At 52.7% G+C, this 94,490-nt stretch carries 82 protein-coding genes and 1 riboswitch; of the genes, 27 read left to right on the top strand and 55 right to left on the bottom strand.

The genetic code is table 11. The features are described from left to right. Nucleotides 1–456 precede the first annotated feature (456 nt). A complete protein-coding gene (locus Q4579_RS14790; RefSeq protein ID WP_303565286.1) occupies nucleotides 457–918 on the top strand; it encodes an RNA-binding protein in 462 nt (153 codons plus the stop codon). Here the strand turns inward: Q4579_RS14790 and murI are convergent. The 3 genes from murI to Q4579_RS14775 all read right to left on the bottom strand — a co-directional run bounded on the left by murI (nucleotide 881) and on the right by Q4579_RS14775 (nucleotide 4,426). Next, on the bottom strand, nucleotides 881–1,690 hold the full coding sequence (gene murI, locus Q4579_RS14785) for a glutamate racemase (RefSeq protein WP_303565285.1): 810 nt from the start codon (nucleotides 1,688–1,690) through the stop codon (nucleotides 881–883). The two genes, Q4579_RS14790 and murI, sit on opposite strands and share 38 nt — an antisense overlap. Before the next feature lie 84 nt (nucleotides 1,691–1,774). Next, a complete protein-coding gene (locus Q4579_RS14780; RefSeq protein WP_303565283.1) occupies nucleotides 1,775–2,446 on the bottom strand; it encodes an ATPase in 672 nt (223 codons plus the stop codon). Between the two features lie 39 nt (nucleotides 2,447–2,485). Continuing rightward, nucleotides 2,486–4,426 (bottom strand): TonB-dependent receptor, encoded by a 1,941-nt coding sequence (locus Q4579_RS14775; RefSeq protein ID WP_303565281.1) that lies wholly within the window; start codon nucleotides 4,424–4,426, stop codon nucleotides 2,486–2,488. A 41-nt stretch (nucleotides 4,427–4,467) separates the two neighbouring features. Next, a riboswitch (cobalamin riboswitch) is annotated at nucleotides 4,468–4,695 on the bottom strand. A gap of 147 nt (nucleotides 4,696–4,842) precedes the next feature. On the opposite strand from Q4579_RS14775, the gene trmA reads away from it, so the two are divergent. Then, complete coding sequence (gene trmA / locus Q4579_RS14770; protein ID WP_303565279.1) at nucleotides 4,843–5,949, top strand: tRNA (uridine(54)-C5)-methyltransferase TrmA; 1,107 nt, start codon at nucleotides 4,843–4,845, stop codon at nucleotides 5,947–5,949. 86 nt (nucleotides 5,950–6,035) lie between these two features. Here trmA and Q4579_RS14765 read toward each other — a convergent pair whose 3' ends face one another. Next, nucleotides 6,036–6,413: a YijD family membrane protein gene (locus tag Q4579_RS14765; RefSeq protein ID WP_303565278.1), complete on the bottom strand. Its 378-nt coding sequence runs from the start codon at nucleotides 6,411–6,413 to the stop codon at nucleotides 6,036–6,038. Nucleotides 6,414–6,428: 15 nt separating this feature from the next. After that, the gene (gene fabR / locus Q4579_RS14760) at nucleotides 6,429–7,064 is read right to left on the bottom strand and encodes an HTH-type transcriptional repressor FabR (protein WP_211650162.1); all 636 of its coding nucleotides are present in this window, start codon (nucleotides 7,062–7,064) and stop codon (nucleotides 6,429–6,431) included. A 295-nt stretch (nucleotides 7,065–7,359) separates the two neighbouring features. On the opposite strand from fabR, the gene sthA reads away from it, so the two are divergent. After that, complete coding sequence (gene sthA / locus Q4579_RS14755) at nucleotides 7,360–8,775, top strand: Si-specific NAD(P)(+) transhydrogenase (protein WP_303565277.1); 1,416 nt, start codon at nucleotides 7,360–7,362, stop codon at nucleotides 8,773–8,775. Between the two features lie 92 nt (nucleotides 8,776–8,867). On the opposite strand, the gene Q4579_RS14750 is transcribed toward sthA, so the two are convergent. Beyond that, entirely contained in the window at nucleotides 8,868–9,719 is an 852-nt protein-coding gene (locus Q4579_RS14750; RefSeq protein WP_211646820.1) for a bifunctional allantoicase/(S)-ureidoglycine aminohydrolase, read from the bottom strand. A gap of 168 nt (nucleotides 9,720–9,887) precedes the next feature. On the opposite strand from Q4579_RS14750, the gene Q4579_RS14745 reads away from it, so the two are divergent. Then, nucleotides 9,888–10,766 (top strand): LysR substrate-binding domain-containing protein, encoded by an 879-nt coding sequence (locus Q4579_RS14745; protein WP_303565276.1) that lies wholly within the window; start codon nucleotides 9,888–9,890, stop codon nucleotides 10,764–10,766. 49 nt (nucleotides 10,767–10,815) lie between these two features. Here the strand turns inward: Q4579_RS14745 and cysQ are convergent, their stop codons facing one another. From cysQ to gspC, 14 genes are all read right to left on the bottom strand, one after another. Then, nucleotides 10,816–11,649 (bottom strand): 3'(2'),5'-bisphosphate nucleotidase CysQ, encoded by an 834-nt coding sequence (gene cysQ / locus Q4579_RS14740; RefSeq protein WP_303565275.1) that lies wholly within the window; start codon nucleotides 11,647–11,649, stop codon nucleotides 10,816–10,818. 14 nt (nucleotides 11,650–11,663) lie between these two features. Next, nucleotides 11,664–12,212: an ADP compounds hydrolase NudE gene (gene nudE, locus Q4579_RS14735; protein ID WP_303565274.1), complete on the bottom strand. Its 549-nt coding sequence runs from the start codon at nucleotides 12,210–12,212 to the stop codon at nucleotides 11,664–11,666. A gap of 132 nt (nucleotides 12,213–12,344) precedes the next feature. Continuing rightward, nucleotides 12,345–13,043 (bottom strand): type II secretion system protein N, encoded by a 699-nt coding sequence (locus Q4579_RS14730; protein WP_303565296.1) that lies wholly within the window; start codon nucleotides 13,041–13,043, stop codon nucleotides 12,345–12,347. Between the two features lie 62 nt (nucleotides 13,044–13,105). After that, complete coding sequence (locus tag Q4579_RS14725; protein ID WP_303565294.1) at nucleotides 13,106–13,540, bottom strand: type II secretion system protein M; 435 nt, start codon at nucleotides 13,538–13,540, stop codon at nucleotides 13,106–13,108. Between the two features lie 44 nt (nucleotides 13,541–13,584). Beyond that, nucleotides 13,585–14,880, bottom strand: a complete 1,296-nt coding sequence (gspL, locus tag Q4579_RS14720) for a type II secretion system protein GspL (RefSeq protein WP_303565273.1) — start codon at nucleotides 14,878–14,880, stop codon at nucleotides 13,585–13,587. After that, nucleotides 14,849–15,868: a type II secretion system minor pseudopilin GspK gene (gene gspK / locus Q4579_RS14715; protein ID WP_303565272.1), complete on the bottom strand. Its 1,020-nt coding sequence runs from the start codon at nucleotides 15,866–15,868 to the stop codon at nucleotides 14,849–14,851. Before gspK ends, gspL begins: the two co-directional genes overlap by 32 nt. Continuing rightward, entirely contained in the window at nucleotides 15,865–16,527 is a 663-nt protein-coding gene (gene gspJ / locus Q4579_RS14710) for a type II secretion system minor pseudopilin GspJ (RefSeq protein ID WP_303565271.1), read from the bottom strand. The genes gspK and gspJ overlap by 4 nt, the downstream gene beginning before the upstream one ends. Next, nucleotides 16,517–16,894, bottom strand: a complete 378-nt coding sequence (gene gspI / locus Q4579_RS14705) for a type II secretion system minor pseudopilin GspI (RefSeq protein ID WP_303565270.1) — start codon at nucleotides 16,892–16,894, stop codon at nucleotides 16,517–16,519. Before gspI ends, gspJ begins: the two co-directional genes overlap by 11 nt. Beyond that, nucleotides 16,891–17,466 (bottom strand): type II secretion system minor pseudopilin GspH, encoded by a 576-nt coding sequence (gene gspH / locus Q4579_RS14700; protein ID WP_303565268.1) that lies wholly within the window; start codon nucleotides 17,464–17,466, stop codon nucleotides 16,891–16,893. Before gspH ends, gspI begins: the two co-directional genes overlap by 4 nt. Before the next feature lie 6 nt (nucleotides 17,467–17,472). Continuing rightward, nucleotides 17,473–17,904, bottom strand: a complete 432-nt coding sequence (gene gspG / locus Q4579_RS14695; RefSeq protein WP_303565267.1) for a type II secretion system major pseudopilin GspG — start codon at nucleotides 17,902–17,904, stop codon at nucleotides 17,473–17,475. A gap of 23 nt (nucleotides 17,905–17,927) precedes the next feature. Continuing rightward, on the bottom strand, nucleotides 17,928–19,148 hold the full coding sequence (gene gspF / locus Q4579_RS14690) for a type II secretion system inner membrane protein GspF (RefSeq protein WP_303565265.1): 1,221 nt from the start codon (nucleotides 19,146–19,148) through the stop codon (nucleotides 17,928–17,930). Then, nucleotides 19,148–20,644 carry a type II secretion system ATPase GspE gene (gene gspE / locus Q4579_RS14685; RefSeq protein WP_303565263.1) on the bottom strand — a complete coding sequence of 499 codons (1,497 nt, stop codon included), beginning with the start codon at nucleotides 20,642–20,644 and terminating at the stop codon, nucleotides 19,148–19,150. Before gspE ends, gspF begins: the two co-directional genes overlap by 1 nt. Continuing rightward, nucleotides 20,644–22,659 carry a type II secretion system secretin GspD gene (gspD, locus tag Q4579_RS14680; protein WP_303565262.1) on the bottom strand — a complete coding sequence of 672 codons (2,016 nt, stop codon included), beginning with the start codon at nucleotides 22,657–22,659 and terminating at the stop codon, nucleotides 20,644–20,646. Before gspD ends, gspE begins: the two co-directional genes overlap by 1 nt. A gap of 38 nt (nucleotides 22,660–22,697) precedes the next feature. Then, nucleotides 22,698–23,606 carry a type II secretion system protein GspC gene (gene gspC, locus Q4579_RS14675; RefSeq protein ID WP_303565261.1) on the bottom strand — a complete coding sequence of 303 codons (909 nt, stop codon included), beginning with the start codon at nucleotides 23,604–23,606 and terminating at the stop codon, nucleotides 22,698–22,700. Between the two features lie 327 nt (nucleotides 23,607–23,933). Here gspC and hslR point away from each other — a divergent pair, with 327 nt between their 5' ends. From hslR to Q4579_RS14655, 4 genes are all read left to right on the top strand, one after another. Then, nucleotides 23,934–24,338: a ribosome-associated heat shock protein Hsp15 gene (gene hslR, locus Q4579_RS14670; protein WP_303565259.1), complete on the top strand. Its 405-nt coding sequence runs from the start codon at nucleotides 23,934–23,936 to the stop codon at nucleotides 24,336–24,338. A 26-nt stretch (nucleotides 24,339–24,364) separates the two neighbouring features. Then, the gene (hslO, locus tag Q4579_RS14665; RefSeq protein WP_303565258.1) at nucleotides 24,365–25,243 is read left to right on the top strand and encodes an Hsp33 family molecular chaperone HslO; all 879 of its coding nucleotides are present in this window, start codon (nucleotides 24,365–24,367) and stop codon (nucleotides 25,241–25,243) included. Nucleotides 25,244–25,553: 310 nt separating this feature from the next. Then, on the top strand, nucleotides 25,554–27,188 hold the full coding sequence (gene pckA / locus Q4579_RS14660) for a phosphoenolpyruvate carboxykinase (ATP) (RefSeq protein ID WP_303565257.1): 1,635 nt from the start codon (nucleotides 25,554–25,556) through the stop codon (nucleotides 27,186–27,188). A gap of 250 nt (nucleotides 27,189–27,438) precedes the next feature. Beyond that, complete coding sequence (locus Q4579_RS14655) at nucleotides 27,439–29,457, top strand: AsmA family protein (protein ID WP_303565256.1); 2,019 nt, start codon at nucleotides 27,439–27,441, stop codon at nucleotides 29,455–29,457. Here the strand turns inward: Q4579_RS14655 and Q4579_RS14650 are convergent. The 3 genes from Q4579_RS14650 to Q4579_RS14640 form a co-directional block, all read right to left on the bottom strand. Continuing rightward, on the bottom strand, nucleotides 29,412–30,332 hold the full coding sequence (locus Q4579_RS14650) for a bifunctional GNAT family N-acetyltransferase/hotdog fold thioesterase (protein ID WP_303565255.1): 921 nt from the start codon (nucleotides 30,330–30,332) through the stop codon (nucleotides 29,412–29,414). The two genes, Q4579_RS14655 and Q4579_RS14650, sit on opposite strands and share 46 nt — an antisense overlap. A 78-nt stretch (nucleotides 30,333–30,410) precedes the next feature. Then, complete coding sequence (gene dtd, locus Q4579_RS14645) at nucleotides 30,411–30,848, bottom strand: D-aminoacyl-tRNA deacylase (protein WP_303565254.1); 438 nt, start codon at nucleotides 30,846–30,848, stop codon at nucleotides 30,411–30,413. Between the two features lie 9 nt (nucleotides 30,849–30,857). Beyond that, a complete protein-coding gene (locus tag Q4579_RS14640; RefSeq protein ID WP_303565293.1) occupies nucleotides 30,858–31,814 on the bottom strand; it encodes a virulence factor BrkB family protein in 957 nt (318 codons plus the stop codon). Between the two features lie 169 nt (nucleotides 31,815–31,983). Here Q4579_RS14640 and Q4579_RS14635 point away from each other — a divergent pair, with 169 nt between their 5' ends. Then, nucleotides 31,984–32,628: a DUF2959 domain-containing protein gene (locus Q4579_RS14635; RefSeq protein ID WP_303565253.1), complete on the top strand. Its 645-nt coding sequence runs from the start codon at nucleotides 31,984–31,986 to the stop codon at nucleotides 32,626–32,628. Nucleotides 32,629–32,744: 116 nt separating this feature from the next. Here Q4579_RS14635 and typA read toward each other — a convergent pair whose 3' ends face one another. Further along, nucleotides 32,745–34,574 (bottom strand): translational GTPase TypA, encoded by a 1,830-nt coding sequence (typA, locus tag Q4579_RS14630; protein WP_303565251.1) that lies wholly within the window; start codon nucleotides 34,572–34,574, stop codon nucleotides 32,745–32,747. Between typA and Q4579_RS14625 the strand changes: the two genes are divergently transcribed. The 5 genes from Q4579_RS14625 (at nucleotide 34,573) to add (ending at nucleotide 40,600) form a co-directional block, all read left to right on the top strand. Beyond that, complete coding sequence (locus tag Q4579_RS14625) at nucleotides 34,573–34,749, top strand: hypothetical protein (protein ID WP_303565250.1); 177 nt, start codon at nucleotides 34,573–34,575, stop codon at nucleotides 34,747–34,749. The two genes, typA and Q4579_RS14625, sit on opposite strands and share 2 nt — an antisense overlap. Nucleotides 34,750–35,121: 372 nt before the next feature. Further along, nucleotides 35,122–36,531: a glutamate--ammonia ligase gene (gene glnA / locus Q4579_RS14620; RefSeq protein ID WP_303565249.1), complete on the top strand. Its 1,410-nt coding sequence runs from the start codon at nucleotides 35,122–35,124 to the stop codon at nucleotides 36,529–36,531. A 359-nt stretch (nucleotides 36,532–36,890) separates the two neighbouring features. Next, complete coding sequence (gene glnL, locus Q4579_RS14615; RefSeq protein ID WP_211650131.1) at nucleotides 36,891–37,940, top strand: nitrogen regulation protein NR(II); 1,050 nt, start codon at nucleotides 36,891–36,893, stop codon at nucleotides 37,938–37,940. A gap of 74 nt (nucleotides 37,941–38,014) precedes the next feature. Beyond that, a complete protein-coding gene (gene glnG / locus Q4579_RS14610) occupies nucleotides 38,015–39,430 on the top strand; it encodes a nitrogen regulation protein NR(I) (protein WP_303565248.1) in 1,416 nt (471 codons plus the stop codon). A gap of 168 nt (nucleotides 39,431–39,598) precedes the next feature. Continuing rightward, a complete protein-coding gene (gene add / locus Q4579_RS14605) occupies nucleotides 39,599–40,600 on the top strand; it encodes an adenosine deaminase (RefSeq protein WP_303565246.1) in 1,002 nt (333 codons plus the stop codon). A gap of 99 nt (nucleotides 40,601–40,699) precedes the next feature. Here the strand turns inward: add and hemN are convergent, their stop codons facing one another. The 5 genes from hemN to Q4579_RS14580 form a co-directional block, all read right to left on the bottom strand. Further along, the gene (hemN, locus tag Q4579_RS14600) at nucleotides 40,700–42,073 is read right to left on the bottom strand and encodes an oxygen-independent coproporphyrinogen III oxidase (protein ID WP_303565245.1); all 1,374 of its coding nucleotides are present in this window, start codon (nucleotides 42,071–42,073) and stop codon (nucleotides 40,700–40,702) included. A 158-nt stretch (nucleotides 42,074–42,231) separates the two neighbouring features. Further along, nucleotides 42,232–42,708 carry a DUF2489 domain-containing protein gene (locus Q4579_RS14595; RefSeq protein ID WP_303565292.1) on the bottom strand — a complete coding sequence of 159 codons (477 nt, stop codon included), beginning with the start codon at nucleotides 42,706–42,708 and terminating at the stop codon, nucleotides 42,232–42,234. A 12-nt stretch (nucleotides 42,709–42,720) separates the two neighbouring features. Further along, a complete protein-coding gene (gene yihI / locus Q4579_RS14590; RefSeq protein ID WP_303565244.1) occupies nucleotides 42,721–43,254 on the bottom strand; it encodes a Der GTPase-activating protein YihI in 534 nt (177 codons plus the stop codon). Further along, complete coding sequence (locus Q4579_RS14585; RefSeq protein ID WP_303565243.1) at nucleotides 43,251–43,895, bottom strand: class I SAM-dependent methyltransferase; 645 nt, start codon at nucleotides 43,893–43,895, stop codon at nucleotides 43,251–43,253. Before Q4579_RS14585 ends, yihI begins: the two co-directional genes overlap by 4 nt. A gap of 153 nt (nucleotides 43,896–44,048) precedes the next feature. Further along, nucleotides 44,049–44,666, bottom strand: a complete 618-nt coding sequence (locus Q4579_RS14580) for a cytochrome c (protein WP_303565240.1) — start codon at nucleotides 44,664–44,666, stop codon at nucleotides 44,049–44,051. A gap of 158 nt (nucleotides 44,667–44,824) precedes the next feature. On the opposite strand from Q4579_RS14580, the gene yihA reads away from it, so the two are divergent. Beyond that, nucleotides 44,825–45,499, top strand: a complete 675-nt coding sequence (yihA, locus tag Q4579_RS14575) for a ribosome biogenesis GTP-binding protein YihA/YsxC (RefSeq protein WP_303565238.1) — start codon at nucleotides 44,825–44,827, stop codon at nucleotides 45,497–45,499. Nucleotides 45,500–46,500: 1,001 nt separating this feature from the next. Here yihA and polA read toward each other — a convergent pair. Then, nucleotides 46,501–49,284 (bottom strand): DNA polymerase I, encoded by a 2,784-nt coding sequence (polA, locus tag Q4579_RS14570; protein WP_303565237.1) that lies wholly within the window; start codon nucleotides 49,282–49,284, stop codon nucleotides 46,501–46,503. A gap of 326 nt (nucleotides 49,285–49,610) precedes the next feature. On the opposite strand from polA, the gene elbB reads away from it, so the two are divergent. Continuing rightward, nucleotides 49,611–50,261 carry an isoprenoid biosynthesis glyoxalase ElbB gene (elbB, locus tag Q4579_RS14565; protein ID WP_303565235.1) on the top strand — a complete coding sequence of 217 codons (651 nt, stop codon included), beginning with the start codon at nucleotides 49,611–49,613 and terminating at the stop codon, nucleotides 50,259–50,261. Nucleotides 50,262–50,764: 503 nt separating this feature from the next. Here elbB and Q4579_RS14560 read toward each other — a convergent pair. From Q4579_RS14560 to ftnA, 5 genes are all read right to left on the bottom strand, one after another. Then, complete coding sequence (locus Q4579_RS14560) at nucleotides 50,765–51,208, bottom strand: GNAT family N-acetyltransferase (RefSeq protein ID WP_303565233.1); 444 nt, start codon at nucleotides 51,206–51,208, stop codon at nucleotides 50,765–50,767. A 289-nt stretch (nucleotides 51,209–51,497) separates the two neighbouring features. After that, nucleotides 51,498–52,310 (bottom strand): DUF3800 domain-containing protein, encoded by an 813-nt coding sequence (locus Q4579_RS14555; RefSeq protein ID WP_303565231.1) that lies wholly within the window; start codon nucleotides 52,308–52,310, stop codon nucleotides 51,498–51,500. Between the two features lie 160 nt (nucleotides 52,311–52,470). Further along, the gene (locus Q4579_RS14550) at nucleotides 52,471–53,658 is read right to left on the bottom strand and encodes an NAD(P)/FAD-dependent oxidoreductase (RefSeq protein WP_303565229.1); all 1,188 of its coding nucleotides are present in this window, start codon (nucleotides 53,656–53,658) and stop codon (nucleotides 52,471–52,473) included. A gap of 133 nt (nucleotides 53,659–53,791) precedes the next feature. After that, nucleotides 53,792–54,130: a universal stress protein UspB gene (gene uspB, locus Q4579_RS14545; RefSeq protein WP_211646784.1), complete on the bottom strand. Its 339-nt coding sequence runs from the start codon at nucleotides 54,128–54,130 to the stop codon at nucleotides 53,792–53,794. Between the two features lie 113 nt (nucleotides 54,131–54,243). Further along, entirely contained in the window at nucleotides 54,244–54,771 is a 528-nt protein-coding gene (gene ftnA / locus Q4579_RS14540; RefSeq protein ID WP_303565227.1) for a non-heme ferritin, read from the bottom strand. 242 nt (nucleotides 54,772–55,013) lie between these two features. On the opposite strand from ftnA, the gene Q4579_RS14535 reads away from it, so the two are divergent. Together Q4579_RS14535 and Q4579_RS14530 are read left to right on the top strand one after the other, a co-directional pair. Next, entirely contained in the window at nucleotides 55,014–55,436 is a 423-nt protein-coding gene (locus Q4579_RS14535) for a universal stress protein (RefSeq protein WP_303565225.1), read from the top strand. Between the two features lie 151 nt (nucleotides 55,437–55,587). Continuing rightward, on the top strand, nucleotides 55,588–56,460 hold the full coding sequence (locus Q4579_RS14530; protein WP_211646781.1) for a carboxylate/amino acid/amine transporter: 873 nt from the start codon (nucleotides 55,588–55,590) through the stop codon (nucleotides 56,458–56,460). Nucleotides 56,461–56,567: 107 nt separating this feature from the next. On the opposite strand, the gene fre is transcribed toward Q4579_RS14530, so the two are convergent. From fre to trxA, 6 genes are all read right to left on the bottom strand, one after another. Further along, complete coding sequence (gene fre / locus Q4579_RS14525; RefSeq protein ID WP_303565224.1) at nucleotides 56,568–57,278, bottom strand: NAD(P)H-flavin reductase; 711 nt, start codon at nucleotides 57,276–57,278, stop codon at nucleotides 56,568–56,570. A 9-nt stretch (nucleotides 57,279–57,287) separates the two neighbouring features. Next, nucleotides 57,288–57,551 (bottom strand): 2Fe-2S iron-sulfur cluster-binding protein, encoded by a 264-nt coding sequence (locus Q4579_RS14520; RefSeq protein WP_303565223.1) that lies wholly within the window; start codon nucleotides 57,549–57,551, stop codon nucleotides 57,288–57,290. A gap of 15 nt (nucleotides 57,552–57,566) precedes the next feature. Continuing rightward, nucleotides 57,567–59,039, bottom strand: coding sequence for a 4-hydroxy-3-polyprenylbenzoate decarboxylase (ubiD, locus tag Q4579_RS14515; RefSeq protein ID WP_211646778.1), 1,473 nt, complete (start codon nucleotides 59,037–59,039; stop codon nucleotides 57,567–57,569). Nucleotides 59,040–59,174: 135 nt separating this feature from the next. Next, on the bottom strand, nucleotides 59,175–60,167 hold the full coding sequence (locus tag Q4579_RS14510; RefSeq protein ID WP_303565221.1) for a hypothetical protein: 993 nt from the start codon (nucleotides 60,165–60,167) through the stop codon (nucleotides 59,175–59,177). A 206-nt stretch (nucleotides 60,168–60,373) separates the two neighbouring features. After that, nucleotides 60,374–61,639: a transcription termination factor Rho gene (rho, locus tag Q4579_RS14505; RefSeq protein ID WP_211646776.1), complete on the bottom strand. Its 1,266-nt coding sequence runs from the start codon at nucleotides 61,637–61,639 to the stop codon at nucleotides 60,374–60,376. Nucleotides 61,640–61,847: 208 nt separating this feature from the next. Beyond that, nucleotides 61,848–62,174, bottom strand: coding sequence for a thioredoxin TrxA (gene trxA, locus Q4579_RS14500; RefSeq protein WP_211646775.1), 327 nt, complete (start codon nucleotides 62,172–62,174; stop codon nucleotides 61,848–61,850). A 113-nt stretch (nucleotides 62,175–62,287) separates the two neighbouring features. Between trxA and rhlB the strand changes: the two genes are divergently transcribed. Both rhlB and gppA read left to right on the top strand, forming a co-directional pair. Beyond that, nucleotides 62,288–63,601, top strand: a complete 1,314-nt coding sequence (gene rhlB, locus Q4579_RS14495) for an ATP-dependent RNA helicase RhlB (RefSeq protein ID WP_303565218.1) — start codon at nucleotides 62,288–62,290, stop codon at nucleotides 63,599–63,601. A gap of 14 nt (nucleotides 63,602–63,615) precedes the next feature. Continuing rightward, the gene (gene gppA, locus Q4579_RS14490; protein WP_303565217.1) at nucleotides 63,616–65,112 is read left to right on the top strand and encodes a guanosine-5'-triphosphate,3'-diphosphate diphosphatase; all 1,497 of its coding nucleotides are present in this window, start codon (nucleotides 63,616–63,618) and stop codon (nucleotides 65,110–65,112) included. Nucleotides 65,113–65,187: 75 nt separating this feature from the next. Here the strand turns inward: gppA and prlC are convergent, their stop codons facing one another. Further along, nucleotides 65,188–67,230, bottom strand: coding sequence for an oligopeptidase A (gene prlC, locus Q4579_RS14485; protein ID WP_303565216.1), 2,043 nt, complete (start codon nucleotides 67,228–67,230; stop codon nucleotides 65,188–65,190). Between the two features lie 170 nt (nucleotides 67,231–67,400). Between prlC and Q4579_RS14480 the strand changes: the two genes are divergently transcribed. From Q4579_RS14480 to hemB, 3 genes are all read left to right on the top strand, one after another. Then, complete coding sequence (locus tag Q4579_RS14480; RefSeq protein WP_303565290.1) at nucleotides 67,401–68,240, top strand: 23S rRNA (adenine(2030)-N(6))-methyltransferase RlmJ; 840 nt, start codon at nucleotides 67,401–67,403, stop codon at nucleotides 68,238–68,240. Between the two features lie 194 nt (nucleotides 68,241–68,434). After that, nucleotides 68,435–69,790, top strand: a complete 1,356-nt coding sequence (gorA, locus tag Q4579_RS14475) for a glutathione-disulfide reductase (RefSeq protein WP_303565214.1) — start codon at nucleotides 68,435–68,437, stop codon at nucleotides 69,788–69,790. Nucleotides 69,791–70,032: 242 nt separating this feature from the next. Next, entirely contained in the window at nucleotides 70,033–71,007 is a 975-nt protein-coding gene (gene hemB / locus Q4579_RS14470) for a porphobilinogen synthase (protein WP_368501993.1), read from the top strand. A gap of 32 nt (nucleotides 71,008–71,039) precedes the next feature. Here the strand turns inward: hemB and Q4579_RS14465 are convergent, their stop codons facing one another. Next, entirely contained in the window at nucleotides 71,040–71,780 is a 741-nt protein-coding gene (locus Q4579_RS14465) for an AraC family transcriptional regulator (protein ID WP_303565210.1), read from the bottom strand. Nucleotides 71,781–72,007: 227 nt separating this feature from the next. Between Q4579_RS14465 and Q4579_RS14460 the strand changes: the two genes are divergently transcribed. From Q4579_RS14460 to Q4579_RS14450, 3 genes are all read left to right on the top strand, one after another. Then, entirely contained in the window at nucleotides 72,008–72,949 is a 942-nt protein-coding gene (locus Q4579_RS14460; protein WP_303565208.1) for a LysR family transcriptional regulator, read from the top strand. A gap of 176 nt (nucleotides 72,950–73,125) precedes the next feature. Continuing rightward, a complete protein-coding gene (locus tag Q4579_RS14455) occupies nucleotides 73,126–73,512 on the top strand; it encodes an SMR family transporter (protein WP_303565206.1) in 387 nt (128 codons plus the stop codon). After that, nucleotides 73,509–73,838: an SMR family transporter gene (locus tag Q4579_RS14450; protein ID WP_303565205.1), complete on the top strand. Its 330-nt coding sequence runs from the start codon at nucleotides 73,509–73,511 to the stop codon at nucleotides 73,836–73,838. Before Q4579_RS14455 ends, Q4579_RS14450 begins: the two co-directional genes overlap by 4 nt. Before the next feature lie 97 nt (nucleotides 73,839–73,935). Here Q4579_RS14450 and traF read toward each other — a convergent pair whose 3' ends face one another. Continuing rightward, entirely contained in the window at nucleotides 73,936–75,180 is a 1,245-nt protein-coding gene (traF, locus tag Q4579_RS14445) for a conjugal transfer protein TraF (protein WP_303565203.1), read from the bottom strand. A gap of 361 nt (nucleotides 75,181–75,541) precedes the next feature. Here traF and Q4579_RS14440 point away from each other — a divergent pair, with 361 nt between their 5' ends. Continuing rightward, nucleotides 75,542–76,909 carry a YjiH family protein gene (locus Q4579_RS14440; RefSeq protein ID WP_303565202.1) on the top strand — a complete coding sequence of 456 codons (1,368 nt, stop codon included), beginning with the start codon at nucleotides 75,542–75,544 and terminating at the stop codon, nucleotides 76,907–76,909. A 68-nt stretch (nucleotides 76,910–76,977) separates the two neighbouring features. Here the strand turns inward: Q4579_RS14440 and Q4579_RS14435 are convergent, their stop codons facing one another. From Q4579_RS14435 to Q4579_RS14385, 11 genes are all read right to left on the bottom strand, one after another. Then, nucleotides 76,978–78,603 (bottom strand): polysaccharide deacetylase family protein, encoded by a 1,626-nt coding sequence (locus tag Q4579_RS14435; protein ID WP_303565200.1) that lies wholly within the window; start codon nucleotides 78,601–78,603, stop codon nucleotides 76,978–76,980. A gap of 254 nt (nucleotides 78,604–78,857) precedes the next feature. After that, the gene (locus tag Q4579_RS14430; RefSeq protein WP_303565198.1) at nucleotides 78,858–79,970 is read right to left on the bottom strand and encodes an ABC transporter ATP-binding protein; all 1,113 of its coding nucleotides are present in this window, start codon (nucleotides 79,968–79,970) and stop codon (nucleotides 78,858–78,860) included. Nucleotides 79,971–79,975: 5 nt separating this feature from the next. Continuing rightward, complete coding sequence (locus Q4579_RS14425; RefSeq protein WP_303565288.1) at nucleotides 79,976–80,815, bottom strand: carbohydrate ABC transporter permease; 840 nt, start codon at nucleotides 80,813–80,815, stop codon at nucleotides 79,976–79,978. Between the two features lie 19 nt (nucleotides 80,816–80,834). Then, nucleotides 80,835–81,764, bottom strand: coding sequence for a carbohydrate ABC transporter permease (locus Q4579_RS14420; RefSeq protein ID WP_211646764.1), 930 nt, complete (start codon nucleotides 81,762–81,764; stop codon nucleotides 80,835–80,837). Between the two features lie 68 nt (nucleotides 81,765–81,832). Then, entirely contained in the window at nucleotides 81,833–83,038 is a 1,206-nt protein-coding gene (locus tag Q4579_RS14415; RefSeq protein ID WP_303565287.1) for an ABC transporter substrate-binding protein, read from the bottom strand. 345 nt (nucleotides 83,039–83,383) lie between these two features. Further along, entirely contained in the window at nucleotides 83,384–84,112 is a 729-nt protein-coding gene (locus Q4579_RS14410) for a winged helix-turn-helix domain-containing protein (protein WP_303565196.1), read from the bottom strand. A gap of 219 nt (nucleotides 84,113–84,331) precedes the next feature. Continuing rightward, the gene (locus Q4579_RS14405; protein ID WP_303565195.1) at nucleotides 84,332–87,949 is read right to left on the bottom strand and encodes a glycoside hydrolase family 9 protein; all 3,618 of its coding nucleotides are present in this window, start codon (nucleotides 87,947–87,949) and stop codon (nucleotides 84,332–84,334) included. 430 nt (nucleotides 87,950–88,379) lie between these two features. After that, entirely contained in the window at nucleotides 88,380–89,321 is a 942-nt protein-coding gene (locus Q4579_RS14400; protein ID WP_303565193.1) for an ABC transporter permease, read from the bottom strand. A 2-nt stretch (nucleotides 89,322–89,323) separates the two neighbouring features. Then, the gene (locus tag Q4579_RS14395; protein WP_303565192.1) at nucleotides 89,324–90,301 is read right to left on the bottom strand and encodes an ABC transporter permease; all 978 of its coding nucleotides are present in this window, start codon (nucleotides 90,299–90,301) and stop codon (nucleotides 89,324–89,326) included. A gap of 66 nt (nucleotides 90,302–90,367) precedes the next feature. Continuing rightward, a complete protein-coding gene (locus Q4579_RS14390) occupies nucleotides 90,368–91,921 on the bottom strand; it encodes an ABC transporter substrate-binding protein (protein WP_303565191.1) in 1,554 nt (517 codons plus the stop codon). Between the two features lie 142 nt (nucleotides 91,922–92,063). Then, on the bottom strand, nucleotides 92,064–93,782 hold the full coding sequence (locus Q4579_RS14385) for an ABC transporter ATP-binding protein (protein ID WP_303565190.1): 1,719 nt from the start codon (nucleotides 93,780–93,782) through the stop codon (nucleotides 92,064–92,066). Between the last annotated feature and the right edge of the window lie 708 nt (nucleotides 93,783–94,490).

The raw sequence follows: 94,490 nt of genomic DNA, 5'->3' as shown, positions 1-94,490 counted from the left end.
CTCAGTTCACTGATAAAATCTTTTGACTGTATCATTGTCGAGTGCCCACACAGATTGCATGGTCAAATTGTTAAAGAGCTTTCGTCGCTAACCCGAAGGGTTAATCTCGAACAGGGCGGCCATTCTAACGAATCAATTTAAAGAGTCAAACAATTTTTTATTTGGCTTCTTTGTGCCGCCTTCTTATCAAATCGAAGTCACGTTTTGTTCCGTACTCCGTCTTGGTGAGGCGGCATTATAGAGACTTCGAAAAGCCTGACAACCCTTTTCTGAAGAAAAGTTGTTTAAGCGGTTATAATTTCATCTAATGTGAAAATATGCGTCATAAGTCAACATTATACGATCGCCACCTTCACTTTCTGGCAATCATAAATTTATACACGTAATATTAATGTGATTAATTTGTTAAAAATACTCGCATTCTTATCATTCAATCAATGACACTGTAGCTTGCCTATGAAACTTTCCAACTCACATACGATTACCATCGCGCTCATTACTCTGATTGGCGCCGTGATTTTTAGCTTTATCTCTTCCACTGCAGCAATCGCCTTTTTCTTAGGTTCGATTCTCTCCGGGTTCGCCAGTCGGTTTATTGGCAATGCCCCCTCTGACGTCCCATTCAATGAAGACAACCAGAGCAGTAAAACTCTTTATGTCGGAAACTTGCCTTACCGTGCCAACGAAGGCGAAGTCAAAGACCTGTTCGCGGAGTATGGTGAAGTGTTTGCTGTAAGACTGATGAAAGACAAACGCACGGGTAAGCGCCGTGGGTTTGGTTTTGTCGTGATGAGCAGCAAAGACGCCGCATATGCGATCAGCCAGCTCAACGAAAAGGAATTTGGTCAGCGCACCCTGAAAGTACGCGAAGCCAATGAACCTAAGAACGGGGATAGTGAAGACAATTCACGTTACTGAGCTGCATAGCTCGTAAACTGTCATTCAATGCCTGATGATCTGACTTATCACTCGTGTGGTAAGTCAGATTCTTTATACCACCTTGCTCTAACTCAGTTGCCTCGATATCCAGTTCGGTACCCAGTAGTGCCTGAACCCGACTGGCAATCGCAGAGCCAGAATCAATCAAGAATTTTGCCTGAGGAAAAACCTGACTGATTTCTTGTTTCAGTAACGGGAAGTGAGTACATCCCAGTACCACAGTATCAATCTGTGTCGACAACCAGGGGTTCACGATCTCGGACATCTCGTTCAGGTCGACCCGGTGCCCTCGCAGTTTCATCTCTGCCATTTCCACCAGCCGGGTTGCGCCGAGTAAATGCACCTCGCAGTCGGCAGCAAACTCCGCAATCAGTGATTGTGTATATTGCCGCTTGACTGTTGCCGGTGTCGCCAGTACGCCCACAACCTTGGTCTGGCTCATTTGCGCAGCCGGCTTGATAGCCGGAACAACCCCGACAACCGGTTGAGTGAGACTGGCTCTTAAATGAGGCAAGACAATCGTACTGGCTGTATTACAGGCTATCACCACCAAATCGACCGCATGTTGATTCGATAAAGACGTAACAATGTGCAGAACGCGCTCAATCAAAACCGGCTCTTCCAGCTCACCATAAGGAAAAGCCGCATCATCAAATGCGTAGATATATTGATGCTGAGGCATTTGACGGTAGATTTCCTGATAGACCGACAGGCCACCGACACCAGAATCAAAAATTAAGATGGTTTTCACAACGTCTTTCTGAATGACAGGATTGAGGGACCTTCATCATACTGCGTGCATCTGAAAAGCCAACTCAGTCGTGTGATTTTCATGTCAGTCTGAGGTGAATATCTGGTAGCGCAAACAATGAAAACGCTCCTGCCGCTCTATTCCTGTGGGTCTAAGCTGTAAGCTGCCCTGAAAACAGGGGGCAGAAACCACCAGCGTATGGAATTCGCCGTTTTCACCACATGGATCCACTGTATGAGGTAATTGACGCAGTAACTCTGCATCAAACCATCTGCCGCAGTAATCACCGCTAAGCTGGCTGGTATCGATTGTGGTCAGAATGGTTTGAATGCCACGATCGAGAATTTCTTGAGCAAGCTGGCGACTGTCTTCTCCTAATAAAGGAAAGACACAGGACCAGCCTGCCGGTTCAATATAACGACGGCGATAGGCTTCAATCCCATTGCAGAACATATCTCCGAATGCGACCGCTTCAACGTCTGGCATCTGTTGTCGAATCCCGCCGACGACCCGTGCCTGATACACCGCGTTTGGTGGGAACACTTCAGGTAAGGCAATTTCAATCAACGGGAATCCGGTCAACCGGGCTTGAGCCCTGACAACAGCCATTGGCGTTGCCTGAAACGGCACTTCATCTCTGACATAGGTTGTATAGAGGCCGGCCACTTCATAATCAGGGTTTTCGAGTAAGCGCAACAGGGTTAATGTGGCGTCCTTCCCAGAGGACCAACTCACAATGACTTTCTTGGGTTTCATGGAAGACTCACAAAAAAGCCGCCCGTAGGCGGCTGAGGGTTAGAATTGGTAATCGACTGATAGCGTCGCTTTTCGTCCATCACCGGAGTAATAAGCACCCCAATCATAGACAGAACTGGCATAGCTTTTATCTGCCAGGTTATCCACTCGTAAAGTCGCCTGCCAGCGATTCGCGGTGTAACTCAAAGCAGTATTGAACAACCAGTAGTCATCTACTTTATCCTGGGCATTTGCGTTATCACCATCACGATATTTTGAGCCCGTATAAACCGACTCAGCAAACAACTGCCAGTCATGCATGAACACTAAAGTCCCGAATGCACGGCCAGTATGTGGCGCGACCCAAGACAAGTTCTTATTTTTGTTTGGCCCTTGAGTAAACTCAGCATCGACGTAGTGATACTCAGCGCCTACAGAGACTGCGTCGGTTAAATACCGCACAACGCTAACATCAACCCCATAACGACGTGTCGCATCAGCGTTTACATTCGCACCGGGAAATAAACCACCGTTTGGTGCAGGAGCACTTGAATCAAAGACAATCTCATCCTGTAGATCCAAGCGGTAAACATTCAAGCTTGTCATGAGGACACTATCAGAAAATGACCATCCAGCTTCAATCGAATCACCTGTTTGTGGCTTTAAACCAACAACGCCAGCCGACGTATAAGCTTGTTCATCTACTTTGGCAAACCGGAAGTTTTGATCATACCTCACATACAACCGTTGCTTATCATCCACCAAATAGTTAAATGCGAGCTCCAACGCATGAGCATCGTTATCAATAGACTGTCCAGTTGGATAAGCTGTCTTATCACGTAATTTATCCTCCACTGAGCTGTAACGACCACCAATTAAAGCCGTTAAGTCGTCCAGCAGAGGAACATTCAACTGACCATATGCACTCAGCGTTTGCTGATCATTATCACGGTCAAAAGAGCTGCCAAGATAGTCAAATCCGGTATCGCTATAATCGACACCCAGTAAAATATTCACTTCGCCATTGCGCAAAGGCAGGCCTGACTCTAACTGCAACGTTCCATACAGGTTGTCTAGTTTCTTCGTGTTATTCGCACTGTAAGAAATCCCCCGGGTATCTGCCTCCTCATAACTGATTTCAGTACTCATATCCCAATTTTGAGCAATACTCTGCCGATAACCTGTTCGATAAACTGTAGAAATCTCATGTGAGTAGTCATCAGGGAACGTGGGGTTCGCTTGTTTCGGATTCTCATTAAACTGTTCTTCAGTCAATGAACCTGCATAGTCTCTGTGTGAATCGAGGTAGCTGACTTCAAGAAAGAATCGCTTATCCCCCTTCAGAAATTGTACTTTTCCGAGAATGGAGCCATCCTCACTGGCATTATGCTTACGATAATTATCACTATTTGTCTGGTTACCTGCTAAGTAATAATGCCAATCTTCATTGATACGTCCAGATACATCCCCCCGGTAACCATAGGTGTCATAACTTCCAGCAGTGGCACCCACACTGCCGCCAGTTGACTCAGGAGATTTGGTAATGATGTTGATCACACCACCAACAGCCTGATCGCCATATAAGACACCTGCACTACCAGATAAAATCTCAACCTTATCCACCTGGTTCAAAGCAATTGCATTTAAATTGGGGGAAGAAAGGTCATTTCGATTCAGTTTGCGACCATCAACTAAAATAAGGGTATTGCTTGCTGCCTGACCACCACTGAAGCCACGAAGAGAAAAAACAGGACCGCTGTTCGTATCAGAGACCTGAATGCCCGCTCGACCACGTAATAAAGAAGTCAGATCTTGTGCACCAGAGCTTTTGATTTCATTTTGACTGATAACAGCCACATTCGCAGGAATACTCTCTATAGAGTTCTCATGAACACTTCGACCAATCACCACCATGGTCTCTTCAGTCGTGTTTTGGGCGGAAACAAGGGAGGATTGCAGGCACAGCGGTGCCAACGCCACTGCTAAAAGCGTTTTTTTCATTTGATCGGATACCTTAAATCGCGTTGAAAACTGGCAGTCTCCATACTGCCTTTGTCGCTGGCCAGTCTTCGGACTTGAGAGCATGGTTGAACAACCACCTAGGACAACGACTTCCCATTTCTGCCAGGTTGCCTTGCGCACCCCGCTTGAAACAGTGTCTGGCTCAGTGCCTTGTGTCTTCGTTCTCTCTCACCGCTGCGCGTCAGTTACGGATTCTCACCGTATTCCCCCACCTGCCATTCAGGTCTGCCAGCGCAACAAAATGCTAGTTTTCACCGGGCAGAATGTCTAGTTTAGTTTGCTATTACTCATGACAAATCAGCGCCCGCAGCATTTTTCTCCCCCCTTTCACTGGACATCAGTCAACAATGCAATAAAATCTCCGCTCTTATTTTGAGCAGTTTTGAGGCAACACCATGGCAGCAACCCCAATCAACCCCGAGACCTACCAGGCACAGCTGGACGAAAAAGCCGAGCGCATGCAAGCGCTGTTTGCTGACCTAGATACACCGGAGTTGGAAGTGTTTGCCTCGCCTGCACAGCACTACCGGATGCGCGCGGAATTTCGGGTCTGGCATGAAGGGGAAGATCTGTACTACATCATGTTCAATCAGGAAACCCGCCAGAAATACCGCGTTGATCAGTTCCCGGCCGCCAGCCGTCTGATCAATGATCTGATGCCTTTGTTGGTTGAGGCGATGAAGCCAAACCGGGCCCTGCGGCATAAACTGTTTCAGGTTGATTTTCTCTCGACACTGAGTGGTGAGGTTCTGGTGTCGCTGTTGTATCACCGTCAGTTAGATGAGCAATGGGTAGAAGAAGCAAAACAGCTGAAGCAACGCCTGAATGACGAAGGCTTTAACCTGAATCTGATTGGCCGTGCCCGTAAGCAGAAAATTGTACTGGATCAGGACTATGTCGTTGAAAAGCTCAAGGTTCACGATCGCACCCTGACTTATCAGCAAGTTGAAAACAGCTTCACTCAGCCGAATGGCGAAGTGGCGCAGAAGATGCTGGAGTGGGCGGTCGACTGCACACAGGACAGCGAAGGGGACCTGCTGGAACTGTATTGCGGTAATGGTAACTTCTCACTGGCACTGGCCCAGAACTTTGAGCGTGTGCTGGCCACCGAACTGGCGAAGCCTTCCGTGGAATCCGCCCAGTTCAATATTGCCGCCAATCAGATTGAGAACGTGCAGATCATCCGGATGTCCGCGGAAGAGTTTACGCAGGCGATGGAAGGTCAGCGCGAGTTTCGCCGCCTGAAAGACAACAACATCGACCTGAAAAGCTATAACTGCAATACCATTTTCGTCGACCCACCACGTTCCGGCATGGACGATGATACCTGCCGGATGGTGCAGGCTTATGAGCGCATCGTGTATATCTCGTGTAACCCGGACACCCTGAAAGCCAACCTGGAGATTCTGGGTCAAACCCACAGAATCACCCGCTTCGCGCTGTTTGATCAGTTCCCATACACCCACCATATGGAAGCGGGCATTCTGCTCGAGCGAAAATAACCTTCCGGATACCATGAAAAAAGGCGCCAAACTGGCGCCTTTTGGGGTTCTGTCAGCACACGACCTTGTGCTGATGGCAGACAAGCTTAAGCATCATCCTGCTTTTTCGCTTTCGGGCTCATCACGCCCATGCGGTAAGCAACCCACAGCAACAAGCCCAGGCAGATCATCAGCGGCAGGAAATTTGAGCCCATATCCGGCGCTTGTGCACGCAAGAAAGCGGAGTAACCAAAGGCGCCCACCAAAAAGAGTGCAAATGCAATCACCGGCGTCCCTTCAGACATCGGGCGGGTCAGATAATCCTGATACAGGCAGTACACCGTCATCACAAACGCAATCACCGGAAACACCGAAAAAGCGACCGCACTGGACGTAAACACGGCCAATGTGGCGTTACCGCACAACCCTGCCAGCAATGACAGAATTAACGTTTTGCGCTCTGCTTTCACTTGTTGCTTGTCCATATTCTCACCAACATTTTATTTAAGTTTATGCGCCAGCGTGTTCCGCTCACGCTCTTTACGATACCAATAGGCTCCTTTGGCAATCATACGCAGCTGCATAATCAACCGCTCTGCGTGCTCTGCCCGGGCCTGGCTGTCCAGATCCAGCGCATCGGCTCCTGAACTGAACACCAAAGTCACCAACGCTTCTGCCTGGATGAAGGCTTCTTCATGACGACTCCCTCCTTTGGCTTCCAGATACTCGGTGAGTTCCGCAATAAAATGCTGAATCTCCCGGGCAACAGCCGCACGAAACGCAGGGGACGTGCCGGAGCGCTCCCGCAACAGCAACCGGAACACGTTCGGGCTGCTTTCGATAAATTCCATAAAGGTTTCAACAGAGGTACGGATCACACTGCCTTCTTCGGCAATCCGCTGGCGTGCCTGACGCATCAACTGGCGAAGCAGTAAGCCGCCTTCATCCACCAATGTTAGCCCAAGTTCGTCCATATCTTTGAAGTGCCGATAAAAAGATGTGGGCGCGATCCCCGCTTCCCGGGCAACTTCACGCAAACTCAAACCGGAAAAACTACGCTCTGCACTGAGCTGATTGAACGCTGCATTAATGAGTGAACGCCGGGTTTTCTCTTTTTGTTGGGCCCTGATCCCCATGGATACCTGCTTCTCGGTTACCAGTGTGTGTTTCACTATACCCGCTTTACGCAACTGGATCAGCGCCAATCCGCACTTTGACGGTCGGAATACTATCGGGCTGGCTCACTGGAAGCAAAATCACAGTCACGGTTTTACCAGCTTGCTCACAAAGTACTGTGCGAAAAGGACATGAATCCGGTTTATTCCGTTCACAACGTGATCCTCCGCGCTCTATCGTTGTGTGACGATTTTCCCTTGCGGAGGAAAACGTTACACTCCGCACCACAGAAAAAACGGATAAGAAAGGCGGCCCATGAGCACACAAAACCCTACGACTCCCTCACACTTTGATGTGATTATTATTGGCAGCGGACCCGGAGGCGAAGGGGCCGCCATGGGGTTAACCAAGGCAGGATTTCAGGTTGCCATCATTGAACGGGAAAGCAGTGTCGGCGGCGGTTGTACCCACTGGGGCACCATCCCTTCCAAAGCGCTCCGTCATGCGGTCAGCCGGATTATCGAATTCAACAAAAACCCGCTCTTCAGCCAAAACTCTCCAAACCTGCACAGCACCTTCAACCAAATCCTCGGCCATGCCCAAACCGTGGTCAGCAAACAAACCCGGATGCGTCAGGGATTTTACGATCGCAACAAGTGCAGCATTATTTCGGGTGAAGCGAGCTTTGTGGATCACCACACCGTGAAAGTCAAACATCATGATGGCAGTACGGAGACCTACACGGCTGATAAATTCGTCATCGCGACCGGTTCACGTCCGTACCACCCCAAGGACGTTGATTTCACCCATGAGCGCGTATACGACAGTGACTCAGTCCTGCGGCTTCAGCATGACCCGCGTCATATCATCATTTATGGTGCCGGTGTCATTGGCAGTGAATATGCCTCTATCTTCCGCGGCCTGGGCGTGAAAGTTGATCTGATCAACACTCGTCACCGCCTGCTGGAATTTCTGGATAACGAGATTTCCGATTCGCTGTCTTATCACCTGTGGAACAACGGGGTGATGATCCGCAATGGCGAGACCTACAGCAAGATTGAAGGCACGGAAGATGGCGTGATTCTGCATCTGGAATCCGGCAAGAAAATGAAAGCCGACTGCCTGCTGTACGCCAATGGCCGGACGGGTAACACGGATCGCCTGAACCTTGAAGTGATCGGCCTGACACCAGACTCCCGCGGTCAGTTGTCTGTCGATCAGAACTACTGCACCGAAGTCGACAACATTTATGCCGTGGGCGATGTGATCGGCTACCCGAGCCTTGCCAGTGCAGCTTACGATCAGGGCCGTTTCGTGGCGCAGGCCATTGCAACCGGTCAGGCACAGGGGCAGTTGATTGATTATATCCCAACCGGTATTTACACCATTCCTGAAATCAGCTCAGTCGGTAAAACCGAACAACAGCTGACCGCGGAAAAAGTGCCTTATGAAGTGGGCCGTGCCCAGTTCAAGCATCTGGCTCGGGCGCAGATTGCAGGGATGGATGTCGGCAGCCTGAAGATCCTGTTTCACCGGGATACCAAGGAAATACTAGGGATTCACTGTTTTGGTGAGCGTGCTGCCGAAATCATTCACATCGGCCAGGCCATTATGGAACAGAAGAATGGCGGCAACAGTATCGACTACTTCGTCAATACAACCTTCAACTATCCGACCATGGCGGAAGCTTACCGGGTTGCGGCACTGAACGGTCTGAACCGCCTGTTTTGAAAGCACCGTTCCCCGGCAGAGCCAGTGGAACACGACACACCATAACGATCAACGGCGCACCTGAGTGCGCCGTTTTCAATCAGAGCTTGTGATTACAAGCGGTTACCCCGGTATGCAGAGGATGGATTCAGCACCATATGGCGGTTCACATCTTTGTACAGCAGGTAACGGAAACGGCCCGGACCACCGGCGTAACAAGCCTGCGGACAGAATGCACGTAGCCACATATAGTCGCCCGCTTCAACTTCCACCCAATCCTGATTGAGGTGATACACCGCCTTCCCTTCCAACACGTACAAACCATGCTCCATCACGTGGGTTTCATCAAACGGAATGATCCCGCCCGGTTGGAAAGTCACGATATTCACATGCATGTCATGACGCATATCTTCCGGGTTTGCAAAACGCGTGGTTGCCCAGACATCATCCGTGTCCGGCATCGCAGTTGGCTCGATGTCGTTCTCGTTGGTCACGAACGCATCAGGTACATCAATGCCATCGACGAACTCATAGGCTTTCCGGATCCAGTGGAAACGCACCGGGGCATCACTGTGATTCTTCAGTTGCCATTTGGCCGAAGGCGGCAAGTAAGCATAGCCACCGGTCTCCATCGCGTGTTCTTCACCTTCCAGTGTCAGTGTCATTTCACCTTCAACAATAAACAGCACCCCTTCGGCACCCGCATCCAGTTCCGGCTTCTCACTGCCACCCTGAGGTGAGACTTCCATAATGTAATGTGAGAAAGTTTCAGCAAATCCGGACATCGGGCGGGCAATGACCCACAACCGGGTGTTTTCCCAGAATGGCAGAAAGCTGGTGACAATATCGCTCATTACCCCTTTCGGAATGATGGCATACGCTTCGGTAAAAACCGCACGATCCGACAGAATCTGGGTTTGGGGCGGCAGACCGCCCTGGGGGGCATAATAGGTGTTACGAGCCATGACAGATATCCTTTCATGTATAGCAGTGTGACTGCGCCATTCATCACCAGCAGCCTTCACTGAGACTGCGGTTTCACTATGGAAGAGTTCTGATTGTAGGTCATGGCAGTTTGATTTATAAATTAAATAAACAAATGCAGACTAGTGGATTTACCACTGATTAAAATGATGACGCTGAACAAGACTTTAGATCCCGTGCTGCTTCGCAGCTTTGTTGCCGTGGTCGATACCGGCAGCTTCACCCGTGCCGCCGACAGCACCCATCTGACTCAGTCAACCGTCAGCCAGCAGGTCAGAAAGCTGGAATCACAGCTGGGTTGTGAACTGCTCCAGCGTAAAGGCCGCTATGTCACGGCAACGCTGGAGGGTGAACGCGTGCTGAGCTATGCGCGCCGGATCCTGCAGCTGATGACGGAGGCCGTGTCGCAAACCAGCCTCAGCGCCGAGCAGCAAATCATCCGTCTGGGTGTACCGGAGGATTTTGCAACCCATGCCATCATGCCGACCCTGCATGCATTTTCGAATGAGTTTCCGGGGATTCGTCTGGAAGTGAAAAGCGGGATGTGCAGTGATATCTGGCGGGAGTTTCAGAACAGCGATCTCGATCTGGCCTTGGTCAAGCAGCGGCCGGGCAGCCTGCCGGGGCTCAGTCACTGGCCGGAGCCTCTGTGCTGGATTGACAGCCTGCACAGCAACAGTCTCGATAAACATCCGGTGCCCCTGGTGTCCTTCCCGATCGGCGGACTGTATCGCAATGAAATGGCGCATACCTTTGACAGTCTGGGCCGCAGCTGGCGACTGGCCTATGTCAGTACCAGCCTGTCCGGCGTGTGTTGTGCCGTAGAATCCGGGCTGGGTATTTCACTGCTTCCCCGTCGCCTGGTTACCGCACACCACAGAATTCTGGATGAAGACGACGGATTACCACCGGTTCCGGATATGGAAGTGACCCTGCATGCTCAGGACAAACTGTCGGCGCTCAGCCGCACACTCGCCGAGCGTCTGATTCAAACCTGTCAGCGAATCTTCGATCGGGAACAGTCCTAACTGACAAAAAACGGCCCGCGGGCCGTTTTTTATCTTTCACCCGCCGCACTCAGCTGGCTTCCATCATCCGGTTATCCGGTGTCAGAATCTCAGACCAGGGCAGACGCTCATCCCCCAGCGTGATGAAATTCGGGTTTTCCAGCGTATGCCGCTCGTTATAAGAAAGCGGCGTCAGATGCGTATTTAAGATCCGTCCGCCCGCCTCTTCAACAATGCATTGGGTCGCAGCGGTATCCCACTCACCTGTGGGTCCCAGACGCAAATAACAGTCAACTGCGCCTTCTGCCACCAGGCAGGATTTCAGTGCTGCAGAACCCAGCGGCACCAGATCGTAATTCAGTGCCGGATCCAAGCGGTTCGTGATTGCCCGGATGTCCTGACGACGGCTGATCGCGACAGCAATCGACTGCGTCGGTCCTTCATGCTTATGGGTTGAAATCCGGACCGTATCGCCATCCGGCGTAATCTTCCAGGCACCCTTGTTGCGGTACGCGTAATACACCACGCCAGACACCGGCGCGTAAACCACACCCATGATTGGCTGATTGTCTTCAACCAAAGCGATAATGGTCGCAAAGTCGCCACTACCGGCAATGAATTCCTGCGTACCATCCAAGGGATCCACCAGCCAGTAACGCTGCCACTGACTGCGTTCGGCCAGCGGCACTGCGGCATCTTCTTCCGAGAGCACAGGGATGGACGGCGTAAGCTCAGCCAGCCGCTCCAATACCAGTTTGTGAGCCGCCAGATCTGCACTGGTGACCGGGGTATTATCGTTTTTTACCTGCTTCTCAAACTGACCGCGCTGGTAAATATCCAGAATGACCTGACCAGAGGCCCGGGCGATTTCAATGACGGATGGAATTAAACTGGACAGCTCCATCTCACACTCCTGCGTTAGGACAAGTACTTCAGGGCCAAGAATAAGGCCGTAATGCTGCGTGCTTCTGCAAAATCTAAATGCGTCAGCAGCTCTTCTGCCTGCGCCAATGGCCAGCGAACAATTTCCAGGGGTTCAGGCTCATCCCCTTCCAACTGCTCCGGATACAGCTCCTGAGCGAGGAACAAGGTCATCCGGCTGGAAAAATATGAAGGCGCCAGAACCACTTCTTTCATCGGCACCAGCTGATTCGCACCGAAGCCAATTTCTTCTTTCATTTCCCTGTTTGCCGCTGCTTCAGCAGACTCTCCCGGGTCAATCAACCCTTTGGGAAAGCCTAATTCGTACCGATCCGTTCCGGCCGAATATTCCCGAACCAGCAATAAGTCACCTTCTGCCGTCACCGGCACAACCATGACAGCATGACGCCCACTGGGTTTCATGCGCTCATAAGTGCGGGTTTCACCATTGCTGAAACGCAGATCTAAGGATTCAATCTTGAACAAGCGCGATTTGGCCACGACTTCTGTCGCAAGAATGGTCGGTTTCTTGTTGTCTAACGCCATGCTGTTCCCTTGTCATTTGCCTTATGGGTATTAAATGGCAAGACTGGCTGGAAATAAAGAAAAAATGCCCGCAAACGCCGCATTCACAAAGATGCCGCAAGTTTACAGAGCATTCACCTCATTCTTTATCGGTTACAGGCGACCGGAATACCGGATCGGATAACGCCCGTCAGCATCCGGGTTCCCCACCCATTTCAGCTGATCCCGCAATCCGCCCGGCAGTTCAGCACCTGGCTTAAACCAGCCGTTCAGATGATAGGTTTGGTTTGGACTCAAGCTCGCTTGCCACTCACTGGTCACTTGTGATGACTCCTGTTTGATCGTTGCCATCAGTTGACCGTCGTTACAGCTCAGCATCGCATTCGCTGTATCCGGATCAATCTCGCCCAGTGGTGTACCAATTGACGCCCCATGCCAGATCAGTTGGCCATCCAACGTCTCGCAGTATGGCGGAGCAAAACGATACTCGCTCAGCTGCAACTCAAAACTCCCCCCCAAGGTTAACGGGACAGGTAGAGGCATCAACTGTGAGACCTGCTGTGCGGACAGATGAAGCGAAAAGTCTTTTGCATAAGGACCATCGAAGTTGACGCCAAGCAAGCCCTTCCCCCGATAATCCAATGGACTGCCCCGTCCCAGGGTGACATCCAGTAAAACATGCCCTGTCAGCAGCTTCCAGGGAGACATCTCCCAGCCCACTTCTCCCAAGTCCCACTGCTGCCAGCGGGCCTGCGATGCGTTGCCATCCCAGAGTGTTCCTTTTATCCCAGTGACCGTAAGCCCGGGCGGACTCGGTACAAACTGCCATAACCAACTGGCTGGTAAGTGCACCAACAAACTTATCAAAAGGGTAAATACAAAACTTACCCCGGCGAACACTCGAAACCCCACGTTTAGCCTCGTCCCAACTGTAATCGATTCACTTCTACCACGCCGGCCTGCGGCGTTTTGGAAACATCCAGAAACTGCGCTTCAATCCCATGCTCATCCCGAAGGAAAGACAGCCAGTTCATCAGGGTATTAAACGGCAACGGCTGCACCCAAACCTGGACACTGTCATCCCGCTGCTGTGGCTGCATTCGGATCAGTTCAATCCGAAAACGCCGGGTGGTTTCATTGACGACCTGATTCAATCCCTGAGAATTTACAGCCCCGGTCACCCCGGTTTGTGCTCTGAGCTTGATGATGTTATTGGCCGTTTGATTCACCCAGGCCAGTAACTCCTGTTCTTTGACGAGTTGCTTCTCTGCCCGATCTGCACGTTCAGCCATGGGTTGCCAGATCCCCCAATACAGCACAGCAATCACCAGTGCAATCCCGCCCCCCATGACCAGTCGTTGCTCCCGACTGCTCAGTGCTTTAAACCACTGGTTCACGTTCGCCTCCTCAGGACCAGCGCACCGCTGACCTGCTGACCATCCCGGTTCAGTTGTCCCTGATCCACTTCGAAATCTTCCACCAGTAATACTCTGAGCTGTTCAAAATGCTGAAACTCTCCCGCGACTGCCTGTAAGCGTAATTCATTCCGGTTGTGATCATATTTCAGGTTCTGCACGGAAATCTGAGGCACTTTGCTCAGCGACGGTCGCAATTTCACCAGCCAGGGTAAAAGCCCCTGACCTGATTCAGTCCCACCCAGCCGGCGCTCCTCATTGATCATCTGGGTTCTCAGATAACTGGATCGATTGATCCCTTTATGCTGTGGCAGCACCTGATGAATAATCCGGAAGCTCTCGTTCTGGTATGCCTGCGCCTGCTGCTCCATGCTCTGAACTCTGATCACGTATTCCGCAATCATCACGCCTAACACTAACGCGGCCGCAATGCCGACTTTCCGCCAGGGTTTGAACGCCTTATGCCAGGTCGGCTGTAATTTATATGGCCCCGATAACAGGCTTGCTTTACTCTCACTGGCTCCTTTTGCCAGCAAGGCCATCACCAGCTCCGGCGCTTCGGCCTGCCAGTGACCCGGCATCCCCTGCGGCGCCGGTGTGAAATGCCGGATCCGTGTCTGAGTTTGCGCTGCATCTTCATCCATCAGCGCTTCAGCAGCCGCTTCCGCATCTTCAGCCTGCAGCTCTGCAGATTCTTCTTCCATCACCTGACTGATCAACGGCACTTTCTGGGCCATCAACCAGCCCGCTAACCAATCCGGGTCAGCACAAATGCCCTGCGTTTCAGACTGACGCAGTAACCACTGCCCCTCAATTTCCGCAGCGCTGTAGCTGTTTTCAAAAGCTGGCAGGCAAAGGCAGTCTGGTATCACTTGACGGACGGTCAGACCTGCGGATTCACACTCTGCCAGCCAGGCTTCCATCCGCTGATGGCTGACCACGGCAACATGTGCCTTGTCTGACTCACGCTTGAGCATGTGGATATGCAAATCGTCCACATCTTGAGCCAATTCTTCTTCCAGCAGGTAAGGCAGCACCTGTGCCAGCTGGCGGCCGGAGCCCGAAGGAATGGATACCTGACTCAGCAGCACATCACTTCCCGGCACCAGTAAATACACTGGTCGGTTTGCCCCATATTCAGCCAGCTCACCCAGCTGACTGCTGTCAGCCAGCTCACCTGAAGCAATCACTTCCTGTTGCTGTAGCGACCAGACCAGCCAATGTACCGGCCCGGCAGGACGGCTACTCAGCCTTATCGTCAGAAACTCGCTCACTCATTCCTCCATAACGGCGACGTACCACAGTCACCTTGTCTTCCCCGTCTCGTTTGAGCAGGGCTAAAATTCGCATTCGGGCCCGGTCTACTGTCACTTCAGCATCCAGCTCGAAATAATCACTTTTGACGGCCAGATAAGATTTGGCCTGATCCCGGACAGCTTTCGATACCCGGTTAATCGCTCCCTCTGCGAGAAAAGCATCCACGTCCTGCCAGCCATCATACGGGCGATTTTCAATTAACTGACGGGCATCATCCAGGCTCAGCTCCGGAGTGAATACACCGGCCAGCAATGCTGCCTGTGAGGCTTTGACGGTATTCACATTGATCAGCAAATCTGTGGTTGGCAGAGCACAGAGTAAAGGCCGCGCTTGCTGATACATCTTGGCGCTCACGCCATTCACGGCGCGAAACTCCGTGACATCCGCCATCAGGTTACGCGGCGGTAAATAGGCAGGTGAAAATCCTTCATAGCTGCTGTCGCCAGCACCGTAAGCACTGTAAACCGTCTCATCCGGATCGACATACTCCCAGACCGAGTCTGCTGCGACTTCCGCTTCATAACTTTCAGATCCGCTTTCTTCCAGCAGAGACTGCAGAAAACGGACCCGAAATGGCTTGTTTGTGCGATCCCTTTCCGGGGTCTGACCCGATAAAGCATTGAGATTGAAGCAGGCTTGTAAGTCATAAATATTGCCTTTCACTTCTCCGTTATCCAGCGGATAACTCTGCCCTTCTGTCGCCCAGACCTGACTCAGATTGACGGTGTCGCTATCAGACAGACTTTGCTCAATCGCCACTTTGGCCAGTTGCTCCATCCCCTGGCTATACCAATAGGCCTGCTGATTAAACACCTGATTTTCAACCCGGTAAAAATTCAGTTGCAGGCGATCAGTCATCTGAACGGCCAGCAAGGTCATCATGGCCAATAAAAGTAAAACCACGATCAAGGCGACGCCGCGCTGATTTCTGGGTAACGGCCTCATGAATCTGCCTCATCATCCCGCTTGGTGCCCGAAGGTAACTTTGCCTCCGGCAACAAATAAACCCGTTCAATTTTATCGAAGTCTTTCAGCGTCAGGGTGACTTCAATCCCTTTCGGTAACGTAGTGTTATCCGTCCAGTTTTCCTGCCAGCCCTGTGCGCCATAGAATCTGAATTTCAGGGCAGTCACGCCCGTCAGAACCTGACGCACCAGCGGCTCGGCCCCGACGACCGTATCCGGATACCGGAACCAGACCCGTTCTAAATTTTCTTCAACAATACGATAGCCGACCCGAAGAATTTCACTGCGAGGGAACATCTGCTGCGGATTTTGCCAGCCATCCCGGGTAAAAATAATGCCATGGCTGGCGGAATCGAGCAGGTATTCTCCACTCTGAAGTAAGGGGCCACTTTCTGCATTGCCCTGTTGTCTGACCTGACGGGCAACCATCTGACGGAAATCACCGTCGAGCATCACCATCGCCCGCTGAATTTCCTGCAGGCGGGTATTATGTTCCCGGGATTGTTCATCGCTGCGCTGGACGCCGTTCATCACCTGATATGCCGAGATACTCAGCATGGCAAACACAGCAATGGCGACCAGGACTTCCAGCAAGGTAAAACCGGCTGAACGCTGGCGTGAGTGGCAATCAGTTTTCAATGTAGGTCCTTAGGGTTGCCACCCGATCTTTCATCGCTTCATCTGTCGCCACAGACACATCCAGTGCACGCAGATAACCATCTGCAGTTTTCGTACTTTTCACAGACCAGTACCAGGTCTGTCCCGCCAATTCTGACTTGCCTTTCTTTTCCGACGCCAGTTTATCGCCGGTCATCAGAAGCCGGGCCAGCTCATTATCTGCAACCATGGTTGCAAACGTTTTCTGCTCCAGATAGCCGATAGTGTTGATGTGCTGGCCCACCGCTTTCATCACACTCAGCGAGGCCGTTGCAAAAATCGCCAGAGCAACCAACACTTCCAGTAACGTAAATCCGGCCGACCTGCGTGTGGTAAAACCAGACATCATGGTTCATTCCCCTCGCGCGTTTCGCCCGGCGCCAGCAGATGCAGTTGTCCGACTTCATCGGCTTCCACCCGCCAGACCTCCGTCTCTCCGCTTGCATCGAAGGTCACCGAAAACGGGGTATATTCTCCGCTCGCCATCACGATGATTTGCGGGGGTTTTGCCTGTTTGTCTTCTTCCTCGGCAAACAGGTCTTCATCAAACAGCGAGCCCGGCTCAAACAGACGATCATCGTCCTGCCAGGCATCGCTGCCAATTTTCACGTCCATACCCAGTTCATTGGGCAGACTCACTTCAGTAAAATAACGTGAGTCTTTCAGGGGCTGCCAGCCTTCCGGCGCCAATTCAAAAAAGCGGTAGTCTTTTCTGTCGACCCGAACCCCATAATCACGACCGTTGAGCATGGCATCCTCACCCAGCAACTGCACCAGATAATGAAAGCGTTGCGCTTCTTCTTTCAGCACATCGTCTTTCGGAGCAGGCAAAGTCAGAATGACAGCCACGGCACTGGTTGCCAGCAACACCAGCACCAGCATGAGTTCGATCAGGGTAAATCCGGCAGCCTTACGGAACATAGTGTCTTAACGGTAATCCAGCATATTCCAGTTGCCGATGTCGGTATTCACCCCTTCACCGCCTTCCTGGCCATCCGCACCCAGACTGTAGATATCCACAGAACCATGCTCACCCGGCATCATATACTGGTAATCATTTCCCCAAGGGTCTTGTGGCAAGCGCTTGATGTAACCACCATTGCGGTAATTACGCGGCTCCGGACTCGGTGCTTTCACCAGCGCGTCCAACCCCTGTTCATTGTTTGGATAGATACTGTTATCCAGTTTGTACATATCCAGTGCCTGCTCCAGTGCACCGATATCGGTCACGACTTTCTGCTGGTCGGCCTTTTCTTTATTACCCAAAAGATTCGGCACTACCAGACTAGCCAAGACGCCCAAAATCACGATAACCACCATGACTTCAAGCAGGGTAAAACCGCGTTGTTGACGTTGCATTTACATAACCTCCAAAGGAAAAACTACATGCCCACCATGTTATTCAGGGCAATAATCGGCATCAGGGTTGCGATCACAATAAACATCACAATCCCAGCCATCACGACAATCAGCAGGGGTTCAAAAACCCCCAGTGCCATATTCACCAGAGATTCAAAATCTCTGTCCTGGTTATCGGCCGCCCGGGTCAGCATCTGCTCCAGCTCACCACTGCGCTCACCACTGGCGATCATATGCAGCATCATGGGCGGAAACAGCTTGGTTTGCTCCAGCGAGACCCGCAGACTGGCCCCTTCGCGCACTTTATCAGACGCCTCCAGAATCTGTTGGTTCACCCAGGTATTGGTCATGACCTGAGAGGCCACTTTCATCCCTTCCAGTAGCGGGATGGCACTGGAAGTACATATCGACAGCGTCCGGGCAAATCGCGACGTATTCAGTCCCCGTGCCACTTTCCCGATAACAGGGACGCCCATCATGTGCCGATCCCAATTCAGCCGCAGATCCGGACGACGCAAAGCCATGCGCACGCCCATGATCAACAGCAGAATCGCCAGCACAACGAGGAGCCCCCAGTTCTGAACAAAGTGACTGGCCACCAGCAGCACCTGAGTGATCTGCGGCAGTTCCTGGCCCATATGAACAAATTGATCCACAATTTTTGGCACAACCGTTGCCAGCAGGAACGCCACCACAGACACCGCGACCAGTGTCAGCATGGTGGGATAGATCATCGCCTGCTGTAATTTACTGCGCATTTTCTGACGGTTTTCCGTGTAATCGGCCAACCGGTTCAGAACCGTATCCAGATGACCGGATTTTTCACCCGCAGCCACCATTGCACGAAAAAGCTGATCAAAGATATGCGGAAATTCCGCCATACTGTCGGATAAGGTGTAACCTTCGACGACCCGGGAGCGAACAGCCAGCAGCATATTTTTCAGGCGGGCTTTTTCACTCTGCTCCGCCACCGCACGCAGACATTCCTCCAGCGGCATGCCCGCCTGAACCAGGGTTGCCAGTTGGCGGGTCAGCAGCGACAGATCATTGGTACTGATCCCCCGGCGAAAGGCAATACGTCCACCGGCTTTTCGCTTTTCCCGCTCGTGACTCTGACTGACTTCCACCGGGATCAGCCCCTGCTCACGCAGTTGCTGACGGATCTGGCGCGCCGTATCGGCTTCCATCACCCCTTTTTTCTGGCGCCCTTTGGCATCCAGCGCTTTATATTCAAACGCTGCCATTATCCCTCCCTGGTGACCCGCATGACTTCTTCCAGCGTGGTGATCCCCAGTCGGACTTTCGCCAGGCCATCATCACGGATACTGGGTGTATGCTGACGAATCACTTTTTCGATCGCCTGTTCACCGGCATCAGCGTGGATCAGTTCCTGCACCTGTTCATTCACCAGCAAGAGCTCGTGGATCCCGGTCCGGCCCCGGTAACCTTTATTGTTACAGTGCTCGCAACCAACCGGGTGGTACAGCGTCAACGATTCATATTCAGGCATATCGAAGAGTTTTTTCTGCTCACTGTCTGCCAGATAAGGCTGACGGCACTCTTTACAGAGCGTCCGGACCAGACGCTGTGCCAACACGCCCAGCAGAGAGGAAGAGACCAGGAAAGGTTCAATGCCCATATCCCGCAGACGGGTAATGGCACCGACAGCAGTATTGGTGTGCAGAGTCGACATCACCATGTGACCCGTCAACGAGGCCTGCACGGCAATCGAGGCCGTTTCCAGGTCTCGGATCTCACCGACCATCACCACATCCGGATCCTGACGCAGAATCGCACGCAGTCCGCGGGCAAACGTCATATCGACTTTAGAGTTGACCTGGGTCTGGCCGATGCCATCGATATCAAATTCGATCGGATCTTCTACCGTCAGAATATTCCGCTCGCTGCTATTGAGCTCCTGCAGGCCCGCATACAATGTCGTGGACTTACCGGAACCCGTCGGACCGGTGACCAGAATAATGCCGTGCGGCCGTTGGATCAGATATTGAAAATGTTCATGAATCCCGGCCGTCATTCCCAGACTGTGCAAATCCAGACGTGTGGCATTTTTGTCCAGCAGACGCAGCACCACACGCTCACCGTGAGACGATGGCATGGTCGACACCCGCACATCCACAGCACGACCACCAATACGCAGGGAGATCCGGCCATCCTGAGGCACACGCTTTTCTGCGATATCCAGCCGGGCCATGACTTTGATCCGCGACACCAGCAAAGGCGCAAGTTTCCGGCTCGGATTCAGGACTTCCCGCAACACACCATCGACCCGGAATCGGATCGACAGGGCTTTTTCAAAGGTTTCGATATGGATATCCGAGGCCCCTTCCTTGATCGCTTCGGCAAGCATCGCATTGATCAGTTTGATAATCGGCGCATCATCCTCCGATTCCAGCAGGTCTTCGGTTTGTGGCAGCTCCTCCGCCAGCGAGAAAAAGTCATCGCTGTCAGAGCCTAAGTCTTCCATCAGTTGCCGGGCTTCCGAAGAATCACGTTGATAGGCATCGGTCAGACGCTGTTCAAACATCTCCGGGGCCAGTTCTTCAACGCGAAAGCTGCTGCCACAAACACGACGAACTTCTGCCAGCACGACCGCTTTCAAAGGGCCGCCATGATAAAGCACCCGGCCCTGCTCGCCCGCTTCCAGTACCACTTTGTGGCGCTTAGCAAACGAAAATGGCAAACGGAACTGCACCAGCTCAGTCGGGTGCATGCTGTCCATTACTGCTCCTCCAGACGCGAAACGAAGGCGCGGACTTCCGGCGGCAACGAGATATCCTCGCCGTATTTTGGCAATACCGGCGACTTGGTGCTTGGCATCAGACGCAACCCTTCTTCTGCCTTATACAATTGCTCTGCACGGATATAGTTGTACTTACGCTGTGTAATCCCATCCGCCGTCACCCCATCACGAATAATCGTGGGTTTGATAAAGACCATCAGGTTGGTCCGGCCCCGGCTGGTATTGTTGGACTTAAACAGATGCCCCAGAATCGGAATATCGCCCAGTAACGGGATTTTCGATTCATTTTCGTTGGTTTCATCCTGAATCAGACCGCCCAGCGCAATCATCTGACCGTCCTGAATCAGTACCGAGGTGGTGAGCTGACGCTTCGAGAAACGCACGTCGACGGCACCATTGGCACCAAGCACGTTCGAGACTTCCTGTTCAATTTTCAGCTGAACCGAGTCCCCTTCGTTTATCTGAGGTGTTACTTTCAGCTTGATGCCCACTTCCTTCCGTTCAACGGTCTGGAATGGGTTGTCATTATTTGAGCTGGCCGTTGAACCGGTCACAACCGGAACTTCCTCACCGACAATAAACGACGCTTCACCGTTATCCATCACGGTAATACTCGGCGACGACAGAATGTTCGATTCACGGTCACTGGCCACAGCATTCACCAGCATGGTCCAGTCACCCATGATCAGGCCCAGCACTGCACCATTCGCGCCCGACAACACCTGACCCAGTGTGGTGAAGTCGCCGCTTTCGGTCACCTCCACATCGACCAGATTATTATTGTTGTCGAAGCGTTGCTCCGTTCGGGTGGTATCCTGCGCTTCTTCCAGACCAATCAGATACTGGCCAATCGGAACATTGGAGTTACCAAACTGAACCACACCATTTTCCTTCGAGCCATACTGGATACCGAAGTTAATCCCGGCACCTTCTGACAGTTCGACGATCATGGCTTCAATCAGAACCTGGGCCCGGCGGATATCCAGCTGAGCAATGATGTTTTCCAGAGCCCGCATGATATCTGGCGGCGCAGTCAGGATCAGCGCATTGGTATCGGCGTGCGCCGAAATCATGACTTCACTCTGTTTACTGCTGGCTGTCTGACCGTTACCCTGCTTTTCAGCCTGCAAGTTATCCGACACGCCTTTCAGCACATCCACTAACTCTTCGGCATTGGCGTATTTGAGGTAAACCACCCGGTTATTGCCCGAGCTGGCCATTTCTTTATCCAACTGGCGAATCAGACGCTTGAGGCGCTCACGCACTTTCGGATCGCCGGATAGCAGCACGGAGTTGGTCCGCTCATCCGCTACCAGTTTCGGCTGCAAGAACTCTGGCGTCGATTTGGCATCGGCTGATTTGTTGAGCGCATCAACAATCCGCACCATTTCGGCGGCAGAAGCATTGTTCAGTTCGACGACATCAATTTCTTTATCACCGGCGCGGTCGACCCGCTCAATAATCTCTGCCAGTCGATTCACCACCGCCGCACGGCCGGTGATCATGATGATATTGGCCGGGTCATAGTGAACCACGTTACCGGCACCAGCGTTATCATTGAGCTGACGCAATAAAGGAGAAAGTTCCCGGACCGACACGTTCCGAACCGCAACCACACGGGTGACAACTTCGTCGCCCTGTGCCTGGGTTTTACTGTCAACCACAGGAATAGAAGAGATTTTTGCGTCTTTGTCTCGAATCACCTTCAGCACACCGTTTTCCATTTCAACGACGGCGAACCCGTAAACTTCGAGAACATTTAGAAAAAACTGATAATACTGCTCATCATTCAGCAGATCGTAACTGCGTACATTCACTTGCCCCCTGACGGATGGGTCGACAATGATCGTTTTTTCCAGATTACGTCCAACGATATTAATAAACTCTTGAATATCAGTTCCTTTGAAACTGGCGCTGAATTCGCTTGCCAACAACGGCGTTGACAGCAGGCTGGCCGCCAGCCACAGGGTGCCCTTACCCATCCATTTTTTCACAACAAACTCCTGCGTGTGTACGCAATGTGTTCAGGCTGCTACTGCAGCTCAATATATATGTCATGTAACTGCCCATCGCGCTCCACGGTCAGCGTAAGCTCCGTGGCGGAAGACAGTTCGGTCCATAGCCGTGCCATCACGGCCGGATCCTTCAAATCATTACCGTTCAGGCTCACTGCCAGATCTTCCGGCTGTAGCCCGACGGCATCAAAAAGTACCCGGTTTTTCCCCGGATTCACCCGGTAACCAATCAGATCATCATCTTGTTTAACCTGCGACAGTCGAATGTAAGAAAACAGGTTTTGTGGTTTCTCCATGATTTCCTGTTTAATTTGTGCCAGCTCATCCCCACTGTTGGCTTCTGTTTCCTGAGGCTCCGGAGCCTGTCGTACAGCAGGTGCTGATACAGGCGACGTCGCACGGGCGGTGCCGTTCTGACCAAACTTCACGCCATCCAGCATTAAGGTTTCATCCCGGCCATTGTTCCGGATGATCACCCGATCCACATACACGGCCTGTAAAGTGGCTCGTGTCCCGTCGATCGCTTCATTCAGCCCGTAAGTATTTTGTTTGCCCCGGTTTGTAATAACCGCCAGAGTGGTGTTCGGATCATTACTGGCAACGACCCCCACCAGCGTCAGATTCAGTTTTGTTTCCGGTGCATCCTGTTTCACGGGCTCTGGCGTGACTTGGGGTGCATCTGCACGATAGCGACCAAACAGCTCCATCCCTGTAATATCGGAGACCTGAAATCCCTGCTGTTTACTTGCGGCAGCCTGAACCGAAGGGGCTTGCCAGACGGAAGGAGATTCAACCGGTTGCATGAATGACCAGACTAAGCGGCCCAGTATCCAGGCCAGAAGAACGACCAGCCCCCAAGTCACGATTCGTGTCAGGGTCTGCATGGATGGCATTCGTTTGCCCGCGACAGCCTGACGCCAATGCATTGTTACCCTCGCTACATCCATTACTTGTTTCTGCCTCGAGACTCTGTGTAATCAATAATATGACAAGACAGCCTTGGTTAAGGTTCCCAAAAAATCAAGCAGTTTTCTGCATGAAAGGTCCCCATAAAAACTCATCTTGTTGCATGACAGGTTAATATAGCAAACCCACTCACCGAAAAAACACAACTCTCGCAATTAGAATGTTGTTTCATGTGAGGAATTTCCCATTCATTGTTGAATTTGCGATCTGGCATCACCATTTAGGAGAGCTGACGCGGCTTTTCCGATGTGATATTTTTAGCGCCCATTTGGGTAAGGAGCCAGAACATGAGCCGGCAAACATCCGAATCCGACGCACAAGACGTGCGGTTAGACAAATGGCTGTGGGCTGCCCGCTTTTATAAAACCCGCTCCATCGCGCGCAATATGATTGATGGCGGTAAAGTGCACTACAACGGCCAACGAGCCAAGCCCAGTAAACTTGTTGAAGTGGGCGCAGAAATTAAACTGCGGCAAGGCAATGAGGAAAAAACCGTCACCATCCTCAAAGTGTCCGGCGCAAGGCGTGGCGCCCCGGAAGCCCAAACCCTGTATCAGGAAACCGAGGCCAGCCTTGCCCAACGTGAGCAACAGGCCCAGATGCGCAAACTCAACGCCAACAACCCGCATCCGGATAAACGTCCGGATAAGAAGCAGCGACGCGATATACTTAAGTTTAAAAGCAATCACTGACCGTGATTGCCGGAGAAAACAAAATCATGACCAGCGATACTCTTTACCGTTACCTGTTTGACGATGTTTCTGTGCGGGGTGAACTCGTTCAGCTGAGCGACACTTACCAGCACATTATCGGCAGCAAAGATTACCCGGCCCCATTGCAGACCTTACTGGGTGAGCTGCTGGTCGCCACCAGCCTGCTCACTGCGACGCTGAAATTCGAAGGGTCGATTACCGTTCAGCTTCAGGGAGACGGTCCGGTGAAACTGGCGGTCATTAATGGCGATCATAACCAGCAGATGCGCGGTGTTGCGCGCTGGGATGGGGACATCCCGGCTGAAGGCAACATTCATGACCTGATGGGCAAAGGCCAAATGGTCATTACCATCACCCCGAATCAGGGTGAGCGCTATCAGGGCATCGTTGGGCTGGAAGGAGAGAACCTCGCCGCCTGTCTGGAAAGTTATTTTGCCAATTCAGAGCAACTGGCAACCCGAATCTGGCTGCGCACCGGCGAACAGGACGGTCAGAAAAAAGCAGCGGGCATGTTGCTGCAGATTCTGCCGGACGGCAAAGGCGATATCAGCGATTTCGAGCATCTGGAGCAGTTAACCGGAACCGTGAAGAACGAAGAACTGTTCACACTGACAGCCGAAGATGTGCTGTACCGTCTATATCATCAGGAAAAAGTAAAACTGTTCGAACCTCAGTCAGTTGCTTTCCACTGTGGCTGTTCACGAGAGCGCAGCGCCGGAGCAATCAAGCTGCTGGATCGGACTGAAGTTGAACGCATTTTGCATGAAGAAGGCAAAGTTTCACTGCATTGTGACTACTGCGGTACCAGTTACGATTTCGACAGTATCGACATCACCAGCCTGTTTGAAACCGGCTCTGAAGGCGATCAATCGACCCAGCATTAATTTTCAGCACTGAATAAGACTGAAAGTAAATTACAGAAGCCAGCAGCATGCTGGCTTTTTTTTTAACTCCGACACAATTTTCTGCTGCATTCTGTAAGGTACCTACAGGATAACTCACCTTAATTAGCAAGTAATATTAACCACTTACACTGGCATTCCCCTTTCCTGACAGGGTAAAATTAGGCTAGGTACAGATAAAAAATACAGCTCAATAACCACTTTATGTATGTGGTTACAACAAAAGTTACCTCCCTGACTTCAGGGTAAAAAAAGACAGCCAATACTACCTCTTACCCCCAAGGAGCCGCTGATGACCGTCATGCACGCCGAAGAAAACCAGGCTACCCAACAGTTGGATTTATCCCTGTATGGTATCCAGAACGTGAAAGAAGTCCTTCGTAACCCGACCTACGAAGTCCTTTTTGCTGAAGAAACCAAACCAGAACTGGCTGGTTATGAAAAAGGCGTAGTGACTGAGCTAGGTGCCGTTGCTGTCGATACCGGTATTTTTACCGGCCGTTCCCCGAAAGATAAGTTCATTGTTGAAGATGACACCACCCGCGACACCCTGTGGTGGTCCAGCCAGGGAAATAACGACAACAAACCGATCACGCCTGCCGTATGGCAAGATCTGAAATCTCTGGTCGCCAACCAGCTTTCTGAAAAACGTTTGTTTGTGATCGACGGCTACTGTGGTGCGAACCCGGATACACGCCTGTGTATCCGCGTCATCACAGAAGTGGCCTGGCAGGCACATTTCGTGAAAAACATGTTCATCCGTCCGACCGACGAAGAGCTGGCAACGTTTGAGCCCGATTTCGTGGTCATGAACGGTGCGAAGTGCACCAACGACCAATGGCAGCAACACGGGATGAACTCTGAAAACTTCACCGTGTTTAACCTGACCGAGCGCATGCAGCTGATTGGCGGCACCTGGTACGGCGGTGAAATGAAAAAAGGCATGTTCGCGATGATGAACTACTTCCTGCCGCTGCAGGGCATCGCTTCCATGCACTGCTCAGCCAACCAGGGGGAAAATGGTGATGTGGCTGTCTTCTTTGGCCTGTCCGGCACCGGGAAAACCACGCTGTCGACCGATCCAAAACGCAAGCTGATTGGGGATGACGAGCACGGCTGGGATGACAACGGCGTATTCAACTTCGAAGGCGGCTGCTATGCGAAAACCATCAAACTGTCGAAAGAAGCCGAGCCAGACATCTACAATGCCATCCGCCGTGATGCACTGCTGGAAAACGTGACTGTACGCCCGGATGGCACCATTGATTTTGATGATGGCTCCAAAACCGAAAATACGCGCGTCTCTTACCCGCTGTATCACATCGACAACATTGTGAAGCCGGTTTCCCGCGGTGGCCACGCCAACAAGGTGATTTTCCTGTCCGCGGATGCTTTTGGTGTCCTGCCACCGGTTTCCAAGCTGACGCCAGAGCAAACCAAATATCACTTCCTGTCGGGCTTCACCGCCAAACTGGCGGGCACTGAGCGTGGGATTACCGAACCGACACCCACCTTCTCGGCCTGTTTCGGCAATGCGTTCCTGAGCCTGCACCCGACGCAATACGCCGAAGTACTGGTCAAGCGAATGGAAGCAGCCGGCGCGGAAGCTTATCTGGTCAACACCGGCTGGAATGGCACCGGCAAGCGAATTTCGATTCAGGATACCCGTGCCATCATTGATGCGATTCTGGATGGCTCCATTGAGCAGGCCGACACCAAACAGGTGCCGATTTTCAACCTAACCGTCCCGACGGCACTGCCTGGCGTGAATCCGAAAATTCTGGATCCGCGTGATACCTACGCAGACCCTGCGGCATGGGAAGCGAAAGCAACGGATCTGGCCCAGCGCTTTATCCGCAATTTCGAGAAATACACCGACAATGCCCAGGGCGCTGCACTGGTTGCTGCCGGCCCGCAACTCGATTAAACATCGTTCAGTCTGCACAAGCCCTGCACAGCAGGGCTTGTTTGTCTCTGAACCAAGCGCACACCCGAACGACTTCTTTCATGAAACGCTAAATCAGCAACAAATTTCAGCCGCATTTCTTGCCAAGCATCCGTGATTCCGTCACTCTTTTTACACCGACCAGACCATGCAGTTTTCTCAGGATTTTCATCACCGCCCGATCGCCCGGCAGCGGCCTAAACATGGTTTGGCGGCTGATATGGAGTTCGGCATGCGATTCATCTTCAAAATCATAGCTTCCCTGTTCATCCTGCTGCTGATGGCAGCGACGATTGCGCTGATCCTGCTGCATACCCGGCACGGAGCAGGCATGGTCAATTCCGTGTTTCGCGTGATCGGCGATGCCCGGTTTGAGGTCGCAGACATTGAATACTCCATTCAAAGCGATCCCCGTCACCTGCGCCTGATTCAGCCAATTTGGCACCGCGATGGCGAGTTACCGTTGCAGGCTGAGGTCATCGACCTCTGGCTGGCTCCCCAGACGCTCATCCGTGACGGCTGGCATTTTGACAGTTTGTTAATTCAGGGACTCACCCTAAACAGCCTGCCTGAATTTGAGCAGCACGCGCCGCACATCAGTGCACAACGCCTGGCGCTGACCGAACTCAATCTGAAGACCCCCGAAATTCAGTTGAACAATGCCCGTTTGGAGCTGGATCAATGGCACAACCGGGGGCCGCTCTGGGCGGCATTCTCCGGCGATTTTCGTCTGTCTGCCGATGAGGCCATCTGGCAGGATCAGACCCTGAGCAAACTTCTGATTGACGGAGAGCGCAGCACAAAAGAGTGGACAATTTACGGCGCATCTTTCAACTGGCGTCATGCCGGGTTCAACGGCCAGGCCGAATATCTCTCTGAGGCCCGCCGCCTGATCGTGCATCAGCTGACGGCCACCCGCTTACAACTGGACAACACCTTCCCTCAGCAAGCTGTTCAGACCCTGACTGAACGTGTCCGGTCGTCTGGTCTGAGCCTTGAGCTGCGCCGGCTTGATGTGCTCGACAGCAGTGTTGAACAGGCCGAATTCAGTACCAATCAGGCCAGTCTGTCGCTGGAAAACTGGCACTGGCCAGGCGAACTCTGGCAGCAGACTGATGCACGGCTGACCCTGAATGCAGACACATTGCGCTGGCATGATCTGCTGCTGGAGAGCCCGCTTGCTGAACTCCAGATCTCCCCGGGGCAAATCAACCTGAATGGTTTTTCCGCCCGGCTGCTGGAAGGCTATGTACGCACCGAAGCCACACTGACGCCGGATGCCGTGATTCTGCACCAGCTGAAACTGAATGGCGTTCGCTGGGTGATGCCGGAAACGATTCAGGCCTGGCTGATGGGCGATCTGGCCCCGCAAACGCCGCTCCAGACGCAACTCAGCCAGTGGTGGCATCAGGTTCAGGAACTCAGTGTGGATCAATTATCCGTCAACTACAGTCAGCTGACCGGGACTTATCCACCGCTGCCGTTTCAGCTCAGTGACATTAATCTCGAAGGAACCGGACTGGTATTACTCCGGGAAGGACAACCCGGTCTGTGGCAGGGTCAGTTTGCTGCCGGTGCCGGATTCACCAACATTCGCCAGATTACGGTGCGCGATCCCTGGCTGACGATGCGAAGTCAGGCCGGACACTGGCAGATCACCCAACTCAGTTTACCGATTGGTGAAGGGCTGCTGGAAGGCAAAGGAGACATTCATCTCAATGAATCCGGCTGGCCCTGGCAGTTCAAACTATCGGGTGACAGTCTGCCGGCGCAATTGCTGACGCAATGGCTGGGGCTACCATTGCCGTTGCAGGGCGCAATCGACCTCACCGCCAAGGCCAGCGGGCTGGGTGAATTTCATCGCGGTCTGGCCTACAGCCTGCAGGGAGAACTGGATGCCTCATTCCGGAAACTGGCCCTGACGCAGCCGGAAGCCACGGTTCTGGATCGCTGGCAACAACTCAGCGCACTGACGCTGCCCCAATCAGGTGCAGAAGACATATCGACCCAGATGCCGGTGACACTCAGTCCGGTACAAATCCGTGCAGACCGCGGACGCATTCGTCTTAGTCCGATGCAATTCCAGAGCGAGCAATTACAGGCAGATCTGACCGGAGAATGGGATTTGGCGACGCCGTCAGACCGGGCTATCCAACTGAACGCCAGTGATGGCTGTCAGCAGATCACCCGGCGCTGGCACAATGATCAGCAGGAGACTATGGTCTCTTCCTGTGAGCGGAACAGCATATAAGTCCCGGTGAACGTTGCCGCGAGGGTTTCACCACTGAACACCTGTACCTCGACCACCATACGCCCCTTGCGACCGTTGGCAATCCGATCCAGATCGCCGGTCAGGGTTTCCACCCCGGTGACAGCGCGAGGCCGAGCTGTCACCGGTGCAGAATAGCGAATTTTACTGTCGACCAGCATGATATCCGCTTGGAGCTGGCGCTCTTTCAGCAACATCCACAAAAATCCCCAGCCCGCCAGCGTTGCCATGGTAAAAATACTGCCGGCGAACATGGTGGCTCTGGGATTAAGGTTCGCGTTCAGCAGCGCACAGACTTCGAAACGATATCCGGTATACTGGCTGATTTTTACACCCATTTTGTCGCTGATTGGGATCTGGGAGTGCCAAACATCCTGAAGTTCCTGACACCAGTCCGGGTGGCGCACCACTTCCGTCAACGGGTCCAGGTACTTCAGCATCTGCTGATGACGAACCGGGCCACGTTCTTCATTCAGCTCGCCCTGATTGCTAAACCCATTGATCTGATAAAAACGAATGGCTTCTTCACGGGCATTACAGACCAGACGTTTGGCCCCTTCCTGACGGGCCAGCGATTCCAGCGCCATCAGCAACAAACCACCCATACCTTTGTTGCGATAATTCGGATGGACGGCCATGTAGCGGATCTGGCCGTCATTTTCCGGTGTCATATATAATCGGCCAATCGCGACGGGCTGACCTGCATCGTCGACAATCATGCGATGACAACTCAATGCATCGTAAGCATCCCGCTCCGAGCCAACCGGCATATGCCAGGGCTGACGCAGCATTTGCCAGCGAAAATCAAAATAACGCGCCAGCTCCACATCCGTTTGCGGGGTGATCAGTCGAAACATAAGGTCCTTCTCCAGTTTTCAAATCCATGCGTACAACGGCTCACCCACTGGGTTTACAGTCGACTTTATCAGTGTAGGCTAGCACTGCAGCCAGAATGTCACCGGCCCGTCATTGAGCAAGGCCACTTTCATGTCTGCCGCAAAACGCCCGGTTTCTGTCCGGATGTCTTTTTCCTGACACGCGTGGACAAAGTAATCGTACAGACGTTCGGCTTCAACCGGACTTGCGCCGGCAGAAAAGCTCGGACGCATCCCGCTTTTGGTATCTGCCGCCAGCGTAAACTGCGACACCACCAGCACACTGCCCCCGGCCTGCTGGACATTCAGGTTCATTTTTCCGGCATCATCTTCAAAGACCCGGTAACCGAGCACTTTGTCCCGCAGGCGCTTCGCTTTCGCTTCGTCATCGCCTTTTTCGACGCCGAGCAGCACCAGTAAACCTTTGCCAATGGCACCAGTCACGGCGCCGTCGACAGTGACACTGGCCTCACTGACGCGCTGTATCAGTGCAATCATTCATTTCCCCTACCGCTTGGAATGTTTCTCTTCTGGCGGAGGATTGTCCGATTTGTCGGCGGATTTGTCCACTGATGCCAAATGGCGGTTCTGACCCGTTTCGGCAGAATCATCCGGAACAGCCGCTTGACGCCAGTGTTTTTCCTCACACAAACTGGCCGTGATCTCCGCACCCAGCAGCACAATACACCAGCACAGATAGACCCAGACAAAGAGAATCGGCACCACAGCCAACGCACCGTAAATCACCTGATAGGAGGGAAAATTCGTAATATAGAGCGCAAATCCTTTCTTGCTCAGCTCAAACAACGCACTGGCAATCAGAGCACCAATCAGGGCATTACGCAATCGGACTTTGGTGTTAGGCACCAGCAGATAGAGTCCGAGAAAGGCCAGCGTTGACATCAGTACCGGCAGGCCACGCAGTAATTGCCGGACAAACCCGCTGACCGTTTCGCTGCCCATTATATTGAGCGAGGCCAGATAAGAGCTGATGGCCAGACTGGAGCCCACCAGGATCGGTCCCAGCGTCAGGACCATCCAGTAAATCGAAAATGAAATCACCAGACGCCGGGACTGGCGGATCCGAAAGATATAATTAAGAGACTTATCAATTGAAGAGATCAGCAAAATGGCGACCACAAAAAGTGCACCAATCCCCACCGCCGTCATTTTCCCGGCATTCGCGACAAACTCGTTGAGGTAGTTTTGCACCACATCTCCGGCCGTCGGGACGAAGTTTTCAAAGACAAAAGCCTGCAATTGCTCACCCAGCGACGCAAACACCGGAAAGCTCGACAGGGCCGATAACACCACAGTGATCAGCGGCACCAGAGAAAGCAAAGTAACATAAGCCATTGATCCGGCTGTCACAGTCAGCCGATCGTGGTCAAGTCTCCGGTATAAATACTGAACAAAATGCAACAGAACTGTGACCGTCTGGCGCAAACCCGGTCCGGGTATCATTTTTTTATCTGGCATATTGGATCAATCTTTGTTTTTATCGCAGGTTGAATGAAACTTAAACGGTGAGCGTACGGGTTCATCTGCCTCACCATCGTCAGTATGTATATCAAGAACATAGTGCGTCCGGTACAGAATCACAACTGACCGCTCGCCAGCCAGGAGCTTTCCAATGCCTTATGCTTTCGTCCTGATTCTGAGTCTGACCCTACTGTCTGGCTGTCAGAGTGCCTATTATTCTGCCATGGAATCTGTCGGCGTCCATAAACGAGATATCATGGTCGACCGTGTAGAAGATGCGACCAATGCTCAGAAAGATGCACAGGAACAATTTACTTCTGCACTGGAAGCCCTGCAATCACTGACCCAATTTGATGGCGGTGAGCTGGAAACAACCTACGAGCGGGTCAATGCACAATACGAATCCAGCAACGACGCCGCCGATAAAGTCAGTGATCGGATTGCAGCCATTGAAGATGTGGCCGATGCCCTGTTTGAAGAATGGCAGGAGGAACTGAGTCTGTATACCAGTAGCAATCTGCGCCGTGACAGCGAGAAGAAGCTGAGGGCAACCCGCGCCTCTTACGAGAAAATGATTTCGGCGATGCACAGAGCCGAAGGCAAAATGAAGCCGGTACTCAATACACTGCGCGACAACAGCCTGTATCTGAAGCACAACCTGAATGCGGCTGCGATTGGCTCGCTGCAGGGTGAGTTCCGCTCACTGGAGCGGGATATTCAGCGTGCCATCAGCGATATGCGTGCGGCCATTTCAGAATCTGAGCGATTTATTTCCCAGTTGAACCGCCACAGCTAAGCGACGCAAGCGAAACCAAACAACCGGCATAAAAAAATCCCCCGGTGAAAACCATTCGGTCAGCATTCGGGGGATTTTTTCTTCGGCGCCAGCAAAGCTGGCGCACGCTTTAAAACTTACTTCGCGCCACGGCTCGCACGCTTACGATCCGTTTCCGTCAGCAGTTTCTTACGAATACGGATGCTTTCCGGCGTCACTTCCACCAGCTCATCGTCATCGATGAATTCCAGTGCCTGCTCCAGAGTGTATTTGATTGGCGTCGTCAGTACCTGCGCATCATCCGTACCGGATGCACGAACGTTGGTCAGCTGCTTGCCTTTCAGGGCGTTTACCGTCAGGTCATTGTCGCGGCTGTGAATACCAATCACCATGCCTTCGTAAACTTCAACACCATGACCGATGAACAGACGACCACGCTCCTGCAGGTTAAACAGGGCGTTTGTCAGCGCTTTACCCGCGGCGTTTGCAATCAGTACACCATTAACGCGCTGACCGATTTCGCCACCTTTGTGCGGACCATAATGATCGAAAGTATGGTAAATCAGACCAGAACCTGAAGTCAGGGTCATGAACTCAGTCTGGAAACCGATCAGGCCACGCGATGGCATCACAAAGTCCATCCGCACACGACCTTTACCATCCGGTGCCATGTCTTTCAGCTCGCCTTTACGCAGGCCGATTTTCTCCATCACGCCGCCCTGATGCTCTTCCATCACATCAATGGTCACCGTTTCAAACGGTTCCATCAGCTGGCCGTTTTCTTCTTTGATGATCACTTCAGGGCGGGATACCGCCAGCTCGAAGCCTTCACGACGCATATTTTCGATCAGAATCGACAGGTGCAGTTCACCACGACCTGACACGCGGAATTTGTCCGGGTCTTCTGTTTCTTCAACGCGCAGCGCAACGTTATGGACCAGCTCTTTCTGCAGACGCTCCAGAATGTTACGAGAAGTCACGAACTTCCCTTCTTTGCCGGCAAACGGAGAGGTGTTCACCTGGAAAGTCATGGTGACAGTTGGCTCATCGACGCTCAGCGCAGGCAGTGCTTCAACCGCGTTGACATCACAGATGGTGTCAGAGATTTTCAGCTCACCCAGACCAGTGATCGCGATGATGTCACCAGCCGTGGCACGATCGATATCGTGACGCTCCAGACCCAGGTAGCCCATGACCGTACCGACTTTACCGTTACGGGTTTTGCCGTCTGCACCAATAATGGTCACTTGCTGGTTTGGTTTGACAGAACCACGGGTGACACGGGCAACACCGATCACGCCCACGTAAGAGCTGTAGTCCAGCTGAGAGATTTGCATCTGCAGCGGGCCGTCAACGTCAACAGATGGCGCAGCCACGTTGTCGACGATCGCCTGGAACAGCGGTTCCATGTTCTCGCCTGTTGCGCCTTCTTCACGTGTCGCCCAGCCGTTCAGTGCTGATGCGTAAACCACCTGGAAGTCCAGCTGTTCGTCAGAAGCACCCAGGTTGTCAAACAGGTCGAATACCTGATCCATCACCCAGTCAGGACGTGCGCCCGGACGGTCGATTTTGTTGATCACAACAATTGGCTTCAGGCCGTGTGCGAACGCTTTTTGCGTCACGAAACGGGTTTGTGGCATCGGGCCATCAACCGCGTCGACGATCAGCAGTACAGAATCCACCATCGACATAATACGCTCTACTTCACCACCGAAGTCGGCGTGTCCCGGGGTGTCCACGATATTGATGCGGTAATCATTCCAGTTAATGGCGGTGTTTTTCGCCAGAATGGTAATGCCACGCTCTTTTTCGATATCGTTGGAGTCCATCACGCGTTCTTCAACGCCGCCACGGGAGTCCAGAGTACCTGATTGCTGCAGCAGTTTATCTACCAGGGTCGTTTTACCGTGGTCTACGTGCGCAATGATTGCGATATTACGTAATTTGTCGATCTGTGGATTAGACATGGATTTGGCATTCACTCAGCTATTGCGACTCCCTGATCACAGGGCATCACTGATTAAAAAAACGGCTCATAATCTACCAGATTTTACGCCAAAACCCAGCAATTATGTGATTTATATCATCGCATCGGAACCAAACTGGCAGCGCCCGATGAGAAAAACACAAAAAAATGATTAAAAACAGCCAATTAGATTGAACCCTGTCGGACTGATCTTTTATAGTGCAACCCGCCCGCCACGCAGGTGATTGACAATTCACCTGCGTGGGCTAAATATAGCCGAAGTCTTTGACAGTCTGTTTGCACAGGCCGCAAAGCGGGAGATGAACCCCAAATTGCACCATATTGGTGCGCGACCTCACCATAACAGTGCACGGAAGCCCAAGTTTTTCGGTACTGAGCGCCATGACAGGGCGTAAACAGAGCAATTTTGGGGCTTTTAAAAGTTGGCATGGATTTCGCAATATTCTTGGTATCGGAGCACATGACTGTTCCCTTCCAAATATTTTTTGCGGCCAGTTGCCCAAATCTAACACCGGAGGTTACTTAAGATGTCAGTAGAAAACGTACTCGCGTTGATCCAGGAAAACGAAGTTAAATTTGTTGACCTACGCTTTACCGATACCAAAGGTAAAGAGCAACACATCTCTATCCCCGCTCACCAGATCGACGCTGACTTCTTCGAAGACGGTAAAATGTTCGACGGTTCTTCGGTCGCTGGCTGGAAAGGCATTAACGAATCTGACATGGTCATGATGCCGGATGCAACTACTGCTGTGCTGGATCCGTTTACTGAAGATGCAACCCTGAACATTCGTTGCGACATCCTGGAACCTGCAACCATGCAAGGTTACGACCGCGATCCGCGTTCCATTGCCAAGCGTGCAGAAGAGTACATGCGCAGCACAGGTATCGCAGATACAGTGCTGATTGGCCCAGAGCCAGAATTCTTCCTGTTCGACGACGTGAAGTTTGCAACTGATATGTCCGGTTCTTTCTTCAAAATTGACGACATTGAAGCTGCATGGAACACAGGCACCAGCGTTGAAGGGGGTAACAAAGGTCACCGTCCTGGCGTGAAAGGCGGTTACTTCCCGGTTGCACCGGTTGACTCATCTCAAGACATCCGTTCTGCCATGTGTCTGATCATGGAAGAAATGGGCCTGGTTGTTGAAGCGCACCACCACGAAGTGGCCACTGCGGGTCAGAACGAAATCGCAACCCGTTTCAACACCCTGACTTCCAAAGCGGATGAAATCCAGATCTACAAGTATGTTGTGCATAACGTCGCGCACGCATTTGGTAAAACAGCAACCTTCATGCCGAAGCCACTGGTTGGCGACAACGGCAGCGGGATGCACGTGCACCAGTCTCTGGCAAAAGACGGCCAGAACCTGTTTGCAGGCGATAAGTACGGCGGTCTGTCTGAAATGGCGCTGTACTACATTGGCGGTATCATCAAGCATGCGCGCGCAATCAACGCATTCGCAAACCCATCAACCAACTCTTACAAACGTCTGGTTCCTGGGTTCGAAGCGCCAGTCATGCTGGCATACTCTGCACGTAACCGTTCTGCGTCTATCCGTATCCCTGTGGTCCCAAGCCCGAAAGCACGTCGTATCGAAGCACGTTTCCCGGATCCGGCAGCAAACCCATACCTGGCGTTTGCTTGCTTGCTGATGGCGGGTCTGGACGGCATCAAGAACAAGATCCACCCGGGCGAAGCGATGGATAAAGACCTGTACGATCTGCCTGCAGAAGAAGCAGCAGAGATTCCAAAAGTAGCAGAGTCTCTGGAAATCGCTCTGAAAGCACTGGATGAGGACCGTGAGTTCCTGACTGCTGGCGGCGTATTCTCTGACGATTTCATCGATTCTTACATCGCGCTGAAATCCAAAGATGTTGAGCGTCTGAACATGGCGACTCACCCGCTGGAATTCGACCTGTACTACTCCGTTTAATCCTGAGCAATACAGACTGAATCTCTGATGAAAGGCCTGCTCATGCAGGCCTTTTTTGTCGGCCTTCCTTCAGACGCACCCTAGATTTCACCGCTGAACCGCGGGCACCACCCGCAGCAAAGGCGGCACTCTTATTGCATTATTGCTTTCAGAGATACCCAGAAGATCAGTACGACACAGACCAAACACCGGATTGCACCGTCTCCAGACCCCCATCCGGCGACCGCCTGCAAAGTACTGCACAAAGACAGAGAGACGAGCTACACTGTTATGCACCAAAATAGTGCAATACACCTGCCGGGTCTGACAAGACACGAACAGGGACACACCACAAGGAAGAAACTGTGACTGCTGTGTTTATGCCTTTGATTCTCAACAATCTGGTCACGGCGGTGATCCTGCTGGATGAACCGCTCAAGATTCGCTACGTCAATCCGGCGGCAGAACAGTTGATGTCCTGCAGTCAGCGGCGCCTGCTGGGCAGCCGGTTTCCGGATTTACTGCAGCACAGTTCGCTGGATCTGGGCCTGATTCAGTCCACAGTGCAAAGCGGTCAGGGACTCACGGATGGTGAAGTCACGCTGGTGATTGACGGCCGTCATCATACGCTGGAAATCAACGCCAGCCCGGTCAGCTGGCAAAAAGAGGTTCTGATCCTGCTGGAACTGAAACCCATCGATCAGCAGCGTCGTATCAGTCAGGAAATCAGCCAGCACGCCCAGCAGCAGGCCGCCAAAGAGCTGGTGAGGGGTCTGGCGCATGAGATTAAAAATCCGCTGGGTGGCCTGCGTGGTGCCGCCCAGTTGCTCGAGAAAACCCTGCCCGATCCCAGTTATACCGAATACACCCAAATGATCATTGCTCAGGCAGACCGTCTGCGTAATCTGGTTGACCGCCTGCTGGGGCCGCAAAAACCCGGGATCCGGACGGTCGGCAATATTCATGTGGTGCTGGAAAAAGTGCGTCAGTTGGTGTCACTCGACCACAGAGATCAAAAGCTCACGATTCAGCGCGATTACGACCCCAGCCTGCCCGATTTCAGTATGGATCCGGAGCAACTGGAACAGGCCATTCTCAATATTGTCAGTAATGCTGCACAGGCCCTGAGCCAGCAGCCGGGCCACGGCACCATTGTGCTGCAAACCCGGACAGCCCTGCAGGCCATGATTCACGGCCAGCGCCACCGGATAGCTGCCAAAATTGACATTATCGACAACGGACCCGGGATCCCGGCCGATATTCAGGACACTCTATTCTATCCCATGGTGACTGGCCGGGAAGGCGGCAACGGTCTCGGACTGTCGATTGCCCAGAATTTAATTGACCAGCACCACGGCAAAATTGAAGTCACCAGTTGGCCGGGGCAAACCCGGTTTTCGATTTATTTACCGATTCAAACCACAGAATAACAAAGCAGCCGGGCGCTCATCCTCATTGCCTTTTTGCCCGGGAAGCACACAAAGGACACAACGGAGGGCATGCGATGAGCAAAGGATTAATTTGGGTTGTTGATGATGACAGCTCAATACGCTGGGTCCTGGAGCGGACCCTGAACGCAGCCGGATTACGCTGTGAAACTTTCGCCGATGCCGACAGCGTCGTCGAAGCACTGGAACGCAGTGTGCCGGATGTCCTGGTGTCGGATATCCGGATGCCGGGCACCGATGGCCTGACGCTGCTGCGCGACCTGCATCTGGATTACCCGACCCTGCCGGTCATTATTATGACGGCGCATTCGGATCTGGATGCGGCGGTGAATGCCTATCAGGAAGGCGCGTTTGAATATCTGCCCAAACCCTTCGACATCGATGAAGCGGTCAGTCTGGTTGAACGGGCGGTCACCCACAGCCAGGAGCAGAAACGCCAGCAGCAGCCCGCTGAAGAGACTCAGCGTGCGCCTGAAATCATCGGGGAAGCACCGGCGATGCAGGAAGTTTTCCGCGCAATCGGTCGCCTGTCCCGCTCCTCAATCTCGGTGCTGATCAACGGGGAATCCGGAACGGGGAAGGAGCTGGTTGCTCAGGCGCTGCACCGCCACAGCCCGCGTAAAGAAAAAGAATTTATCGCCCTGAACATGGCCGCGATTCCGAAAGATTTGATTGAGTCTGAACTCTTCGGCCATGAAAAAGGCGCTTTTACCGGTGCCAATAACATCCGGCAGGGACGGTTTGAGCAGGCCAATGGCGGCACACTGTTTCTGGATGAAATCGGCGACATGCCGCTGGATATCCAGACCCGGCTGCTGCGGGTGCTGGCAGATGGCCAGTTCTACCGGGTGGGCGGGCATTCACCGATCAACGTCGATGTGCGGATTATCGCAGCCACGCACCAGAATCTGGAACGTCTGGTTACCAAAGGAGACTTCCGGGAAGACCTGTTTCACCGCCTGAATGTGATTCGCGTGCATCTTCCGGCACTGAAAGATCGCCGTCAGGATATCCCGCAGCTCACCCGCCATTTTCTGAAACAGGCCTCCGATGAACTGGGGGTGGAAATCAAATCTCTGCATCCGGACACCGAAACCCTGCTCACCAGCCTGAACTGGCCCGGGAATGTCCGGCAGCTGGAAAACACCTGTCGCTGGCTCACCGTCATGGCCAGCGGCAATGAGATCCTGCCGTCCGACCTGCCTCCAGAACTGACCGCCTCCGACAGCCAGCCTGCAGGGGATGAAGAAGCACTGCACTGGCATCAGTCGCTCCAGCGCTGGGCACGACAGGCACTGCAACAGGGCAATCAGAATCTGCTGGGCGAGGCCATGCCGGAGTTTGAGCGAATCCTGCTCGATACGGCGCTGGAATTCACTCACGGCCATAAACAGGAAGCTGCCAAGCTGCTTGGCTGGGGGCGCAACACCCTGACCCGCAAGCTCAAAGAACTGAATATGGCCAGCGATTAATCCAACCGGGTGCCTGACTGTCCCCCACGCCTACTGGTGTTTTTTTCAACAGAGACAGTAAACATTGGCCTGATCTTTTTGATCAGGCCGGATCCATCTCTTTCCCCAGATGAATGTCATGCCATCTTTGCTTATACTGAGGCAAACGTTTTTCCGGGATACCTCATCATGATTCAGAAAAATCTGCCACTGACCGATCTGCACCGTCACCTCGACGGGAACATCCGTATTCAGACCATTCTTGAGCTGGGCCAGAAATTTGGCATGACACTACCGGCCAACGACATCGAATCGCTGCGTCCGCACGTTCAGATCGTCGAAGCCGAGCCAAGTCTGGTTGCATTCCTGTCCAAACTGGACTGGGGCGTGGCGGTCCTGGGCGATCTGGAAGCCTGCCGCCGGGTTGCATATGAAAACGTGGAAGATGCCCTGAACGCACAAATCGATTACGCAGAATTACGTTTCTCGCCTTACTACATGGCGATGAAGCACAACCTGCCAGTCGCAGGCGTCGTAGAAGCTGTGGTGGATGGGGTTCAGGCTGGTTGCCTTGATTTTGGCATTCAGGCGAATCTGATCGGCATCATGAGCCGAACTTTCGGAACACAAGCCTGTCAGCAAGAACTGGATGCATTGCTCAGCCAGAAAAATCATCTGGTTGCCGTCGATCTGGCCGGTGATGAACTGGGCCAGCCAGGCAATCAATTTGTCGGCCACTTCAAGCAGGTGCGTGATGCCGGACTTCAGGTGACCGTTCATGCTGGTGAAGCTGCCGGACCGGAAAGCATGTGGCAGGCGATTCAGGAACTGGGCGCGGTGCGAATCGGTCACGGCGTGAAAGCAGTTGAAGACGCACGTCTGATGGATTATCTGGCCGAACACAAGATCGGGATTGAGTCCTGTCTGACGTCTAACATCCAGACCAGCACCATCGCCAGCCTGTCCGGACACCCGCTCAAGCAGTTCCTGGATCACGGTATTCTGGCCTGCCTGAACACCGACGACCCGGCTGTTGAAGGCATCGAACTGCCGTACGAATACGAAGTGGCTGCGCCAAAGGCTGGCCTGACGCCGGAACAAATCCGTCAGGCGCAAATCAATGGTCTGGAACTTGCCTTCCTGTCCGACAGCGAGAAAAAAGCGCTGCGTGAGATGGCGGCAACCCGCTGATCACCCACGCCGAATCCGTCATTCATGATGAAAAACGCCCCGGCAGGTCTACCCGCCGGGGCGTTTTTTGAATGCAGAAGCCCTTCGCGGACACAGCCGTTAAATCACCCGCGAAAACTGTTGCTGGCGCGCCCGCTGACGCAGATACACATCAAAGCACATACAGATATTGCGGATCAGCAACCGGCCTTTCGGAGCGACCTGAATCCGGTCCGGCGTCACCGTAACCAGACCATCGTCAATGAAGGTCTGCAACAGCGCGAAGTCTGCCGCAAAATAGTCTGCAAAGTCGATCCCGTAGCGATGCTCAATGTCGGTGGTTGAAAGCTCGAACTGGCAGATCAGGGTTTTAATCACTTCCCGGCGCAGTAAATCATCAGCGGTCAGTGTGACCCCCTTCCACAACGCGTGTTGCTTCGTTTCAATGTCGGCATAATAAGCTTTGAGCTCTTTCTGGTTTTGCGCATAGCTGTCGCCAATCATCGAAATGGCGGAAACCCCCAGTCCCAGCAAATCGCAATCGCCCTGCGTGGTATAGCCCTGAAAATTCCGGTGCAGTTTGCCCTCACGCTGGGCCACCGCCAGCTCATCATCCGGCAGCGCAAAATGATCCATCCCGATAAACTGATAACCAGCATCGGTCAGCGTCCGGATTGTAGTGTGCAGCATCGCCAGCTTTTCCGAAGGTGCAGGCAAATCTGCATCTTTAATTTTACGCTGTGCAGCAAATAGTGCAGGCATATGAGCATAGTTAAATATAGATAACCGGCCCGGCTGCATTGCCAGCACTGCGGCCAGCGTTTTGCTGAAGCGTTCGGTATTTTGTTTGGGCAGGCCGTAAATCAGATCCAGATTGGTCGAGCGAAACCCGAGTTCGCGAGCGCGACGAACCAATGCTTCAATAAAATCCTGATCCTGCTCGCGATTCACCAGCTGCTGCACTTCTTTGTCAAAGTCCTGCACCCCGATACTCAGCCGGTTGAACCCTTCAGCCCGCAGGTGATCCAACAGGTCCAGTTCCATCCGTCGCGGGTCGACCTCAATACTGATTTCTGCATCCGGCAGCAAATGAAACTGTTCGCGAATCAAGGACATTAAACGGGTAATCTGCGCCTTGGTTAAAAATGTAGGGGTGCCGCCACCCAGATGCAGTTGGCTCACCGCCCTGCCCCGGACCAGCGCAGCACGCTGATGGATTTCCACCGCCAGCGCCGCCAGATACACATCCGCTTTATGGGCGTGCCGGGTGATCACCTTGTTACAGCCGCAGTAATAACAAAGCGTATGGCAAAACGGAATGTGGAGATAAAGCGACAGACGACGGCCCGGATACTGCTGGCTCGCTGTCACGAAATCGGCGGGAGTAAATCCGGGCTGAAACTCAAGCGCCGTCGGATAGGAGGTATAGCGGGGGCCAGAGTAGTTGTATTTTTCGATCAGGGACTGGTCCCAAATCATCGCAGGCTGTGTCATGGCGGCTTTCCTCACGGACGGACTTCAGGTCAATCCGGTAAGCTAGCATGGCCTCAGCCGGTGTTTATTGATCGATCACAAATCAGATCGCAATACATCGTCCCCACAAACAAAAAAGCCCGGTCCTATCGTCCGGGCTGATAATTTGAGGTCGGCGGTCAGGACGCCTTTTGAGTCAGGATCTGGGCCAGCTCCTGCTGAATGTCATCGAACAGGCGCGATTCAGCTTTCATCCGTACGAGATCGTCTTTCATTCGATCCTGCTTGGCCAGTGCTTTACGCGCGTCGCCACGCGGCATGTCTTCCACCACCTGATAGAGTTCATACAGCGCCGGATACTGAGCGGAAAAATTCACGCTGCGCTCTGCCTGAAGAACGGTCATCAGCTTATATAAGCGGATGGCGATTTCAGACATATCACATTGCTCCTGCTTTCCGGCTTCCGCAATGATATAGACACTTTCCAGAATATTCGCATTCCGGACGGCAATCGCTTCTGCCTGCTGTTGCTCTGCCCGGGCAAGAAAGGCTGTGTGGCGTTGTTTCTGCTTGTACAGCTGATACAGCAAATAGCCGGCGTATGCCGCCAGCACCAGCACAATCAGGCTTCCTGCCACCAGTAACCAGAGTTTCAGATCCTGCAAGGTTTACTCCTTATCGAAATCATCCCAACGGGCATTTTCGAAGTCGTCCAGCAGATCTTCCTCGCTGCGGGCATCCCCTGCGGCGATTTGATCATCTGCGGCCACGTCTTCCTCGTACAGACCCAGTTGTTTCATCAGTTGTTCAATACGGTCCAGCTTCTGATCGACCTGCTTCTGCAGCCCGGCCCCCAGATTTTCACCTGCGTCCAGACGGTCCAGCAGCGCGATCAGTTGCGGATCATTTTCCAGCATCGCCAGTTCCTGTTCCGCGTTCATGCGGCGAACCTGCTTGCTTGGTTTCGGCTCAACAATCAGCGGTACCGGCTTCTTACTGCCATGGCGAGGATCCTTGGCCTGACCCTGTCGGCTCGCGTTCTGAGCGCTGCCATCAGAGTGGCGGCTGCCTGCTTTCAACCCTTTCCGCTTACGTGCTTTCTGGCGAACACGGCCATCCAAATCCTGCTGGCTGACACTTTTCTCTACGTACTGCGCCGGGCCTTCTGAACCAGGTTTACGGCTTCTTTTCTTACGGGTCATGACTGATCTTTCCTCAGCATAATTACATCGTTTCCAACAAATTCCACCGTCAGTCCATCACGCTGCGCCAGAAACTGAAAGGTTTCCCGGCTGAAAAAGCTGACGTGGGTGGGATCATTCTTGTAATGCCAGCGGCTGAATGCCGCGACATCGGTTGCCAGCTTCGTCATTAATCCCAGCCAGCCCCCAGGTTTGAGCAGCGACAGCAACTGCTGCCACTCCCGGCCCGGGGTATAAAAATGTTCTATCGCCTCGGTACAGGTGACAAAGTCGTACTGACGTTCCAGCACACGGTTGTCCGGGGCATAATACGGATCATAGACGGCCATCCGGTGTCCCTGCTCGCGAAATATCGCCGCCAGCGCCGGACCTGGCCCGCAGCCAAAATCCAGTCCGTCCAGCGGCGCCTGCGGCAACTTAGCAGCCAGCGGCGACGCTAGACGCTGGAGAAATCCGCGGTAGCCTTCATCATCCACATGATTTTCATGCTGATCGTAGATGGCTTTCTCTTCTTCCAGCGTTAAATGTGAAGCCGGGTCTGCGAAGATCAGGCAACAATTCTGGCACTGAAGGTACGGGCGACGGCGGTCTTGATGATAAGGCACAACAGCAGTGCTGTTGCATAAAGTACAGGCCGTCATCGGTTACTCCTCAGTCAAAATCTGGCCGCGTATGATAGCAGACCTGTCCCGATTGAGAAATGGACAGCCTGTCTCCGCCCTGAGCGCCCAAATAAAAAAGGCAGCCAGAGCTGCCTTTTATGCTTGCGATGCCTTGCGATACTGAGTTCGGGATCAGTGAAGACCGCCTAAATACTGAGACAGGGCGTCGATTTCCTTGTCACTCAGTTTCGCTGCGACAGAACTCATCATGGCGTTCATGTCGTTGTTTCGGTTGCCGTCGCGGAACATCGTCAACTGTTTCTTGATGTATTCCGCGTGCTGGCCCGAGATATCCGGGAATCCAGACAAGCTAGTGCCGTTTCCTCGAGGACCGTGGCACGCCGTACAGGCCGTGATCCCACGCTCGGCATCACCGACCCGATACAGTTGCTGACCAACTTCAATCGAGCTTTCAACGGTGGTGCCTTCCACAGGAGGCAGGGAACCAAAGTAAGCAGCCAGATCCGCCATGTCTTGTTCAGACAATGGCATCGCCATGCCACCCATCACAGGATCATTACGCCCCTGTTCACCACCCGTTGTCATCGCCAGCTTGAATTCCTTCAGCTGCTTCTCCAGATAACGTGGGTGCTGACCCGCAAGGTTGGGGTATTGTCCGGTGATACCTTTACCATCAGCGCCATGACATGCCGCACATGTCGCTGCTTTTGCTTTTCCAGCTTCAACATCTCCCTGGGCCCAGCTTGTGCAACTGGCAAGAAGTGTAAATATCAATGCTAATTTCTTCATGACATTCCGTTTATAATTATTGAGCTTCCAGTACCACAAGTATTGCTCAGCAACATGGTATACAATGCACCATCAACCAAGCAGGGTTAGTGGTACATTTTACACACTTTCGCATAAAAGTAATTAGTCGACGACCAGAAGACTTGACGGAGTTAACAGTGAATTCCCCTCTCAACTACAGACAAACCCATTTTATTACCAGTGCCCCGGATATCCGCCACCTGCCTCAGGACAAGGGTGTTGAGATTGCTTTTGCTGGCCGATCAAATGCTGGTAAATCAAGTGCTTTGAATCGACTGACGGATCAGAAAAGTCTGGCACGGACCTCAAAAACACCGGGCCGTACGCAGTTGATCAATATGTTTGAGGTCGTGGGCGGCTGCAACCTGATTGACCTGCCCGGCTATGGCTATGCGCAAGTCCCGCTGGAGATGAAACAGAAGTGGCAGGCCGCACTGGGTGAATACCTGCAAAAGCGTGAATGCCTGCAAGGCCTGGTCGTCCTGATGGATATCCGCCACCCGATGAAAGATCTCGACCAGCAAATGATTTACTGGGCAGTCGAAAGCCGTTTACCTGTTCTGGTGCTGCTGACCAAAGCGGACAAACTGAAAAGCGGCGCTCGTAAAGCGCAGCTGCTGAAAATCCGTGAAGCGTCGCTGGCCTTTGGCGGCGATGTTGAAGTGGAATGCTTTTCAGCCCTGAAAGGCATCGGTGTGGATCAGGTTCGCCGTAAGCTGGACGTCTGGTTTGCCCCAGAACTGGCCCGCCAGCAAGCCTTGCTGGAAGATAACTTTGACGAGCAGGATAGTTTCCCCGCTGATCCAGAATAATCTCCGTCTGTGCCTGGCAGATCCGCCAGGCACTTTGCTTTATCCGGAACACCCACCCAGCCTGCAGACGGTCTCCGAAACCCGGATAAAAATGACCCCATCGGAACGATGGGGCAACGGGAGAGAAATAGGAGGTTTTTATATTTGTCCGGAAAGGATTAATGATTTACCCCCGCAACGCAAGTTTTTTATCCACAATCTGGCCATTTTTTCCGCACTGATGCCAGATATTCATTAGCTCCGCCCGGGGTTAACTGCCAGTTTTGTCCCACTCGTCCGAATATTCATGCCTATTGTTTCATTCAACAAATTAAGTTGGTGAAACCATGCGGGTCATCGTTCTGCATATGTTTTGAAATTGGAATTTAATTACAGAATGCTGGCAAAAAGACAAAAAAAAGCCACCTAAAAAATCAGGTGGCATGATCATGGATAGGTCGACTGTCACTCCAGAAGCACAGCCAGACTAAATATGAACAAGAAGCAGCAAGCAGTATACCGATCTGCACTGGTAATTTAAAGTAATTGCTCTAATTTTAATGTGCTTGATTAAAACCCGCAAAAACGCAAGCGCTAGGCTTCTATCCAATAGAAGTCACTTGGTGAAAATATCAGCATAAAATGAGACATCTGTCCTGAAAACAAGCCAAAATCAGCAAACAGCAGGTTTCATCAAACATGGGAAAAGTCAGGAAAGGCAGGCGGGTACAGTTTGAGAGGGCAGAAATAAAAACGCCCTGGCCAAATGACCAGGGCGGCTGAATCAGCCAAATCCAATAACGTGAAACAAAAGGTCTGAAAGATAGAACATCTTACCTCTGTACCCTACACCGCTCACTGTATATCAATTGTGCAGTGATGGAAAGACCCTTTCGTAATTTTTTTTCATATATACCGTAATTTTGTTCTATAAAATCACGGTAAACTCTGATTCAGATTAGAAAAAACCGGCCCAGCAGCCGGTTCTTGAAGGTTTTATTACAAGCTTGTTTTCAGACCAATTAATGCGCCTGATCCCAGTTCTCACCGCTGCCAGCTTCTGCAATCAAAGGCACATCCAGTTCAGCAGCGGCTTCCATCAGCTGACAGACCGATTTGGCCACCTCATCCAGCGCTGAAGTCTGGACTTCAAACACCAATTCATCGTGTACCTGCATCAGCAAACGCACGCGGCTGCTGTCCTGTGTTTGCAGCCAGGTGTCGACTGCAATCATGGCACGCTTAATAATGTCTGCAGCTGTTCCCTGCATCGGGGCATTAATCGCTTCCCGTTCAGCGGCCTTACGGCGAATCGCATTCCGGGATTTGATATCCGGCAGATATAAACGACGACCAAACAAGGTTTCTACATAACCCTGCTCGCTCGCCTGAGATCGGGTACTTTCCATATATTCCAGCACGCCCGGATAACGCTCGAAGTATATGTTCATATACTCCTGCGCTTCATTTCGGCCCATGCCCAGCTGCTTCGCCAGTCCGAAAGCACTCATGCCGTAAATCAAACCAAAGTTGATGGCTTTCGCTCGGCGACGCTGCTCACTGCTGACTTCCTCTATCGCAATCCCCAGGATCTCTGCTGCCGTGGCGGCGTGAATATCTTTGCCCTCGCGGAACGCATCCAGCAGCGCTTTGTCACCAGACAAATGGGCCATGATCCGCAGTTCAATCTGAGAGTAATCCACAGCCAGGATCTGATACCCTTCCGGCGCAATAAATGCCTGGCGGATCCGACGCCCCTGCTCATTTCGGATTGGAATATTCTGCAGGTTTGGATCCGTCGACGACAGACGCCCGGTTTTCGCGACCGCCTGATGATAAGAGGTATGGACCCGCTTGGTTGTCGGATTAATCATCCGTGGCAGTTTATCGGTATAGGTGGACTTCAGTTTGGCCAGACCGCGATGCTCCAGGATCAGTTTCGGCAGCGGATAATCCAGCGCCAGTTCCTGCAGCACTTCTTCATTGGTGGATGGGGTGCCAGACGGGGTTTTCTTCACCACAGGCAAGCCCATTTTCTCAAACAGAATCGCCTGCAACTGCTTGGGTGAGCTGAGATTGAATTCCTCGCCGGCAACCTCATAAGCATCCGCCTGAATTTCATCCAGTCGCTTGGCAATTTCGTCTGACTGCTGATGCAGTTTTGCAACATCCAGCAAGACGCCGGTACGCTCCACGCGGGACAGGACCGGCACCAGCGGCATTTCAATGGTTTCAAATACCGACTTCAGCTTTGGATCCGCATTCAGTTTCGCTATCAGCAGGTTATGAAGACGCAAGGTGATATCCGCATCTTCGGCCGCATACGGTCCCGCCTGCTCCAGATCGATCTGATTGAACGTCAGCTGCTTTTTACCTTTACCGGCAATCTCTTCAAAACTGATGGTTTTGTGTTCCAGATAACGCAGTGACAGACTGTCCATATCATGCCGGCCCACCACACTGTTATACACATAAGATTCCAGCATGGTGTCAAAGCGAATACCCTGCATCGCCACATCATAGCGAGCCAGCACACTGGCATCATACTTCAGGTTCTGGCCGACTTTTGCCTGCTCCGGATCTTCCAGTAACGGCTTGAGCTGCGCAATCACCCAATTGCGATCCAGTTGCTGCGGGGCATCCAGATAGTCGTGGGCAACCGGCACGTAAGCCGCTTTCCCTTCTTCAACCGCAAAGGACACGCCAACCAGGTTCGCGACCATATAATCCAGACTGTCGGTTTCGGTATCGAACGCAAAAACATCCGAATTTTTCAGGATTGTCAGCCACTCAGCAAAACGTGCTTCATCCAGTACCACTTCATAACCACTGCGATCAATCACAGGGGCTGGTGTATTCGCCACTTCCTGCGCTTCTTCTGTCGCAATCGTGGCGGCCCCATCCGCGACAATCCGGCCATCGCTGCCATCCAGCATTTCAGCCAACCAGCGACGGAATTGCAGTTTTCCGAACAACCGGGTCAGCTCGTCGGTATCCGGCGTGCCTTTCTGCAGATCCTGCGGACTGAATTCCAGTTCAACATCCAGCTTGATTGTCGCCAGCTCGTAAGACATAAACGCAGCTTCACGATGCTCTTCCAGCTTTTTCGGCATGGTTTTCGAACCCCGGAAACCCAGCGCCGGAATCGCATCCAGATGGTCATATAAATCTTTCAGGCCGCCGATGCCTGTCAGCAAGGCCGTTGCCGTTTTATCGCCCACGCCGGGAACCCCCGGAATGTTATCGACTTTATCTCCCATCAGCGCCAGATAATCGATGATCAGTTCCGGACCAATCCCGAATTTTTCCCGCACCCCATCAGCATCCATCACCACGCCGGTCATGGTGTTGATCAGCGTGATGTTGTCATCCACCAGCTGGGCCATGTCTTTATCACCGGTACTGATCAGCACAGGCATACCCGCCTGAGATGCCTGACAGGCCAGCGTTCCGATCACATCGTCCGCTTCCACACCCGGCTCACAAATCAGGGGCAGCCCCATGGCTTTAATGATGGCGTGCAGCGGCTCAATCTGGGCACGCAAATCATCCGGCATCGGAGGCCGATGCGCTTTATACTCGGGATAGAGCTCGTCACGAAAGGTCTTTCCTTTCGCATCAAACACGACAGCAATATGTTCGGTGGCAAACTGACGCAGCAAACTGCGCAGCATGTTGACCACACCATAGACGGCACCGGTCGGTTCACCGTCTGAGTTCGTGAAGTTCGGTGCCGCGTGATAAGCGCGGTAAAGATACGAGGAGCCATCGATCAGGATCAGTGGGTTTTCAGGAATCGTTGCCATAATGGATTATCTGTATCTGGGAGATAAAAGGATCAGGGCCTTAGCATGCCATGAGACGTGGCAAGTGTTAACCGAAGTTTTTTCCTTTTCATCCCCCCGAACCTGTGGATAAGTTTGTTAGTTTTTAAAATAAGCCTGATGATCATTTTCACATTTTTGTTGGGTTTATAATTTTATTTTCATTTAAAACAAAAGCTTACCAATAAAAAATAAATGTGATCCAAGATCCTTAAATGATCATGAAATGTGGAAAAAGTTATCAGATGGCGGTGTAATCACTCAAAGCGATGCCAAATTCCCCAAGACTGAACAAAAAGGAGACCAAGATGAAGAAGGTTGCAGTGATTTTAAGCGGCGCCGGTGTCTTTGACGGCAGTGAGATCCATGAAGCTGTTCTGGCGCTCCATGCAATTGAACAGGCTGGTGCAAGCTGGCACTGTTTTGCGCCGGATATGGATCAACACCATGTGATCAATCACATGACCGGCGAACCCATGCATGAAACCCGTAATGTGCTGGTGGAAGCGTCTCGGATCGCCCGGGGTCAGATCCAGAATATCACCGAGCTCAGTGCCCGTGATTTTGATGCGTTGCTTTTACCTGGTGGCTTTGGCGCAGCCAAAAATCTATCCGACTTTGCCTTTCAGGGCGCACAGTGTCAGATCCACCCTGAAGTCAAACGGGCCTGTCAGGAGTTTGCCAAAGCACAAAAACCAGCGGGCTACCTGTGTATTGCGCCGGTCTTGATCCCACAGATTTACGGGAAAGATGCGAAAGGAACCATCGGGCATGATAAAGACGTTGCCAGTGCTTTTCGCGCCATGGGCGGCGATCACATTGAGTGTCCTGTGGATGAATTTGTACTGGATCAGGAACGCTGCCTGCTGAGTACGCCCGCCTATATGATGGCCGGCAGTATTTCGGAAGCCGCCAGCGGGATCAACAAGCTGGTACAACATCTGGTGAAAATGGCCTGAAAAAGAAAAAGCGGCGCTTCAAGAAAAGCGCCGCTCAGCAGAATTGGTCCCGGTTTAAAGCCCTACACGATAAACCCAACCGAAGCTGTATTACTGGAAGCAATGTGAGCAATGTCGTGCCTTCATCGGAAAAGAATACTGCTTGGTGTTTCCCGCTGAGTGCAAGTTAATAATAACCATTCTCATTCCATTTGCAAGCACTGATTGAGAATAATTTTCATTTAGCTGAAATATCAAGGACTTCTCTCTGAACGGATCCCCTTGGGCTGAGATGCTAGCGACAACAAAGAAAAAAGCGGTGCCTGATAACAAGCACCGCTGAGCAAAATGAAGCAGAAGATGTCGCCCTACACGTCACCTCTGCGATTCGCTGAAGTACACTGGAAGCAATGTGAGCAATGTCGTGCCATCAGACAGGAAACCTCTTGCTGTATGTTTCCGCTGAAAGCAAGGTAATAGTAACCATTCTCATTTACAGATCAAGCACTATTTGAGAATTATTTTCATTTAGGCCGATCCAAACCAAACTTCACGAAATGCAGGCGGTAATCCTCAATGCCGTCTTTCTTTTCCATGTGCTCAATCTGATAGCCATTACGCAGCAATAATCTGAGCATCGAAGGAAAACGGTTTCGGGACTTCACCCGGAGTTCCTGATAGCCCTGCGCTTTCACCCAGGCTTCCTGTGCCTGCATGAGTGCCTGAGCAACACCTTGCTGTCGTCCTTCCGGGACGACGCCGCCCAGCCAGCTGTAATAACAGGTCTCCGATAAGCGATAGCCAATTTTCACCCCGATCAGCGCCCCCTGTTTTTCAGCCACCAGAATCAAAGGGCTACGCCCGCGAACCCGGCTCGCGAGGCTTTCTTCTGTTTCCGGATGATCAAATTCACTGATTCGGGCTAAAACCGACGCCGCTTCCGCCAGCGACGCTTCACGTATGTCCATGCGCTCTCCTGATCCGCTTTACGAAACGGGTCTCTTTCAATCTCCTGACCAAAAGTCTAAGTGAATCCAGGAAGATTGCGAACAATCCGCTGAGGTAATCCTCCCGCGTCATGGGGAGATGATGTACCCCGTCATGTGGCAATATTGCGCTTGAATTTTTTCCGGGCTGTCCACTATACTAAGCGCAAGTGGATTGGGAGTGCCCGGTCGGCGTTGGAACCTCGGTGAGTATCATCGAGGTTTTTCGCTATCTGGAGACAGGTAAATTTGAAATAGACTCCCGAAAATACTAGGGAAAATGCTTAAGCCCCCACTGGTCATAACCTTGACCAACTGCACACCTGCCACCTTCACAGTAAAATTTCTTCTGCAAGATATCGAATGCTTGGTTTACCTGAGTAGGATTAAGCACATGCCTACCGATTGGCCTTGCGACTAAATCTGCCAACTGTAACCCAGCCGAATTAGAGGTTTTTGATGCCATGCGGATCTTAAAGGGCAAATCTCGCTGATATTTATTTTCACCATCACAGATGCGGCGAAATTCCAGCTCGAGTTCGTTATCTTCTTTCTTGCCTCGACACTCAACAATAACGTGCGTCTCAAGCGCTTGCTGGCCCTTTTCTGTGACCAAATCATACAAGGTTTCTAAGCAGTGCTTGAGAGCAATATGGTAAGGATTTCCCACCTCTTCAGGATGCCGTATCTTATTCTTCTCAATCACGCAGGAAGCAAGAATAAAGTTACTGTCATCGATGATTTCACTTAAACGACCTAAGAACTGATTTTTGTCCGCTCGATTTTTGAACGTGGTGAAATCGCCTTTTTCTTTGCGGATCTCATGCTCATGTAAAATCACTAAATCATGACCAAAATAGTCAAACTTTAGCTGTTGAAGCTGGGGGACGACATTGGATAGATAGTGCGCTTTGTAGAAAATGCAAAATGCCAACACGAAGACTGGGTAATCCTGATCGATAGACGTCAGGCTATGGTCGCCACTTTCATCGACATAAACCACAAAGTCACTAAACCCACGCTTTCGACCAATCAGGGCCTCTTGCTCTTTTGGCTGTGGCTGGTCTTCAACATTATCGGTCATGCGCTGGTTGTCCTTGTTTTGCGTTTAGGCTTAGCAACTGCTCACTTGAATGTAATCTTTTTCAGTCGTACTTCCGCAGATTTTTCTCCGGAAATCAGATCTGGGTTTCCTTCATGTCATTGATCACACTACAGGCAAACTTTATTGCCTCTGCACCCACTTAAACATGCTGTCCCGCAACAAAACCAGAGCTCCAGGCCCACTGGAAGTTGTAGCCGCCCAGCCAGCCACTGACGTCCATCACTTCACCGATGAAATACAGGCCGGGAACGGACTTGGCTTCCATGGTTTTGGAAGACAGTCCGTCGGTATCGACACCGCCGAGGGTCACTTCAGCGGTGCGGTAGCCTTCCGTACCGTTCGGGGCAATTTGCCACTGATGGAAATAGTCGTGCAGCGCCTGCACTTCTTTTGGATTGAGCTGCTTGAGCGGCTTGTCTTCGAGATCTCCCCGTTCAATCAGGGCTTCGACCAGGCGCTTCGGCAGCAAACGGGACAGTGAGTTTTTCAGGCTTTGATTCGGGTGCTTTTCACGCATCGCCTGCAGGGTTTCATCCAGGCTCAGTGTCGGCAATAAGTCGACAGAAACCGCCTGTCCCGGCTTCCAGTAGGATGAAATTTGCAAAATCGCCGGACCGGACAGCCCCCGGTGTGTGAAGAGAATATTTTCTTTAAAACTGGTGCCGTCTTCCGCGGTGACCACGGCTGGAACGGCTATTCCGGATAAGTCCGCAAACGCATCCTTGTCGGCCACATGCAGGGTAAAAGGCACCAGGCCAGCCGTAGTCGGCACCATGCTGAGACCAAACTGCTCGGCAACCTGATAGCCAAATGGCGTGGCCCCCAGCTTGGGCATCGACAAGCCGCCCGTAGCGATCACCAACGACGAACAATACACGGTGTCGGTATTGAGCATCAGGATAAAACCATCATCCGTTTTGGTAATATCGTGCACGTCGCAGCGGTAACGGTGCTGCACCGTGGGCAAATCACATTCTTTCATCAGCATATCGACGATGTCTTTCGCGGAGTCCAGACAGAACAGCTGGCCATGATCCCGTTCTTCATAAGCGATATCATGTTTGGCAACCATCGCAATGAAATCCCACTGGGTGTACTGCGCCAGCGCGGATTTGGCAAAATGCGGGTTACGGCAGACATAGTGACTGGCCGTGACATCGTAGTTGGTGAAGTTACAGCGGCCGCCGCCAGAGATCAGGATTTTTCGTCCCGGCTTTTTACCCTGATCGACCACCAGCACAGAGCGGCCACGCTTTCCGGCCTCTGCGGCACACATCAGCCCGGCAGCACCAGCGCCGATCACCACAACATCAAACTTCTCAGCCATTTTCTTATCCGCTATCGACACGCAACAAAAAATAAAAAGGATGCGGTAATCCAGTGGATCACCGTACATCCTTTTCAAGTGTGCGTATTTTACCCATCTGTCGCCGGAATACCAATCAGCGCGCGCGTTTCAGTCAGATGCCGAGATAAGCGACCACGAAGATAGACACCAGAAAGACCATCAGACTGGTGCTGGCCAGCACAAACAGCTTGCGGACTTTTTCGCACTTCGCCATGAAGATTTCATCATGGTGCTTGTGATACTGCTGACTGCGGATGTAATGGAAGAGCCGGATTTGCTTGTTCATATTCCCCTGGGAGGAAAAAAAGCCCCGGCCGTCAACCTGCTGGTAAAGGAGTGGATCACACTCGCGCATGACGACGAGTAAAGTTTTCAGCGTGCTGACATAACGAGAAATATTGATTATGGCCACAATAAACAGGGCCATGAGGATTGCATCACCACTTATCATAGTACCCCCCGAACAACGACTATTGTTCTGCGCAGACCAGGCAATACAGGGAGCGGTGGACCACAGCGGCGTACTTTCGGAAAGAAACGCCGCCTCTATGACACCCAGGCCTGTTAACCCGCCTGCTGACCCATCACGGAGCTGGATTCCTGCTTCGCCATGGCGGCAAGATCTTTATCGATGAAAAACAGCGCTTTGCCGTCTTCGCCAACCAGTTCGATCTTGTCCAAAATACCTTTAAACAATTTTTCTTCTTCGTGCTGTTCTGCAACATACCACTGCAAGAAGTTAAACGTGGAGTAGTCCTGCGTTGTAAACGCAACATGCGCCAGTTTGTTGATACGTTCAGTGATCAAACGCTCATGTTCGTAAGTAGCGCGGAACACCTCACCCAAAGACGCATATTCATGCTGAGGGGCGTCAATGGTCCCCAAAATTGGCAGTGCGCCGGTTTCACTCACATACGTAAACAAACGCTGCATATGCTGCATTTCTTCCGCGGCATGCAGACGAAGAAACTCAGCTGCTCCCTCGAATCCTTTATCTTCACACCATGCACTCATCTGCAGGTACAGGTTAGACGAAAAGAACTCCAGGTTAATCTGTTCGTTCAGCTTATCGACCATTGCTTGAGCAAGCATCGCACTACTCCTTTCCTAATCAAGTGTAATCAACACATTGTCACTATGCATAACTGAGTTTGCAACTCCAGGTACAAGGTATCATGCTTATCCTGACGACAAATCAAAAAAAGCTAAAAAGAACCAACTGGATATCCACACCACTCACAGCAGATTCCGTCAATGCAAGCAATGAGATCAGCACAGCATTTTTCACAGATACGCCATGTTAGCATATTAAAAACCTTACAGGAGAGCGGGTTATGACTTATCAACATATTCTGGTTGCGGTTGATTTATCTGAAGACAGTCAAGTTTTGGTGACAAAAGGCGCGGCGCTGGCACGGACGCTCAACGCCAAGTTATCGCTGATCCATATCGATACCAACTATGCCGAGCTGTACACCGGCCTGATTGATATCAACATGGCCGAAGCACAATACCGGATGGCCGATCATGCTCAGGAGCAGCTGGAAGCACTGGCCAAACAGGCAGAATATCCGGTCACGCATACTTATGTGGGCAGCGGTGATCTGAGTGATGAAATCTGCAATACCATCAAAGAGTCAGATATTGATCTGATGATTTGCGGCCATCATCAGGATTTCTGGAGCAAAATTCTCTCCTCGACCAAACAGCTGATCAATCATACCCCGGTTGACCTGCTCATGGTCCCTCTGCACTAATTTCACTGGCCCGGCGCCCCTCGCGCCGCGGGCGATCTCGATTGGGCGGGTTGCTGTGACACCCGCCCAGCTTCTTCACAGCAGACCAGCCTGCCATTGGCTGCGAGCCGATTTCAGTTACAATACGCCCAAATTTCAAAGGATGTACGCAATGGGATATTTAACTGCGATAACGCTGCTGTGGGCGTTTTCCTTCAGCCTGATTGGGGTCTATCTGGCCGGACAGGTCGATGCCTGGTTCTCAGTTCTGACCCGGGTGACACTGGCAGCACTGGTCTTTCTGCCTTTTCTGCGCCGTCAGCACCTGACCGGGAAACTGGCGCTGAAACTGATGGTCATCGGCGCATTTCAGCTCGGCATCATGTACTGCTTTTACTATCAGTCGTTCCTGTACCTGTCGGTTCCGGAAGTCTTACTGTTTACTATTTTCACCCCGATTTACGTCACCCTGATTTACGATCTGCTGCAACGCCGTTTTTCGGCCTGGTATCTGGTCACCGCGGCCATCGCGGTGCTGGGTGCGGCTGTGATCAAGTTTGAAGGGATCAACGAAAACTTCATTCTCGGCTTTTTTATCGTTCAGGGCGCGAATCTGTGTTTTGCCATTGGCCAGGTCGGCTACAAGGTGATCATGGAAAAAGAGCAGGCTGATCTGCCGCAACATACCGTCTTTGCTCTGTTTTATATCGGCGCAGTCTGCGTCGCTCTGCCGATGTTCCTGCTGTTCGGGAACATGGACAAGCTGCCGACCACCAACACCCAGTGGAGCATTCTTGTGTATCTGGGCATTGTGGCGTCCGGTCTGGGCTACTTCATCTGGAACAAAGGCGCGACGCTGGTCAATGCCGGAGCACTGGCCATTATGAACAATGCGCTGGTACCGGCAGGCTTGATTGTGAATCTGGTGATCTGGAACCGGGATGTTGACTATCCGCGCCTGATCATCGGCGGTGCCATTATCCTGTTGTCTTTGTGGGTTAATGAAACCTGGGTGAAGCGCCGCGTCGCAGCCGCGCACGCCTGACCTTCCCCATTCCACCCCGCCGCCAGCGGTGCGGATGAAAAGCAATCATCAAAAAGCCCCTGCGATCCGACGATCACAGGGGCTTTTTTCGGGTTCAATCCGTCGATTCAGATAAAGGCGTACGCGTCGGCAAACATCCGCTCGCGATCGGCACCTTTTTCCGCTGTGAACTGCTCGCGGGCAGCACCAGCCATCTCAAACCGGCCGCAGATATAAATATCGTAAGCAGACAGGCTGACAAAATCATCACAGACCGCTTCCAGCACATTTCCCACCTTCCCCTGCCAGTCTGCCGGTGCAGATTCCACCACCGGGACATAGGTCAGGTTTGCATGCTGTGCTGCCAGCGCAACCAGCTCATCATGGGCATACAGCTGACAATCATCACGACCGCCCCAGTACACAAAGATGGGCTGGGTCATGCCTCGGCTCAGACAGTTATCCAGCAAGCTGCGAACATAAGAGAATCCGGTGCCACCGGCAATCAGCAGCAGCGGCTTGGCGCTGTCTTCACGCAGCCACGCGTCGCCCATCGGTGCTTCCACCTCAAACGGCTTGCCTTCCGCCATCGCCAGCCGCATCGCTTCGACAACTTCCATCGCAAACGGATTGTGGTCCGCAGCACCGATGTGCAGTTCGAGTTCATTGCCACGGCAAGGGCTGCTGGCAATCGAGAACGGACGCTTGTCTTTTTCGCCCATCACCGCCAGCAGGTACTGACCGGCTTTATAATCAACCTGCGCTGTTGGCTTCAGCAGGATGCGGTAGGTATTGCACGCCAGCGACTCGACTGACTTCACTTCACATTGAATCGACATTCTGTTCCTCTATTCTAAAAGCAGTACCAAATCGCTGCGGGCCATCGCCAGACAAGGAAAAATCCATCCGGCAGCCTGTTCTTTTTCCGTCAGCATCGGTGCGAGCTGGTACGCCACCTCACCCGACAGTTTGCGGCACAGGCAAGTGGCGCACGCGCCAACCTGACAACGGTGTGGAAAAGCCACCCCAGCCCGGCGTGCTGCACGCAACAGGGTTTCATCTTCCCTGACAAAAAAGGTCAATTCTTGTGGCAGCAGCCTGATCTGATACATCGTGTTGATTTGACGTCAGTTATTCAGAATTCCCAGCTCATCCCAGATGGCATCCACTCTGGCGACGACCTCGGGATCTTTGATAATCGGGGTGCCCCACTCGCGCTGCGTTTCGCCTTCCCACTTATTGGTTGCATCCAGACCCATTTTCGAGCCCAGCCCAACCACAGGGGAGGCAAAATCCAGCGAATCGATCGGCGTATTTTCGATCATCACGGTATCGCGCGCCGGATCCATCCGGGTAGTAATTGCCCAGATCACATCATTCCAGTCCCGGGCGTTCACATCGTCATCACAGACGATCACAAACTTGGTATACATGAACTGGCGCAGGAAAGACCAGACGCCCATCATGACCCGCTTTGCATGGCCCGGATACTGCTTCTTCATCGTCACAACGGCCATACGATAGGAGCATCCTTCCGGTGGCAGATAGAAGTCGACGATTTCCGGGAACTGCTTTTGCAGGATCGGGACAAACACTTCATTCAGCGCCACACCCAGCACCGCGGGTTCATCCGGCGGGCGGCCAGTATAGGTGCTGTGATAAATCGGGTCTTTCCGCATGGTCACATGCGTGACCGTGAACACATGATGGCGCTCAACTTCGTTGTAATACCCGGTATGATCGCCATATGGACCTTCATCGGCGTACTCGTTGGGATCAATATAGCCTTCCAGCACGATTTCTGCGCTGGCCGGCACTTCCAGATCATTGCTGATACTCTTAACGACCTCGGTCTTACTGCCCCGCAGCAACCCTGCAAACGCATATTCAGACAAGGTATCCGGCACGGGCGTCACTGCCCCCAGAATCGTGGCCGGATCTGCGCCAAAAGCGACAGACACCGGAAATTTTTCGCCCGGATGCGCCTGCATAAATTCCCGCATATCCAGCGCCCCCCCCCGGTGAGCCAGCCAGCGCATAATCACTTTGTTCTTGCTGATTTTCTGCTGGCGGTAAATCCCGAGATTCTGGCGCTTTTTCTCCGGACCTCGCGTGACCGTCAGGCCCCAGGTCAGCAGCGGCGCCACATCCCCCGGCCAGCAGCTCATCACGGGAATTTTATCGAGGTCAACCTCATCCCCTTCCCAGACAATCTGCTGGCAGGGCGCTTTACTCAGCCGCTTGGCCGGCATGTTCAGGACCTGCTTGAAGACCGGCAGTTTATCGATCGCGTCGCGGAAACCTTTCGGCGGCTCCGGTTCTTTGAGATAGGCCAGTAACTTACCGACTTCCCGCAGCTCCAGCACATCTTCCCGGCCCATGCCCATCGCCACCCGCTCGGTCGTGCCAAACAGGTTTGCCAGCACAGGCATATCGTAACCCACCGGATTTTCAAACAGCAAAGCCGGACCACCGGCCCGCAGGGTCCGGTCGCAGATTTCCGTCATTTCATATCGGGGATCGACTGGCTGCTTGATGCGCTTGAGTTGCCCACGCTCTTCCAGGTAGGCAATGAAGTCGCGCAGATCATTGAATTTCATTCCTGCACCCTATCTGTTGACTCGCTCGGACCCGCACAGGGCCGAGATGAAAATAGGACACATTATATACTTATCACTATCAAGATGCTTGTTTCGTGGGAATTTATTGGCGACCTCGCGGGCCGCCATGACCGATCACAGGGAAGAGGAAAGCGCCGTTTCCAGATTGCGCTTGAGCGTGTAGCTCTTGGTGCCGGCGGCGAGCTTCATCAGCCAGCTGCTGTGCCCTTCGCTCACCAGATGTCCGGCCACCATTTCTCCGTCCTCAGGCTCTGACAGCTTGGCTAACAGAAACACTTCCACCTGAGCGGGCAGCGGCTTGAGGGTCGCCAAGGCCTGATAAGCCTGCGCTTTCAGCGACGGATTACGGGTGGCTTCAATCAGCTGATTCACGGCGAGCTGATCCGGCAGCAGATCAGTCAGGCGATTCAACTCCGCACGACTGTATTGATCGGTCCGGCGGCGCCAGAGTTGCTGATAGAGTGCTTCATCGCCGGTGCTTTCGGCCAATTGCGCCAGTAAGCCGTTATTCGGCAGCCAGAGGAGCTGTTTATCCGACAGAAACTGATTAGCAAGATAGCGTTGTCCCTGTTCGGATACCGCCGGAAGCTGGGCCAGCGCAATATCCCGACGGACTCGCTGCACGTTCCGTTCGCCAGCGAGCCAGTCGCTCAGCACCAGTTCACCCGCGTCCGCCTGACGGACGAATGCCGCCGCCAGCTGTTCGCGCTGCCAGTGCTGCAAAAGTTGTCGGGCCTGAGGGCCGTAATTGAAGGCCGAACGCGTCACCCGATAACCATCGCCCTGCTCGGTCAGGGTGAATCGGGGTTTGCGAGTCACTAAGGTCTCCAGCCAGGTGACCTTGGTTTCGTCCAGCTGATCCAGTGTTTGTGCGTATTCAACCAATCCAGCTCGCAGTGCTTCCTGCGCCAGCACCGGAAAGTCCGCCAGTTGTCGGTTAAGCTGGTCGATCTCACTGTCACGATACAGTGATTTCAGTGAATTGAGTGCCGGAACAACGTCTGAGGTCACCTGCTGAAATTCCTGCTGGCTGAGTTCATCAGCCCGCAAGGGCCAGGCAAGCAACAGCATCCACAACCCGATCCACATGCCCCATCCATGTCGCATGTTCTTGTCCTTATTTTATTTGGTTGTCGATTCCATTCGTGTATTCAACCTCCACCTTCCTGGCCAGATGCTGAATACACGGGCGCTTATTTATTCTCAGGGGGAATGAATCCATCCCTATTGAGTAGTTCCTCGAATATTATTAGCAATAAAAAAACGCCACACAAGGTGGCGTTTGAATGAAGTGTGACATGAAGCCAGAGTTATCAGGACTTCTGACGACGCATCGCGTCGAAGAACTCATCATTGGTCTTGGTCATCGACAGCTTATCAATCAAAAATTCCATGCTGTCGGTTTCTGACATCGGATGAACAATCTTGCGCAGAATCCACATCTTCTGCAGCTCGTCCGGCTTGGCCAGCAGCTCTTCACGACGAGTACCCGAGCGGTTGAAATCAATCGCAGGGAATACACGTTTCTCGGCAATCTTACGAGACAGGTGCAATTCCATGTTACCTGTCCCTTTAAATTCTTCGTAGATCACTTCGTCCATCTTCGAACCGGTATCGACCAGCGCGGTTGCGATGATGGTCAGGCTACCGCCTTCTTCAACATTCCGTGCCGCACCGAAGAAACGCTTCGGACGGTGCAGGGCGTTGGCATCGACACCACCGGTCAGTACTTTACCGGAAGATGGCACCACGGTGTTGTAGGCACGCGCCAGACGTGTAATCGAGTCCAGCAGGATCACCACATCTTTCTTGTGCTCAACCAGGCGCTTGGCTTTCTCGATGACCATTTCAGCCACCTGAACGTGACGGGATGCCGGCTCATCAAAAGTCGAGGCAACGACCTCACCTTTCACCAGACGCTGCATCTCGGTCACTTCTTCCGGACGCTCGTCAATCAGCAGCACCATCAGCTCACACTCTGGATGGTTATAAGCAATGCTCTGGGCAATGTTCTGCAGCAACATGGTTTTACCCGCTTTCGGCGGTGCCACGATCAGACCACGCTGACCTTTACCAATCGGTGAGGCCAGATCCAGAACACGTGCAGTGATGTCTTCAGTAGAGCCGTTACCGCGTTCCATACGCATGCGGTCGTTTGCATGCAGCGGTGTCAGGTTTTCGAACAGGATCTTGTTGCGGGCGTTGTCAGGTTTGTCGTGGTTTACTTCGTTGACTTTCAGCAGGGCGAAATAGCGTTCACCGTCTTTGGGTGGCCGGATTTTACCTGAAATGGTATCACCGGTACGCAGGTTGAAGCGGCGAATCTGGCTTGGCGAGACATAAATGTCATCCGGGCCGGCCAGGTAAGAGCTGTCTGCGCTGCGCAAAAAGCCGAAGCCGTCTTGCAGAATTTCCAGAACCCCATCGCCGAATATATCCTCACCACTTTTGGCGTGCTGCTTGAGAATTGCGAAGATGATGTCCTGTTTTCTCAAACGCGCTAGGTTTTCGAGTCCCAAGCTTTCGCCGAGCGCAACCAACTTGGAAATAGGCTGGTTCTTCAGTTCTGTAAGATTCATAGTGGTGGGTTTCTTGTCAGTCAAATTAGGGGTTCTATGGTTAATTGATAATTGAGAAAAGCTTTGACCAATGGGGCTGGTCAAGAAATGAACTGTCGTATAATTAACGTGCAATAACTTAGCACTAAAGCGGGCGGCCGTCTAGTACGCTGAAATGACACCGCGCACAATGAGGCATTGTACGCGGTCCAGGTCTCAATTCTGCCAATTACAGGTTGGCGTCTAGAAACTCTTTCAGTTGCGTCTTGGACAGTGCGCCCACTTTGGTCGCTGCCACTGCGCCGTCCTTGAACAGCAGCAGGGTCGGAATACCGCGGATACCAAACTTTGGTGGTGTTGTCGCATTGTGATCAATGTTCAACTTACCAATCGTCAGTTTACCTGCGTACTCATCTGCGATTTCGTCAAGAATTGGCGCGATCATTTTACATGGTCCGCACCACTCAGCCCAAAAATCGACTAAAACTGGGCCTGCAGCATTAATCACATCGTTATCAAAACTTGCGTCTGTCAGCTGCACAATCTTGTCGCTCATCTTCCACTCCAATGGTTGATTTTCAACGCTGATTCTATTTTAACCAGCAAATCGATGCCCTATTTGAATTGAATACGTTTCGTATTGCAACCCTAAGCTGATATTCTATACGAATGAAGACGACTCACATCACAGAGCAGAAATTTGCCGATCTGGGGCTACACCCTCAGGTTTTACAAGGGCTGGAAGACAAAGGGTTCCATTGTTGTACCCCGATCCAGGCCCTGGCATTGCCGGTAGTGCTCTCCGGCCGTGATATTGCTGGTCAGGCGCAGACAGGGACTGGCAAGACCCTGGCCTTCCTGACGGCCACCTTTAACCATTTAATGCTGACACCAGCATCTGAGGAGCGAAAAACCAATCAGCCCCGTGCAATCATTATGGCACCTACACGGGAACTGGCAATTCAGATTTACAATGATGCAGCCCCTCTGCTCAAAAGTACAGGGCTGACCGCAGGCCTGGCTTATGGCGGCGAAGCGTACGAGAAACAGAAGCAGCATCTGGAAAAAGGCGTCGATATTCTGATCGGTACCTGCGGCCGGATCATCGATTTCTACAAGCAGCGAGTGATTGATCTGAAAGGTATTCAGGTCGTGGTGCTTGATGAAGCAGACCGGATGTTTGACCTGGGCTTTATCAAAGACATTCGTTTCCTGTTCCGTCAGATGCCAACGCCAAAAGCGCGTCTGAACATGCTGTTCTCTGCAACCCTGTCTTACCGGGTAAAAGAACTGGCATTCGAACACATGAACACGCCGGAAAACGTTGTGGTTGAACCGGATCAGAAAACCGGTCACCGCATTCAGGAAGAGCTGTTCTATCCGTCTAACCAAGACAAAATGTCCCTGTTGCAGACGCTGATTGAAGAAGACTGGCCGGATCGTGCCATCATTTTTGCCAACACCAAGCACAGCTGTGAAAACATCTGGGCACATCTGGAAGCCGATAACCATCGTGTTGGACTGCTGACCGGTGACGTGCCGCAAAAGAAACGCGTGCGCATTCTGGAACAGTTCACCCAGGGTGAAGTCGACATTCTGGTTGCAACAGATGTCGCTGCACGGGGTCTGCATATTCCTCAGGTGACCCACGTCTTTAACTACGATCTGCCTGACGATGCGGAAGATTACGTGCACCGGATTGGCCGGACCGGCCGTGCGGGCGCCTTCGGCAATTCCATCAGCTTTGCCTGTGAAGTCTATTCGCACAATCTGCCAGCCATCGAAACGTATATCGAGCATGCTATTCCACGTTCGAGTTACGACCCGAGTGCACTGCTGGACGATTTGCCGCCGCCGGTCAAAGTACAGCGCTCACCTCGCCAGAACGGCGGACGTCGCAGTAACAGCGGCTCCCGTCAGGGTCAGGGACAAGGACAGGGTCGTCAGCGTAACCGCCGTCGTGCCCCACAGAAAACGCAGTAACTGAAGAAGACGCCATGGAAAGTTGTGTCGTATCTCCGCTGTATGCAGCCATTGATTTGGGCTCCAACAGTTTCCACATGTGGATCGTGCGCGAAGTCGCAGGCAGCGTGCATACGCTGGCTAAGATCAAGCGGAAAGTCCGGCTCGCGGCTGGCCTGAACAGCCAGAATGTTCTGAGTCAGGAAGCCATGCAGCGCGGCTGGGAATGTCTGGCCATGTTCGCCGAACGTCTGCAGGATATCCCGGCCGAACGGATCCGGATTGTGGGGACAGCAGCCCTGAGAACCGCAGTCAATGCGGACGACTTTCTTTCCAGAGCGATGGATATCCTCAACCACCCGATTGAAATCATTCCGGGGGAAGAGGAAGCACGAATCATCTATCAGGGGGTTGCCCATACCTCCGGTGGCCTGGGGAAACGTCTGGTCGTTGATATCGGCGGTGCCAGTACCGAAGTGATTATCGGGGAAGGCTTTGATGCCCGGGCGCTGACCAGCCTGCAAATCGGCTGTGTCACCTGGCTGGAAGGCTATTTCAAAGACCGCCACCTAAGCGCAGAAAACTTCAGCTCTGCCATTCAGGCAGCCAAAGATGCCATTGCCCCGATTGCCGAGCCGTATTGCGATCTGGGCTGGGATCACTGTGTCGGTGCCAGCGGCACGGTTCAGGCCCTGCAGGAAATTATGCTTGCCCAGGGCATGGATGAGCTGATCACCTTGGCCAAACTCAAACGGCTGCAACGTCAGGCCATGCAGTATGAACGGCTGGAAGATCTCGATATCGAAGGGCTGACGCTGGAACGGGCACTGGTATTCCCCAGCGGCCTGTCGATTCTGATCGCCCTGTTCGAAACGCTGGGCATTCAGACTATGACCCTGGCCGGTGGTGCGCTGCGTGAAGGCATGGTGTACGACATGATGAGCCAGCAGATGTGTCAGGACGATGTCCGTTGCCGGACACTGAACAGCCTGCAGGTTCGCTACCAGATCGACACGCATCACGCGGTGACAGTGGCGGAAACTGCACTGGCATTACTGGATGACTGCCAACCTGCGTGGCAATCAGATATTCAGGCCCGCTCGCTGCTTCAGGCCAGTGCGCTGTTGCATGAAATTGGCACCGGGATTGGCTTCAAGCAAAGTGGTGACCATGCCGCCTATCTGATCCAGCATCTGGATCTGCCCGGCTTTACCCGGGCCCAGAAGCATCTGCTGGGTGAAGTGCTGCGCCGCTACCGCGACAACCTGACCAGCCTGCCGGAACAACATGCCATGCCTGCGATTCAAGCGGTCCACATCCTGCGTCTGCTGCGTCTGGCCGTGATTTTGTGCCATCGCCGCGACAGTCAGCATCAGCCTCCGGCACATCTGACCGTAGACGACAATCAGCTCACGCTGGTTGTCCCTCAGGCCTGGCTGGCGGCCAATCCGCTCACCAATGCAGAATTACAGCAAGAAGCCCATCGTCAGACCGATCTGGGCTGGCCGCTGCAAATCAGCGAAGCAAGCTGATCGGATTGACTGTTATCCCCATGAAAAAAGGCTCCTTTGCAGGAGCCTTTTCTGTTTCGTTACCTTGTGAACCGCTTAACCTGTGATGCCACTGTGACGCAGCAGGGCGTCAATCTTCGGCTCACGGCCCCGGAAGCGTTTGAACAGCGCCATCGGTTCCTCACTGCCACCACGTTCCAGAATACAGTTCAGGAAATCAGCGCCGGTTTGCGGATTGAAAATCCCTTCTTCTTCGAAGCGCGAATAAGCATCTGAAGACAAGACTTCCGCCCACAGATAGCTGTAATAACCTGCGCTGTAACCCCCCGCAAAGATGTGGCTGAAGCTGTTCGGGAAGCGGCCCCATTCCGGGCTCGGCACCACGGACACCTGACGCTTGATACTTGCCAGCGTATCCAGAACCTGTGCCCCGACTTCAGGGTCATAGTTGGTGTAGAGGCTGAAGTCGAACAAACCAAACTCCAGCTGACGCAGCATCCCCATGGCCGACTGGAAGTTCTTAGCCGCCAGCATTTTCTCCAGCAGCTCAGACGGCAACGGCTCACCGGTTTCGAAATGACCGGAAATGAAGGCCAGTGCTTCTTCTTCCCAGCACCAGTTTTCCAGGAACTGACTTGGCAGTTCCACCGCATCCCAAGGCACACCATTGATACCGGAAACGGCAGACTCTTCCACCTGCGTCAGCATATGGTGAATACCATGGCCTGTTTCGTGGAACAGCGTCACCACTTCGTCATGCGTAAACAGCGCGGGTTTGTTACCGACCGGTTTATTGAAATTGCAGGTCAGATACGCGACCGGATGTTGCAGGCTGCCGTCCTGACGAACACGGCGGACAATGCACTCATCCATCCAGGCACCGCCGCGCTTGTGCTCGCGGGCATAGAGATCCAGATAGAAACTGCCGCGCAGCTCGCCATTGGCATCGAAAATATCGTAGAAACGGACACTCGGATCCCAGACATCCACGCCTTCACGCTCAGTCACTGTCATACCGAAGACACGCTTGAGTACTTCAAACAGTCCGGACACCACTTTCTGCTCCGGGAAGTAAGGGCGCAGTTGCTCATCTGAGATGCTGTAGCGGTGCTGTTTCAGTTTTTCAGCGTAATAGGCAATGTCCCAGGGTTCCAGATCATCCGCACCAAATTCCTCACGGGCAAAGGCACGCAATTCAGCGACCTCTTTCTCACCCTGCGGCTTAGCCCGGGCGGCCAGATCATTCAGGAAACCCAGCACCTGATCGGTTGATTCCGCCATTTTGGTGGCCAGCGATTTTTCACTGTAAGTATTAAAACCAAGCAGACGCGCCAGCTCATGGGTCAGTTTGAGTTTTTCCGCGATGATTTCGCTGTTGTCCCATTTGCCCGCATTCGGTCCCCGGTCGGATGCGCGGGTCACAAAGGCTTCATACATCTCGCGGCGCAACTCGCGGTTGTCGCAGTAAGTCACCACCGGCAGGTAAGACGGAATTTCCAGCGTCAGCAGGTAGCCGGTTTCCCCTTTGGCTTCGGCTGCTGCAGCTGCCGCCTGAAGTGCAGACTCCGGCATCCCGGACAGCGCACTGTCGTCTGTCACCAGCTTGCTCCAGCCCATGGTGGCATCGAGCACATTGTTGCTGAAGGTCGACGATAACTCAGACAGACGCTTGCTGATTTCTCCATAGCGGTGCTGCTCTGCCGCAGGCAGGCCAATCCCGGAGAGTTCAAATTCTTTCAGCGCATCCGTGATGGATTTTTGCTTCGCTGGAGACAATGCAGCAAAGTCTTCACTCTGGCGAATGCTTTTATAGGCTTCGTACAAGCCTTTGTGCTGGCCCAGCCAGGTGCTGTAATCCGACAGCATCGGCAGGCAGCTTTCATAAGCTTCACGCAGTTCAGGGCTGTTCTTCACCCCATTCAGGTGGCTCACCGGCGACCAGATGCGGCCCAGCCGGTCATCGACTTCGGCCAGTGGTGCACAAATGCTGTCCCAGCTTGGCGCCTCTCCGCTGGCCAGGACTTCCTCGACTTTGTTCCGGCAATCCTGAATCGCCTGCTCGACGGCAGGAAAAATGTGTTCGGGTTTGAGTTGCGAAAACGGCGGCAAGTCCGTCATGGTCAGAAATGGGTTCGACATGGGGCATCCTTTATTTATCTGTTTCCTGACTAAGTGTGTCTTCTTCAGGACAATTTCAATCCTTTTCCGGATTAAGTTTAGCGGCAACTTCAGGTCTGCTGCTACAACCCGCTGGATATTCCCGCTTTTTGCGCCATAATAACCTCTTTTTCAACACCGCAGAGTTCCCCATGCTCAGTTACCGCCACAGTTTTCATGCTGGCAATCATGCCGACGTGCTCAAGCATATCGTTCAGAGTCTGATTCTGGATGCACTCAAACAGAAGGAAAAACCTTTTGTTTATCACGACACCCATTCCGGCGTCGGCCGCTACGATTTGCAGGACGAGCGCAGCGAAAAAACCGGTGAGTTCCTGCAAGGGATCGCCCGGGTATGGCAACGTGACGATCTGCCTGAAGCGCTGGCATCTTATCTTGACGCCATCCGCGTGCTGAATGCCGGCGACACCCTGCGCTATTATCCGGGCTCGCCGAAAGTTGCCCGCGCTCAGATCCGCGAACAGGACCGCATGGTGCTCTCTGAGCTGCATCCGACCGATTTCCCGCTGCTGCTGCAGGAATTCCGGGGCGATCGTCAGGTCCGCATTTATAAAGAGGACGGTTTTGCCCGCCTCAAGGCCAGTCTGCCGCCGAAAGAACGCCGCGGGCTGGTGCTGATCGACCCGCCTTATGAGCTCAAGCACGAATACATGGATGTGGTGGATGCCATCGAAGAAAGCGTTCATCGCTGGGCCACCGGCACTTATGCGATCTGGTACCCTGTAGTGTATCGCAGCAACATCGACGCCATGCTGGCCGGACTGGAAGATCTCGGCATCCGCAAAATTCTGCAAATCGAGCTCGGTGTGGAGCCCGATACCGAAGAACGTGGCATGACCGCTTCCGGCATGATCGTGATTAACCCGCCATGGAAACTGGAAAGCCAGATGGCGACCCTGCTGCCGTGGCTGCAGTCTGTGATTGCTCCTACCCGTGGTCACACCACGCTACGCTGGGTGGTGCCGGAATAATCCGTCACCCGCCGATGATCCGGTGCCGAATCTAAACTGGCAGGCACCGGATGGTTGTCCCCTTTGCTTCTTCCCCCGCCAGATCACAACCCGTTCCACCACATCAACGTCCGTTTCCCCGAACCTAGCATCTGAAGGCGACTTAGGTATACACTGTCGTCCAGCTAAGATTTCACAGCATAGAGAGAAAAGTCATGGCAACGCATTTTGATTACATCTGTATTGGTGGCGGCAGCGGCGGGATTGCCTCAGCAAACCGTGCCGCAATGTACGGCGCAAAAGTCGCGCTGATTGAAGCCAAAGCCCTGGGCGGAACTTGTGTCAACGTCGGTTGTGTACCGAAAAAAGTGATGTGGCACGGCGCTCAGATTGCAGAAGCCATGCATCTGTATGCTAAAGATTACGGCTTCGACGTGGACGTGAAAAACTTCAACTGGTCGACCCTGGTTGAAAGCCGTGAAGCCTACATCGGCCGTATTCATCAGGCTTACGACAATGTTTTAGGCAAAAATAAAATCGAAGTCATTCATGGTTTCGCGAAGTTTGTCGACGCCAAAACCGTTGAAGTGAATGGCCAGCACTACACCGCCGATCACATTCTGATCGCCGTGGGTGGCGAGCCGACGATTCCGGACATTCCGGGCGCAGCTCACGGCATCGACTCGAACGGTTTCTTCGAGCTGACCGAACAGCCAAAGCGCACTGCCGTGATCGGCGCCGGTTACATCGCAGTCGAGATTGCCGGCGTGCTGAACGCCCTGGGAACCGACACCCACCTGTTCGTACGTAAAGAGTCGCCGCTGCGCAGCTTCGATCCGCTGATCGTCGAGACGCTGGTTGACGTCATGAACACCGAAGGCCCGACGCTGCACACACATTCGGTGCCAAAAGAAGTGGTGAAAGAAGCCGACGGCAGCATCACCCTGCATTTCGAAAATGGCGAGTCTCACAACACCGATCTGCTGATCTGGGCGATTGGCCGCCATCCGGTGACACACAAGATCAATCTGGAAGCGACCGGCGTTGCGACCACAGAGAAAGGCTACATCAAGGTCGATGAATACCAGCAGACCAACGTCCCGGGTATTTACTGCGTGGGCGACATCATGGACGGCGGCATTGAGCTGACGCCTGTAGCCGTCAAAGCGGGCCGTCAGCTGTCTGAGCGCCTGTTCAACAACAAGCCAGAAGCCAAAATGGACTACAAACTGGTGCCAACCGTGGTCTTCAGCCACCCGCCAATCGGCACCATCGGCCTGACCGAGCCCGAAGCCATTGCTCAGTACGGCGAAGACAACGTGAAAGTGTACCAGTCTGGCTTTACAGCCATGTACACCGCCGTCACCAGCCACCGCCAGCCCTGTAAGATGAAGCTGGTCTGTGCCGGTCCGGAAGAAACTGTGGTCGGCCTGCACGGCATCGGCTTCACCGTAGACGAAATGATCCAGGGCTTCGGCGTTGCCATGAAGATGGGCGCCACCAAAGCCGACTTCGACAGCGTAGTTGCCATCCACCCAACCGGCTCGGAAGAGTTTGTGACTATGCGTTAATTCGCCAGATCACTTCCAGCGAGTCACCACACTGATCATAGAAAGCTATATACCCTTGGGGTGTATAGCTTTTTTTATGGGGCTGAGCTCCTCACTCTCCGCCGCCCTTGTCTGGTTCGCGGCTGTCCCAATTGCACCCAAAACTGTCTGATCTGAAGAAGACGGGGGCCGCGGCGTCCGGCATGCTGAGATGTATTCATTCCCTACCCGTTCCGGTGATTTCAACCATGCAAAACACTCTGATGAAAAGGCCACGACGCCTGAGAACCAATGCACTGATCCGCCAGCTGGTCCGCGAAAACACCCTTTCTGTCCGCGATCTGATCCAGCCGGTGTTTATTGAAGAAAACATCACATCGCCGAAAGAGATAGCCGCGCTGCCGGGGATTCAGCGCATCCCGGAATCAGCCATCCGGCAGGAAATTGAGGCGCTGTATGCGCAGGGGATTCGCTATGTCATGCCGTTTGGCATCTCCCACAACAAAGATCACTGCGGCAGCGATACCTGGGATCCGGATGGCCTGCTCTGCCGGATGATCCGGCAAATCAAAGACGCACAACCCGAGATGATTGTGATCCCGGATATCTGTTTCTGCGAGTACACCACCCACGGGCATTGTGGTGTGGTTGAAGATCAGGATGTCCACAACGATCAGACCGTCGACAATCTTGTCAAACAGTGCATTGCTGCAGCCCAAGCTGGTGCCGATATGCTGGCACCTTCGGCCATGATGGATGGTCAGATCGGCGCGATTCGCCGCGGACTGGATGAAGCCGGATTCACGCAGGTCGGCATTCTTGCACATGCCATTAAGTTTGCGTCGGCATTTTATGGCCCGTTTCGCAGTGCGGTCGAATGTACCCTGCATGGCACCCGGGAGACCTATCAGGCTGATCCGTGCAATGGCCGTCAAGCGCTGATCGAAGCGCGGCTGGATGAGGAAGAAGGCGCTGATATCTTAATGGTCAAGCCGGGCACACCTTATCTGGATGTCCTCAAAAACCTCAGAGAGCACACCGACTTACCGCTGGCTGCCTATCAGGTGAGCGGCGAATACGCCATGCTCAAGAACGCAGCCCAGGCCGGGTTGCTCGATGAGAAACAAGCGGTGCTGGAAACCATGCTGGGCTTCAAACGTGCCGGCGCAAGCATGATTGTGACCTATTTCGCCGACCAAATTGCGCAATGGCTGAATGAATCAGCATCAGTGAACTGAACAGCGCCACACCCGGCTTACCACGGGGGTCATCACGGAGAAGCCGGGGAAACCGCCTCCTTCACAAAGCGCTTCGGGGACACGCCCATGATCTGCTTGAATATTTTTGAATAAGCTGACTGCGTGCTGTACCCGAAGTCCTGTGCAACGCGGCTCAACGGCTTCCCATGCAGAACATCCGGCAAGGAACGGTAGATGCGTAGTGACTGACGGAAGACCACAAAAGTCATACTCAGTTCAGCCTGAAACAACCGGGCCAGAGTCCGAGGTGAAGCCCCCACCTGCGCCGCCCACGCCTGCAGAGACTGCGAACTGGCCGGATTGTCCGACAGACAACAACAGACGCGTCGCAGCCGCTCATCTTTGATGCCACAGAGATCCAAACGATGAAACCGAAAATCGGTCGCTATTTGGGTGGACTTTAAAGGGATTGCATGCGTGACAGTTCCGCTGATACAGCCTGTTGCATTCAGGATGATATTTTTCCGGATCAGAAAATGGTGCAACCGGCCCGCTGCGTCCCGGATGAGATAACAGAGGGTATACTGCCTGCCTCGCATCACATCATCCTCATACATCTGAAAAACAGACGCAGCCTGGTGCCAGGGCATGTCATCATCCGTCAGGCCAACCAGCTCCGAATGATGTTTTCTCCCCGACAGTCGCAGATGAACAGGGTTGCTGGCCACAATCTGATGGCGCTGATTCTTGACCACTAAGCAACCTTCCGGGAACGGAATCATGGGATGGTCGATAAAATATTCAATATCCATGTCAGCTCGAGTGGATAGAAACAGAAACATTATGCAACAAATTCCAATTCGCGGGTATCATGATCCAGTCTTTCATTCGGCAAATGAACGGGAACGGGCGTTTCTGCCCGAATCGACGGCGTCAGAGACCACCGGCATCCAAGCTGCCTCGCGTTCCCCGTGACCGGACCGCCACAACCCATTACAATCATCAAATCACTTTTTCTGTTGATCTATCAGGTGTCTGCATGGCCCATCAACTCGATACGCTGGATTTGAATCTCATGCGCTTGCTCAAAGCCGTGGTTGAGCACAAGAGTATTAAAGTCGCCGCCATGCAGTTGGGGATCTCTCAGCCCAGTGCCAGCCGGGGAATTGCACGTTTAAAAACGACGCTGAATGATCCGCTGTTTGTCCGGAAGCCCCACGGGGTAGAACCTTCCCCGATGGCGTTGCGGCTGGCGGAGGAGTTCGACAACATTCTGGCGCCGATCGAAAAAGTGCTGAAAGAATTTGAGGACTTCAGTGCAGCCGAGTATGACGGCCATTTATCACTGGTGGTGGATCCATACCTGCTGGATGAACAGGGCCAGCAACTATTGCGGATCTGCCATCAGTCGTTCCCGAAGGCGACCTTTACCTTTTCGAACTGGAACAGTTACAGCCAGGATGAAATGCTGGATGGGCAGCACGACTACTGCATGCTGGATCAGGAAACCGAGCTACCCAAAGATCTCTATATGCGGCCGCTCTTTACCGAAAAGCGAATGATTGTGGCACGGAAGAACCACCCGACTTTGTCGCAACATCAAGATGTGAATGACTGGGAGACGGTCTCGCAGTTGCCGATCATTTCCCTGCCGGCACCGGCCTCATACAACCCGCTGTGCACCGTCGAGTCGGAATATCAGCGCATGGGTTACCAGCCGCGGGTATTGCTGAAAACGTATAACCTGCGCTTGGCAGCCCAAATGCTGCTGGATACGGATGCCATTATGTATGCCAGCACGAGTACCATCCGGCTGTTTCCGGCGCTGGCCGCCTACCCGATGCCAGCCGTCAACCGCGAATTCAGTGATTTTGTGATTTCCGGCGGTTTTGTCCAGTCCAACCGTAATCATCCGCTCCACCAGCATTTACATCGAGTCATAAAGAAATGTTTTCAAGCGGGACCCGTCAAAGTTGAGTGATATTCATAATTGAATATCTCATATACCTGTCCCCCGTTCTGGCCAACGGCTAATCTTGCCTGGTATTGCAAAGCATTGCCCGTTATCTCGGTCTGAAACTTCAACGGGTCTCAATTCGCTGTGTGGCCTGGCAATCCTTTGCTATCCATTAATGTTCATTCATTGGCAGGTATAGCATGTTTATTGCACGAATCTTTCTGCTGTTGGCCATCACCTCTGAAGTGGCCGGCACCAGCACCATGAATCTGATCGGAGAGGAAAATTCACTTTGGGGATACGGCGTGATGTATCTCCTGATCACGGTGTCTTATTACTTTCTGTCACAAGCCGCGAAGAAAATCGCCATCGGTGTGGCCTATGCGGTCTGGGAAGGACTCGGCATTGCACTGATCACGCTGGTTTCGCTGTTTGTCTTTGACGCTGATCTGAGTCTGCAGGAACTGCTGGGCCTGGGGCTGGCAGTCGTGGGGATTGTGATGGTGACATTGGGTGAGTCGCGGCCGGAGCAAGATCAGGAGACATCTTCTGCTAGTTGTGCGTCGGCCTCCGGGAGTCTGTCATGAATCAGTTTTTTACCTTATCGTTTGGTTTTGTGCTGCTGGCGGCCATCGTCGATATTGCGGCAAATATGGCCCTGACCCGCTCAGACGGATTCAAGCACCGACTCTGGGGCGCCACATCAATTGTGCTGGTTCTGACGGCATTTACTTTACTGGTTCAGGCGATCAAAGAGATTGATTTGGCGGTGGCTTATGCTTCATGGGGCGCGATTGGCATCCTGGGCACAGCCATCGGCGGCTCCGTATTGTTCAAGCAACGGCTGACCCCACTGGGCTGGGCAGGCATCTTCGTCGTGATTGCCGCCGTGGTGGTGATGAAAACGGCCTGATCGCCGTCCAGTGCTGCGACGCAAAACATCAAAACCGCTTAAACGAAAAAAACCCGCCGATCGTCTGGCGGGTTTTTCTATCAGGCTTCGGGCTACTTTACATAGTAAAGGCGAACTGCAGCGCACCGCCGTAGTTATTGTCCTGACCATATTGCAGCGCCAGATCAACCGCCACCACACCGAACGGGCTCAGACCCAAACCAGCACTGACCGTGTCTTCCGCAGAATCGGTCAGACTCAGGCTATAACCGGCACGCAGCTGAATCCAATCCCAACCGTTCAGTTCCATCCCCAAGCGGGCATACTGAGTCGCCAGATCAAACTCTTTGAAATATTTCTGTTCGTTCAGATCCACATCCGCAGCGGCAGTAAACCAGCTGTTTTCATAGGCAACGCCCAGAGTGTATTTCGGCTCAACCAGTAAGGTTTTGCTGGTAAATTTACCCGCCAGACCCGTCGGAGATTCCGGCGTGTTGGTTTCCAGTTCTTGTTTGAACAGGTTCCGGCCACTGAAACCAACTGTTACTGATGGCATTGGCTGATACGCCAGACCGAAGTCCAGGTTAAATGCCGTGTCATCACGGTACTCATCTTCAAAGCTAAAGTCGCTGTCATCAAACTGACTGACCGTGTTTTGGAAACTGACCGCAATCAGCTGCTGAATTTTTGGTGACAGGCCGACAGAAACGGTCTGCTCAGGTAAAGATACCGTTGGAATCGCAAATGATTTCCCCATTGCCAGACCCACATCCACAATACCGCCACCGATGCCCAGCACATCGGACTGCAGGTTATCCAGATCCGGTGGATGACTGCCATCAACACCCGCCAGATCAGCCGGGTCAATATTCGCTTTCGCCAGACTGACAATCTGCGCCTGTGTAAACAGGTTCATGCTCAGATAACGGTTCGGCACCGCGACTGCAGCGCCAACACTCAGGTCTGCTTTCAGCTTGCCTTCGTCCAGCGCCATCAGCGCTGCTTTCCACTGATTCACCAAGGCGTCAGAAACCGGTGCACCACCACTATTGTTAATCGCCGCTTCCAGTTGATCATTCACATCCTGAAAGTCATCCACTTTCTGATTCAGGTCGTCCGGATCGTGAAGGCTGACACCTACCGCAGGAAGCAGCACACCAAAATCATCGTTTTTATCATAATGGGCAACCAGTGCCGGATTATAAAAGCTGGCTGTCAGGTAGCTGGCAGAAGCCACCCCAGTGCCACCCATGGCGACACTTCTGGCATCCGCACCATTCACAGCAGCCTGAGTAGAAATAGAACTCACGGACAATGCCGCCGCCACCGCGAGTGAGAGTCCCTGCAATTGTATTTTCATCATTTTTTGTAATTACTTGCTATGAGTTTGTCAAAAAAGTATTAAAGCAGGGGTCATTATATAAGCGAAAATCGGCTAAACAATGACAAAATCCGTAACGGTGACATCCTGCCCAAATCCGGCTTCAGGGGGTCATACCACCACAGAATGTAATTCAAGATCTATCTTTGTTAAACGTGAGTTACTTATCATAACCTCTAATTTACAATGAATAATTAGATGATTCTTTCAGCAAAGTATTCCATTGCAGTGATAAAAAATGTAACCTTTCAGCGATAATATGAATAATAACTGCATGTTTATTCTGGACCTATTCATTCGGTTCGGATAAAAATACGTTGTATCAGTTACTTAAAGGTCAATCATGTCAGAACAAGTGATAACTGGCGCAAAAAAGCGTAAAGCGCCCTGGCTCATGTTTATTCTTCCTTCCCTGCTGGGTGTGCTGCTGTTTATGGCGCCAATCAGCGTGAACGGCGAGATCACCATCCCAATCGCACTGATGGCAAAAGCCATTCAGAGTCTGTTTGAAGGCGGCCTGACCGCGATTGTTACCACAGTCATTACGCTGACTGCACTGTGCTCAGTGCTGGTGCGTCTGACCAACCCCCGTTTCGTTGAACGTAAACCCTTTATTGCCAATCTGTTCAAACCAAGCCTGCCTTGGTTCATCGTTCAAGTCCTGGGTGCCATCTTTGCGAACCTGACTTTCTTCGAAGTCGGTCCGGCGGCAATTTATAATGGCAATACGGGCGGTCTGGTTCTGAACGATCTGCTACCCGTTCTCTTTGCTGTGTTCCTGTGTGCAGGCTTCTTCCTGCCCCTGCTGACAAACTTTGGTTTGCTTGAATTCTTTGGCGCGATGCTGACGAAAATCATGCGTCCGCTGTTCAGACTGCCGGGCCGTTCTGCGATCGACTGTATGGCTTCCTGGCTGGCGGATGGCAGTGTGGGCGTGCTGCTGACCAGCAAACAATATGAAGAAGGCTTTTACACCAAGCGTGAAGCTGCCGTAATTGGTACCACCTTCTCTGCCGTTTCGATCACCTTCAGTCTGGTGGTTCTGGCACAGGTGAAACTGGAGCACATGTTCCTGCCGTTTTACGCCACCGTGTGTCTGGCAGGCATTGCGGCGGCGATCATTGTGCCGCGTCTGCCGCCACTGAGCCGTAAGCGTGACGAATATGTTTGCGGCACACCGCTCGAAAAAGATATGGACGCCCTGCCAAACGGTCACACCGTGATGAGCTATGGTCTGGAAAAAGCCTTTGAGCGTGCCGGTAAAGTGACCAGCCTGCGGAAAGTCGTCAATGACGGCGTGAAAGCAGCCATTGATATGGTCTTCGGTGTTCTGCCTGTGGTCATGGCCATCGGTACGCTGGCCCTGATTGTGGCGGAGTACACCCCCGTCTTTAACTGGCTGGGCATGCCGTTCATCCCGCTGCTGGAACTGTTACAGATCCCGGAAGCAACAGAAGCATCGAAAACGATCGTGGTTGGCTTTGCTGACATGTTCCTGCCAGCGATTCTGGCCGGCGACATTCAGAGCGACCTGACCCGCTTTGTGATTGCGGCGTTGTCTGTCACTCAGCTGATTTACATGTCTGAAATCGGTGCCCTGCTGCTGGGCAGTAAGATCCCGGTGAAAGCCTGGGAACTGTTTATGATTTTCATTCTGCGTACGCTGGTGACCCTGCCGGTGATCGCACTGATTGCGCATCTGATTTTCTAATCACGGCCAATCCAACCCCATCAAAAAAAGCGGCTGAAACAGCCGCTTTTTTCTTTTCCGAGACTCAGTTACTGCTGCGCTGGTCCAAAGGAAACCACCAGATTCATGTCGGCACTGACAGGCCCCAGCGTAAAGCTGCCCGGCGCACCCAGTTGCTGACGGACACCGTCCAGTTCAATGTACGCCACCTGATAGCCAGCCTCCGGCGTCAGGGTGTACACCTGGCTTTGGCCTTCGGCAATCATGCTGGTGCCCGTTGGACTGACGGTCCCGAAGTAGCGGATCGTCGAGGTATCACACAGGCCTTTATCCTGCCATGGGCCCCAGGTTGACGCGCCGGGTTCTTCCCCTTTGGTCCACCAGGACGCTTCCCAGACGTTTCCGTTGTGCGATACCCGGCTGCCGCCAGTATATTCATTGGTCGCACTCCAGGCCGGTTCGGTGCAGCTGCCGCCATCCACGGGATGACCCACGACAGAAGCACTCAAACGGAAATACTGCGGCCCCTGTGTATCCAGCGCCACCGGGTTTTTCATCCAGTCAATCAGCTGGTCGTAACGCACAATACGGACTTCCGGCTTGCTCAGTGCATAATCCAGGAACTCTTCCAGCACTTCACGGCGCATGGGCGCATCAGCACTTTTGAGATCGTGGAACATATCGGTGTGCGCACCCAGCATCATGGGCGAACGGTTCCCGGCCAGACGCTGATCCAGCGTGTACTTCATCGTTGCCAGCAACTCAGCCTTGTTGAACTTATAGGTGTAGAACAAGTTGTAGTCGAAACCCGTGATTTTGCCGTTCTCTTTGTTGAACCAGTTTGCCGCCGCTGCTGCTTTATCACGCAGAGAGTAGTTAATCCCGTACTGTGGCGCCGTAGCATCATCCGGCACGATAAACGGATAGACAGGAATTTCCCAGAATCCCGGATACGTGCTGATCGGCTCTGAGTTCCCCCAGGAGACGAGCGTATCATTGCCCGGGCTGCCGAAGTCCAGCGTATACGGCCAGTAGTGATCGCCGCCGAACTGATCTGCCTGGAAGCCTTCCTGAATACTGACGTCATAAGTGATCCCGGCGCTGATCATGGCTTTGAAAGTGTTGTCATTAAATTCCAGGAAAGGTGCACGGAAGCCAGTGATCTCCGACGCAGGAATCCCGATGCCCTTGGTCGGATCCGGAGAATGAGTCACTTCATTCGGATCAAAAGGCTGCGTCAGGAACTTGTTACAATCATCAATCTCTTTGAACCAGTCGGCTTCGCTGCGCTGACGACCGCCTTCGGCATGGGTGACGGTATGGTTACCAATCTCATGACCATCCATGTAAGCCTCACGCCATGCTTTCTTCACCCAAACCGGGGATTCCGCCAGCCAGCTGGATGCGTACACACAGGTCTGGAAAAAAGTGACCCGGGTCGGCGCGCCATCAAAGGTCAGCGGATTTCCCGTCCCGGCCGGATTGGTACGGTTCTTGAGCATATCAATCGCCCATTTCATCCCGCCGGCACCTCGGCCGACCTCCGGATAACCCGAATACCCGTTATCATCAAAACCAAATGACACAAACATCGGGACTTCACTCGGCAGTAAACCACCGGGAGGCATCGTAGAGGGTGCCAGCTGATCAGCAGCCTGCACATTGGCGGTCATCGCCAGCGCGGAAAACACCGCACCGGTCAACAATTTGTTCATAACAAATCCTTTTCTGTCTGATTGAATGAAAGGTCCGGAGGCCACATCCACCACACAATCGCAGCGTCCGGAAATGGATAAAAAATCCACACAACCAGTATTCGCCCCTCTCAGAACAGAGTCACGTAACATACAGTAAGGCATTGTTAGCGATGGATTAAATTTAATTTACAATCCGATTATTTATGGCCCAGGCATAAAAAAACGCCTCCCGAAGGAGGCGTGTCAATTGACGAAGATACCCTACTCAACACTTAATGAATGCGATCCTCCGACTGAGGATCAAACAGCACCGCTTTGCTTAAATCGACCGACAAGCGGAACGGACACCCCGGCACCGGATGACTTTCCGGATCCAGCCGCGCCGTGACTTCCTGATCATTGAGCTGCGTCACCACCAGCGTATCGGCACCGGTCGGCTCCACGACATCCAGCACCGTCGTGAGATGTCCCTCATATGTCCCGGCCGGCGAATCACTGGCCTGACGGATCTGCTCCGGACGGATGCCGAGAATCACTTCCCGGTTGACCCAGTCGGACAACGCTTTTCCGCGGTCCGGCAGCGGGACCAGATGCCGCTCCCCGTCCCGATTCACCAGTTCAACCGCAAAGCCGTCGTTCAGACTGCGCAGATGACTGCGGACAAAGTTCATCGATGGTGAGCCCATGAATCCTGCGACAAACATATTCACCGGATTGTTGTAAATCTGCTCCGGGCTGGCGAGCTGGAGCAACACACCATCTTTCATCACGGCAATCCGGTCAGCCAGTGTCATGGCTTCAATCTGATCGTGGGTGACATAAACGATGGTGGTTTTCAGCCGTTGGTGCAGCTTTTTAATTTCGGTGCGCATCTCCACCCGCAGCTTGGCATCCAGATTACTGAGCGGTTCATCGAACAGATAAATCTTCGGCTCCCGCGCCAGTGCCCGTCCCATAGCGACCCGCTGACGCTGCCCGCCGGACAGTTCCGCAGGCTTGCGCTCCAGCAGATGATCGATTTGCAGCAGCCGGGCCACCCGGTCGACCTCCTGCGCAATCTGCTCTGGCGACACCTTACGCATTTCCAGGCCGAAGGCGATGTTTCGCCGCACTGTCATGCTCGGATACAGTGCATAGGACTGGAAAACCATCGCAATATCCCGGTCTTTCGGAGACAGTTGTGTGACCTCCTGATCACCAATCAAAATGGCACCTTCACTGATCTGATCCAGTCCGGCAATGGTATTCATCAGGGTTGACTTTCCACAGCCGGAAGGCCCAACCAGCACCAGAAACTCCCCGCTGTCGATTTGAATGTCTATATTCTTCAGCGCGTGATAATCGCCGTAATGCTTATTTACAGCTTTGATATGTAAGCTCGACATCGTCATTATCCTTTGACTGCACCGGCAACCAGTCCACGCAGGAAGTACTTACCGGAAATGATGTAAACAAAAATGGTCGGAATCGCCGCAATCATCGCGGCAGCCATATCCACGTTGTATTCCTTCACGCCGTGGCTGGTGTTCACCAGATTATTCAGCGCAACTGTTATGGGCTGTGAATCGGGGCCGGAGTACACCACGCCAAACAGGAAATCGTTCCAGATGTTGGTGAATTCCCAGATCAGCGTGACCACAATAATCGGGCCGGAAAGTGGCAGCACGATGTGATAGAAGGTCTGAAAGAATCCGGCACCATCCAGCTTGGCCGCCGAAATCAGCTCGTCCGGCAGTCCCACGTAATAGTTCCGGTAAAACAGGGTGGTAAAGGGAATTCCATAAATGGTGTGTACCAGAATCAGCCCGGGCACTGAGTTCGCCAGCCCCAGATAGCCCAGCGTCTGCGCCATCGGCAGCAACACTGCCTGAAACGGAATAAAGCAACCCAGCAGCATCAGGGCGAAAAAGAGTTCACTGCCCCGGAAGCGCCATTTCGACAGCACATAGCCATTCACCGCCCCGATGGCCGACGCCAGCACCACGGCCGGCAGGGTGATCTGGAAGGAGTTCCAGACATAAGCGGCCACGCCATCACAGCTCAGCCCGGTACAGGCCGATGACCAGGCTTTCTGCCAGGGTTCTGTCGTTGGAGATTCCGGCGGCATCACCAGATTTCCGCTGCGGATTTCAGCCAGATCTTTGAGTGAGGTGAACACCATCACCACCAGCGGCATCAGGAAGTACACCGCAAAGGTTCCCAGGACCAGATAGGTCAGGGCACGGTTCATGCGCTGGCTCCAGGAAACATTAACCATGTTTTTTCTTCCTCAGTTCTGAATACAGGTAAGGGATGAGAATGGCGATAAAGCCCATCAGCGTGATCATGGCACTCGCCGAACCGATCCCAATCTGATTCCGGCCAAAAGCGTGCTGATACATAAAGGTGGCAGGCAGATCGCTGGCATAACCCGGTCCGCCCGAAGTCAGTACCACCACCAAATCAAAGCTCTTGATGGCCAGATGAGACAGGATGATGAAACAGCTGAAAAAGATGGGTCGCATCATCGGCAGGATAATGCGCCGGTAAATGGTGGGCATGGTGGCGCCGTCAATCTGGGCAGCCTTGATGATCGAGCCATCAACCCCACGCAGACCGGCCAGCATAATCGCCATCACAAAGCCCGAGGCCTGCCAGACGGCCGCAATCACAATGGTGTAAATCGCCATATCTTTGTCCACCAGCCAGTCGAACTGAAAGCTGGTGAAGCCAAAGTCATGCATCAGTTTCTCAATGCCGATTTCAGGGTTCAGGATCCATTTCCAGGCCGTTCCCGTCACAATGAGAGATAACGCAAAAGGATAAAGATAAATGGTTCGCAGCGCCCCTTCTGCCCGGATTTTCTGGTCGAGCAATATGGCCAGCAAGGTTCCGACCGTGATGGCGATCAGAATGAACAACACGCCGAAAATAAACAGGTTGGTATAAGCCACGGTCCAGCGTTCCATGCTGAACAGCTTGCTGTAATTACTGAGTCCAACCCAATCGTAACTGGGCAGCATTCGGGAATTGGTAAACGACAACACCAGCGACCAGAGAATAAAGCCGTAGGTGAATATCAAAGTGATCAACACAGAGGGTGACAGCACCAGCTTCGGCAGCACCGCCTGGAACTTATCGATCAGGCTGTCACGCGGTGCAACCTCAGGCAAAGGCTGAACTTGGGTTTCAGTCGTCATAACTAAACTCTTGTCTGAAAAGCAGGCTGACCGGCACGCCAAAGGTGCCGGTCAGACACAGGAAGCGGTTACTTCACCAACTCAATGGCCGAAACCAGTCGCTGAGTTGCCGCGGCGGCATTCATGTCATTGTCATTAAAGAAGTTCGTCACGACATCGTAGACTGCCCCACTGACCTCAGGCTGCATGGCCATCGCGTGGGCAAAACTGGGCACCAGCGTGCCCGACTTGGCACTGGCCTGAAAGTCTGCCATGGATTGCTTGGCACAGCTGTCAAAGCGGGCCAGCGATACATCCGGACGGGCCGGAATGGAGCCTTTTTTGAGGTTAAATTCTTCCTGAAAAGCTTTAGACATCAGCAGTCGCGAGAGATCCTGCTGTGCTGCCTGAGCATCCTGGCCCTGTTGCTTGAACATCATGAAAGCATCCACGTTGAAGGTGAACGCGTCCTGCGTGCCGGGAACAGCTGCGCAGACATAGTCTTTCCCGGGTTGCTTGCCTGCAGCGGCGAACTCCCCTTTTGCCCAGTCACCCATGATCTGAACCGCGGCCTTGCCATCAATCACCATGCTAGTGCTCAGGTTCCAGTCTCGACCCGGCATGCCCTGATCCATATACGATTTCAGCTTTTTAAAGGTGGTAAAGGCCTGCGTCATGGTGTCGGAGCCCAAGGCTTTCGGGTCGAGCTGAACAAAAGCCTGCTGATACCATTCATTGCCACCCACCCCTAAAGCCACCTGCTCAAACACAGTCGCATCCTGCCAATCCTGACCGCCATGGGCAAAAGCCACATAGCCGGACTGCTTCGCTTTATCCATGTACGCGAAGAACTCATCCCAGGTTTGCGGGACTTTGCCGCCGTTCACTTCATCAAGAATCGACTTGTTCATCCACATCCAGTTGATACGGTGTACATTCACGGGCGCGGCCACATAACTGCCCTGATATTTATGAATATCTGCGACCACAGGCGGCAGCAGCTGGTCCCATCGCTCGCTGGCCGAAACCGTATCCAGCTTCGCCAGCACGCCCAGATCGCCCCACTGGGAAATTTCCGGCCCGGCGATCATGGACGCTGATGGCGGATTCCCTGAAATCGCCCGGGATTTCAGGACGGTCATCGCGGTTTCACCGCCACCGCCGGCAACAGCGAAGTCCGTCCAGGTGTGACCCTCATCTTTCATCATTTTCTGCAGGACGGCCAGTGCCGCCGCTTCGCCACCCGAAGTCCAGTAATGCAAAACCTCCACATTTCCGGCATGTGACTGTCCCATCGTGAAAGTGGCCAAAGCCGCTGCAATCAGTGATTTTTTCAGATGTTTCACGTTCATTTCTCCCTAAATAACGTTGTGGAACTAAAGCAAATCACCTTAGTCTCGAAATCGGCCCCGCCCACAACGCAGTACTCAGTACGGATGGGCACCGAAAAATGTTTCATTATTGTTAAAATCTATTGATTGATTATTCACTGAGGATGCTTAGAAGTCACTGAATGCTTGGTAAGCACGTGTAAGTGGTATGTAGCGCGTTTGTTACAAAAGCAGAGAATGGGTTTGTCCCCCTTTGAAATCAATCATTTCAGTCAGATCAAGGGGGCAAACAGGCAGTTTGAATGGTGGTCAGAGGGCCAGCGGTTCAACATGGGCAGACAGCACATAACCCACACCGCGGATGGTTTTGATCAGACTCGGATTCTTTGCATCATCTTCCAGGCGGTGACGCAGGCGGGAGATATGGACATCCAGACTGCGGTCATCCGGGGTTGAATCCCGGCCCCGGGTCATGCCATAGAGCTGATCTCTGGATAACACCTGATTGGCATGGGTCAGAAAGATTTTCAGTAATTGGAAATCGGCGCCGGACAACGGCGTCCGTTTGCCATCCCGGTCTTCAATTTCACGCTTCACATGATCCAGCACCCAGGAACCGAAGCGATAGCGTCTCGGCGCATCCGGCGGAGACGTTTTGACCACTGCAACGGGCTGACGCCGGCGTAAAAGCACCCGTACCTTGGCAAGCAGCATTCTGAGGTTAAAGGGCTTCACCAGAAAGGTTTCCGCTCCGACTTCCAGCGCCACAATCCACTCAGCCTCATCCACCGGCTCAGACATGAGCATCAAAGGGATACGATGCTGTTGATACAACTGGCGACACAAACTGAAGCCGTCATACTCCGGTGATTTCAGCTCCATGATGATTAAATCCGGTAACAGCACCGGCAAGCATTGGTTTAACTCCTGAACGCTGGACAGGCTGATCACATCAAACCCGGCATTGACCAGATACTGCTGTAACTGATACGTATGTGTTCTGTCCCCGTCCAGAATGACGATACTTTTCCTTCGCATGATTCAGCCTATCCTCACGTGTTCTGAAGAAATGAATGGTCGAACATCTGTCCCAGCCAAGGCTTACATAACATTTTTTACATTCTTATAACCAAAATCAATGGCTTTGTGAACCAATCAATGAATAAAAAGTGCGCTGATACATCGTCAGCAGGCTGTGGTCTAAAAAATAAAAAGCCTAACCACAACACATGGTTAGGCTTTGGTCTTACTCAAGGATTACTGGCAGAGGCCCAAATCGTTCCAGGCACCCCAGCTTGGGTCGGAACTTCCGGGTTCCTCGGTATTCCACCAACGCGCCTGATATTTACGGCCCAGATGCTGCACGATGTCATCTTTCTGTGCGGCAACCCCACTCTGCCAGACGGGCAGGCCCGCGCAGCTATCCCCGGTGCTTTGTTTAAAGCTGGCAGCCACTGTGGTATTGGCACTGATCGCCGTCAGGGTATAGCTCTGGTTCGTGACCGAGACAGGCTGGCCATTGACCAGGACCTGATCCAGCGTATACCCGACATCTGGCGTGAAAGTGAAGGTCTGGCTGGTGCCAGCTTCCAGTGACAGCACACCCGATGGTGCAACACTGCCCCCGGTACCAGCCGAAGCAGTCACGTCATGGTAAACCGGATCAACACCGCCAGTTTTGCCAAACGACACCAGCAGGGTTTGCGAAGCCGTCACATTCGGAATCGTCAGGCTATCCGTTGGTGTCGGTACCACTTCAACCCCATTGATTTTCACCGAGCGCACTTCATAGCCCGGATCCGGCGTAAAGGTAAAGAGCTGGCTCTGGCCTTCCTGAACCCGAACCAGGCCTTTCGGACTGATATCCCCGTAATACATCACCGTGGTGCCACTACAAGAGCCCAGATTCAGCCATGGCCCCCACTCCGGATGCCCGGTGCCGGGCTCAGTAGACTGCTGCCAGCGTGCTTCCCAGGTTTCACCCAGATGCGTCACCCGATCGCCCTGATTGTACGAGGTGCCACTGCTCCAGACCGGATCGGTACACTGGCCGGTCACTTCGTGACCTTTCACTTCAGCGGTAATACTCAATGGCAGGGCAGCATCCAGCGCGACGGGATCATTCATCCAGTCAATGATCTTCTTATGCGTGACAATCCGCACGTCCGGATGCGTCAGGGCATAATCCACAAAGCGCTTGAAGGCGACCCCCATGGGTGAATTATCCGCAAAGTTCTTGCCGTGTCCCCCAATCAGCATCGGGGCACGGTTGCCTTTCAGGCGCTGATCCAGGGTGTACTTCAGCGTGACATAGATTTCATCGGCATTGAATTTCAGCAGGTGCTCCAGATTGTAATCAAACCCGGTGACCTTACCGTTATCCAGACTGATGTAATCCTGTGCCGCTTTGGCCTTTTCACGCAGGTTATACGGCAGGCCGTCCTGATCATCTGGCGGGATGATGAAGACATATGCCGGCATCTGCCACAGGTTCGGATGCTTGCCGACATAAGGCTTATTGGCGAAACCATAGCCGTTCATGATGGTCAGCGCAGGCGCTTCATCATGCATGGTATACGGCCAGCTGAAGTTGGTGCCGTCTTCACCGTAAGACCAGCCTTCCTCCAGCGAGGTATCGTAACTGAAGCCGGAATCGACCAGATACTGATACAGGGCATCATTGGGCAGCAAATGCGGTGCACGGAAGCCATGCAGGCTGTTCCGCGGAATACCGACCGAGACGATACCGTCATTGGCAGTGTCGTTTTCCAGTTTCCAGGTGTTGTAGTCGAACAGATGTCCGTCCGGTTTATGGTTCTGGGTATGGTTACCCGCTTCGTTACCCTGATCGTAAGAACGCTTCCAGGATGCACCCGAGGCACCGGTGTAGAAGCCAGTGTGGAAGCCGGTGTAGGTCAGCGGCTCGCCATCGTAGGTCAGCGGATTACCTGTTCCTGCCGGGTTCGTGCGGGTTGCATGCAGATTGGTCAGCCAGTCCATACCGGCTTCGGTCGAGTTATCATCCGTCCCCAACGAGATAAACTGCGGGACTTTCTCTGGCGACAATCCACCCGGAGGCGCTTTCCGCGATGGCATCACACCGGGCTGATCCGGAGCAGGTCCCTGAGTTTCCAGTTTGGACATCGCACTGATGGCATACAATGCCGTGGCCTGACCAAAGATCGTCGGCTCGGCACTGACATAGTTCGTCCAGTGATCAAAGAAAGCCGTTTCCGTGGTATTGAACTTGTGTTCCCAGCGATCAGCCGGTTTTTCAATATCCGGATCCTGCATGTAATCCGGATGACCCGGCCCTCCTAACACCGCACCCACAGGTGGCAGTTCAGGTTTGATCTGATAGACCTGATGGTGCAGTCCCTGAGGTACTTGTGCCCCCAATTCCGGAGAATGCACAAAGCTGATCCCCCAGTTGTTCCGGCCCAACAGGTAGTCGAAATTGTCGTAGGCCAGTTTCTCGTAATATGAATCGCCTGTTTCCGTCACTTCACGGCTGGCCGCACCAGAAACATAGAGATTATTTGCCAGGGTGCCCCAGGTAAACGGCTGCGCCGAACCCCAGATATTGCCATCCATTTTGGCATTCACCAGATGTGCATCGATATCATGACGTGCCCGGTGACCCGCACGGCTGTCAAAGTCACGCAGCATCATATTCGACAGCAGGTTACTGCCAGACCAGCTGAACCAGTAGGCAAAGCCCGCGCTTTCAGAGTAGGCCTTCGCATCATCCAGATACTGCTGCTCTTTGGTCAGGTCATACAGAGCCGTGGCGGCAATCGCAAAGTTATCATCCACCGACAGACGCAGCGTCACTTCACCGGTCGCCGGATCCGTCTCCTTCAGAATATCGCGGTAGAACTCGTTCTTACGGTCGTTCTCGTAAGCCGGGAATTCCAGCACATCTGCCTGTTTTGCCCGGGCATAAATGGCTTTGGCCTGCGTCTCATAGCTGGCAGCCAGTGCGGTTTCGCCAACACTGTTAAACACTTTTGCCCCGTAAGCCAGGGCACCGGCCGTCACAGCCATATGGTTCGGCGACAGGGCAGCCAAGGCTTCCCGCTGGCCGTTCCGGATATCATCTTTCGGCAAACGCCAGTAGTTGTGATCTTCACCGGTTGAAACCTGAATAATGAACTCGTTGTTCTGCCAGGTTTTCATCAGATAATCCAGACCCACCTTGGCTTCATCCAGAATGTCGACCAGATTCGACTGGCTCAGTTCACGGGTGAAAATACTCGGATTATTCTCATACGCCTGCAGTAAAACATGGGTGGTGTAAGCTGTGGTCAGCGTAAACTTGATATAGTCCCCCGCATCACTCCAGCCGCCCAGCATGTCAACTGTCTTCCCGCTGGGATCCGCCGCCCAGGCACCGTCGTTCACCGGCCCGACAGGCCGCCAGATCGGTGCCACGGCATCGCCGTCATGACCGATCAGGCGATCGACCGTGTCAGCCGTTCCGCTACGCTGCTGGCGTAAAAAGCGCAAAACCTGATTGGCCAGATACCCATACGGATTATCTTTGACAGAGACCGTCGTCGGTGTTGAACCGGGAATTGATATTTCATATTCGCCTAACGCTTTTACGTCAGAAAAATCAAGCTCGTAGTTATGAGGTTGCGCGGTAAACGGGCCTGTGCCGTACGCCGCTGCACCAAAAGTGCCGGACAAGACAACCTGCCCGCCTTGTGTCACCTGCCAGGTTTTTCCTGTCAGATTTTCATCGGACATAACAATGGCAACTTTGTCACGTTCCGGGAAGTAGCCCGCCAGATTATGGCGAACATACACGTCTGCATAAGCTGCGCTGCTCAATGACATCAGCACAGCCAGCGAGAGTACGTTTTTTTTCATGATGTTCCTCAATCAGGGTTGCGAGGTTTGAACCACGTTCATTGCTGTTGCACAAGACCACCGGTACAGCGTCCATTGAGGGACAGTTCAGCCTGCTTTATTTGATTTCCTGAACTCTGCTTCTGCACCACCTGCTGCGACAAAATTCAGTATGAAAGTGGGGTCATTTTGAAGTCACGTAACATTGTGTAAGACCGTGTGAGACTGGTTTTACATTGACTTACATATCAGGAACGTCATGAAAGCAACCCAGTCAGGCTGCCTGATACAGCGAAAAGTGCAGCCCTGAACGGCATTTTCTGCGACTCAATTTTTTTTGAAACAACGCAGTTGTTGCGACCAACCAGTGAAGCAGATCGCATAAGGGAGGCATAAAAAAAGCCCCTGTGAGCAGGGGCTTAGAGGAAGGAAACCATTTTCGGAGAGTCAGTTAACCTTTATACACTTTCGGATTAAAGACATCCCGTAACCAGTCACCCAGCAGGTTAATCACCAGCACCAGCGTCACCAGCACAATGCCCGGAAACGCAGTGATCCACCAGGAGCCCGAGAAGATATAATTAAAGCCAATACTAATCAGCGAGCCCAGAGACGGCTGATCCACCGGCATTCCCAGTCCAAGGAATGACAGAGCGGCTTCCGACATAATGGCGTTTGCCACCTGAACTGTTGAGATCACCAAAATCGGTGACAAACAGTTCGGCAGAATATGACGGAACATGATTCGCGGTGATTTCAAACCCATCACCCGAGACGCTTCGACGTATTCTTTCTTCTTCTCTGCCAGTACAGAGGCGCGCACTGTCCGGGCATACTGCGGCCATTCTGCAATCCCGATAATGACCACCAGCATCAAGATGGCGTACTGGCTGTAAAAATCACTACCAAAGCTGGCCTTGAAAATCGCCGACACAATAATCGCCACCATCATGGTGGAGAAAGACAGCTGCACATCCGCAATCCGCATCAGGAAGCTGTCGATCCGGCCGCCAAAATAACCGGCGCACAGACCCACAATAATGCCGATAAAAAGCTGCAACGCGACAGCAAACAAACCGATTGCCAGAGAAATTCGCAGGCCATACATAATGGTCGAGAGAATATCACGGCCCTGATCGTCGGTACCCAGCAAGAAGCGAGCATCACCGAATTCCATCCAGGACGGCGCCAGCTCCGAGTCCATGATATCAATACTGTTCAGATCGTACGGATTCGTCGGTGAAATCAGAGGGGCAAACAGCGCCATCAGAACGAAGCACAGAAACACGGCAAAGCTGGCCATGGCCACTTTGTCTCGTTTAAAGAAATAAATAAAATCCGAGTGCATGAAACGCTGCCAGCGTGAAGGTGCGTCCGTCGTTTTAGTCGTCATGATTACGCTCCTTTACCTGTCAGGTTTACAGTTGGGTTGATCAGGCCGTACAGCAGGTCAACCAGGGTGTTGGTGACCACGAAAATCAAGCCAACAAAGATGACATAAGCGGTAATCAAAGGCGTATCCACTCGGTTAATCGCTTCCAGGAACAGGAACCCGGTGCCCGGCCACTGAAACACAGTTTCCGTCAGAATGGTGTAAGCCACCATGGTCCCGATTTGCACACCACCCACAGTGATCACAGGCAGCATGGTATTTTTCAGTGCGTGCTGGTAATAGACTTTGTTCTGCGCCAGGCCTTTGGCACGGGCAAATTTCACATATTCTGTGCTCAGTGCTTCCAGCATTTCTGAGCGCACCAGACGAATAAAGAGCGGCAACATAATTGATGCCAGCGAGACACTCGGCAGGATCAGGTGTGCCAGGCCATCCAGCGTAAAGAACCCTGAATTCCAGCCCAATACATTGGCCGTTTCCCCTCGCCCAAACGACGGCAGCCAGCCTAATTCAATCGAAAACACATACATCAGCATGATGGCCGTCAGGAAAACCGGAACCGAGATGCCGACAATACTGAAGCCCATAATCACTTTGGTCAGCGCGCTGTTGGGGTGAATTGCTGAATAAACCCCGAGCGGTATGGAAACCACCACGATAATCAACGACGCCGCAAACACCAATTCAAGGGTTGCTACCAGCTTATCTAAAATCACGTCCACAACCGGACGCTTGAAAAAGTAGGAATTACCCAAATCCCCTTGCACCGCTTTCGAAATAAAGCGGCCATACTTCACCATAAAGGGATCGTTCAGGCCCATTTCAGTCCGCAGCGCATCACGCTCGGCCTCGGACACAGACTGTCCCACCAGCTCACGCAGCGGGTCGCCTAAATTGTCCTGGATAGCAAACGCCACCAGACTGATCACAAACATCACTACCAGTGCCTGCACCAGGCGCTTGACTAAAAAAGTAAACATTCCTTGCCTCTTTAGACTTCCATGATCAGGCTCCGGCAATTACCGGAGCCTGAATACAGGAGGGTATTACTTGATCACCAGATCACCCAGGTATGGGAAGTCCATACCGTTCACGATAGGTTTGATATCCACATTTTTCTTGGCTGCCCAGGAAGGGTCCTGCCAGTACAATGGTACAAAGGCTGCGTCGTTATACAGCAGCTCTTCCACTTTCTTCAGCATAGTGCTGCGTTTTTCCAGGTCCGTTTCAGTGTTTGCCGCTTCAACCAGCTTGTCGACTTCAGCATTCGAATAGTGACCACAGTTGTACTGACCTTTACCCGTGTCCGCGTTGCGCGTCATGGTCAGGAATTCTGTGAAGTTCGCAGAATCCTCTGTATCCGGGTGCCAGCCAATCATCAGCATACCGGCTTCACACTTATCGAACTCAGGCCAGTACTGCGCCTTTGGCATGGTTTGTAGGTCAACTTTGATCTTGATTTTCGCCAGCATCGCCGCCACAGCCTGAGCAACTTTTTCGTCGTTCACGTAACGGTTATTTGGCGCAATCATGCTGATAGAGAAGCCATTTTCATAGCCAGCGTCTTTCATCAGTTGCTGTGCTTTTTTCAGATCATAGCGAGGTGTCAGCGATTCATTGTAGCCAGCGTAGCCGACGGGGCTTTGCTGAGCTGCCGGGGTCGCAGCACCTTTCATGATTTTCTGAGCGATCCCTTCGTTGTTCACCGCATAGACAATCGCTTGGCGAACACGGGCATCACGCAGTGGCTCAGCCACTTTCTGGTTCAGTTGGAAAGTAATGACACGCGTACCCGGCATAGTCACCAGATCCAGCTTGTCGTTACTCTTAATACGCTGATAGTCGTTCGGAGAAACAGGCGCAATCATATCAACGTCGCCAGACAGCAGCGCTGCAACACGCGTTGCATCTTCTTTGATTGGGCGCAGTGTGATGTTATCGACGTTACCTTCGCTGTCCTTGTCCCAGTAGTCCGCAAAACGCTCGAATTCAACTTTTACGCCTTGCTCACGGCTCGATACCTTGAACGGGCCCGTACCAGAGATGTTGGTCGATGCATAAGTTGAACCGTTTTTCTTCAGCTCCCCTTTGTCTTTGCCATTCTCGGTCTGACCGGTATAGAACTTACTGTCCATCGGGAATAGGTAAGTCATCACGTTCTCAATCAGCGGATAAGTCCCGTCCGTGATCACATCCACTGTCAGGGCATCGACTTTCTTCACATCAACAATCGGGGTGAAAATGCCTTTGAAATCAGCAGAAGTTTTCAAACGCTTGAAAGTCCAGATCACGTCATCAGCAGAGAAATCGTTCCCGGAGTGGAACTTCACGCCGTCACGCAGTTTAAAACGCATCGTGCTGTTATCGACACGCTCCCACGAAGTCGCCAGACGGGGTTCAAATTCCATCGACTGGGTGAAACGGATCAGTGGATCAAAACTCATGTGAGAAAGTTGCAGCGTACCGCCAGACAGCTGCTCATGTGGGTCCAGAGAAACCGGGTCCGCATCATAAGCCAAATTCAGGTTCGCGGCAGCAGCACCGAAGCTCAGACCAGCAGCCATTAATGCAACGGCTAACTTGCTCTTGATGGTTTTCATTCGCATAGCTCCTTTATGCAGGGAGAGAACTCCCAGATGGTTATGTTTGCTTATAATTGATTTTGGTAAGCAACAAATGCCCCGGTTCCACAGAACCAAGCCGGTTGCCCATTCAGGCATCCGGCAGGCAAATTGGATCACATCAGGCCAGTTTCAGGCCTTCCAGACTCATTCCCTTGAACTCAGGCATCAGAGAAATCAGCTGCTTGCTGTACTCGTGCTGCGGGTTGGTAAACAGTTGTTCCGTCGGGGCGACTTCCAGCAGTGTCCCATGCTGCATCACGCCAATGCGATCACACATCTGACGGATCACAGGCAGGTCGTGACTGATAAACAACATGGTCAGGTTGAGTTCATCCTGCAGATCTTTCAGCAGGTTCAGGATTTGCGCCTGCACCGAAACGTCCAGTGCAGAGGTCGGTTCATCACAGATCAGCAGTCTTGGGCGGGTTGCCAGCGCACGAGCAATCGAAATCCGCTGACGCTGACCACCGGAGAATTCGTGCGGATATTTCACACCGGATGCGCGACCCAAGCCAACATGATCCAGCAGATCGGCAACAATCTGGCGCACCTGCGCTTCATTGTCGGCTAATTTGTGGAAACGAATCGGCTCGGCGATGATGTCGAAAATTTTCATCCGCGGGTTCATCGAAGAGTATGGGTTCTGGAAAACCATCTGCATCTGACGGCGCATCGGGCGGCGCTCTTTCTCACTTTTCAGTGCGGTCAGATCAATCCCTTCAAACACAACTTTGCCGGAGTTTGGCGGATACAGACCAGCAATCACACGGGCAATGGTCGACTTTCCGGAACCGGACTCTCCCACCAGGCCGAAGGTTTCCCCTTCAAACACTTCAAAGCTGACATTATTGGATGCCTGAACATACTCCCGACGGCTTTCAAAGAAAGAATCTTTGGTCACAAAACGCAGGTTCACATTCTCGACCTGCAGCAAGGCACCAGTGTACTGGCGCTGATCTTCGCTCTGACCCAGCCAGTGATTCTTCACATCCAGCTGCGTGGTTTCACCCGCTGCTTCGATGTAGCTCACCAACGGGAAACGCTCCAGTTTGATATCGGAACGTGGAACGGCAGAGATCAGGCTCTTGGTATAAGGATGGTTTGGATGTCCCAGCACCTGTGCTGTCGGACCAATTTCGACCAGATCGCCCCGATACATCACGGCAACACGATCCGTGACGTTCGAGACAACCCCCATGTCGTGAGTCACCAGCATACAGCCGACGTTTTTCTTGACGCACAGTTCGCGAATCAGGTTCAGGATCTGGTCCTGAATCGACACATCCAGCGCTGTTGTCGGTTCATCGGCAATAATCAGATCTGGCTCTCCCGCCAGCGCAATCGCAATCACCACCCGCTGACGCATCCCGCCAGAGAACTGGTGCGGATACTGTTTAATCCGGACTTCCGGTTGCGGGATCCCAACCTGTTCCATCAGCTTGATTGCACGGCGCACCGCTTCATCCTGACTGACATTCAGATTTGTGACGATGGTTTCCGTCAGCTGGCGCTCTACAGTAAACAAGGGGTTCAGCGAAGTCATTGGGTCCTGAAATATGAACCCGATTTTGGCGCCACGCACTTTTCGCATGGCTTCAGGCGTCAGGCCAGAAATCTTCTGGCCATCCAGATAAACATCGCCACTGGCAATGTTTCCCGGTGGGCTCAGCAAATCAATCACAGCATTACCAACCGTTGATTTCCCCGCACCAGATTCACCCACCACACCGACGATTTCACCACGCTCGATAGAGAACGACAGTGATTTCACCGCAGCGTGGACACCGTGACGCGACGGATATTCAATACGAAGGTTTTTAACTTCCAATAATGCCATGTTCAGACCTCGACAACCCGGCAGCAACCCTGCCCGTCTGCAATTGATTCCATTCCCGTAGCCAGCCAAAGAGATCAGCTACATTAAGTGCCATCAATCTGGCAAACATTTCACTAAAAATCAACATTTCGTGCTGTAAAACTGTGCTAGAGCACAAAATCAGCATAAATAATCACTATCCAGATAGGTAAAAATCATCATAAAAATAACTTCCATTCACTATGGACTCAGGAAACTCAAAGAATCAAATGGTAACATTCACGAATTCACCCGAATATTTATGCGTCATGATTCTCCCACCAGCCTGAATAAAAAACCAAACACAAAACAACATAATTTTAACAAGACAATAGATTTAACTGACAATGAACTCAAAAGGCAGAAATTAGATTCAGTAATATCCGATAATCTAAGATAAAAAACTATGGATAAACTCTGTTGCCCTATGGGGCAATCTGAATAGTTAACAGAATGGCGGATCAACGATGCAGTAAAAAGTGACTCTCTATCAACTGAGCAGACGATTTCAGTTAGAAGTGAAAAAAGTGTGGCAATTGCAACACGTTCTGAAACAAGGCAAGGAGTTAGCGAATTTCAGAAACAAAAAAAGCCCGCTCATTGAGCGGGCTTCTTGAAAGTGGTCGGTGAAGAGGGATTCGAACCCCCGACCCTCTGGTCCCAAACCAGATGCGCTACCAAACTGCGCTA

Origin of the sequence: Photobacterium sp. 1_MG-2023, from assembly GCF_030547945.1 — a bacterium.
Classification (GTDB): Bacteria; Pseudomonadota; Gammaproteobacteria; order Enterobacterales; family Vibrionaceae; genus Photobacterium.
Note: the sequence above shows the minus strand (reverse complement) of the source record. Positions and strands in the feature narration are given on the sequence as shown.

What these genes read in the sequence shown, in the direction of transcription:
- Q4579_RS14790 (WP_303565286.1), top strand. Translation starts at nt 457, where the DNA reads ATGAAACTTTCCAACTCACATACGATTACCATCGCGCTCATTACTCTG.
- Q4579_RS14780 (WP_303565283.1), bottom strand. Translation starts at nt 2,446, where the DNA reads ATGAAACCCAAGAAAGTCATTGTGAGTTGGTCCTCTGGGAAGGACGCC.
- Q4579_RS14775 (WP_303565281.1), bottom strand. Translation starts at nt 4,426, where the DNA reads ATGAAAAAAACGCTTTTAGCAGTGGCGTTGGCACCGCTGTGCCTGCAA.
- trmA (WP_303565279.1), top strand. Translation starts at nt 4,843, where the DNA reads ATGGCAGCAACCCCAATCAACCCCGAGACCTACCAGGCACAGCTGGAC.
- Q4579_RS14765 (WP_303565278.1), bottom strand. Translation starts at nt 6,413, where the DNA reads ATGGACAAGCAACAAGTGAAAGCAGAGCGCAAAACGTTAATTCTGTCA.
- fabR (WP_211650162.1), bottom strand. Translation starts at nt 7,064, where the DNA reads ATGGGGATCAGGGCCCAACAAAAAGAGAAAACCCGGCGTTCACTCATT.
- sthA (WP_303565277.1), top strand. Translation starts at nt 7,360, where the DNA reads ATGAGCACACAAAACCCTACGACTCCCTCACACTTTGATGTGATTATT.
- Q4579_RS14750 (WP_211646820.1), bottom strand. Translation starts at nt 9,719, where the DNA reads ATGGCTCGTAACACCTATTATGCCCCCCAGGGCGGTCTGCCGCCCCAA.
- Q4579_RS14745 (WP_303565276.1), top strand. Translation starts at nt 9,888, where the DNA reads ATGACGCTGAACAAGACTTTAGATCCCGTGCTGCTTCGCAGCTTTGTT.
- cysQ (WP_303565275.1), bottom strand. Translation starts at nt 11,649, where the DNA reads ATGGAGCTGTCCAGTTTAATTCCATCCGTCATTGAAATCGCCCGGGCC.
- nudE (WP_303565274.1), bottom strand. Translation starts at nt 12,212, where the DNA reads ATGGCGTTAGACAACAAGAAACCGACCATTCTTGCGACAGAAGTCGTG.
- Q4579_RS14725 (WP_303565294.1), bottom strand. Translation starts at nt 13,540, where the DNA reads ATGGGGGGCGGGATTGCACTGGTGATTGCTGTGCTGTATTGGGGGATC.
- gspK (WP_303565272.1), bottom strand. Translation starts at nt 15,868, where the DNA reads ATGAGGCCGTTACCCAGAAATCAGCGCGGCGTCGCCTTGATCGTGGTT.
- gspI (WP_303565270.1), bottom strand. Translation starts at nt 16,894, where the DNA reads ATGATGTCTGGTTTTACCACACGCAGGTCGGCCGGATTTACGTTACTG.
- gspH (WP_303565268.1), bottom strand. Translation starts at nt 17,466, where the DNA reads ATGTTCCGTAAGGCTGCCGGATTTACCCTGATCGAACTCATGCTGGTG.
- gspG (WP_303565267.1), bottom strand. Translation starts at nt 17,904, where the DNA reads ATGCAACGTCAACAACGCGGTTTTACCCTGCTTGAAGTCATGGTGGTT.
- gspF (WP_303565265.1), bottom strand. Translation starts at nt 19,148, where the DNA reads ATGGCAGCGTTTGAATATAAAGCGCTGGATGCCAAAGGGCGCCAGAAA.
- gspE (WP_303565263.1), bottom strand. Translation starts at nt 20,644, where the DNA reads ATGGACAGCATGCACCCGACTGAGCTGGTGCAGTTCCGTTTGCCATTT.
- gspC (WP_303565261.1), bottom strand. Translation starts at nt 23,606, where the DNA reads ATGCATTGGCGTCAGGCTGTCGCGGGCAAACGAATGCCATCCATGCAG.
- hslR (WP_303565259.1), top strand. Translation starts at nt 23,934, where the DNA reads ATGAGCCGGCAAACATCCGAATCCGACGCACAAGACGTGCGGTTAGAC.
- hslO (WP_303565258.1), top strand. Translation starts at nt 24,365, where the DNA reads ATGACCAGCGATACTCTTTACCGTTACCTGTTTGACGATGTTTCTGTG.
- pckA (WP_303565257.1), top strand. Translation starts at nt 25,554, where the DNA reads ATGACCGTCATGCACGCCGAAGAAAACCAGGCTACCCAACAGTTGGAT.
- Q4579_RS14655 (WP_303565256.1), top strand. Translation starts at nt 27,439, where the DNA reads ATGCGATTCATCTTCAAAATCATAGCTTCCCTGTTCATCCTGCTGCTG.
- Q4579_RS14650 (WP_303565255.1), bottom strand. Translation starts at nt 30,332, where the DNA reads ATGTTTCGACTGATCACCCCGCAAACGGATGTGGAGCTGGCGCGTTAT.
- dtd (WP_303565254.1), bottom strand. Translation starts at nt 30,848, where the DNA reads ATGATTGCACTGATACAGCGCGTCAGTGAGGCCAGTGTCACTGTCGAC.
- Q4579_RS14640 (WP_303565293.1), bottom strand. Translation starts at nt 31,814, where the DNA reads ATGATACCCGGACCGGGTTTGCGCCAGACGGTCACAGTTCTGTTGCAT.
- Q4579_RS14635 (WP_303565253.1), top strand. Translation starts at nt 31,984, where the DNA reads ATGCCTTATGCTTTCGTCCTGATTCTGAGTCTGACCCTACTGTCTGGC.
- Q4579_RS14625 (WP_303565250.1), top strand. Translation starts at nt 34,573, where the DNA reads ATGGATTTGGCATTCACTCAGCTATTGCGACTCCCTGATCACAGGGCA.
- typA (WP_303565251.1), bottom strand. Translation starts at nt 34,574, where the DNA reads ATGTCTAATCCACAGATCGACAAATTACGTAATATCGCAATCATTGCG.
- glnA (WP_303565249.1), top strand. Translation starts at nt 35,122, where the DNA reads ATGTCAGTAGAAAACGTACTCGCGTTGATCCAGGAAAACGAAGTTAAA.
- glnL (WP_211650131.1), top strand. Translation starts at nt 36,891, where the DNA reads ATGCCTTTGATTCTCAACAATCTGGTCACGGCGGTGATCCTGCTGGAT.
- glnG (WP_303565248.1), top strand. Translation starts at nt 38,015, where the DNA reads ATGAGCAAAGGATTAATTTGGGTTGTTGATGATGACAGCTCAATACGC.
- add (WP_303565246.1), top strand. Translation starts at nt 39,599, where the DNA reads ATGATTCAGAAAAATCTGCCACTGACCGATCTGCACCGTCACCTCGAC.
- hemN (WP_303565245.1), bottom strand. Translation starts at nt 42,073, where the DNA reads ATGACACAGCCTGCGATGATTTGGGACCAGTCCCTGATCGAAAAATAC.
- yihI (WP_303565244.1), bottom strand. Translation starts at nt 43,254, where the DNA reads ATGACCCGTAAGAAAAGAAGCCGTAAACCTGGTTCAGAAGGCCCGGCG.
- Q4579_RS14585 (WP_303565243.1), bottom strand. Translation starts at nt 43,895, where the DNA reads ATGACGGCCTGTACTTTATGCAACAGCACTGCTGTTGTGCCTTATCAT.
- Q4579_RS14580 (WP_303565240.1), bottom strand. Translation starts at nt 44,666, where the DNA reads ATGAAGAAATTAGCATTGATATTTACACTTCTTGCCAGTTGCACAAGC.
- polA (WP_303565237.1), bottom strand. Translation starts at nt 49,284, where the DNA reads ATGGCAACGATTCCTGAAAACCCACTGATCCTGATCGATGGCTCCTCG.
- elbB (WP_303565235.1), top strand. Translation starts at nt 49,611, where the DNA reads ATGAAGAAGGTTGCAGTGATTTTAAGCGGCGCCGGTGTCTTTGACGGC.
- Q4579_RS14560 (WP_303565233.1), bottom strand. Translation starts at nt 51,208, where the DNA reads ATGGACATACGTGAAGCGTCGCTGGCGGAAGCGGCGTCGGTTTTAGCC.
- Q4579_RS14555 (WP_303565231.1), bottom strand. Translation starts at nt 52,310, where the DNA reads ATGACCGATAATGTTGAAGACCAGCCACAGCCAAAAGAGCAAGAGGCC.
- Q4579_RS14550 (WP_303565229.1), bottom strand. Translation starts at nt 53,658, where the DNA reads ATGGCTGAGAAGTTTGATGTTGTGGTGATCGGCGCTGGTGCTGCCGGG.
- uspB (WP_211646784.1), bottom strand. Translation starts at nt 54,130, where the DNA reads ATGATAAGTGGTGATGCAATCCTCATGGCCCTGTTTATTGTGGCCATA.
- ftnA (WP_303565227.1), bottom strand. Translation starts at nt 54,771, where the DNA reads ATGCTTGCTCAAGCAATGGTCGATAAGCTGAACGAACAGATTAACCTG.
- Q4579_RS14535 (WP_303565225.1), top strand. Translation starts at nt 55,014, where the DNA reads ATGACTTATCAACATATTCTGGTTGCGGTTGATTTATCTGAAGACAGT.
- Q4579_RS14530 (WP_211646781.1), top strand. Translation starts at nt 55,588, where the DNA reads ATGGGATATTTAACTGCGATAACGCTGCTGTGGGCGTTTTCCTTCAGC.
- fre (WP_303565224.1), bottom strand. Translation starts at nt 57,278, where the DNA reads ATGTCGATTCAATGTGAAGTGAAGTCAGTCGAGTCGCTGGCGTGCAAT.
- Q4579_RS14520 (WP_303565223.1), bottom strand. Translation starts at nt 57,551, where the DNA reads ATGTATCAGATCAGGCTGCTGCCACAAGAATTGACCTTTTTTGTCAGG.
- ubiD (WP_211646778.1), bottom strand. Translation starts at nt 59,039, where the DNA reads ATGAAATTCAATGATCTGCGCGACTTCATTGCCTACCTGGAAGAGCGT.
- Q4579_RS14510 (WP_303565221.1), bottom strand. Translation starts at nt 60,167, where the DNA reads ATGCGACATGGATGGGGCATGTGGATCGGGTTGTGGATGCTGTTGCTT.
- rho (WP_211646776.1), bottom strand. Translation starts at nt 61,639, where the DNA reads ATGAATCTTACAGAACTGAAGAACCAGCCTATTTCCAAGTTGGTTGCG.
- trxA (WP_211646775.1), bottom strand. Translation starts at nt 62,174, where the DNA reads ATGAGCGACAAGATTGTGCAGCTGACAGACGCAAGTTTTGATAACGAT.
- rhlB (WP_303565218.1), top strand. Translation starts at nt 62,288, where the DNA reads ATGAAGACGACTCACATCACAGAGCAGAAATTTGCCGATCTGGGGCTA.
- gppA (WP_303565217.1), top strand. Translation starts at nt 63,616, where the DNA reads ATGGAAAGTTGTGTCGTATCTCCGCTGTATGCAGCCATTGATTTGGGC.
- prlC (WP_303565216.1), bottom strand. Translation starts at nt 67,230, where the DNA reads ATGTCGAACCCATTTCTGACCATGACGGACTTGCCGCCGTTTTCGCAA.
- Q4579_RS14480 (WP_303565290.1), top strand. Translation starts at nt 67,401, where the DNA reads ATGCTCAGTTACCGCCACAGTTTTCATGCTGGCAATCATGCCGACGTG.
- gorA (WP_303565214.1), top strand. Translation starts at nt 68,435, where the DNA reads ATGGCAACGCATTTTGATTACATCTGTATTGGTGGCGGCAGCGGCGGG.
- hemB (WP_368501993.1), top strand. Translation starts at nt 70,033, where the DNA reads ATGAAAAGGCCACGACGCCTGAGAACCAATGCACTGATCCGCCAGCTG.
- Q4579_RS14465 (WP_303565210.1), bottom strand. Translation starts at nt 71,780, where the DNA reads ATGGATATTGAATATTTTATCGACCATCCCATGATTCCGTTCCCGGAA.
- Q4579_RS14460 (WP_303565208.1), top strand. Translation starts at nt 72,008, where the DNA reads ATGGCCCATCAACTCGATACGCTGGATTTGAATCTCATGCGCTTGCTC.
- Q4579_RS14455 (WP_303565206.1), top strand. Translation starts at nt 73,126, where the DNA reads ATGTTTATTGCACGAATCTTTCTGCTGTTGGCCATCACCTCTGAAGTG.
- Q4579_RS14450 (WP_303565205.1), top strand. Translation starts at nt 73,509, where the DNA reads ATGAATCAGTTTTTTACCTTATCGTTTGGTTTTGTGCTGCTGGCGGCC.
- traF (WP_303565203.1), bottom strand. Translation starts at nt 75,180, where the DNA reads ATGATGAAAATACAATTGCAGGGACTCTCACTCGCGGTGGCGGCGGCA.
- Q4579_RS14440 (WP_303565202.1), top strand. Translation starts at nt 75,542, where the DNA reads ATGTCAGAACAAGTGATAACTGGCGCAAAAAAGCGTAAAGCGCCCTGG.
- Q4579_RS14435 (WP_303565200.1), bottom strand. Translation starts at nt 78,603, where the DNA reads ATGAACAAATTGTTGACCGGTGCGGTGTTTTCCGCGCTGGCGATGACC.
- Q4579_RS14430 (WP_303565198.1), bottom strand. Translation starts at nt 79,970, where the DNA reads ATGTCGAGCTTACATATCAAAGCTGTAAATAAGCATTACGGCGATTAT.
- Q4579_RS14425 (WP_303565288.1), bottom strand. Translation starts at nt 80,815, where the DNA reads ATGAACCGTGCCCTGACCTATCTGGTCCTGGGAACCTTTGCGGTGTAC.
- Q4579_RS14420 (WP_211646764.1), bottom strand. Translation starts at nt 81,764, where the DNA reads ATGACGACTGAAACCCAAGTTCAGCCTTTGCCTGAGGTTGCACCGCGT.
- Q4579_RS14415 (WP_303565287.1), bottom strand. Translation starts at nt 83,038, where the DNA reads ATGGGACAGTCACATGCCGGAAATGTGGAGGTTTTGCATTACTGGACT.
- Q4579_RS14410 (WP_303565196.1), bottom strand. Translation starts at nt 84,112, where the DNA reads ATGCGAAGGAAAAGTATCGTCATTCTGGACGGGGACAGAACACATACG.
- Q4579_RS14405 (WP_303565195.1), bottom strand. Translation starts at nt 87,949, where the DNA reads ATGAAAAAAAACGTACTCTCGCTGGCTGTGCTGATGTCATTGAGCAGC.
- Q4579_RS14400 (WP_303565193.1), bottom strand. Translation starts at nt 89,321, where the DNA reads ATGACGACTAAAACGACGGACGCACCTTCACGCTGGCAGCGTTTCATG.
- Q4579_RS14395 (WP_303565192.1), bottom strand. Translation starts at nt 90,301, where the DNA reads ATGTTTACTTTTTTAGTCAAGCGCCTGGTGCAGGCACTGGTAGTGATG.
- Q4579_RS14390 (WP_303565191.1), bottom strand. Translation starts at nt 91,921, where the DNA reads ATGAAAACCATCAAGAGCAAGTTAGCCGTTGCATTAATGGCTGCTGGT.
- Q4579_RS14385 (WP_303565190.1), bottom strand. Translation starts at nt 93,782, where the DNA reads ATGGCATTATTGGAAGTTAAAAACCTTCGTATTGAATATCCGTCGCGT.